General features: G+C 67.7%; 98 protein-coding genes and 14 pseudogenes (1 of these 112 cut by a window edge). 55 read left to right on the top strand and 57 right to left on the bottom strand.

Features of this window, described 5'->3' with window-relative positions:
* From NMK44_RS29720 to NMK44_RS29695, 6 genes and pseudogenes are all read right to left on the bottom strand, one after another.
* Window positions 1-2129, bottom strand: the 5' portion of a protein-coding gene (locus NMK44_RS29720; RefSeq protein WP_254748836.1) for an ATP-binding SpoIIE family protein phosphatase. Its footprint begins 277 nt before the window's first position; 2129 of the gene's 2406 nt are visible here — the first part of the coding sequence; the start codon lies at window positions 2127-2129; its stop codon lies beyond the left edge, outside the window.
* Between the two features lie 398 nt (window positions 2130-2527).
* Window positions 2528-3436, bottom strand: coding sequence for an aminoglycoside phosphotransferase family protein (locus tag NMK44_RS29715; RefSeq protein ID WP_254748834.1), 909 nt, complete (start codon window positions 3434-3436; stop codon window positions 2528-2530).
* A gap of 519 nt (window positions 3437-3955) precedes the next feature.
* Window positions 3956-5182 (bottom strand): annotated as a pseudogene (locus NMK44_RS29710) (ATP-binding cassette domain-containing protein).
* Entirely contained in the window at window positions 5179-6024 is an 846-nt protein-coding gene (gene modB, locus NMK44_RS29705; RefSeq protein WP_254748832.1) for a molybdate ABC transporter permease subunit, read from the bottom strand. Before modB ends, NMK44_RS29710 begins: the two are co-directional and overlap by 4 nt.
* Window positions 6021-6851: a molybdate ABC transporter substrate-binding protein gene (modA, locus tag NMK44_RS29700; RefSeq protein WP_254748830.1), complete on the bottom strand. Its 831-nt coding sequence runs from the start codon at window positions 6849-6851 to the stop codon at window positions 6021-6023. The genes modB and modA overlap by 4 nt, the downstream gene beginning before the upstream one ends.
* Window positions 6852-6886: 35 nt before the next feature.
* On the bottom strand, window positions 6887-7273 hold the full coding sequence (locus NMK44_RS29695; RefSeq protein WP_254748828.1) for a TOBE domain-containing protein: 387 nt from the start codon (window positions 7271-7273) through the stop codon (window positions 6887-6889).
* A gap of 139 nt (window positions 7274-7412) precedes the next feature.
* Between NMK44_RS29695 and NMK44_RS29690 the strand changes: the two genes are divergently transcribed.
* Complete coding sequence (locus tag NMK44_RS29690; RefSeq protein ID WP_254748826.1) at window positions 7413-7895, top strand: molybdopterin-dependent oxidoreductase; 483 nt, start codon at window positions 7413-7415, stop codon at window positions 7893-7895.
* 89 nt (window positions 7896-7984) lie between these two features.
* Here NMK44_RS29690 and NMK44_RS29685 read toward each other — a convergent pair whose 3' ends face one another.
* On the bottom strand, window positions 7985-9007 hold the full coding sequence (locus tag NMK44_RS29685; RefSeq protein ID WP_254748824.1) for an alcohol dehydrogenase catalytic domain-containing protein: 1023 nt from the start codon (window positions 9005-9007) through the stop codon (window positions 7985-7987).
* A gap of 532 nt (window positions 9008-9539) precedes the next feature.
* On the opposite strand from NMK44_RS29685, the gene NMK44_RS29680 reads away from it, so the two are divergent.
* Window positions 9540-10082, top strand: coding sequence for a DUF4232 domain-containing protein (locus tag NMK44_RS29680; RefSeq protein WP_254748822.1), 543 nt, complete (start codon window positions 9540-9542; stop codon window positions 10080-10082).
* A gap of 140 nt (window positions 10083-10222) precedes the next feature.
* Here NMK44_RS29680 and NMK44_RS29675 read toward each other — a convergent pair.
* From NMK44_RS29675 to NMK44_RS29665, 3 genes and pseudogenes are all read right to left on the bottom strand, one after another.
* A pseudogene (locus tag NMK44_RS29675) lies at window positions 10223-10647 on the bottom strand (GlcG/HbpS family heme-binding protein).
* A gap of 89 nt (window positions 10648-10736) precedes the next feature.
* Window positions 10737-11057 (bottom strand): NIPSNAP family protein, encoded by a 321-nt coding sequence (locus NMK44_RS29670; RefSeq protein ID WP_254748820.1) that lies wholly within the window; start codon window positions 11055-11057, stop codon window positions 10737-10739.
* 30 nt (window positions 11058-11087) lie between these two features.
* Window positions 11088-11462, bottom strand: coding sequence for a zinc-binding dehydrogenase (locus NMK44_RS29665; RefSeq protein ID WP_308358613.1), 375 nt, complete (start codon window positions 11460-11462; stop codon window positions 11088-11090).
* A gap of 116 nt (window positions 11463-11578) precedes the next feature.
* Between NMK44_RS29665 and NMK44_RS29660 the strand changes: the two genes are divergently transcribed.
* The 3 genes from NMK44_RS29660 (at window position 11579) to corA (ending at window position 14087) form a co-directional block, all read left to right on the top strand.
* Window positions 11579-11917, top strand: a complete 339-nt coding sequence (locus tag NMK44_RS29660; RefSeq protein ID WP_254748818.1) for an ArsR/SmtB family transcription factor — start codon at window positions 11579-11581, stop codon at window positions 11915-11917.
* Window positions 11914-12633 carry a cation efflux transmembrane domain-containing protein gene (locus NMK44_RS29655; RefSeq protein ID WP_254748816.1) on the top strand — a complete coding sequence of 240 codons (720 nt, stop codon included), beginning with the start codon at window positions 11914-11916 and terminating at the stop codon, window positions 12631-12633. Before NMK44_RS29660 ends, NMK44_RS29655 begins: the two co-directional genes overlap by 4 nt.
* Window positions 12634-13004: 371 nt before the next feature.
* A complete protein-coding gene (corA, locus tag NMK44_RS29650) occupies window positions 13005-14087 on the top strand; it encodes a magnesium/cobalt transporter CorA (protein WP_254748814.1) in 1083 nt (360 codons plus the stop codon).
* 202 nt (window positions 14088-14289) lie between these two features.
* On the opposite strand, the pseudogene NMK44_RS42475 reads toward corA, so the two are convergent.
* The 5 genes and pseudogenes from NMK44_RS42475 to NMK44_RS29625 form a co-directional block, all read right to left on the bottom strand.
* Window positions 14290-14885, bottom strand: a pseudogene (locus NMK44_RS42475) (MBL fold metallo-hydrolase); the annotation flags it as partial.
* A 348-nt stretch (window positions 14886-15233) separates the two neighbouring features.
* On the bottom strand, window positions 15234-16988 hold the full coding sequence (locus tag NMK44_RS29640) for a glycoside hydrolase family 35 protein (RefSeq protein WP_254748810.1): 1755 nt from the start codon (window positions 16986-16988) through the stop codon (window positions 15234-15236).
* Window positions 16989-17280: 292 nt separating this feature from the next.
* Window positions 17281-18624, bottom strand: a complete 1344-nt coding sequence (locus NMK44_RS29635) for an ABC transporter substrate-binding protein (protein ID WP_254748808.1) — start codon at window positions 18622-18624, stop codon at window positions 17281-17283.
* A 65-nt stretch (window positions 18625-18689) separates the two neighbouring features.
* Window positions 18690-19634, bottom strand: a complete 945-nt coding sequence (locus NMK44_RS29630; RefSeq protein WP_374215363.1) for a carbohydrate ABC transporter permease — start codon at window positions 19632-19634, stop codon at window positions 18690-18692.
* 2 nt (window positions 19635-19636) lie between these two features.
* On the bottom strand, window positions 19637-20560 hold the full coding sequence (locus NMK44_RS29625) for a carbohydrate ABC transporter permease (protein WP_254748806.1): 924 nt from the start codon (window positions 20558-20560) through the stop codon (window positions 19637-19639).
* Window positions 20561-20941: 381 nt separating this feature from the next.
* On the opposite strand from NMK44_RS29625, the gene NMK44_RS29620 reads away from it, so the two are divergent.
* The 3 genes from NMK44_RS29620 to NMK44_RS29610 all read left to right on the top strand — a co-directional run bounded on the left by NMK44_RS29620 (window position 20942) and on the right by NMK44_RS29610 (window position 24841).
* Window positions 20942-21931, top strand: a complete 990-nt coding sequence (locus NMK44_RS29620; RefSeq protein WP_254748881.1) for a LacI family DNA-binding transcriptional regulator — start codon at window positions 20942-20944, stop codon at window positions 21929-21931.
* A 629-nt stretch (window positions 21932-22560) separates the two neighbouring features.
* Window positions 22561-24003 carry an RICIN domain-containing protein gene (locus NMK44_RS29615; RefSeq protein ID WP_254748804.1) on the top strand — a complete coding sequence of 481 codons (1443 nt, stop codon included), beginning with the start codon at window positions 22561-22563 and terminating at the stop codon, window positions 24001-24003.
* 160 nt (window positions 24004-24163) lie between these two features.
* Window positions 24164-24841 carry an alpha/beta fold hydrolase gene (locus tag NMK44_RS29610; RefSeq protein ID WP_254748802.1) on the top strand — a complete coding sequence of 226 codons (678 nt, stop codon included), beginning with the start codon at window positions 24164-24166 and terminating at the stop codon, window positions 24839-24841.
* Here NMK44_RS29610 and NMK44_RS29605 read toward each other — a convergent pair.
* Window positions 24737-25174, bottom strand: a pseudogene (locus tag NMK44_RS29605) (DUF4158 domain-containing protein); the annotation flags it as partial. The gene NMK44_RS29610 and the pseudogene NMK44_RS29605 sit on opposite strands and share 105 nt — an antisense overlap.
* Window positions 25175-25361: 187 nt before the next feature.
* Between NMK44_RS29605 and NMK44_RS29600 the strand changes: the two are divergent.
* Together NMK44_RS29600 and NMK44_RS29595 are read left to right on the top strand one after the other, a co-directional pair.
* A complete protein-coding gene (locus NMK44_RS29600; protein WP_254748800.1) occupies window positions 25362-25934 on the top strand; it encodes a dihydrofolate reductase family protein in 573 nt (190 codons plus the stop codon).
* Between the two features lie 51 nt (window positions 25935-25985).
* Window positions 25986-26198, top strand: coding sequence for a DUF4287 domain-containing protein (locus tag NMK44_RS29595; RefSeq protein WP_254748798.1), 213 nt, complete (start codon window positions 25986-25988; stop codon window positions 26196-26198).
* 213 nt (window positions 26199-26411) lie between these two features.
* On the opposite strand, the gene NMK44_RS29590 is transcribed toward NMK44_RS29595, so the two are convergent.
* Window positions 26412-27638: an MFS transporter gene (locus NMK44_RS29590; RefSeq protein ID WP_254748877.1), complete on the bottom strand. Its 1227-nt coding sequence runs from the start codon at window positions 27636-27638 to the stop codon at window positions 26412-26414.
* A 469-nt stretch (window positions 27639-28107) separates the two neighbouring features.
* Complete coding sequence (locus NMK44_RS29585) at window positions 28108-31338, bottom strand: WD40 domain-containing protein (RefSeq protein WP_254748796.1); 3231 nt, start codon at window positions 31336-31338, stop codon at window positions 28108-28110.
* Window positions 31339-31935: 597 nt separating this feature from the next.
* Here NMK44_RS29585 and NMK44_RS29580 point away from each other — a divergent pair.
* Window positions 31936-32534: pseudogene (locus tag NMK44_RS29580) on the top strand (YdcF family protein).
* Window positions 32535-32555: 21 nt separating this feature from the next.
* Here NMK44_RS29580 and NMK44_RS29575 read toward each other — a convergent pair.
* A pseudogene (locus NMK44_RS29575) lies at window positions 32556-33027 on the bottom strand (IS5 family transposase); the annotation flags it as partial.
* 82 nt (window positions 33028-33109) lie between these two features.
* Here NMK44_RS29575 and NMK44_RS42920 point away from each other — a divergent pair.
* Window positions 33110-34188, top strand: a pseudogene (locus NMK44_RS42920) (IS630 family transposase).
* Window positions 34189-34234: 46 nt separating this feature from the next.
* Here the strand turns inward: NMK44_RS42920 and NMK44_RS29560 are convergent.
* The 3 genes from NMK44_RS29560 to NMK44_RS29550 form a co-directional block, all read right to left on the bottom strand.
* Complete coding sequence (locus NMK44_RS29560) at window positions 34235-35644, bottom strand: IS701 family transposase (protein ID WP_254748794.1); 1410 nt, start codon at window positions 35642-35644, stop codon at window positions 34235-34237.
* Window positions 35645-35756: 112 nt separating this feature from the next.
* A complete protein-coding gene (locus NMK44_RS29555) occupies window positions 35757-36308 on the bottom strand; it encodes a transposase (RefSeq protein ID WP_254748873.1) in 552 nt (183 codons plus the stop codon).
* Window positions 36281-36778: a helix-turn-helix domain-containing protein gene (locus NMK44_RS29550; RefSeq protein ID WP_254748792.1), complete on the bottom strand. Its 498-nt coding sequence runs from the start codon at window positions 36776-36778 to the stop codon at window positions 36281-36283. Before NMK44_RS29550 ends, NMK44_RS29555 begins: the two co-directional genes overlap by 28 nt.
* Window positions 36779-36975: 197 nt before the next feature.
* Between NMK44_RS29550 and NMK44_RS29545 the strand changes: the two genes are divergently transcribed.
* Window positions 36976-37140, top strand: a complete 165-nt coding sequence (locus tag NMK44_RS29545; protein WP_254748790.1) for a hypothetical protein — start codon at window positions 36976-36978, stop codon at window positions 37138-37140.
* A gap of 18 nt (window positions 37141-37158) precedes the next feature.
* Here NMK44_RS29545 and purL read toward each other — a convergent pair whose 3' ends face one another.
* From purL to NMK44_RS29490, 11 genes are all read right to left on the bottom strand, one after another.
* The gene (purL, locus tag NMK44_RS29540) at window positions 37159-39408 is read right to left on the bottom strand and encodes a phosphoribosylformylglycinamidine synthase subunit PurL (RefSeq protein WP_254748788.1); all 2250 of its coding nucleotides are present in this window, start codon (window positions 39406-39408) and stop codon (window positions 37159-37161) included.
* Window positions 39409-39494: 86 nt separating this feature from the next.
* Window positions 39495-40175 carry a phosphoribosylformylglycinamidine synthase subunit PurQ gene (purQ, locus tag NMK44_RS29535; protein ID WP_254748787.1) on the bottom strand — a complete coding sequence of 227 codons (681 nt, stop codon included), beginning with the start codon at window positions 40173-40175 and terminating at the stop codon, window positions 39495-39497.
* Entirely contained in the window at window positions 40172-40417 is a 246-nt protein-coding gene (purS, locus tag NMK44_RS29530) for a phosphoribosylformylglycinamidine synthase subunit PurS (RefSeq protein WP_254748785.1), read from the bottom strand. Before purS ends, purQ begins: the two co-directional genes overlap by 4 nt.
* A 101-nt stretch (window positions 40418-40518) precedes the next feature.
* Window positions 40519-41547, bottom strand: a complete 1029-nt coding sequence (sbnB, locus tag NMK44_RS29525; protein ID WP_254748783.1) for a 2,3-diaminopropionate biosynthesis protein SbnB — start codon at window positions 41545-41547, stop codon at window positions 40519-40521.
* 47 nt (window positions 41548-41594) lie between these two features.
* Window positions 41595-42863 (bottom strand): MFS transporter, encoded by a 1269-nt coding sequence (locus NMK44_RS29520; RefSeq protein WP_254748781.1) that lies wholly within the window; start codon window positions 42861-42863, stop codon window positions 41595-41597.
* Window positions 42860-44173 (bottom strand): preATP grasp domain-containing protein, encoded by a 1314-nt coding sequence (locus NMK44_RS29515; RefSeq protein ID WP_254748872.1) that lies wholly within the window; start codon window positions 44171-44173, stop codon window positions 42860-42862. The genes NMK44_RS29520 and NMK44_RS29515 overlap by 4 nt, the downstream gene beginning before the upstream one ends.
* A gap of 28 nt (window positions 44174-44201) precedes the next feature.
* A complete protein-coding gene (locus tag NMK44_RS29510) occupies window positions 44202-47384 on the bottom strand; it encodes a non-ribosomal peptide synthetase (RefSeq protein ID WP_254748779.1) in 3183 nt (1060 codons plus the stop codon).
* A complete protein-coding gene (locus NMK44_RS29505; RefSeq protein ID WP_254748777.1) occupies window positions 47381-48415 on the bottom strand; it encodes a methyltransferase in 1035 nt (344 codons plus the stop codon). Before NMK44_RS29505 ends, NMK44_RS29510 begins: the two co-directional genes overlap by 4 nt.
* Window positions 48412-49068, bottom strand: a complete 657-nt coding sequence (locus tag NMK44_RS29500) for a DUF6875 domain-containing protein (protein ID WP_254748775.1) — start codon at window positions 49066-49068, stop codon at window positions 48412-48414. Before NMK44_RS29500 ends, NMK44_RS29505 begins: the two co-directional genes overlap by 4 nt.
* Window positions 49065-49853: a TfuA-like protein gene (locus NMK44_RS29495; RefSeq protein ID WP_254748773.1), complete on the bottom strand. Its 789-nt coding sequence runs from the start codon at window positions 49851-49853 to the stop codon at window positions 49065-49067. Before NMK44_RS29495 ends, NMK44_RS29500 begins: the two co-directional genes overlap by 4 nt.
* A gap of 5 nt (window positions 49854-49858) precedes the next feature.
* A complete protein-coding gene (locus tag NMK44_RS29490) occupies window positions 49859-51037 on the bottom strand; it encodes a YcaO-like family protein (protein ID WP_254748771.1) in 1179 nt (392 codons plus the stop codon).
* Between the two features lie 325 nt (window positions 51038-51362).
* Here NMK44_RS29490 and NMK44_RS29485 point away from each other — a divergent pair, with 325 nt between their 5' ends.
* From NMK44_RS29485 to NMK44_RS29440, 10 genes and pseudogenes are all read left to right on the top strand, one after another.
* Window positions 51363-51527, top strand: a complete 165-nt coding sequence (locus tag NMK44_RS29485; protein WP_254748769.1) for a hypothetical protein — start codon at window positions 51363-51365, stop codon at window positions 51525-51527.
* Between the two features lie 101 nt (window positions 51528-51628).
* A complete protein-coding gene (locus NMK44_RS29480) occupies window positions 51629-53176 on the top strand; it encodes a condensation domain-containing protein (RefSeq protein ID WP_254748768.1) in 1548 nt (515 codons plus the stop codon).
* A complete protein-coding gene (gene sbnA / locus NMK44_RS29475) occupies window positions 53173-54186 on the top strand; it encodes a 2,3-diaminopropionate biosynthesis protein SbnA (protein WP_254748766.1) in 1014 nt (337 codons plus the stop codon). Before NMK44_RS29480 ends, sbnA begins: the two co-directional genes overlap by 4 nt.
* Before the next feature lie 44 nt (window positions 54187-54230).
* The gene (locus NMK44_RS29470; protein ID WP_308358608.1) at window positions 54231-56198 is read left to right on the top strand and encodes an anthranilate synthase family protein; all 1968 of its coding nucleotides are present in this window, start codon (window positions 54231-54233) and stop codon (window positions 56196-56198) included.
* Window positions 56195-57898 carry an amino acid adenylation domain-containing protein gene (locus NMK44_RS29465; RefSeq protein ID WP_254748763.1) on the top strand — a complete coding sequence of 568 codons (1704 nt, stop codon included), beginning with the start codon at window positions 56195-56197 and terminating at the stop codon, window positions 57896-57898. The genes NMK44_RS29470 and NMK44_RS29465 overlap by 4 nt, the downstream gene beginning before the upstream one ends.
* A 3-nt stretch (window positions 57899-57901) precedes the next feature.
* Window positions 57902-58162 carry a phosphopantetheine-binding protein gene (locus NMK44_RS29460; RefSeq protein ID WP_254748761.1) on the top strand — a complete coding sequence of 87 codons (261 nt, stop codon included), beginning with the start codon at window positions 57902-57904 and terminating at the stop codon, window positions 58160-58162.
* A complete protein-coding gene (locus tag NMK44_RS29455; RefSeq protein WP_254748759.1) occupies window positions 58159-58386 on the top strand; it encodes an MbtH family NRPS accessory protein in 228 nt (75 codons plus the stop codon). The genes NMK44_RS29460 and NMK44_RS29455 overlap by 4 nt, the downstream gene beginning before the upstream one ends.
* Complete coding sequence (locus tag NMK44_RS29450; protein ID WP_254748757.1) at window positions 58383-59033, top strand: isochorismatase family protein; 651 nt, start codon at window positions 58383-58385, stop codon at window positions 59031-59033. Before NMK44_RS29455 ends, NMK44_RS29450 begins: the two co-directional genes overlap by 4 nt.
* A gap of 18 nt (window positions 59034-59051) precedes the next feature.
* Window positions 59052-59378, top strand: a pseudogene (locus tag NMK44_RS29445) (transposase); the annotation flags it as partial.
* Between the two features lie 77 nt (window positions 59379-59455).
* A complete protein-coding gene (locus tag NMK44_RS29440) occupies window positions 59456-60568 on the top strand; it encodes an integrase core domain-containing protein (protein ID WP_254748755.1) in 1113 nt (370 codons plus the stop codon).
* Window positions 60569-60766: 198 nt separating this feature from the next.
* On the opposite strand, the gene NMK44_RS29435 is transcribed toward NMK44_RS29440, so the two are convergent.
* On the bottom strand, window positions 60767-61954 hold the full coding sequence (locus NMK44_RS29435) for a S1 family peptidase (RefSeq protein WP_254748753.1): 1188 nt from the start codon (window positions 61952-61954) through the stop codon (window positions 60767-60769).
* 179 nt (window positions 61955-62133) lie between these two features.
* Here NMK44_RS29435 and NMK44_RS29430 point away from each other — a divergent pair.
* Window positions 62134-62756: pseudogene (locus tag NMK44_RS29430) on the top strand (IS5 family transposase); the annotation flags it as partial.
* Between the two features lie 332 nt (window positions 62757-63088).
* Entirely contained in the window at window positions 63089-63214 is a 126-nt protein-coding gene (locus NMK44_RS42170; RefSeq protein WP_302888772.1) for a hypothetical protein, read from the top strand.
* Window positions 63215-63314: 100 nt separating this feature from the next.
* Here the strand turns inward: NMK44_RS42170 and NMK44_RS29425 are convergent, their stop codons facing one another.
* Window positions 63315-63947 (bottom strand): peptidase inhibitor family I36 protein, encoded by a 633-nt coding sequence (locus NMK44_RS29425; RefSeq protein WP_254748751.1) that lies wholly within the window; start codon window positions 63945-63947, stop codon window positions 63315-63317.
* A 486-nt stretch (window positions 63948-64433) separates the two neighbouring features.
* Entirely contained in the window at window positions 64434-65273 is an 840-nt protein-coding gene (locus NMK44_RS29420; protein WP_254748749.1) for an SDR family oxidoreductase, read from the bottom strand.
* Window positions 65274-65365: 92 nt separating this feature from the next.
* Between NMK44_RS29420 and NMK44_RS29415 the strand changes: the two genes are divergently transcribed.
* Window positions 65366-65737, top strand: coding sequence for a winged helix-turn-helix transcriptional regulator (locus tag NMK44_RS29415; RefSeq protein ID WP_254748747.1), 372 nt, complete (start codon window positions 65366-65368; stop codon window positions 65735-65737).
* A gap of 261 nt (window positions 65738-65998) precedes the next feature.
* Here NMK44_RS29415 and helR read toward each other — a convergent pair whose 3' ends face one another.
* The 3 genes from helR to NMK44_RS29400 form a co-directional block, all read right to left on the bottom strand.
* On the bottom strand, window positions 65999-68149 hold the full coding sequence (gene helR, locus NMK44_RS29410) for an RNA polymerase recycling motor ATPase HelR (RefSeq protein ID WP_254748745.1): 2151 nt from the start codon (window positions 68147-68149) through the stop codon (window positions 65999-66001).
* Between the two features lie 265 nt (window positions 68150-68414).
* Window positions 68415-69197 (bottom strand): HEAT repeat domain-containing protein, encoded by a 783-nt coding sequence (locus NMK44_RS29405; protein WP_254748743.1) that lies wholly within the window; start codon window positions 69195-69197, stop codon window positions 68415-68417.
* Window positions 69198-69290: 93 nt separating this feature from the next.
* Complete coding sequence (locus NMK44_RS29400) at window positions 69291-69884, bottom strand: hypothetical protein (protein WP_254748741.1); 594 nt, start codon at window positions 69882-69884, stop codon at window positions 69291-69293.
* Window positions 69885-69930: 46 nt separating this feature from the next.
* On the opposite strand from NMK44_RS29400, the pseudogene NMK44_RS42750 reads away from it, so the two are divergent.
* A pseudogene (locus NMK44_RS42750) lies at window positions 69931-70341 on the top strand (signal peptidase I).
* A gap of 248 nt (window positions 70342-70589) precedes the next feature.
* Here the strand turns inward: NMK44_RS42750 and NMK44_RS29385 are convergent.
* The gene (locus NMK44_RS29385) at window positions 70590-71138 is read right to left on the bottom strand and encodes a hypothetical protein (protein ID WP_254748739.1); all 549 of its coding nucleotides are present in this window, start codon (window positions 71136-71138) and stop codon (window positions 70590-70592) included.
* Between the two features lie 105 nt (window positions 71139-71243).
* Here NMK44_RS29385 and NMK44_RS29380 point away from each other — a divergent pair.
* Window positions 71244-71527, top strand: a pseudogene (locus NMK44_RS29380) (helix-turn-helix domain-containing protein); the annotation flags it as partial.
* Window positions 71528-71658: 131 nt separating this feature from the next.
* Here NMK44_RS29380 and NMK44_RS29375 read toward each other — a convergent pair.
* Entirely contained in the window at window positions 71659-72789 is a 1131-nt protein-coding gene (locus tag NMK44_RS29375) for an FAD-dependent oxidoreductase (protein WP_254748737.1), read from the bottom strand.
* A gap of 328 nt (window positions 72790-73117) precedes the next feature.
* On the opposite strand from NMK44_RS29375, the gene NMK44_RS29370 reads away from it, so the two are divergent.
* On the top strand, window positions 73118-73909 hold the full coding sequence (locus NMK44_RS29370; protein WP_254748735.1) for an alpha/beta fold hydrolase: 792 nt from the start codon (window positions 73118-73120) through the stop codon (window positions 73907-73909).
* A 64-nt stretch (window positions 73910-73973) separates the two neighbouring features.
* On the opposite strand, the gene NMK44_RS29365 is transcribed toward NMK44_RS29370, so the two are convergent.
* Complete coding sequence (locus NMK44_RS29365; protein WP_254748733.1) at window positions 73974-74666, bottom strand: TetR/AcrR family transcriptional regulator; 693 nt, start codon at window positions 74664-74666, stop codon at window positions 73974-73976.
* 53 nt (window positions 74667-74719) lie between these two features.
* On the opposite strand from NMK44_RS29365, the gene NMK44_RS29360 reads away from it, so the two are divergent.
* Window positions 74720-75841, top strand: a complete 1122-nt coding sequence (locus tag NMK44_RS29360; protein ID WP_254748731.1) for an FAD-dependent oxidoreductase — start codon at window positions 74720-74722, stop codon at window positions 75839-75841.
* Window positions 75842-76152: 311 nt separating this feature from the next.
* On the opposite strand, the gene NMK44_RS29355 is transcribed toward NMK44_RS29360, so the two are convergent.
* Window positions 76153-76932: a helix-turn-helix domain-containing protein gene (locus tag NMK44_RS29355; RefSeq protein ID WP_254748729.1), complete on the bottom strand. Its 780-nt coding sequence runs from the start codon at window positions 76930-76932 to the stop codon at window positions 76153-76155.
* A gap of 690 nt (window positions 76933-77622) precedes the next feature.
* Here NMK44_RS29355 and NMK44_RS29350 point away from each other — a divergent pair.
* Entirely contained in the window at window positions 77623-78066 is a 444-nt protein-coding gene (locus NMK44_RS29350; RefSeq protein ID WP_254748727.1) for a nuclear transport factor 2 family protein, read from the top strand.
* Between the two features lie 192 nt (window positions 78067-78258).
* On the opposite strand, the gene NMK44_RS29345 is transcribed toward NMK44_RS29350, so the two are convergent.
* Window positions 78259-79167 carry a GlxA family transcriptional regulator gene (locus NMK44_RS29345; RefSeq protein ID WP_254748871.1) on the bottom strand — a complete coding sequence of 303 codons (909 nt, stop codon included), beginning with the start codon at window positions 79165-79167 and terminating at the stop codon, window positions 78259-78261.
* Window positions 79168-79296: 129 nt separating this feature from the next.
* Between NMK44_RS29345 and NMK44_RS29340 the strand changes: the two genes are divergently transcribed.
* Window positions 79297-79890 carry an MBL fold metallo-hydrolase gene (locus tag NMK44_RS29340; protein WP_254748725.1) on the top strand — a complete coding sequence of 198 codons (594 nt, stop codon included), beginning with the start codon at window positions 79297-79299 and terminating at the stop codon, window positions 79888-79890.
* Window positions 79891-80183: 293 nt separating this feature from the next.
* On the opposite strand, the gene NMK44_RS29335 is transcribed toward NMK44_RS29340, so the two are convergent.
* Entirely contained in the window at window positions 80184-81152 is a 969-nt protein-coding gene (locus NMK44_RS29335; protein ID WP_254748723.1) for an SDR family NAD(P)-dependent oxidoreductase, read from the bottom strand.
* 55 nt (window positions 81153-81207) lie between these two features.
* On the opposite strand from NMK44_RS29335, the gene NMK44_RS29330 reads away from it, so the two are divergent.
* The gene (locus NMK44_RS29330; protein ID WP_254748721.1) at window positions 81208-81630 is read left to right on the top strand and encodes a MerR family transcriptional regulator; all 423 of its coding nucleotides are present in this window, start codon (window positions 81208-81210) and stop codon (window positions 81628-81630) included.
* Between the two features lie 208 nt (window positions 81631-81838).
* Here NMK44_RS29330 and NMK44_RS29325 read toward each other — a convergent pair whose 3' ends face one another.
* A complete protein-coding gene (locus tag NMK44_RS29325; protein ID WP_254748719.1) occupies window positions 81839-82186 on the bottom strand; it encodes a VOC family protein in 348 nt (115 codons plus the stop codon).
* Window positions 82187-82477: 291 nt separating this feature from the next.
* Here NMK44_RS29325 and NMK44_RS29320 point away from each other — a divergent pair, with 291 nt between their 5' ends.
* The 4 genes from NMK44_RS29320 (at window position 82478) to NMK44_RS29305 (ending at window position 87226) form a co-directional block, all read left to right on the top strand.
* Window positions 82478-84679, top strand: a complete 2202-nt coding sequence (locus NMK44_RS29320; protein WP_254748717.1) for an MMPL family transporter — start codon at window positions 82478-82480, stop codon at window positions 84677-84679.
* A 5-nt stretch (window positions 84680-84684) separates the two neighbouring features.
* Window positions 84685-85914, top strand: coding sequence for a sensor histidine kinase (locus NMK44_RS29315; protein WP_254748705.1), 1230 nt, complete (start codon window positions 84685-84687; stop codon window positions 85912-85914).
* Window positions 85911-86549, top strand: a complete 639-nt coding sequence (locus NMK44_RS29310; RefSeq protein ID WP_254748703.1) for a response regulator — start codon at window positions 85911-85913, stop codon at window positions 86547-86549. Before NMK44_RS29315 ends, NMK44_RS29310 begins: the two co-directional genes overlap by 4 nt.
* 113 nt (window positions 86550-86662) lie before the next feature.
* Window positions 86663-87226, top strand: a complete 564-nt coding sequence (locus tag NMK44_RS29305; RefSeq protein ID WP_254748701.1) for a DinB family protein — start codon at window positions 86663-86665, stop codon at window positions 87224-87226.
* Between the two features lie 54 nt (window positions 87227-87280).
* On the opposite strand, the pseudogene NMK44_RS29300 reads toward NMK44_RS29305, so the two are convergent.
* Window positions 87281-87904 (bottom strand): annotated as a pseudogene (locus NMK44_RS29300) (transposase); the annotation flags it as partial.
* 144 nt (window positions 87905-88048) lie between these two features.
* On the opposite strand from NMK44_RS29300, the gene NMK44_RS29295 reads away from it, so the two are divergent.
* Window positions 88049-88684, top strand: coding sequence for a hypothetical protein (locus tag NMK44_RS29295; protein WP_254748699.1), 636 nt, complete (start codon window positions 88049-88051; stop codon window positions 88682-88684).
* A gap of 829 nt (window positions 88685-89513) precedes the next feature.
* Here NMK44_RS29295 and NMK44_RS29290 read toward each other — a convergent pair.
* Window positions 89514-90023, bottom strand: coding sequence for a hypothetical protein (locus tag NMK44_RS29290; protein ID WP_254748697.1), 510 nt, complete (start codon window positions 90021-90023; stop codon window positions 89514-89516).
* A 133-nt stretch (window positions 90024-90156) separates the two neighbouring features.
* Between NMK44_RS29290 and NMK44_RS29285 the strand changes: the two genes are divergently transcribed.
* A complete protein-coding gene (locus NMK44_RS29285) occupies window positions 90157-91131 on the top strand; it encodes a helix-turn-helix domain-containing protein (RefSeq protein ID WP_254748695.1) in 975 nt (324 codons plus the stop codon).
* Window positions 91132-91396: 265 nt separating this feature from the next.
* Here the strand turns inward: NMK44_RS29285 and NMK44_RS29280 are convergent, their stop codons facing one another.
* Complete coding sequence (locus tag NMK44_RS29280; RefSeq protein WP_254748693.1) at window positions 91397-91612, bottom strand: hypothetical protein; 216 nt, start codon at window positions 91610-91612, stop codon at window positions 91397-91399.
* Window positions 91613-93032: 1420 nt separating this feature from the next.
* Between NMK44_RS29280 and NMK44_RS29275 the strand changes: the two genes are divergently transcribed.
* Window positions 93033-93350, top strand: coding sequence for a hypothetical protein (locus NMK44_RS29275; RefSeq protein WP_254748691.1), 318 nt, complete (start codon window positions 93033-93035; stop codon window positions 93348-93350).
* Between the two features lie 721 nt (window positions 93351-94071).
* Here the strand turns inward: NMK44_RS29275 and NMK44_RS29270 are convergent.
* The 3 genes and pseudogenes from NMK44_RS29270 to NMK44_RS29260 form a co-directional block, all read right to left on the bottom strand.
* Window positions 94072-94470 (bottom strand): hypothetical protein, encoded by a 399-nt coding sequence (locus tag NMK44_RS29270; RefSeq protein WP_254748689.1) that lies wholly within the window; start codon window positions 94468-94470, stop codon window positions 94072-94074.
* A 329-nt stretch (window positions 94471-94799) separates the two neighbouring features.
* Window positions 94800-95048, bottom strand: a pseudogene (locus tag NMK44_RS29265) (hypothetical protein); the annotation flags it as partial.
* Between the two features lie 91 nt (window positions 95049-95139).
* The gene (locus tag NMK44_RS29260; protein WP_254748687.1) at window positions 95140-95802 is read right to left on the bottom strand and encodes an O-methyltransferase; all 663 of its coding nucleotides are present in this window, start codon (window positions 95800-95802) and stop codon (window positions 95140-95142) included.
* Window positions 95803-95872: 70 nt separating this feature from the next.
* Here NMK44_RS29260 and NMK44_RS29255 point away from each other — a divergent pair, with 70 nt between their 5' ends.
* Together NMK44_RS29255 and NMK44_RS29250 are read left to right on the top strand one after the other, a co-directional pair.
* Complete coding sequence (locus NMK44_RS29255; RefSeq protein WP_254748685.1) at window positions 95873-96538, top strand: TetR/AcrR family transcriptional regulator; 666 nt, start codon at window positions 95873-95875, stop codon at window positions 96536-96538.
* Window positions 96535-96906, top strand: a complete 372-nt coding sequence (locus NMK44_RS29250) for a hypothetical protein (protein ID WP_254748683.1) — start codon at window positions 96535-96537, stop codon at window positions 96904-96906. The genes NMK44_RS29255 and NMK44_RS29250 overlap by 4 nt, the downstream gene beginning before the upstream one ends.
* Window positions 96907-97296: 390 nt before the next feature.
* Here the strand turns inward: NMK44_RS29250 and NMK44_RS29245 are convergent, their stop codons facing one another.
* On the bottom strand, window positions 97297-98190 hold the full coding sequence (locus NMK44_RS29245; RefSeq protein WP_254748681.1) for an NADP-dependent oxidoreductase: 894 nt from the start codon (window positions 98188-98190) through the stop codon (window positions 97297-97299).
* Window positions 98191-98259: 69 nt separating this feature from the next.
* Here NMK44_RS29245 and NMK44_RS29240 point away from each other — a divergent pair, with 69 nt between their 5' ends.
* On the top strand, window positions 98260-98865 hold the full coding sequence (locus NMK44_RS29240; RefSeq protein WP_254748679.1) for a TetR/AcrR family transcriptional regulator: 606 nt from the start codon (window positions 98260-98262) through the stop codon (window positions 98863-98865).
* A 54-nt stretch (window positions 98866-98919) separates the two neighbouring features.
* Window positions 98920-99141 (top strand): annotated as a pseudogene (locus tag NMK44_RS29235) (hypothetical protein); the annotation flags it as partial.
* Between the two features lie 486 nt (window positions 99142-99627).
* On the opposite strand, the gene NMK44_RS29230 reads toward NMK44_RS29235, so the two are convergent.
* The 3 genes from NMK44_RS29230 to NMK44_RS42470 form a co-directional block, all read right to left on the bottom strand.
* Window positions 99628-100083 (bottom strand): Lrp/AsnC family transcriptional regulator, encoded by a 456-nt coding sequence (locus tag NMK44_RS29230; RefSeq protein ID WP_254748677.1) that lies wholly within the window; start codon window positions 100081-100083, stop codon window positions 99628-99630.
* A gap of 19 nt (window positions 100084-100102) precedes the next feature.
* Window positions 100103-102286, bottom strand: coding sequence for a cytochrome P450 (locus tag NMK44_RS29225; protein ID WP_254748675.1), 2184 nt, complete (start codon window positions 102284-102286; stop codon window positions 100103-100105).
* Between the two features lie 180 nt (window positions 102287-102466).
* Window positions 102467-103006, bottom strand: coding sequence for an Lrp/AsnC family transcriptional regulator (locus tag NMK44_RS42470; protein ID WP_254748673.1), 540 nt, complete (start codon window positions 103004-103006; stop codon window positions 102467-102469).
* 188 nt (window positions 103007-103194) lie between these two features.
* On the opposite strand from NMK44_RS42470, the gene hppD reads away from it, so the two are divergent.
* From hppD to NMK44_RS29170, 10 genes are all read left to right on the top strand, one after another.
* Window positions 103195-104400, top strand: a complete 1206-nt coding sequence (gene hppD, locus NMK44_RS29215) for a 4-hydroxyphenylpyruvate dioxygenase (protein ID WP_254748671.1) — start codon at window positions 103195-103197, stop codon at window positions 104398-104400.
* Window positions 104401-104442: 42 nt separating this feature from the next.
* Window positions 104443-105648, top strand: coding sequence for a homogentisate 1,2-dioxygenase (locus tag NMK44_RS29210; RefSeq protein WP_254748669.1), 1206 nt, complete (start codon window positions 104443-104445; stop codon window positions 105646-105648).
* A gap of 44 nt (window positions 105649-105692) precedes the next feature.
* Window positions 105693-106511 carry a hypothetical protein gene (locus NMK44_RS29205; RefSeq protein WP_254748667.1) on the top strand — a complete coding sequence of 273 codons (819 nt, stop codon included), beginning with the start codon at window positions 105693-105695 and terminating at the stop codon, window positions 106509-106511.
* 1 nt (window position 106512) lies between these two features.
* Window positions 106513-107793: a fumarylacetoacetase gene (gene fahA, locus NMK44_RS29200; protein WP_254748665.1), complete on the top strand. Its 1281-nt coding sequence runs from the start codon at window positions 106513-106515 to the stop codon at window positions 107791-107793.
* Window positions 107793-108617: a CoA transferase subunit A gene (locus NMK44_RS29195; protein WP_254748663.1), complete on the top strand. Its 825-nt coding sequence runs from the start codon at window positions 107793-107795 to the stop codon at window positions 108615-108617. The genes fahA and NMK44_RS29195 overlap by 1 nt, the downstream gene beginning before the upstream one ends.
* Before the next feature lie 2 nt (window positions 108618-108619).
* Window positions 108620-109258, top strand: coding sequence for a CoA transferase subunit B (locus tag NMK44_RS29190; protein WP_254748661.1), 639 nt, complete (start codon window positions 108620-108622; stop codon window positions 109256-109258).
* A 70-nt stretch (window positions 109259-109328) separates the two neighbouring features.
* On the top strand, window positions 109329-110555 hold the full coding sequence (locus NMK44_RS29185) for a Glu/Leu/Phe/Val dehydrogenase dimerization domain-containing protein (protein ID WP_254748659.1): 1227 nt from the start codon (window positions 109329-109331) through the stop codon (window positions 110553-110555).
* 126 nt (window positions 110556-110681) lie between these two features.
* A complete protein-coding gene (locus tag NMK44_RS29180; protein WP_254748657.1) occupies window positions 110682-111401 on the top strand; it encodes a response regulator in 720 nt (239 codons plus the stop codon).
* A 105-nt stretch (window positions 111402-111506) separates the two neighbouring features.
* Entirely contained in the window at window positions 111507-112592 is a 1086-nt protein-coding gene (locus NMK44_RS29175) for an S-(hydroxymethyl)mycothiol dehydrogenase (RefSeq protein ID WP_254748655.1), read from the top strand.
* Window positions 112592-113221: an MBL fold metallo-hydrolase gene (locus NMK44_RS29170; protein WP_254748653.1), complete on the top strand. Its 630-nt coding sequence runs from the start codon at window positions 112592-112594 to the stop codon at window positions 113219-113221. Before NMK44_RS29175 ends, NMK44_RS29170 begins: the two co-directional genes overlap by 1 nt.
* Window positions 113222-113242: 21 nt before the next feature.
* Here the strand turns inward: NMK44_RS29170 and NMK44_RS29165 are convergent, their stop codons facing one another.
* A complete protein-coding gene (locus NMK44_RS29165) occupies window positions 113243-113539 on the bottom strand; it encodes a hypothetical protein (RefSeq protein ID WP_254748651.1) in 297 nt (98 codons plus the stop codon).
* A 31-nt stretch (window positions 113540-113570) separates the two neighbouring features.
* Between NMK44_RS29165 and NMK44_RS29160 the strand changes: the two genes are divergently transcribed.
* The gene (locus NMK44_RS29160) at window positions 113571-113744 is read left to right on the top strand and encodes a hypothetical protein (protein ID WP_254748649.1); all 174 of its coding nucleotides are present in this window, start codon (window positions 113571-113573) and stop codon (window positions 113742-113744) included.
* Window positions 113745-113872 lie beyond the last annotated feature (128 nt).

Genomic DNA, 113872 nt, shown 5'->3' with positions numbered 1-113872 from the left:
TCTTCCAGCTTCCAGGCGGCGAGTTGGCGGCCGACCTGGGCGCGGGCATCGGCGACGATCGACGGGCTGGCCGGTACCGACCAGGTGGCCACCTGGTCGGCGTGCAGGGCACGGGTGCGGGCCAGCAACAGGGCCACGTCATCGCCGGGGGTCGGCGGAAGCAGGGCCCTGAGCATGGCATCGCAGCTGACCTCCAGAGAAGGCGCGGACTGGTCGGCCAGCGTTCGGCACAGCCGGTCCAGGCCAGCGCCGACATCGTGGTCGCGGCCCTCGATCAGGCCGTCGGTGTAGAAGGCCAGCAGGCTGCCTTCGGGCAGCTCCACTTCGGTGGCCTCGAACGGCAGGCCCCCGATGCCCAGCAGTGGTCCGGGGGAGAGCTGGACCACCTCGACCGTGCCGTCGGGCAGCAGTGCGACGGGTGGCGGGTGGCCGGCGCTCGCGATGGTGCAGATACGCGTGACCGGGTCGTAGATGGCGTACAGACAGGTGGCGCCGAGTTCCTCGGCGTCCGTGCCGGAGACGGCGCCCCGGTCGCCGGTGCCGTCGTCCGAGTCCAGGTGGCGGACCAGGTCGTCGAGGTGGGTGAGCAGTTCGTCCGGGGGCAGGTCGACGTCGGCGAGGGTGCGCACCGCCGTACGCAGCCGGCCCATGGTGGCCGAGGCGCGGATGCCGTGGCCGACCACGTCGCCGACGACCAGGGCGACCCGGGTGCCGGACAGCGGCACCACATCGAACCAGTCGCCGCCGGCGCCGGCGCGTGATCCGGCCGGCAGGTAGCGGAAGGCCGCCTGGACGGCTGCCTGGGCCGGGAGCCGCCGGGGGAGCAGGCTGCGCTGCATGGTCAGTGTGGCGGAGCGCTCCCGGATGTAACGGCGCGCGTTGTCCACGCCGACGGCGGCCCGGTCGGCGAACTCCCCGGCAAGGATCAGGTCGTCCTGCTCGAACGGTTCGGAGTCCTGGGTCTTGGCGAAGATGGCCACCCCGAGCGTGATTCCGCGGGCCCGCAGCGGGGCCGCCATGATCGAGTGGAATCCGTACTCCCGCACTCGGGCGCTGCGTGCCTCGTGGAGGGCCATCCAGCGCAGGAAGTCGGGGTCGTCCTTGCCGGTGAGCACCGGCCGCCCGGTGGCCAGGCAGCGGGCGGGCGGTGTGAAGGCGGGGTAGGTGTCGAGCTCGCCGAGGGGCACCGCCGCCTCGGGTGTGCCGCTGGTGGAGGACCGGTGTGCGACCCGGCGCAGCTTCACGTCGGCGCCGACCGGGCCGGGCACCGGCTCCTCTCCCTGGAGCACGGAGTCCAGCAGGTCCACGCTGGCGAAGTCGGCGAGCCGGGGCACGGCCGCGTCGGCCAGCTCCTGGGCGGTGCGGACCACCTTCAAGGCGGTGCCGATGCGGGTGCCCGCCTCGTTCAGCAGGGCCAGCCGCTGCCTGGCGCGGTGGTGTTGGCTGCTGTCGAACGTCGCGGTGCCGACACCGCACACCTGGCCGGAGACGGGATCCCGGACGGGCCACAGCTCGACGATCCTGGCCTGCTCACGGGAAACGGACCGCGCGGGGGTGTGGGTCTCGAACCGGGCCGGTTTCCCCTGCTCGGCCACCTGGTGGAGATGGCGCAGGAAGGGCTCGTCGGCGCCTTCACCGCCCGCGGCGGGGGCGGCCCCCGCCGCGGCGGTGTTCAGCCGCCACCTGCCCGAGGCGGTGTCGAACACGGACATGGCGATGGACGCCTGGGTGAACGCCTGGTCCATCATCGGGTGCTCATCCTGCGACTCGGGGGCGTACGGCACTGCGGTCAGTACGTATCCCTGAAGCGTGCCGTCACCCGCCAGCGATGGATATGCCCGCAACATGACGTCCACGCGGTGGCCGTCGCGGTGCCGTAGCGTGGCGGTGCCACTCCATTCGCTCGAGCCGGCCGGGGTGAACCCGGCCGCGTCGGACGCTCCGGTGGCGGCCACCAGCTCCACCGCGGCCCGTCCCACCACCTCCCGCGCCTGGTGGCCCAGCAGCCGTCCGGCCTCTTCGCTCCAGCCCGTCACGATGCCCTCGGGGCTGATGACGGCCGTGGCAGCACCGCGAGGACACCCGAGGTCACCCGGCGCCGGCTCCATGACCACCTCGTCGCTCGTCATCACCATTCCGTCTGCTTCATGCCTTATCTATCCAGTTTGTCAAATATCCTCCAAAATCAGCGTGCGCACGGCATGAGATCAAGACATGCGGACCGTGTGCGGTGCAAGAGCGGCCGTCCGGGTGAGCCACCGGCGGCCAGGCCGGTGCCGTGAGGGCGGGGGTGCGCGCCACCCCCACGGCAACCCTCGGTGCTTCATCGATAGCCCTCTGTGCGTATCTCGAGGCGGATGATCAGGATCAGCCTCGTGTGGCTGACCGGCCGCAGCGAGGGCGACGGTGGTGAAGACCGAGAGCAGGGATCACGCGCCGTCGAGCAGGGCGACCTCCTCCGTCTCGTGGCGCAGCCGCATGGACCCGACGCACATCAGGGTGATGAACGGTGCCGGGCAGAGGTCGCTCAACGCGCAGCAGCGTCGGTGAGGATCGCTTGCAGTCGTGCTCGGCACTCGGTGACAAAGGTGGGGAAGGTGCGCCAGTAATAGGAGACTCCGCTGACGCCCACCGCGATCGCCCAGGCGCGGGCGCGGGCCCAGGTCATATCGTCGAGGTTCACGTTGTCCCAGTAGGCCTGTCGTGCTCGTGGCGGCAGGTCCCAGAGTGTGGAGTGTTCGGCGTCGGGAAAGCCGACCGAGAGTCCTCCGAAGTCGATGACGGCGTGGAGCTTGCCTTGCCGGACCAAGAGGTTGGTCGGCTTGAGGTCGCCGTGGAGCCAGACATGAGTGCCGGAGGGCTCGGGCAGTGCAACCGCGGCTTGCCACAGCTGTTCCAGAGCGTCGACGTCGAGCTCAGAACCCATGGTGGTTCGGCAATCGTCGAGAGCTCTACTGACCCATGGGTCGCATGGTCCCAGGCTGCCGCCGCGGTACCAGCTGAGGCCATCTGTGCGAGTGGCTCCCATGAGGTCGATGTGGTGGAGCTCTTTCACGACGGTCGCCAGGTCGGCTCCGAAGGCGGCCCAGTCCCGGACGGTATCCGGGCTGGCTTCGTCACCGTCGATCCAGCGGTAGACCGACCAGGCCAGGGGGAAGGCATTGGCGGGAGTCCCGGCGTGGACGGGCTCGGGAATCGGACATGCAAGGAGGGGCGCCAGGCGGGGGAGCCATTGCTGCTCCTTCCGGAGGGAGTGTCCTGTGTCGGCGGTTCGTGGAAGTCGCACGAGCAGGTCATCACCTAGCCGATACATAGTGTTGTCCGTGCCCGCGCCTGCGGGCGACAACGGTAGGTCAGCCCACTCCGCGCGCTGTGCCTTCAACAGTGAGCGGACCAGTCCCTCGTCGACCGGGATCTCATTCTCGTGAAGCGTCACACCGGAAGTCTCACCGGGGTTTGGAACGGCAAGCCAGTGATTTTCCGTGTTCGAACCGGCACTACTGGCGGAAGCCGATGGCGGTGGCACAGGCTTGGCACGGGGTTCGGCGTCGTAGATCCCGTCGTTCCGCGCGTTGACCATATCTGCCAAGTCCTGCGCCAGCGCCGGTCTCGCGCGGCGCTGCACCCTTCGGGCCCGGAAGAAAAGCGCCGAACTCGCAGTTGTAGGACCACCAGACGTCCCCCCACTCGGCGCGTCCGCAGGAAACCGGAGGTAAGAGCTATGCACCCGGGCCGATTCGCTCCCACGGTCCAGGCTGCCGCCCCCCCGCCGCCGTACTGCAGACGTGGATGCCTATCGTCTCGTGGCTCACGTCCAGGGACAGCACCGACGCGTCCACGATGGACGGTGACAGAAGACCCTCCGGAGTGCGCGATCAACTTCCGGCTGTCGGTGCTGGTCCGCCGCCCGGTTGTGTGCAGGGTGAGGCTCGCCCAGTCCGGCGTCGCAACCGGCTCATGCGGTCGCGAGGGAGACCTCGGTCGACTTGAGTAGGGCGGTGACGACGGAGCCGTCGGCCAGGCCGAGGCCGGTGACCGCGTCCTTGGCGATCGCGGCGGTCAGTTCGGCGCCTGGCGATGGGTCGGCCGGGAATCAGGCGGGGTAGGCGTGCGTCTGGGCCGCCTTGACCGCGGCCCACACCGTGGCGCCCGGGTGGAGTTCGAGTTCGGTCGCGGCGACCGTGGTGAGGTCCGCGGCAAGGCGGAGCGGACCTGTGAGGTCGGCGCGAACCTGGTCGCCGTTGGTCTCCAGGCCGGTGACCTCGCAGTGCCAGAGGTTGCGGGCGCTGGAGCCGGTGGGGCGGTCGCGGTACAGCGTCACCGCGCTCGGCGGAAACGCGACGAAGACCGGACCGGTCAGTTCCTCCGTGGTCGTGACCTCGGGACCGCGATCGACGCGCACCGTGTGGCCCTCGGCCTCGCCCCGGTAGAGGTTGAGGCCGACCAGGTGGGCGATGTAGTCCGTGCGCGGGTGGCGGGCGATATCGGGTGGGGCGCCTTCTTGGACGACGCGGCCGTCCTCGATGACGACGAGGTGGTCGGCCAGGACCATGGCGTCGAGCGGGTCGTGGGTGACCAGCACGGCGACCGCCTCGAACTCGGCCAGGTGGCGGCGGAGCCGGGCGCGGACCTCGAGGCGGGTACGGGCGTCGAGGGCCGCGAGGGGTTCGTCGAGGAGTAGGAGCCGGGGTCGGGTGGCCAGGGCGCGGGCGAGGGCGACGCGCTGGGCCTGACCGCCGGAGAGGCGGCGGGGTTTGGATCCGGCGTGGTCGGCGAGGCCCATGTGGTCCAGCCACTCGGCGGCCTGGGCGCGGGCCTCCGCCTTGGGAGCGCCGTGGCAGCGGAGCCCGAAGGCCACGTTGTCGAGCGCCGAGAGATGAGGGAAGAGCAGGTAGTCCTGGAAGACCACGCCGACCGGGCGGGACTCCGGGGGCATGCGGTCCAACTCGGTTCCGTCGAGCCGGAGATGGCCGCCGGTGAGCGGGGTGAGCCCGGCAAGCGCCCGCAGGGCGGTGGTCTTGCCCGCACCGTTGGGGCCGAGGAGCGCGACGACGTCACCGGGCGCCGCGGTCAGCGCCACGTCGAGCCGGAAGGAACCGCGCTGGACCACGAGCCGGGCGTCCAGCCCCTCACTGCCCGGGGTAGCTGTGGCGCGGTGTCTCATCTTCTCGGTGTGGGTCATGAGGCGGTCATCCAGCGGTCGCGCAGCCCGGCCAGTACCGCGATGGACACGGCCAGCAGGACCAGGCTGAGGGCGATGGCCGCGTCCGGGTCGTTCTGGAGGGCGAGGTAGACAGCGAGCGGCATGGTCTGGGTGCGGCCGGGGAAGTTGCCCGCGAAGGTGATCGTCGCGCCGAACTCGCCCAGCGCGCGGGCCCACGCGAGCACGGCACCCGCCGCGATGCCGGGGGCGATGAGAGGCAGCGTGACCCGGCGGAAGGCGGTGAAGCGGGAAGCCCCGAGGGTGGTGGCGGCCTCCTCGTAGCGGGGGTCGGCGGCGCGCAGTGTGCCCTCGACACTGATGACGAGGAACGGCATCGCCACGAACGCCTCGGCCACGATGACGCCCGTCGTGGTGAACGGCAGCGTGATCCCGAACCAGGAGTCCAGCCACTGCCCGACGACCCCGTTGCGGCCGAGCGCCATCAGCAGGGCGACACCACCCACCACCGGCGGCAGGACGAGCGGCAGGGTCACCAGGGCCCGTACGAGGCCGCGCCCGGGGAACTCGACCCGGGCCAACAGCCAGGCGAGCGGGACACCGACGACCAGGCTCACCGCGGTGGCGGCCGTGGCGCAGACCAGGGAGAGCTGGAGTGCCTGCCAGACCTCGGTGCTGGTCAGCAGGTCGGGGAGACTGCGCCAGGGGGCCCGTACCAGCAGGGCCACGAGCGGGACGAGCAGGAACGCCAGGCCGATCAGCGCGGGCAGGAGCAGCGGCAGCGGGGCGCCCTTGCGGACACGGCCGCGCCGCGGAGCGCGCTCCAAGGTCTCCGCGGCGCCTGCCTTGTCCACCGACGTCACGGCTTGAGGAACCCGGCGTCGCCGAGGACCTTCTGGCCCTCGGCGGACTGCACCAGCCGGATGAACGCCTTGGCCGCGGCGGCGTTGGGCGCGTCCTTCAGCGAGACGATCGGGTAGTCGTTGATGGCCTTCGTCGACTCGGGGAACTCCACCCCCTGCACCTTGTCGCCCGCCGCCTTCACGTCGGTCTTGTAGACGACGGCCGCGTCGGCCTCCTTCAACTGCACCTTGTTCAAGGCGCTCTTGACGTCCTGCTCGTAGGAGACCGGGGTGAGCTTGAGCTTGCTGGTGTCGAGGGCTTTCTGAGCGGCGGCGCCGCACGGGACCGTCTTGTCGCACAGGACGACCTTCAGCCCGGACTTGGTGAGGCTCTTCAAGGAGGAGATCTTGTCGGGGTTGCCCGGCAGGGTGGCGATCTCCAACTGGTTGCGCACGAACGTGGCGGGCTTGCCGGACGCGTCTCCCTCATCCGTGACGATCTTCATCGTCTTGGGGCTGGCGGCGGCGAACACATCAGCCGGGGCGCCACCGGTGATGCTCGCGGCGAGGGCGTCGCTGCCACCGAAACTGAAGGTCACCTTCGTGCCGGGGTGCTCCTTCTCGAATGCGTGGCCCAGCTTCGTGAAGCTCTCCTTCAGCGATGCGGCCGCGAAGACGGTCACCGAGCCCGATACCTTGTCCGAGGCGGAAGCTCCGTCGGAGGAGTCCGACTTCTTCTCCGATGAGGAATCACCGGACGAAGAACAGGCGCTCAGGGCCAGCAGAGCGGCGGCACCTGCAGCAGCCACCTGCAGGGTCCGGCGGGTCCGACGCGCGGAACGGGTCATCACGGGGTCACTCCCTTTGGTCCTGACGGACACATTTACGGTCTCTCGACAACCACGTTGGTCGACTTGATCACGGCAGCCGCCGGAACGCCGGGCTCCAGCTCCAGCTCCTCAGCCGATTCGCGGCTGACCATCGCCACTACGCGGAATGGTCCGGCCTGGATCTCCACCTGTGCCGACACATCACCGAGGATTACGTCGGTGACGATGCCGGAGAAGCGGTTACGGGCCGAGGAGCCCGCGGACTCCCGCTCCATACGGTGTACCTGCCGGGCGTAGGCCGCGAGGGCCGGCCCGGGGATGATCCGGTGGCCCAGTTCGTCCCGTTCGGCGGTCAGTTTCCCGCCATCGATCAAACGCCTCACGGTGTCGGCGCTGACACCGAGCAAGGCAGCCGCGTCCCCGATCCGGTAGGTGTGCATGCGTGGATCATACTGCCGCAGATGCCAGGAGGAAGACCCTTGTTCCTTCGCATGAGCCGGATACTCGGTTTGATGGCATGGCATGTGCGTTTGTACGGGATAGGTGTTCGGGTACGGGTCAGCCAGGAGGTGGTAGCCCGTGAGCGAGTCCCTCGCCACTGCCAGTAGGACCACCGGCCCGGTGGCTGAACTCGTTCTCACCGGCGATCTGACCCGTCCGGCCCGGCTGACGGTGTCCGATCTGCTGGCCTGGCCCCAGCACCGGGCACAGGTCAGTTTCGAGTGCGCCACCAGCGGCGTCCAGCACCACCGATTCACCGGACCGCTCCTGCACGACGTCCTCGTGGACGCCGGCCCGGGCTTCGACCCCACCAAGCGCAAGGATCGCCTGTGCTTCCTGGTCGCCGTACACGGTGCGGACGGCCACCGGACGATGTTGTCGTGGGCCGAGATCGACCCCGACTTCGGGCGCGCTCCTGTTCTGCTCGCGGTCACCATCGACGACACCTCGCTCGACCGCGCCGGCCCCCAGCTCGCACTGCCCCAGGACCGCTGCGGAGCCCGGCACATCAGCGGCATCGACACCATCCGGGTGGACGGTGGCTACCCCGCGTGGATGTGAGGAGAGGAACCGAGTGCGCCCGGCTGCCACCGCGAATGTGCTGACGGTGGAGCACGTGCCGCAAGAAGGCCCGTGCGTCCGGCGGCGGGTCAGCGGGGGGTGAGCACCATCCTGAAGCGGGCGGCCCCGGACATCATCTTCCCGTACGCTTCAGCGGCTTGGTCCAGCGGCACGGTCTCGACCATCGGGCGGATCCCGCGCAGTGCGCTGAACGCCATGGTGTCCTGGACATCCTGCGCGGTGCCGGACGGGTGGCCACGGACGATCCGGCCGGCCATCAGCAGCTGGGTCGGGTTGATTCCCAGCGGAGTGGGGTCCACGCCGATGACCACCAGTTCGCCGCGGGGCGACAGCCCATCCACGGTCGCCGTGATCGCGTCGGAGTTGGCGGCGGTGGCCAGAACGGCCTTGGCGCCGCCGAGGGATCGCAGCGCGTCCGCGACGGTGGTGTCCCCAGTGCTGTCGATGTAGTGGTGCGCGCCGAGCTGCTTGGCGAGGTCGGCCTTGGCGGCTCCCCGGGCGATGGCCACGGTCTCGAAGCCCATCGCGGCCGCGTACTGCACCCCCAGGTGGCCGAGGCCGCCGATGCCGAGTACGGCGACCAGGTCGCCGGGCCGGGCGGCGCTGCGCCGCAGCCCGTTGTAGGTGGTCACCCCCGCGCAGGCCAGGGGAGCCGCGTCGGCAGCGGCCAGCGCGTCGGGGATCTGGGCCAGGGCGTCCACCGGCGCGATCACCGCCTCGGCGTAGCCACCGTCGTATGCCCATCCGGGGATCTTCAGGTTCTCGCAGACGATGAAGTCACCGTGCCGACAGGGCGGGCAGTGGCCGCAGCTGCCGCCGAACCAGCCGACCGCCACCCGGTCGCCCACCCGCCAGACGTCGTCTGTGCCCTCACCGAGCTCCTCGATGCGCCCCGCGACCTCATGTCCGGCCACCAGGGGAAACCGCACGCCCGGCACCTCGGCGTTCACGAAGACGCTGTCGCTGTGGCAGATCCCGCAGGCCTCCACGGCGATCCGCACATGGCCGCGGCCGGGCCGCGGCACCTCCCGCTCGACGATCTCGAACGCACCACCGGCGGCAGCGACCTGCGCGACTCGATAGCTACTCATCTGGATCTCTCCGGCGTACGGGGATGAATCCCCCGGAATCAGCAGACCACCTACGCCCCGGTCGCGCGCGCCGAGCAGAGTGGACGAGGTATTGGCGTGGATCGCGAGCAGTCCCAGAAATAGCCCCCTTGACCTGCGGCGATCCCTAGGCAGGGCGACCAGTGCAGACTTCCGCCATGTCCTGAAAGCCTCTAAACAGTGTGCCAAATACGCGCCGGCTACTGTCCGTGGTGGCCGTCAGCCGGGCGAGGGCCGGGTGGGTGATCGCGATACTGCGCCACTCCCTCCTCCACAGCCATATGAGGACTCATGGCAAGCGCCCTACCAGCGGCTGGACGTCTTTCGACGCCAAGCAAGGGGGAGCGGCGCCAGCCGGCCGAGGAGCACCAGGTCGTTCGGCCGTGACCGAAAACGGTCTTCGTCCTCGCAAAGGTTCTCCGCCACGCCGAACTTCCCCCGGGCATTGCGCATCTTCAGATACGTAGGCGCGTGCTGACCTCGCGCGCCGATTCGCCTTCGAGGGGAACCAGACATGAAGAGCAAGCTGACCGCCGTGGCCCTTGCGGCTGTCGTCGTCGCCGGAACTGCCGCTACCGCCGTCCCGGCTTCGGCCGCCCCGGCCAAGGCCGAGCCGACCCGCTGCCATACCGCCGACCTGAAGGCCGGTTTCGCCACGGGGGATGACGCGAGGCCGGAGATGGAGCAGACGGAGAAGCAGACCCAGGCGTACATCTGGTTCACCAACCGGAGCAATCGCACCTGCACCCTGTCCGGCTTCGCCGGTGTCGACATGATCGGCGCTCAGGAGACCGACGGCACCTGGTCGCTGGCGCGCTCCTCCACAAGGCCCGAAAAGATGACCCTGGAGCAGGGGGACACGGTGGACTTCAGCATCACCCTGCTCCCCGTGGCCCGGTCCACGCCGCAGAAGGAGAAGTTCGTTCCGGCCAAGTTCCTGGTCACACCGCCGAACGAGACGGAGCACTTCACCCTGAAGTGGCCGTTCGGTGGCCAGATTCTCAAGCAGGACGGCGCCACCCACCCGGCCACCTACCTCAATCCGGTCGGGCGGTAACCGACTGGATTGCCTCTGAGCTTCCCTTCGGCATCCCCGGTGGCCGCCGCAGGACACGTCTTCAAGTGTCTCGGAGCGGGAAGACCGTACGGTCTGCCCTCGATGGCTGCGATGGCTGACCGTACAGGCCGGTCGGGCGGTCAGTGGGCGGGCACCTCGAACCCGAGGGCGGCCAGGGCCTCTTCTGCGGCCTGCTGGTCCTGCTCGTAGCTGCCGCCGGAGATTCTGATGCCTTCGACGCACTGGCCGTTGTCGATGATCGGGTAGCCGTCGCCGACCGCCATCAGGCGCGGGTGGCCGCCCAGCGGCGCGATGCTCGGATTGGTGAGGTAGTCGTTCCACGCGTGGGTGGGGTGTGGAAGGAGGCTGCGGTCCAGGCCTTGTCGACGGCGACCTCGGTGGTGAGGAAGGGCGCGTCGTCGGCGCGGTCGAACGCCTTGAGGTGCCCGCCCGGGTCGGTGACGGCGACAGTCGCCGTGAAACCGATCCGGGCGGCGGCCGTGTGTACCGCTGCGATCAGTGCGCCGGCTGCGACCTGGGTGATCGAGGAGGTGGGGAACGACATTGCGAGTGGGCGCGAGCTCATGAGTGGTCCCTTTGTGGCTGTGCTCTGCGGGTGGCGCCGTTCCATGTGGCGCAAGTGGTGCGGACGGGTCACCGCAGTGGTGAGGCGGGGGTGGGGACCACGCGGGTGACGACGGTCTTATCGGGGATCAGCAGGTCGTAGACGACCGGGCCGATCTCGTTCTTCCAGCGGTCGTGGTGGTAGACGGCTTCGTACAGGGCCTCGCTCTGGGCCTCGTCCTCGAACCGGCGGATCCACACGTAGCCGTCCTCGTCCTGGTCGTCGACGAAGGAGGCTGTCACGTCCATGCCCAGGGAGGCCTGGAACGGGATGACCACCTCTTCCATGTAGCGCACCCACTCCTCGCGGCGACCGGGCTGCGCCTGGTAGCGGCGGATCTCGTAGTACATGTGCGACTCCAAAGTTCGTTCCGGGGGTGGTCAGTTGGCGACGGTGAGGACGAGCTTGCCGCGGGTGCGGCCGGCCTCGCCGCGGGCGTGGACCGCGTCGGCCTCCTCCAGCGGGAAGGTGTCCTCCACCTCGACGGCGACATGGCCGGCGTCGATCAGGTCCGCGATCGTCGTCAGCGCGGCTCCGTCCGGCTCGACCAGGAACGGGGTGACCCGGACACCAGTCGCCTCGGCGGCCTGGGCCAGCTCCGGGGAGACGCCGGCCGGGATGGCGACCAGCAGGCCGCCGGGGCGCAGGACCTCGAGCGAGCGGGTGCTGGTCCGGTCGTGGGCATCGCCCACCAGGTCGATGACGATGTCGACGTCGACGGCGGCGTCCTCGAAACGGGTGGTCGTGTAGTCGATGGTCTCGTCGGCGCCGAGTTCCTTGAGCCAGGCGTGGCGGGCGGTGCTTGCGGTGGCGATCCGTGACGAAATAGTTCAGGGTTCTCTGAATTCAGGATCAGCTGTACTGTCGCGGTGTGCTGACCGTTGCCTCCGACATCGACGTGCTGGCCCGGTTCGGCCGCGCGCTCGCCGATCCGACCCGCTGCCGGATCCTGCTTGCCTTGCGCGAGGAGCCGGCCCACCCGGCCGACCTCGCCGACGCACTGGGAGTCTCCCGGTCCCGGCTGTCGAATCACTTGGCCTGCCTGCGGGACTGTGGACTGGTCATCACGGTGCCGACCGGGCGGCGGACCCGCTATGAGCTCGCCGATGCACGCCTCGGCCAGGCCCTGGAGCATCTGCTCGACGCGGTGCTCGCGGTCGAGTCCGACAAGACCTGCCCGGACTCGGCCACGGAGGGATGCTGCGGATGACCGCGAAGTCCTGCGGGCTGTCCCCGGCCCGCCGCGACCGGCTCATCAAGCGCATACGGCTGCTGGTCGCCGCCACGATCACCTATAACGTCATCGAGGCCGTCGTCGCGATCACCGCCGGTACGCTCGCCTCCTCCACCGCGCTGATCGGCTTCGGTCTCGACTCCGTGATCGAGGTGTCCTCCGCCGCTGCGGTCGCCTGGCAGTTCTCCGCCCGCGACCACACCGTCCGTGAGGCCCGGGAGAAGACCACCCTGCGGATCATCGCCGTCTCCTTCTTCGCCCTCGCCGCATACGTGACCATCGACGCCATCCGGGCTCTCGTCGGCAGCGGTGAGACCCATCGCTCGATCCCCGGCATCGTCATTGCCGCTCTGTCTCTGGCGATCATGCCGTTCCTGTCGGCCGCCCAGCGCCGTGCCGGACGCGAACTCGGCTCCGCCTCCGCAGTCGCCGACTCCAAGCAGACCCTCCTGTGCACCTACCTCTCGGCCGTCCTCCTGGTGGGCCTGGTACTCGACGCCACCCTCGGCTGGTCCTGGGCCGACCCCCTCGCCGCCCTGGTCATCGCCGCCATCGCGGTCAGGGAAGGCCACGACGCCTGGCAGGGCAAGGGCTGCTGCGCACCCACCGCACACGACGCGGTCCCCGTCGGGGCGGCAGTCGCCGCGACGGACACGTGCGATTGCAAGCCGGGCTGCACCTGTTGTGCGTGACGGCCGCCGCGTTGCCGCTCCGCGCCCGCGCGGGACGTCATGATGGCCGCCGTCCCGGCGGGGCAGTGAGAACCGCGGCGTCGCTTTCCCCGAGATGGGGCCCGACGTGGTGCCGGCCCGGAGTCCGGAAGTGGTGCTGGTCGGTGAGTTGGCTCACGCCAACGTCATGCGCACGAAAGCGAGCCGGGAGCGTGCCGTACGACGTCTGCTCCGTAGCGCCTCGATACGCCAGGGACCGCGGCTCGATCGAGGGGCGGCAACGCCGACCCCGGTCGGGTGGCTCGCTGCCGGATCGCTCCCGGGGTCGGCTGACCTGTGTGGCGGGGGATGGCACACTGACCGTCGATCTGCCGAAGGAGTCCGCCGTGTCGATGATCAGCAATCTTCGTCAAGCGGTCCGCCGGGTGCACCGGCGCACCGTCGACCTCAGCCATCCTGCCCGGTCGCCGCTGGGCAGTTCGGTGGTGAACTGTGTGGTCTATCGCGATGGTGTGCGGCAGCACGGCGACTGTCCCGCCGAAGAGGCACTGCGGCAAGCCCGCAAGTCGGATGGCGGCTTCGTCTGGATCGGACTGCACGAGCCGACCCAGGAGGAGTTCGCCGGACTCGCCGAACTCTTCGGCCTGCATCCCCTGGCGGTCGAGGACACCGTCCAGGCACACCAGCGGCCCAAAGTGGAGCAGTACGACGACACGCTGTTCGCTGTCTTCAAGACCGTTCGGTATGTCGAGCACACGGAGCTCACCGCCACCAGCGAAGTGGTGGACACCGGCGAAATCATGATCTTCACCGGACCTCACTTCGTGATCACCATCAGGCACGGACGGCACGGCTCGCTGGGGCCGTGCCGCGAGGCTCTGGAGGCCACTCCTGAGCACCTGGCCAAGGGGCCCGCCGCAGTGCTGCACGCCATAGCCGATCATGTGGTCGACGACTACCTCACCGTCGCCGACAACGTGCAGCACGACATCGACACCGTGGAGTCCGCCGTCTTCACCGAGGACACCAGCTACCGTGACGCCGGCCGCATCTACCAGCTCAAACGCGAGCTCCTGGAGCTCAAGCGGGCCGCCGCGCCGCTGGACCGGCCGCTCAAGCGACTCGCCACCCACCCCATACCGCTCATCGGCTCCGACATCAGCGCGTACTTCCGTGACGTCGCCGACCACTTGGAGCGGATCACCGAACAGATCACCTCCTTCGACGCGCTGCTCGACTCCATCCTCCAGGCCCACCTCGCCCAGGTGACCGTCGCCCAGAACGAGGACATGCGCAAGATCACCGCGTGGGCGGCGATCATCGCGGTTCCCACCATGGTCTGCGGCATCTACGGCATGAACTTCGACCATATGCCCGAGCTGCGCTGGACGTACGGCTATCCCATGGTGCTGGGGATTATGGCCATCGCCTGCTTCCTCATCCACCGGGGGTTCCGCCGCAATGGCTGGCTCTGACCCGCCCGGGTAAGCATTTCTGGCGGAGTGATGTGCTGGGGTCGACGGCCGCTGTGGGGCGTTGTCGGGCGGCATGGAGCGATGCACTTCTGTTGAGGTTGCCGGGTCATTGCTCCGGTGTTCACGGATAAGGAGCTGGACGGGCAGCGGCGGATACTGGCCATGGTCGGGCGCCGGATTGGTGGCGCGGCGGAGCTCCCGGTCATGTGGCCAGGTCCAGCCATTCCCCGACGGCCAGTACGTGTGCCCGCCGTCCGGCGTGGCTGCGGAAGTCATGCTCCGGGTCGGAGACTTCGACGTAGCCCGCGATCTTGTCCGGCTGCTCCGTCTCGTAGTGGATCGGCACTGCGTACCGGGCGTCGAGGACCTCCGCGGCCACGGAGGCCTGCCTGGGGTCCATCGCGGCGGGCAGCGGGCTCGGCGGCTGCAGATGCGGCGCATCGACCACCGCGCCGTTGGAGGGCAGGAACACCGCGTCGAACGGGCTGAACGGCGCGCGATGAGCCGCCAGTAGCCGTGGAACATCGTGTCGCCGCCGTGGAAGACCCGCTGCCCGTCGGCTTCCACCACCCAGTTCAGCTGCGGATCGCCCAGCCCGTCGACGGCCGGGACCGCGGTGGCGCGGAACGGCCCGACGTCGCGGGTGGACCAGGCATCCACGATCTCGACAGCCAGCCGGTGCCGGGCCAGTTCGCTCTCGGCCAGCAGTGTCGTCACATTGTCCACGTCGTCGCCGTGACCGGGCACCGGTCGCAGCACCGGCGCCCCCGGCGTCAGCATGTCCGTGAGCGCGGACGCGAAAGCACTTCGAGGAGAACCGGGCGCTGCTGGGCGAGGACTGGTGGCCCTACGGCTTCGGTGCGAGCCGCAGAGTCCTCGACACGTTCCTCGCGCTACCACCATGAACAGGGCCTATCGAAGCGCCTGTTGACCAGCGAGGACATCATCGTCCCGGCACTGCTCGACACCTGAGCGGTATCGCAGCCGGCCGACGCTGGCATTCACCGCTTCGGTCAGCTCGGCAAGGAGGCCGCGGGTATGCGCCACAGTTCCGCCACGGGTCGAGACGTCCGCACTCGGCCCCGCCGCCTCGCCGAGGCCCCGACCATAGCCCGGCCCGGGGAGACCCCGGGCACGCGCACGGCACTATTCTTCCTCGGGCCCCAGCGATGCCACATCGCGCAGATCGATCGTCGCAAGTCGGGGCACGGCGTGCAATTCGAGAAGGACGATCTCATTTCGGCCGGCCCGCAGGACGGGGCTGGGGACGTACAGAGAGCGCTGGGGTCCCCGGGACCAGTACCGGCCCAGGGCGAAGCCGTTGATCCAGGCATTGCCCTTCGTCCACCGTGTGGTGTCGAGGAAGGTGTCGGCGGGTTCCTCGATGTCCACGGTGCCGCGCCGGAAGGTCGGGCCGGTGGACGGAGCGGTGAGCACGGTGAAGGGGAGGGCATCCAGTGAGGTGAGGGGCAGTGGTCGGCTCGTCCAGCCGGTCAGGCGGGTGCCGTTGAGCGTCACCGGCCCGATCAGCCCCTTGCGGTCGTGGATGGCGGGACCGTAGTTGACCCTGCCCTGGTTCTCCACCAGGATCCGGAGGACCGCTCCCGGCCGGGGGACATGGAACGCGAGGGCGTGTTCGTGCCGTTCGCGTTCCAGGACGCCCACCGGCTGGCCGTCCAGGAAGACCTGAGCGCGGTCGCGGACGGCTTCGACCTCCAGGAGCGCGGAGCCGGACGTGGCGAGAGCGGTCTCGTAGAGGACGAAGCCGAAGTCCTGACCAAGTTCTTCCATGGTGTGCGGACGCTCCGCGCCGACTGCCGTGCCCAGGGTGTCCAGATGGCCGAACAGCGGTGCTGCTTCGACGAGTTCGATGCCCAGGTGGCAGATCTTCTTCGACGGTGGGGGCACCGGTGTGGCCGGAACGGGGGCGTAGCGGGAGATGATGTCCCGGAAGGCGTGGAACTTCCCGGTTGGATCGCCTGCCTCGTCGAGCGGAGCGTCATAGTCGTAAGAGGTGACGGTGGGGTGGTAGGTGTGCTTGTCGTTGGCGCCGTTGGTGAAGCCGAAGTTGGTGCCGCCGTGCAGCATGTAGAAGTTCACCGACGCGTCGGCCGCCAGGAGTTCGTCCAGTGCCTCCGCCGCGGGTTCGGCGTCCCGGACGACGTGGACCCCACCCCAGCGGTCGAACCATCCGTTCCAGAATTCCGTGCACATCAGTGGACCGGTCGGCTGGACATCGCGCAGTGCGGCGAGTCCCGCCCCCACCCTGCTGCCGAAGTTGACGGTCCTCAGCACACCCGGCAGACCTCCGCGAGCGAGGTCCTGTGGCTGGTCGCAGGTGAACAGCGGGACTCCGTCGAGGTGGCCCGTCATCGTGTCGGCCAGATGGCGCAGGTAGTCGGTGTCGTCGCCGTAGGCGCCGTACTCGTTCTCGAGCTGGACGGCGATGATCGGACCGCCGCGGGTGCCCAGGTACGGCGCCACTACTGGCAGCAGCAGATCGAAGTACTCGTCGACCGCGCCGAGGAAGAGGGGGTCCGTTGAACGCAGCCGGATGTCCTCGTGGGCGAGCAGCCAGGAGGGGAGCCCGCCTCCGTCGAGCTCCGCGCAGATGAAGGGTCCGGGGCGCAGCAGCACATGCAGGCTCTCCTCCGCCGCGAGCTCCAGGAAACGGGGCAGGTCCAGTTGTCCCTCCATCAGCAGCCCGTCGCCGGGACGGGGCTGGTGGAGGTTCCACGGGACATAGGTCTCGACGGTGTTCAGGCCCATGGCCCGAGCCTTGCCCAGGCGGTCGGCCCACTGCGCGGGGTGGACCCGGAAGTAGTGGAGTCCTCCGGAGAGGATCCGGAACGGCGTCCCGTCCAGGAGGAATCGTTGGTCGTCGGTCCGCAGAACGGGCATGTCTGGCTCCTCGGTGACGGGGCTGAGGTGCTGAGTGGTTGGGGAAGAGGCGGTGTGCACAGCGACGGCGGCGCCGCGCGGGTGCGCGGAGTGTCGGGGGTGCCCTGCCGGTCCCCACCGTGGTCGGGGGCGGTGCGGACCGGCAGGGCGGTGGGCACACCGGGAGGCGCCGGACGCGTGTGGCAGCACGCGAGGGGCAGTGCCGGTGACCCGGTCCGGAGCCCGTGCACCGGCCGGGTGGCCTTGGTGACCCGGTGGCGCCCGGTGCACGGCGGGGACAGGGGAGTGGCGGCTACTCGATGGTGAAGCCCTGCTCCTTGCCGTACTTCACCGACGCCTTCCGCCAGTCGGCCAGGCCCTTGTCCAGCGGGGTACCCGAGGTGTACGCGGTACCGACGGCGTCGTTGAAGACGGAGTTGGCATACACCTGGAAGGGCAGGTAGCTCCAGTCGTCGGGCACATCGGCGGCGGCCTTGGAGAAGATGACGTTCGCCTTCTGCCCGCCGAAGTACGGGTACCGGCGGTTGAGGAACTCCTTGGACTCCAAGGTGGCTTTGGTGGCCGGGAAGGCGCCGTCGTGCACGCGGGTCTTCACTCCTTTGCCGGCGTTGGCGTACTGCACGAAGGCGTAGGCCAGTGCCTTGTTGCCGCTCTTCGTGGGAACGGCCAGGGCGCTGCCGCCGTTCTCGGCGCTCACCGGCTTCCCGGGCTTCCACTGCGGCAGCGGTGCCACGCGCCAGGAGCCCTTGCCCTTGGGCGCTCCGGACATCAGGTTGGCGGGCATCCAGGCGCCGATGGGGAGCGTCGCTATCTTTCCGTCGGAAAGGCCCTTGTACCACTCGTCGCTCCAGCCGACGGTGGGGGCCAGCAGCTTGTCGTCGATGAGCTTCTGCCAGGTGCGGGTGTAGGTGGCGCTGCCCTGGTCGGAGAAGTCGATGGACACCTCGGTGCCGTCCACGGTGTAGGGTCGGCCGCCCGCCTGCCAGATCAGGCTGGTGGTGAGCCCGGGGTCGCCGGTGTCGCTGGTGATGTACACCTCGGGGTCGGCCTTGTGGAGCTTCCTGGCCGCCGCCACGTACTCGTCCCAGGTCCTGGGCACGGCGATGTGGTGCTTGTCGAACACGTCCTTGTTGTAGAAGAGCGCCATCGGCCCGGAGTCCATCGGCAGGGCGTGGATGCCGTCGCTGGAGGACACCGCGTTCCACGGTCCCGGTGAGTAGGTGTCACCCAGCTTGTCCGCGCCGAACCCGGCGAGGTCGGTGAGGGATTCGGTGAGAGTGAACTGGCCGAGCGCGTAGTACTCGATCTGTGCCACGTCCGGGACGCCGGATCCGGCCGAGATGGCGTTCTGGAGTGCGGTGTACTCGTCCTTGTTGGTCCCGGCGTTGACGAGTTTCACCTTCACCTTGGGGTGCTCGTCCTCGAAGTCCTTCGCCACCTGCTTCAAGGTGGGTTCCCAGGCCCAGACCTTGATGGTGCCGCCCTTCTCCAGGGCCGCTGTCACATCGGCCGGACCACCGCCGTCATCGCCTCCGTCGTCAGAGGAGCCACAGGCGGTGAGGGCCGTCGCGAGGCAGAGGGCGAGTACGCAGGCCAGCCCGGTACGGCGCGGCGCTCGTCGCGGTCGGTTGGTCATGGTGTCATCTCACTTTGCTGTCGGTACGTCGGCGTGGTGCGTCCGGGGTGGGGTGTGGGCCGCGGTCACTCCTTGACGCTTCCGGCCGCGAGTCCCGACTGCCAGTACCGCTGGAGCAGCAGGAAGGCGGCGATGAGCGGCAGGATGGTGAGCAGCGAACCGGTGAGGACCAGATGGGGAATGGCGTGGCCACCCGCGGTGCCCGCTTGCGCGTTCCAGGAGTCGAGCCCGAGGGTGAGGGGGTACCAGTCGGGGTCCTTGAGCATGATCAGGGGCAGGAAGTAGTTGTTCCAGGTGGACACCATGGTGAACAGCAGCACGGTGACGATGCCGGGGGCGAGCAGTGGCAGGCTCACCCGGAAGAAGGTGCGCACCTCCCCGGCGCCGTCGATGCGCGCGGCCTCCAGCAGTTCGGCGGGAATGGCCTCGGCGGCGAAGACCGTCATCAGGTAGAGGCCGAAGGGCGAGATCAGCGAGGGAATGATCACTGCCCAGGGGGTGTCGGTCAGTCCCAGTTTGCTGAACATCAGGAAGGTGGGGATGGCCAGCGCCGTCCCGGGCACGGCGACGGCACCGATGACGACGGCGAATACGCCGCGTTTGCCGGGGAAGTCGAACCGGGCCAGCGCGTAGCCGCCGAGCACGGCGAGGAAGGTGGCGCCACCGGCCCCCGCCACCACGTAGAGCAGGGTGTTCAGCAGCCATCGGAGGTAGACACCGTCGTCGTAGGTGATGGTGTCGGCGATGTTGCTCCAGAGTGCGAAGTCCCCGTCGAACCACAGGCCGGACGAGCTGGTCAGACCGGTGGGTGTCTTGGTGGCGCTGATGACCAGCCAGACCAGCGGCAGCAGGGCGTAGACCACCACCAGACCCGTCAGCAGGGTCAGGGCGGTGCTGCGGCGGGGGCGGCCGGCCCGGTGCGCGCGGCGCCGTGATGTCCGGGGGACGGGCATATGGCGCGGCGGCCGTTCCATGGGGCGCGGGGCGGAGGTGGCCGGGGCGGTCGCCATGGTCACGCCTCCTTCCGCATGCCGCGGAGCTGCACCAGATAGGCGATGACCATGGTGAGCAGGCCCATCACGATCGCCACGGTGGCGGCGTAGTTGTGCTGCTGACCGGAGAAGGCCAGTGAGTGGGTGTAGATGTTGGGCGTGAAGTGGGTGGTGATCGCGTTCGGGGCGAGCTTCTTGAGGATGCTCGGCTCGTTGAACAGCTGGAAGCTGCCGATGATGGAGAAGATGGTGGCGATGACGAGTGCCCCGCGGATGGCGGGGATCTTGATCGCGGTGATGACCCGCCACTGCCCGGCCCCGTCGATCTCCGCGGCCTCGTACAGCGCATGGGGCACGACACGGAGCGCCGAGTAGAAGATGAGCATGTTGTAGCCGACGAATTCCCAGGTCACGATGTTGGCGATGGAGGCGAGCACAAGGTCGGCGGAGAGCGGGTCGGGCAGTGAGACGCCGAAGGCGTCATTGATGTCGCCCACCAGGCCGAAGCGCGTCCCGTACATGAAGCCCCACATGAGTGTGGCCACCACGGCGGGCACCGCGTACGGCAGGAAGACGGCGACCCGGAAGAAGTTCCGGCCGTAGAGGCGCCCGCTGTCGATCGCCAACGCCACCAGCAGGGCGATGCCCAGCATGATGGGCACCTGGACCACGAGGAACAACCCGACCCGGCGGAGTGCGGTCCAGAACTGAGGATCGTCCAGGGCCTGTTGGTAGTTGTCCAGGCCGACGAAGGAGGTGCCCCCGATCAGCTTCTCCTGAAAGAGGCTCAGATAGAGGGAGTATCCGATGGGGGCGAGGAACACCAGGGCGAAGGCCGCCATGAAGGGGCCGAGGAAGCCCCAGCCGATCCACGCCCTTCGTCGTCCGGGCCACGTCCGCGGAGCGGATCGCGCCGCGGGCGTGTGCGTTGGCCATGTCGTCATGACTGCTTCCCCGCTTGTCGTGATTCTCGTATCAGCCGTACGGCGGCCCACCGGGTGGTGGGCGCGCCCTTGAGTGCGGCAGGCGCGCGCTGGTGCGTGGGGGGCGAAGGTGAGCACGACGCAGAGTGACGAGTCGACTGCGTCACGCGATGTTTACGTAAACATCGTGCGAGTGAGATGCTTGCACCACGCCCGGAGGGCCGTCAAGGGTGGAGAATCCCAGTGGTCGCGGAATCCGGGGAGCCGCGGACGGCAGGCGGCCGACGGCGAACGGCGGGAGTACGCAGGGTGCAGAGGGACGGCGTCACGGGCGAGACGGACGCGCAGGGCTCGGCGCAGCGACGGGTCGCGGCCGGGAGCCGGGGGCGGCGCCGCGTCTCCATGGCGGACGTGGCCCGGCGGGCCGGAGTCTCGTCGCAGACCGTGTCGCGAGTGTCCAACGGCCATCCCAGCGTGGTCGAGTCGACCCGGAGTCAGGTCCTCGCCGCGATGAAGGAGCTGGGCTACCGGCCCAACAGTGCGGCCCGTGCCCTCAAGAGCGGCCAGTTCCGCACGCTGGGCATCATCCTGTTCACTCTCTCCACCACCGGGAACGTCCGGACGCTCGAAGCGATCGCCACGTCGGCGGCGGCCGAGGGGTACGCGACCACCCTGCTCCCGGTCGCCGTACCCACCGAAGGTGAGGTCCGCGGAGCCTTCACCCGGCTCGGCGAGCTGGCGGTGGACGCGATCATTGTGATCATGGAAGTGCATCTGCTGGACGCCGCCGCGGTGTCGCTTCCGCCCGGTGTCGGAGTGGTCGTCGCGGACTCCGATGCCGGTGACCGCTACAGCGTGGTCGACACCGACCAGAAGGGCGGAGCCTCCGACGCGGTGCGGCACCTTCTCGGCCTGGGGCACGGCACCGTCTGGCATGTGGCCGGGCCCGAGGAGTCGTACGCCGCGCAGCGCAGGGCCGACGCGTGGCGCTCCGAGCTCCAGCGTGCGGGACGGGACGTGCCGCCCATGCTGCGTGGCGACTGGTCGGCCGAATCCGGCTACCGGGCCGGGTTGCGGTTGGCCCAGGAGCCGGGCTGCACAGCAGTGTTCGTCGCGAACGACCAGATGGCGCTGGGCGTGCTCCGTGCGTTGCACGACCACGGCCGTGCCGTACCGGACGAGGTCAGCGTGGTCGGCTTCGACGACATCCCGGACGCGGGTTCCTTCATCCCGCCCCTGACCACGGTCCACCAGGACTTCGCCGAGGTGGGCCGCCGCTGTGTGGAGAGCGCGCTGCGTCAGATCGGTGACGCGCAGGGGGAGCGTGGCACCACGTTGGTGCCGACCCGGATCGTGGTCCGGGAGAGCACCGCCCCGCCGCCCACCGCCTGAGCCCCGTCTGCCGGGGCGGCTCGCCCCGATGTCACGCCCGGTACCTCGGATGACGTCGGCTCATGAGAGGTGAAGGGGCGCGCGCGCCCTCGCGCCGGTTGCGGTTCTCGCCGAGCGGGCCACCCGGCGCGGCTCGTGTGCCCGGTCCACCTGGTGTCGCCACCGCGACGCCAGCCGCACGTCGGTGGCGATGTTATCGCAAACATGTGTGGTGTGGCAGGTCATGTGGACAATCAGTCGAATGTCTCGAAGTGTGCTTGCCGTAGCCCTTGACGCCCCGTCACGGAAATCCCACACTCTCATCCAACCTGCGGTGTTCACGTAAACATGGAAGGGAGGAGCACAGTCGCCCGACACGGCAGGCCACTCCTCCTCGCCCGCGCCGCCGGAGGAGAGCACGCATGACCAGGTGTTGAGTGGCGGTGCCAGTGGCCGGTCCCGCACCGGCCCACCCATTTCCGATCCGCACGGTAGCCCCGCCCCCCGGTCCGTCGCGTTCGCGGCCGACCGGACCGGCCGGTCACAGCCTGACCCCCTGTCGAACGGTCTCGTCTGCATGGGCCCGTTCACCCATGACCGCGATGCGGGTTTCCCGCATGCGCGCACAAGGCAAGAAGAGGTATCCCCACATGGCTCGTAAATGGACGAGTGCGACAGCGTTGTTCGCCGCTTTGTCCGCACTGCTCCTCTCCCTGTTCGGCACCGTCGGTAGCGCCGAGGCGGTGCCGACCACCATCACCAACGCCACACAGTTCACCGACACCTCCGGTGCCGCAGTCCACGCCCACGGCGGTGGTGTCCTCAAAGTCGGCCGGTACTACTACTGGTTCGGCGAGAACCGCAACACGGACAACACCTTCCGCTACGTGTCCGCCTACCGTTCCACCGACCTCAGAAACTGGACCTTCCGCAAACACGTACTGACCCAGGCCACCGACCCCGAACTGCGGTCGGCCAACATCGAACGTCCCAAGGTCATCTTCAACAAGTCGACCGGCAAGTTCGTGATGTGGATGCACAAGGAAGGCGCCGCCGACTACGGAGAGGCCAGGGCGGCCGTCGCCGTCTCCGACACGGTGGACGGCAACTACTCCTGGCGGGGCAGTTTCCGGCCCTTCGGCCATATGTCGCGGGACATCACGGCGTTCGTCGATACCGATGGCACCGGCTACATGATCTCTGCCGCGAACGAGAACCGCGATCTGCACATCTACCGGCTGAACCCGGAGTACACCGCGGTGCAGAGCCACGTCAAGAAGCTCTGGGCGGGCGAGTCGCGGGAGGCGCCCGCGCTGTTCCAGCGCGACGGTGTGTACTTCCTGCTCACCTCAGGCGCCACTGGCTGGGCACCCAACCAGCAGAAGTACGCCACCGCCACCAGCATCACGGGTGACTGGAGCGGCCTGAAGAACATCGGCGACTCCACCACCTATCGCAGTCAGACCGCCTATGTGCTCCCGGTCGCCGGCACCAAGGACACCGGGTACCTCTACATGGGTGACCGCTGGGCGGGCGAGGGGAACAAGGTCAACGACTCCCGCTACATCTGGGCACCCCTGACCTTCCCCACCAGGACCTCCATGACCATGGAGTACTCACCGAAGCTCACCGTCGACACCGCGGCCGGGACGGTGCAGGGCATGGACGTGACCTGGGAGGCCATCGAGTCCCGCAAGAGCGGTAAGTGTGCAGACGTCGCGAACTTCAGGACGGACGAAACGGCAGACCTCATCCAGTGGGGTTGCGGCGACAACCTCAACCAGAACTTCTGGGTGAAGAAGCTCAGTTCGGGATACGTCCAGGTCATGGCGCGGCACAGTGGCAAGTGTCTCGATATCAACGGTGCGTCGAGTGCGGACGGTGCCCTGGCCGTCCAGAACACCTGTGACGGCCGGAGATCCCAGCAGTGGACGGTGAAGCCGACGGACAGCACGGAATATGTCCAGTTCATCGCCCGGCACAGTGGCAAGTGCCTGGACGTGGTGAACCAGGCGACCAGTGACGGTGCCGCCCTGGAGCAGTGGGCCTGCAACGGTGGCCACAACCAGCACTGGAAGCGCACCTCCGTCTGACGACACGTATGGCCACGGACGTGGTAGCGGCAGTTGGCGGTGGTCCCGGCACGACCGCCCTCGCCCCGGTCGGCGAGGGCGGCCGACCGGTGTGCCGCCGCGAGCAGTCGGCCCTCCGCTCCGGTCCCTCGTGGGGATCTGCTTGACCTACGATGGCGCGGTGAAGTTCGTGATGGTGCCGGGTGGCTGGCAAGGCGGATGGGTGTTCGACTCGGTGGCTGCCGAGCTGCACCGAGAGGGTCACCACGTTGAGGCGGTGACCCTGTCAGGATTGGAGTTGGACGGCCCAGTTGATACCGCCCGTCCGCCGAACCTCGACACCCATATTGATCAGGTAGCCGAGGTCATTGACCGTAGCGACGAGATGCCCCTCGCACTGTGCGGGCACAGCTACGGCGGAATGGTGATCGCTGGTGTCGCGGATCGGCTCGGCCACCGCCTCGATCACCTCGTCTTCATCGACGCCTACGTCCCGGACGACGGGGATTCGTGCTGGTCGTTGACCAGCGACAGCTTCCGGGAGTTGTTCATAGCCGGCGCCCGCGCCGACGGTCGATGGGTCGCGGTGCCTGATGGGCTCGACCCTCGCGCGCGACCGCACCCGATGGCAAGCTTTGTCCAGTCGATCAGGCTGAGAGGCAACCCCAGCCGCGCGCCCGGCCGAACGTTCATCAGCGGTGGCGCGTGGGCAGGTAGCCCGTTCGTGACGCTGACCGAACGGTTGCGCAAGGACTCAGGCTGGCGGGTTCACGAGATTCCTGTTGGCCACAACATCGCCCGCCGCGACCCGCATAGCCTCGCGGCCGTTCTCGGCGCTTTGCCGCCCGACTCCGTCTGACGCGTCGAGGTAGCGGTCATCCAGGGCACGGCGGCATTGAGGACCAGGCTGAACGAACCAACCTGGTCCTCCTGAACCGTCCCGGTGCGCCTGCATGTTCTGTCCGCGCTTGCCGCGTACAGCCGCTGCTCGGTGATCCCGCAGGAACGTACCGAACAAGCGGTGCTTGATGACCGACCATGGCACCGCGAGCGGGTCCTCCAGGAACAGCCCGACGTAGCGCACCGTGCACATCCGGAGCGCGAACCCAAGGCGGTTCTGATGTCCGTGTCGTTTGCCGATCAGGGCATGGTCGACGTCGTCGAGAGGGAAGAACCGCTCCAGCTCGGGCCTCCTTTTCTTTCAGTCCCCCCGTACGGCGTGGATCGTGGTGAAGGCCGGATGCGGCGACCGATGAGTTTCCCCAGGGTCGGCAGTCAGAGATCACGGTAGGTGTGCCGCGGCGGCGCGTTGTGCTCGAAGCGTGCACCAGCTGAAGAACTTCTTGTACCCAGACGCGAGATACAGAGGAATCCCAGAGATGCGTACCCTGATCAGCACTGCCTTCGTCTCCCTCGACGGCGTCGTGGAGTCCCCGGGCGGGGAGCCCGGCTACCGCAACTCCGGCTGGACCTTCAAGGACATCGAGTTCCTGCCCGAGGCGTTCGAGATCAAGGGCCGCGAGCAGCAGGAAGCCACCGCCATGCTCATGGGCCGGACCAGCTACGAGGCGTTCAGCCCGGTGTGGCCGGACATGGCGGACTTCGCCGACTACAAGGTGATGCCGAAGTACGTCGTCTCCACCACCCTCACCGACGACGACCTGGTGGCGAACTGGGGCGAGACCACGATCCTGCGCTCGCTCGACGACGTCGCCGCGCTGAAGGAGACCGAGGGCGGTCCGATCATCCTCCACGGCAGCGCCTCTCTGAACCAGGCCCTCTCGGACGCCGGTCTGATCGACCGCTACCACCTCCTCGTCTTCCCTCTCCTCCTGGGAGCGGGCAAGCGCCTGTTCAGCGCCACCGACAAGGACACACAGAAGCTGAAGCTCGTCGAGCACGAGGCGTACGCCAACGGTCTGCAGAAGAACGTCTTCGACGTTGTCCGCTGACCAGGCTCCCGCACCCGAAATACCCGCATCGCCAGAAGGGCAGAACCTGATATGACCGCCACGCCGAAAGGCCCTGCCAGCTACTTCCCCTCGATCGAGAAGAAGTACGGCCGCCCGATCTCGGAATGGAAGGATCTCATCCGCTCCTCACCGCTGACCAAGCACATGGAACTCGTCACCTGGCTGAAGACCGCACACGGCCTGGGGCACGGCCACGCCAACGCTCTGGTCGCCCATACCCTGGCCGAGGACACCGGTACATGAACAACCCCGGTGGGCACTCGTCGCACAGGGGCTTGGCGGTCACGGATGAGGCCAGAGCCGGATCGCGGCGACGGTGAGTGTCCCGTGAAAAGGTACGCCCGCTTCTCGTACCGGTTGGCCGCCGCTCGGGAAGTCACCCCACCGGGGGTGCCTGGGCGAGGGACGACGTGGCAAGCGTTGGACAGAAGTGCCTGTGGGCGTGTTTCAGCCCGTTCAGGATCGCTCCTTGCAGCCCGGACCGGCGAGGCGTTGGGCGAAGCGAGCCCCTATTGCCAGGACCATGAGAACCGCGGTGCAGCCGCCCAGGAGCATGACCGTGGACGGAGAGGTGCGGTCCAGGATGATTCCCCCCGCGAGTGCGGCGATGGAGAAGGTTGCCTGGAAGGAGGCGGTGAACAGGACCGATGCCGCTTCCGGGGCATGCGGTGCCGCCTTGGAGAACCAGGTCTGCGACGCGACTGGCACGGCGCCATACGCGATGCCCCATATGATCAGCAGTGTCACTGCGCCGGTCTCCCAGCGGCCCAAGGCTGGAAGCAGGAGGGTCACCGTGGCGATCAGTCCGGCGGCGACTCCGAAGACGGCCCGGGGGTACCGGGCCACCCAGGCGCCGCCCAGGAAGTTGCCGAGGATCCCGGCGGCACCGTAGAGCAGCAGGAATGTGGTGATCAGACCAGCACTGGCGTGGGTGACCTGTTCCAGGAACGGTGTCACGTAGGTGTAGGTGCCGAAGTGGGCCAGCACGACGAGGAACGTCAGCAGGAGTGCGAACCGGATGTTGACGCTGCGGAGCATGCCGCCCAGGACACCCAGCCGTGTGGCCTGGACCGGAGGAAGCGGCGGCACGAGCACGAGCAGCATGACCAGTATGCCGACCGTCAGCGCTCCCATGAGGATGAAGGCCGTTCGCCATCCGGCGAGATCTCCGATGAGGGTGCCGGTCGGCACACCGAGGACGGATCCCAGGGGGACGGCGGAGAAGATCACAGCTGTAGCTCTGCCGACCGAGGCCGGTGGCACCAGTCGCTCCGCCAACCCGGCACCGATCGACCAGAAGCCGCCGATCGTGATGCCGACCATGATCCGTGAAGTCAGCATGAGCCAGTAGTCGGGTGCCGCGGCGGCAAGGAAGTTCGCCAGTGCCAGCAAGAGCATGAAGACGCACAGCATCAGTCGGCGGTCGAAGCGTGCCGTGGCGGTGGTGACCAGTGGGGCGGCGATGGCCGCGAGGAGGCCGGGCATGGTCATCATCAGTCCAGCCCGCCCGTCCGAGATGGTGAAACTGGATCCGATCGAGGTCAGCAGACCGATCGGCAGGATCTCGGTGGTGACGATGGCGAAGATTCCCAGCATCACCGAGACCACAGCGGACCACCCCATCAGCGGGGATCGGGGGGATGGGAGCTGGCCGTCGACTGGAGCGGTGGTGGTCATCGGCATGGTGTTCCGTCCTGTGAAAGGCATGGTGTTTCGCGAGCAGTTCACAGGTTCGGTCGCGAGGTGGCTGGCAGGTATGCGACTGCGTCCTTGCTCTTCATGGGTGATGTCGCATATCCGCCGCCAGCCAACGCGATGAAGCCCTTGGTTCCAGCGTTGGTGTCGGACGGGCGGGTTGAGCACTCAGGCCACATGGGGCTGCACCATCGGTCGTGTCGGATGAGCTGTGGGAGCGGATCGGACCGCTTCTCCCGTGCGAGCAAGGGCGGTTCCGGTTGACGGGTATGGCCAATGAGTTGGTGACGGACGACGAGCACCTGTGGAGGGAGGCCGAGGAGTTCTGCACTGGGAGGTCGCCGGCCGCGCATCGTATGCCGGGGAGGCCGGTCGACCACCCTGGTGAAAGGGTCATCGCCCCCGATGCCTTACCGGAATGTCACCTTGCGCAGTGAGATCTCGCGCTTTGCGCGACCTAGCGGATACTGGCTGCTTTGAACTTCCAGACGTACCATCCGCCCTCACCACCGCCGATGATGCCGCAACCGGTGGCATCCGCGACCCACGCCAGAGATTCGAGGACCCGCTCGGTTCGCGTCATGGTGACCGGGGTGCCTTGGCGGTCCCAAATCCGCAAGGACAGGTCTGCGCCGGCCGTTGCCATGTAGAGGCCGTCGGGCGGGTACGAGACGGCGTTCACTGCGGCGGTATGGGCGCCGAAGGAATGGAGTTGGGTGTCGGCGGTTGTCCGGTCCCATACGATCACCCGGCCGTTCTCGAGACCTGCAGCGAGTTCGGCTCCGTCGGGCGAGTACGCAAGCGCGAGCACACGCTCGGGATGCTTATAGAGCCCTTTACGCCGGCCGGTGACCGGATCTAACAGATAGCCGAGGAAACCGAAACCGCCGACAGTGGCCAGTTCGCCCCCTCCGGGGGCGTACGCCAACACGTTACCGCCTACGCGGCGAAGCATGGACGCCCCAGAGGCCAGTTCCCAGAGCCGCACGCCGTCGCTGGCACCCGAAGCGAGTTGAGTCCCGTCCGGCGAGTACGCCAACGCTCGAATTTTCCGCCTGTGTCCGGAGAGAGTGTCGGTCACGTCGCCGGTCTGCTGATTCCGAATCCGGATGGCATGGTTTTCGGCACCACCGGTGGCGATATGGGCTCCGTCCGAGGACATAGCGACCGGAAACCTCCAGACGGCGTGCTCGGGAATGGTAACGCTACGCATCGTATAGTCGTGCCAACCATCGGAACCTGTCTCGACGATGACTACTCTTCTGTCAGAAAGGGCGATGGCGGCCCGGGTTCCGTCCCGCGAGAGGTCGAGGCTCCGCGCGGCTGCGAAGCGCAATTCGCTGGCGTCGGCGTAGGGATTCGAGACGCGCACCGCATTGTCTGCTCCCGCGCTGGCGAGGCGCATTCCGTCGAGGGAATAGGCCAGGGCCCTTACACGGCCAAGGTGGCGGCGCAACCCATGGACAGCGACACCCGTAGCAGTCTCCCAGAGTTGCACTGTCCCGTCAGCTCCCGCCGTGGCCAGTTGCGCACCGTCGGGCGAGCACGCCGCTGCCTCCAGCCTGCTGGAGTCGAGGCTGATCTCGTGCACCAGTTCGCCCGTGGCTCTGTGATGGATTTCTGCGAACGGATGTTCATAGGTCATGTTTCCGGCGACGACGTAATGCGAGTCGGAGATGGCCAGGAGACGGGTTTTGCAGGCGTTTCCGCGAGCTGCAACGAGAGTTGCTCCGGTGACGGGGTCCCAGGCCCTCATCGTTCCGTCGTCGGCCGCTGTGGCGAGCTTCCGGCCGTCGGGAGTGTAGGCCAGTACGCGAACTCTGCCGGTGTGCCCGCCGAGGACAGCGGTGATTTTGCCGGTGGCCGGGTTCCAGATCCGAACCTTGTCATCGTGGCCGACGGTGGCGAGTTGGGTCCCGTCCGGCGCATACGCGAGGTCACGGGTCTTGCCGGCGTGGCGGCGGGGCAGGGAGCGGACGGCGGTGTAAGTGGTCAGGTCCCAGAGCCTGACTCCGAAGGACCCTGCAGCGGCCAGCTGGGTTCCGTCGGGCGAGTAGGCCAGGGCTCGGATCCGGTTGAGGGAACCGAATCTGAGTTTGATGGCGTGAGCGGTGCTGCCTGATTCGAGGTCCCAGAGACGGATGAAGCCGTCGTCGCCCGCGCTGGCGAGCCGTGTGCCATTGGGTGAAAATGCCAGACAGAGCACCTGATCGGTGTGGCCCAGTAGGGTGCGTTCCATGGAGGGATCAGGCAGATCAGGCAAGTCGCCATCATCGATCAGGGCCGAAGCAGGGCGTTCTGCACGCCGCGCGATGATCTCGTCTTGCCAGGCGGCGATGGGGAATAGGCGCTCGTGAAGGATGCCGACGACAGCCTCTGGGGGGTCGGTCGGCGCCAAGAGGTGCGCGATTCGGCCGATAGCACGGCCTCGCTGAATCGATGACTCGGTGGCGACCCGGAGGCAGTCGTTCTGCGTCGCAGCAGGTCCCTGGTGCAGGAGGCGTGCTTCAATCCAGCGGATATCGCTGATGGTGGCTTCGGCTTCGGCGTTCCGCCCGGCCGCCAGAAGGTGATCGATGAGGTGATCGAGCAGGTATCCGTGCTCCGCCGCCCACCACGATCTGCTGGGAGCGGTTCGATCCGGGAGGAGCTGGCTTGCGGACGGCATGTGGCCGGCCACGGCATCGACGAGCGACTCGTGCAGCAGTGTGAGGTGCGCAGGCCCCAATTCTGCCCGGAGGTAGTCGCGAACGACGTCGTGCAGCGCCAGTGCTCCTGTCTCTCCGCGAACCGGGTTCACGAGGGACAGACTCGTGATCCTTCGCAGCAGGGCCTGCGATTCGGTGGTGCTCAGCCCGGCCTGTTTCCGCCACAGCGTTTCGACCAATGACACCGGGACAGCATCGTCGGCGGAGAAAACGCATAGTTCGGTCAATCGTTCCGCGCCGCGTTCCGGCAACAGCCGTACGGCAGCCTCGATAGTGGCCCGAACAGCCTTGGTCCGCTGTAACGGGTCGTTCAGATCCGCAGTGTCCCACGGATCGTCGACGGCAGTCGGACCGGCTTCGCTCAGCTGCTGCGATACGCGCGCTCCTGCCGCCGTGGTTGCCGCCACGCGAGCCGATTCTCCGCTGGCCAGGGTTGCCTCGGCGAATATCACTCGGTTGATGAGACGCAGTAGTAACGGCCAATGACCCGTGGCCTCTAGGAGGCTCTCGACGGTCTCGTGCGGCAACGGCGCGAGGTCCCTGGTCAGTACGCTGCGAGCCTCCGACGCGGACATTTCGTCAACCAAGATGCGCCGGGCGATGCCAGGAAGAACATCCCGCCGACGTGTGGTGACAAGCCGGATGCAATTCCTGCCGCCGATCAGGAACGGCCTGAGCTGCTCCGCGTCCCAGACATCGTCGAGCACGAGCAATATTCTTGGGCGTTTCTGCAGAAGGCGTCCCAGGTGTGCGCCGGCAAGCTCGGGGTCCTCAAACGCCTCGGCATTACCTGTGATGAAGCGTGTGACCTCACCTACCTTGCCCGCGATCGCCGCGCGCCCACGAACATCCCGTCCTATGGTGACCCGGTAGATCCGGTCGCGGAACCGTCGCCGCACCTTCCGGTTGGCGCACACGACATCTGCAAGTGTGGTCTTGCCGAACCCGCCCGCGCCTTCAAGGGCAGTGACGGTGGGCATGGCCCCATGAGGTCGACCACATAGGGCAGCGATGGCCTGCTGCGTCTGAACGCGATCAATCACCCAGTCCGGTACGCCCGCCGGGCCGGGAGCTGGAGGACCTTCCCCGGCGGCGGATATCTGGTTCGCGACAGCAGTGAGCAATACCGTGGCGCCGACACCTACGACGAGTAGCACAGCGACCGCGGGCCAGGCGTGCTCCCGCAACTGGTCAAGGACGCCCGGCCAACGGTCGTCCCCCGTCGCCGCGTTACTGGCCAATGCCAACAACGCAGTTGATACGACCACCGTGACGGTAAGGGCGAGCGCTGCCCCCCGTAGCCTCACCACAACCGTTCCTCCCCCACCCTGTGTTGGCAGACTACCCATCAGCGGCATCCGATTCACGGCCGCTCACGATGACCCGTCAGTGGTGGGATCGTGCCTGGTTGCTGGACATGCCACGCCCATAGACACGGCGAACTCCGACATCACCAAGGCCCGCCCCTCTCACGCGGAAGGTGCCAGCGCCGTACTGAGAACTCCTCACGGAATGCGTCGTCTGTAGCCTGGCTGGTTCCTTCGCGGGCTGATACCGAGGTGTCCTAGAGTCGCCGCATGCGGCGGAAGACGGCACTGGCGATAGTCGGAGTTGCAGCCCTGGCCTGGGGCGAGTGGTTGAACTGGCGCTGGTCTCGAGCCCTCGTGGGGAAGAGCGGGGGTACCTCCACGGCCGTGGTCGTGTGCGGGTACCGGAATCCCCAAGCGGCGGCGAACTTGATCAACCGATGGCGAGTCCGTGCTGGAATCCGCTCCATCGCCGCTGACGATGCGAATGGGACCTACGTGATCTTCAGCGGTGGTGCGACCAGCAGTGGTGCCACGGAGGCCCAGCTGATGGCTGACTACGCGAGGTCGGTACTTGAGTTCGATGGCACGGTGTTCCTCGAAGAGCAAAGCGCGACGACGTGGGAGAACATCACGAACGTGATCCCACTGCTTGAAGACTGGATCGCATCAAGATCGCCTCACAGCCAGCTCATGCGCTCAAGGCCCGTGCGTACTTGCGGCGGCAGCGCCCCGATCTTGCAAAGAGGCTGGTGCGCGCGGATGACTACCGCCCTGGCGAGTGGATGGTCGTCAAACCGCTGTTGGCTCTGTACGGACTTTGGACACTCCGCGGCCTCAAGGCAGAGGAGCGGAAGGTCTCGCTGTAGACAGCCGCTGTCCGCCTGGTCTCACGCGTGATGGTTCTTGAGCCGACGCCAGCAGATGATGCTGCATCCCAGGGCGAGGAGGGCTTCGTGGATGTCGTCGCGGATCTCCCAGCGGATCCGCAGGCGGCGGAACCAGTGCAGGCAGAGGGGCGAATGCGCGCTCCACGACCCAGCGTTGGGTACCCAGCCCGGAGCCGTGCGGGGTGCCGTGGCGGGCGATCAGCGGTTTGACGCCGAGATCCCAGATGAGACGGCGGTACTTGTCGTGGTCGTAGCCGCGGTCGGCCAGCAGCACGTCCGGGCGGCGTCGGGGTCGGCCGCGCTTGCCTCGCACCGGCGGCACAGCTTGCAGAAGCGGGATGAGTTGAGTGACGTCGTTGCGGTTACCGCCGGTCAGGGTGACGGCGAGTGGGATTCCGGTGGCGTCGGTGATCAGGTTGTGTTTGCTGCCCATCCTGCCCCGGTCGACGGGGCTTCGTCCGGTCTTGGAGCCCCCTTTACTGACTTCGGCTCGTCGGGGTGAACTTATATGAAGTCCCTGATGGGCTCGGGGTGGTGGCTGCATCCCGTGGTGTGTGAGGTATGCGGATGGGGGCGGGCTGACCGCTGCGGGACGGCGGCGCCGTGAGACGGTACGGATGCAGGCAGCCGAGTTGTTCGAGCAGAAGATCAAGCCGTCGGACGTGGCACGGCGCCTGCGGGTGAGCCCGAAGTCGGCCTACCAGTGGCACCAGCTGTAGAGGGACGGCGGTGTTCAGGCTCTGGCCTCCCGTGGCCAGAGCGGATCCCGATGCCGACTGTCCCCGCGCTGTCTGGAGAAACTGGCCGCGTACCTCGAGCAGGGCCCGGCCGCGCACGGCTGGGTGGAGGACCAGGTGTGGACCGCGGCGAGGGTGGCCACGCTGATCGGCCGGAAGTTCCACGTCTCCTACAGCGTCTCCGGGGCGACGAGACTGATGCACCGGATCGGCTTCAGCCCGCAGGTGCCCGCGCGGCGGGTCGCCGAGCGCGACGAGCAGGCCGTCACCGCGTGGAAGGAGGCGACCTGGGCGGAGGTAAAAGAGCCCGGGCGGCCTGCGGCGGCTACATCTGCTTCGAGGACGAGGCAGGCTTCACTCGCAGACCGCCCAAAGGACGTACCTGGGGCCGACGCGGAGTGACTCCGCAAGTGACAGTGAGCGGACGACGTTCGGGACGGCTGTCCGTGGCCGGGCTGATCGCGATGCGTCCGGGCTCCCGGACCCGGCTGTGCCATCGTCTGCGCACCCACCCCTCGGGCAAAGGCAAGCGTCGCAGCATGGGAGAGCGTGACTTCATCGCGCTGATCGACGGCGTCCACCAGCTCGTCAAGGCACCGATCGTGCTGGTGTGGGACCGCCTCAACACGCACGTCTCCCACGCCATGCGTGAGCTGATCGCCGAGCGTGCATGGCTGACCGTGTTCCTGCTGCCCGCCTACTCGCCCGACCTCAACCCCGTCGAGGGAGTATGGGCGCACGTCAAGCGCAGCCTGGCCAATCTCGCCGTGGTCGCCCTCGACCGGCTCGAAGCCCTCGTACGCAACCGGCTCAAACGACTTCAGTACCGGCCCGACACCCTCGACGGCTTCATAGCGGGCACCGGCCTGACCCTCGACGGTCCAGCGTCACCTTGACGAGCCGAAGTCAGTAACGGTAGTTCGTTAAGTCCGGCGGTAGAGGTCAATGCCGTGTCCGGTGGTGACCGCGTCGATCAGGGCCTGGAGCTCGGAGGGTGGGTCTGTGTCCGTCCAGGCTCGCCACCATCGGTTGAGGGTGATGGCGGGGGTGAGCCAGGAACGGATGGCCCGTAAGGCTCTGGGCCAGCAGGGCGGTTGGGGCTGGTGGGACGGAGCCGGTCCCCCTCTCTGGCCCCTCGTCGGGGCACGGGCCCGGCGCGGTGGCGTCCAGGGGGCCGGGTGGGGTGAACCACTGGTCCCAGCAGAAGGAGAAGGCGCAGTTGACCAGGGTCTGGTGGCGGCGGATGGCGCGGTCGGAGCGGACTTGGAAGTCGGCCCAGCCGAGTTCGTCCTTGATCTGCTTGTAGCTCTGCTCGATCCATGGCCGCAGGCCGTAGAGGCGGACGATTTCGGCGAGGTCGGCCGATGAGTGCGGGCTGGTGGCGGCGTGGGGTGCTTCGGGGTGGGGCAGGTTGGTGGCCAGGTACCAGGTGGCCTTCTCCGGCAGGCTGGCTGGGTCGGTGGTGGCCACGACCAGTCGGCAGGGTGAGTCGGGGCCGTAGCCGGCCAGGCGGGCGTCGGCGGTCCACCAGGTCTCGGTGTGCCCGTCGCGGAAGTGACGCTCCACGGGCGTCCAGTCGCCTGGACGCTTGGCATCGCGCCAGGTCAGGGCCTGGGCGGCTTCGATGGGGGTGTGCGGCTGGTCTGCCGGAGCCCAGGTGCCGCGGTGCGGCTTGAGGGGCACCACGTAGGCCAGGCCAGGCTCGCGCAGTGCGAGGTACCAGTCGTCGCTGACGGAGTAGGCGCAGTCGGCAACCACCGCCCGGCAGCCGAAGCCCGCCTCCTTCCCTCTGGCCGCGAGGGCGGCTGCCAGCTGCGGTTTCGTGCGGAAGGCCGGATCGGAACGGCCGCGGGTGAAGTGGTGGGCGGGGGTGTAGGGAGTCGCGTGCAGCGGGTAGTACACGCGGCCGTCGGTCCACACCGTGGTCATCGTGACGATGCCGTTGTCCGTTTTGTCGTACCGGCCCAGCCACTGCCGGCCCACATGCGCGGTGGCCGTGCCGTCCTTGCGGTCCCCGGAATCGTCGATCACGAAGACCCCGCCGTCATGCGGAGCCGTCGCCGACTGCTCACGCAGCAGCTCAAGCCGCCGGTCGTTGACCTGCTCAGCCTCCCAGGGAGACTCGGACAAGAAGAACTGCAGCCGCTGCACCCCCGGCATCCCCGCACCCGCCACCGGCTCCGCCCCTGCCAGACAGGTGATCGTCTTGTTCCGCTCCCGCGGCGCCAGCAACCCCGTCAGATACTCACGAAACCCCCGCCGCTGCGCCAGACTGAAGAAGTGGTCGTCGAACCGGGCCGCGTACTCCTCCAACGGCCCCGGCGCAGGCGGACACGGACGGCGAGCGGTCATCTTCAGCCCCCAGAAGGGTAGTTGGCCCCTTGCACCGGCCTACGACCAACCCGACCTGACGTCAACCCACACCACCGCCGGATTTAACGAACTACCGGTAGTGCTGGGTTCCTCAAAAGCGGTACACATATCGGCGTCGTAGGTGGCGGGTGGGCGGGGCTGGTCGACCCCAGATCCATGGTCTGGCACGGGTGTTGAGCTGCCGGGTGGCCAGGGCCGTGGCCTGGGTGATGTCGTCGGGGTTGGCGAAGGACCGCCCGGTCAGGGCGGTCTTGCGGAAGATCCGCCACCAACCCTCCTGCAGGTTCAGCCAGCACGCGCCGACGGGGATGAACGCGTGCCGGATCCGGGGATGATCCTCCAGCCATTCCCGGGTGGCTTTGCTGTTGTGGGAGGAGAGGTTGTCGGTGACGATCCAGATCTCGCCGGTGGGGTTGGCGTCCTCGACCTGTTGCAGGAACTGCTGGTAGAAGACGCTGTTGCGGGAGGACGCGGTCATCGTGATCTCCTGGCCGTCGCGTACGCGCAAGCCACCGTAGACCCAGGTCTTCTCCGGTCCGCGGCTGTAGTCGATCTCGGACTTGATCCGGTGCCCGTCTGGCGACCAGCCCGGTGAGGGTGCGAAGGCACGGGGGATCACCGGCCCGAGCTCGTCGGCGCAGATGACCGTCGCACCGTCCGGCGGGTGGGTGTAGAGGCCGATGATCCGTGTTCTTTTGGGGCGAACTCCGGATCTCTGGAGCGGGCCCAGGAGCGGGTGCGGCGCCAGCGGACGCCTTCGGCCAGCAGGATTCTGCGCACCTGGGACCGGCCGACCTCAATGCCCTCGGCCTGGGCGGTCGCGGCCAGCGCGTCCAGTGTCCACTCCGCCGGCCCCGACTCGTCGGCCGCCCACAGATCGCCGTAAGGCTGCATCTCCAGCCTCCCGGGCGGGGTCATCTTGACCAGCGCGATGATCCGGGACCGCTGGGCTTCGGTGATCCGCCGCTTGCGGCCCTGGCCACCCAGATCCTCCAATCCGTCCAGGCCGGCCCGGTTGAAGCGGTGCAACCAGCGGCGCACCGTCTTCTGGCTGCAGCTCAGCTCGTCCGCGATCGCTGGCACCCGCTGCCCGGCCCAGCTCAGCTCGATCATCCGGGCCCTCCAGGTCGCGAAGCCCAGGTCGGACCACTTCCGGATGACGTCAACATCGACCCCGATCGCAGTTACGACAACGCCAAGACCCGGACCGTGCTCGACGAGCTCAGCTTCACCGGCAAATTCACTCGCAGGGGCGTTCCGCCCCAATCCACTCCGGCAAGCGCTGGGTGGTGGAGCTCATGCACAGATAGATGAAGGGCTTCGACAAGCTGCGGCGGTGCACTGAGAAGGACGGCAACGCCGTTGACTTCTGCCGCTACCTCGCCGCAGCCATTGCCATGCTCCGCACGCCCACCCGCTGTTCAATCCCGCAGTACAGCCGGGAGAAACGCTCCACCACCCGACGCCTCAAGTAACGCCTACTGCCGGTCGGTCTAAACGAACAGGCCGGGGATCGTGGCCTCGTGGGCGGCGCGCAGTTCCCCCAGAGAGACGCTGAACTCGCCCTGCACCTCCACCACGTCCCCGTCGACCACACCGATGCGGGTGGCCGGGAGGTCCCGGGCGCCGCACATGTCGGTGAAGCGGAGCTCCTCGCTGGGCGGGACGGCGACGACCGCACGTCCTGCCGACTCGCTGAACAGGAACGTGAAGGCGTCGAGGCCGTCGGGGACGACCAGGCGGGCGCCGTTCCCGCCGCGCAGGCTGGACTCGGTAACGGCCTGGACCAGTCCGCCGTCGGATAGGTCGTGTGCCGCTTCGATCATGCCGTCACGGGAGGCGGAGGTGAGGATCTCGCCGAGCAGCCGCTCCCGGCCCAGGTCGACCTGGGGCGGCATGCCACCGAGGTGGTCGTGGATCACCTGCGACCAGGCGGACCCGCCGAACTCCTCCTTGGTGTCACCCAGGAGGTAGAGGAGCCGGCCCTCTTCCGCGAAGGCGATCGGGGTGCGGCGGTTGAAGTCGTCGATCACGCCGAGCACGGCCACGACCGGTGTCGGGTGGATCCCCGTCTCGCCGGTCTGGTTGTAGAGCGACACATTGCCGCCGGTCACCGGTGTGCCGAGCCTCTGGCAGGCGTCGGCGAGACCGCGGGTGGCCTCGGCGAACTGCCACATGACCGCAGGATCCTCGGGAGAGCCGAAGTTCAGGCAGTCCGAGATCGCCAGCGGCCTCGCGCCCGAGGCGGCGACATTGCGGTATGCCTCGGCCAGCGCCAGCTGGGCGCCCGTGTACGGGTCGAGCTTCGTGTACCGGCCGTTGCCGTCTGTCGCGACCGCGACCCCGAGGTTGGTGTTCGGGTCGATCCGGACCATGCCGGAGTCCTCCGGCTGGGCGAGCACTGTGTTGCCCTGCACGAAGCGGTCGTACTGGTCCGTGATCCACGCCTTGGAGGCCTGGTTCGGGGAGCCGACCAGCTTGAGGACCTGTTCTTTGAGCTCGGCGCCGGTCTGCGGCCGGGGGAGCTTGTCGGCGTCGTCCGCTTGGAGTGTGTCCTGCCACTCGGGGCGGGCGTAGGGGCGCTCGTAGACCGGACCCTCGTGGGCGACGGTGCGCGGCGGGACGTCGACGATCTGCTCGCCGTGCCAGTAGATCTCCAGCCGCTCGCCGTCGGTGACCTCACCGATCACGGTGGCGATGACGTCCCACTTCTCGCAGATCTCCAGGAAGCGGTCGACCTTGCCGGGCTCGACGATCGCGCACATGCGCTCCTGCGACTCGCTCATGAGGATCTCCTCGGGGGAGAGCGTCGCGTCGCGCAGCGGCACGGTGTCCAACTCGACCCGCATCCCGCCGGAGCCGGCCGAGGCCAGCTCGGACGTGGCGCAGGAGAGTCCCGCCGCGCCGAGGTCCTGGATGCCGTCGAGCAGCTTCTCCTTGAAGATCTCCAGGGTGCACTCGATGAGGAGCTTTTCCTGGAAGGGGTCGCCGACCTGGACCGCGGGGCGCTTGGCGGGCTTGGTGTCGTCGAAGGTCTCGGACGCGAGGATCGACGCGCCGCCGATGCCGTCGCCGCCGGTGCGGGCGCCGTAGAGGATGACCTTGTTGCCCGTGCCGGACGCCTTGGCCAAGTGGATGTCCTCGTGCTTCATCACACCCACGCACAACGCGTTGACCAGCGGGTTGCCCTGGTAGCAGGGGTCGAAGACGACCTCGCCGCCGATATTGGGCAGACCCAGGCAGTTGCCGTAGCCGCCGATGCCCGCGACCACACCGGGCAGCACCCGCTTGGTGTCGGGGTGGTCGGCGGCGCCGAAGCGCAGCGGATCCATGACGGCGACCGGGCGGGCGCCCATGGCGAGGATGTCGCGGACGATGCCGCCGACGCCGGTGGCCGCGCCCTGGTAGGGCTCGATGTACGAGGGGTGGTTGTGCGACTCGACCTTGAAGGTGACCGCGTAGCCTTGGCCGACGTCGACCACACCCGCGTTCTCGCCGATGCCGACGAGCAGCGCGTCGTTCTCCGGGGCCTTCTCGCCGAACTGCTTCAGATGGACCTTGCTGCTCTTGTACGAGCAGTGCTCGGACCACATGACGGAGTACATGGCGAGCTCGGCGCCGGTGGGACGGCGGCCGAGGATGGCGCGGATGCGCTCGTACTCGTCCTGCTTGAGGCCGAGCTCGGCCCAGGGCTGCTCGACGTCAGGGGTGTCGGTGGCGTACTTGACGGTGTCGAGGCTCACGCTCGGTCGCTCCTTCGCGCGTTGGTTCAGGTATCGCGAGCTGGGGCGCTCAGTTGCTTCCTTGGCTGTTTCGGTGTCGGGGCTCATCAGGCGTTGGCCAGCTTCTTCAGGATCGAGGTGAAGAATGCGAGGCCGTCGGTGCGACCGGTGCCGATTAGCGGCTCGACGGCGTGCTCGGGGTGCGGCATCAGGCCGACGACGTTTCCGGCGGTGTTGGTGATGCCGGCGATGTCGCGGAGCGAGCCGTTGGGGTTGCCGTCCAGGTAGCGGAAGGCGATCCGGCCCTCAGCTTCGAGTTCGTCGAGGACCCGCTCGTTGGCGACGTACCGGCCGTCGATGCTTTTCAGCGGGACGGAGATCTCCTGGCCCGGCTCGTAGTCCGTGGTCCAGGCGGTGTCCGCGTTCTCGACGCGCAGCTTCTGGTCGCGGCAGATGAAGTGCAGATGGTTGTTCCGCAGCATCGCACCGGGCAGCAGGTGTGTCTCGGTGAGCACCTGGAAGCCATTGCAGATGCCGAGGACCGGCATTCCGGCCTTCGCCTGCTCGATGACCGACTCCATCACTGGAGAGAAGCGGGAGATCGCTCCGGCCCGCAGATAGTCGCCGTAGGAGAAGCCGCCGGGAAGGACGACCGCGTCGACCTGCTTGAGGCCCTTGTCGTGGTGCCACAGCGGGATCGGCTCGGCGCCTGCGATGCGGACGGCGCGCAGTGTGTCTCGGTCGTCGAGCGTTCCGGGGAACGTGATGACTCCGATGCGAGAGGTCACGACTCCACCTTTACGACGAAGTCCTCTATGACGGTGTTGGCGAGAAGCATTTCGGCGATCTCATGGATCCGGGCGAGGGCGGCGTCGTCGACCGGCCCCTCCACCTCGAGCTCGAAACGCTTTCCCTGACGGACATCCGCGATCCCCTCGAAGCCTAGGCGCGGTAGTGCACGCTGCACCGCCTGGCCCTGGGGGTCGAGGATCTCCGGCTTGAGCATGACATCGATCACGACGCGTGCCACAGGCAACTCGCTTTCCTTCTGTGTGTGAACAGTCCGTTCAGACGTCCTGCGTCGCTCCGTGGCACGCCGGGTGCAGCGGGCTGGGAGCCTGGGATGATGGATTATGCGTAGCGATTCAGGTCGTGGAAAAAGCCCGGTATCGGAGTGGTGAGGCCCTGTGCTCGTGCCTCTCGGTAGACGGAGATGCCCACCGCAAGATCGAGGACACCGAGTCCGAACGGGGAAAAGATCAGCGGTCGGTCCGTAGGGACCTCGGCCTTGCTACTCATGATCTCGCTCAGCGTTCCGTTGATGAACTCCGCGTGGCCCGCGAGTTTGTGCGCGAGGTGCGGCGAGGTGTTGGCCTTGAGACAGTGCTCCGCGTCGTCGACGACGTTGGCGGAGGAGAGGATGATCTCCGGGGACAGGTCCCGCAGGGAGATGTGCAAGACAACAGGGTTGTGGCTCAACCAGTCGAGCTCCGTGACGTGTGGCTCGCCTGCCGTTGTGGCGAAGACGACCAGGTTCGAGGACCGGACTGCGGCTTCGGCCCCCGTGATGACGATCTCCGCCTGTTCACCCGAGCCTGTGAGGTAGTTGCGGAAGGCTTGCGCGTACTCGTCGTTGTGGTCGTGGACATGGACCGTGGCAAATTCCCATCCCGTGTCGCGCAGATAGGTGTGGATGTACCGCGCGATCAGTCCGGTGCCGAAGAAGGTCACCGACCTGGGGCGCGTCCGGTTGGAGTGAAGTTCGGCGGCTGCCAGCGCGGCCGAGGCGGCGGTGCGGGTTGCGCTGATGATCGAGCTCTCCAGACAGGCGAATGGGTAACCCGTCTGCTGGTCGTTCAGGATGAGGACTGCGGACGCCCTCGGTATTCCGGAAGCGATGTTTTGGGGGAAGCTGGATATCCACTTGATGCCGTCCACGCCGAAGCTGCCGCCGAGCGAGGCCGGCAGAGCGATGATCCGCGATTCCGGGCGCTCGGGGAAGCGTAGGAAGGAACTGGGCGGATTGATGCTCTGCCGGTCACCGTGGGCGAGGTAGGCCTGACGGACGGCCTCCACCGTGCGGGCCGGGTCCTCTTCGAGGATCCGCCCGATGACATCACCGCTGATGACGCTGAACTGAGGTGAGTCGGGCATGTACATACTCCGATGGCCGCTGCTGGTGGGGGTGTGGAAGGTGCTCGGCGAGGTCAAGGTGTCGGTTCGTGCCGGAATCGGCGCACGGCGGGCACGAGGAGGAGCAGCGGGCCGGTCATCACGATGACGCAGGCGGCTGCCAGCAGGGTGGTCCCCGTACCGGCGAGTGCGGACACAGGCCCCACGACTGCCAGCCCCACAGGCACCATCGCGAAGGAGCCGAGAGTCTCGTAGGACATGACACGGGCGAGAGCCTCCTCGGGGACATGCCGCTGCAGTGTCGTTTCCAGCAGGACGTCGTACACGTCGATGCAGACTCCCGCCAGGAAGCTCGCGATCGCCACGGCGGCCAGGGATCGCGTTGCGCCCAGCAAGAACAGCGGCAGCGGGAAACCCATGGTCAGCAGGGCGGTCACCCGAAGCGGAAACCGTGGCCGCAGCCGGATGGCGAGGACGCTGCCGACGACGAACCCGAGCGCCTGAGCCGTGGAGACCGTTGCCCAGGCGGATGCCCCGCCCATTTCCCGTTGGGCGACGACTGGCCCGAGGACGAAGAACGGGCCTGCGAGCAGTACGTTCACCAGCCCGAGCTGGACCACGGACGGCCAGACCCAGCGGCGTGAGATGAACTCCCGCCATCCAGTCCGCAGTAGATGAAGGAAGGAGGGGCCGGCGGCCGAGGGCCTGTACCCACTCCGGCCGCGCAGCGGGATGGAAGCCACTAGGAAGGCCGATACCAGGAAGGTTGCCGCGTTCACCGCGAGGGTCTGCCCGGGACCGATCCCGGCCACGAGGACGCCTGCGAGCGCGGTGCCGGCGATGGTCGCGGTCCGGATGGACGAGCGCAGCAGTGCGTTGGCCGTCTGGAGGCTGTCCGTTCCGACGAGACTCGGCATGAGGGAACGCGCGGCCGGGTCGAACATTGCCGCCGCCGCGCCGCTGACCATGGACAGCAGGGCCAGGCTGAGGGTGGTGGCGCTGCCCGCCATGACCAGGGCAGCGATCGCCGTCTGGGTGCACCCGGCAGTCACGTCGGAGAGGACCATGACTCGACGCCGTTCCCAGTGATCGGCGACGACACCACCGACCAGCAGGAAGAGGATCTGAACGAAAGCTCGGGCCATGAGCACGACACCGAGGTCGGTCGCGCTCCCGCCAGGCATCGTCAACGCGGCGAAGGCGAGCGCGACAGGTGCCATGGAACTGCCGAGTAGCGCGATGGTCCTGGCCAGGAAGAAACGGAGCACAGCACGGTTCCGCAGGACCACGAGCGCGGACGGCCGGGTTTCGGATGCGGAGAGTGCCTCGTGGGTCTTCGTCACGACGCCTCCGTGAAACGGGCGTCCATCGCCGCGGCCAGGTCCCTGGCCTCGTCCAGGGACTTGCCCACCGCGCAGTACTCGAAGCTGCCACCCGGCGTGATGCCCATGGTGACGATCACGCCGCGTTTGTTGCTCGGGTCGAAGGCGAGGCCGCTTGTGCGGAGTTGGTCCACCAGCGCATTGAATGACAGATCGGTCCCTCTGGCCTTGGCTATCAGGCTGTGGGCTCTCTGGCCCGGGCCGAGGACGCGGTCGGTCAAGCGGTGCACATGACTCGATCCGCCGTGCCGGGCGTTGATCTCGTTTGCGAGGATCTCGCCGGACGGAGTCACGATGGCGTCCACGCTCATCAGACCCCGGTAACCAAGCCGACGCGCAAGATTGCCCAGCCGCATGCCCTGTTCGACGAAGTCCGCGTACGCGGGCGCGTCCGTCATGTGGTTCGTCACAAGCACACCGTTGTTGATCGGATTCATCAGCATCTCGCCGTGTCCGAAGAGCGCGACCCCCTCCTCCTGGACGTTCAGCTCCAGATAGATGGGCAGGCAGTCCGGGAGGTACGTCTCGACGATGACGGGGTGCCTGCCGTTGTGTGCGTACGCCCCCCATTCCCGCGTGAAGTGCTCCATGACGTCACGGGGGTGCTTCAGCTGTATGGTCCCCAGCGCGCCGATGTGTTCTGTGGCCGGGCCGAGGGTCAGTACCAAATTGCCGTGCCCGCCGATCTGGAAGTCCTGCTTGACGATGATGCTGTGCCCCGACGCGAGGACCTCAGCGGCGTACCCCGCCGCCTTCTCGGGCGTGTATGCCACGACACCGTCCGGAACGGGAACACCGTTGCCGCGCGCGAGCGCCCGGAACGTCGCCTTGCTGTTGAGGAGGCGGCTGCCGCCTTCGGCGAAGTATGCGAACCCGGGTGTCCCCGTGTGCACTCCGGCCGCCCGTGCCAGACCGACAGCCACGTCGTCGAAATAGTACGGGGCGAGTATGCGGACCTGGGCCCTGTCTGCGGCCTCTGACACCGCTTTCAGGAACGCGGTGTCGTCGAGACAGGCCGCCGACACCGTGCCGTACCCCGGCGGGCCAGCGGGTGGGACCAGGATGGTCAGCGAGTCGGGATCGACGCCGAGCAGATCAGTGACATACCGCAGATATGCCACCTCCGGGGCGATGGGGAGGACGAAGACGTCTCCGTCCTCCGCCGCCCACAGGATGCGCTGGCCGCACACACCCGCCGCGTGGTATGCGGCGGGGGGATAGGTCAGGGTGCCGCCGAATGCCTCGGCAGCTATCAGGTTTCCGACGTGCATCACCGGCACAGGGCGATCTCCTCAGGTTTCAGTCGATGAAGCCGGTACGGCGCGGAGGCGGTGTACCGAGGGTCGCTGCGGTACCGACCGGCATGCCATTGGCGGTCGCGACGGCCGATGTGACACACGCTCGCAGCCCGGCCACGGTCGGCGCTTCGAAGAGCTGCTGGATGGTGATGTCCAGGCCGAGATCCCGGCGGATCCTGCTCATCAGACGCGTGGCTAGGAGCGAGTCGCCGCCCGCTGCGAAGAAACTGGTGTCGATGTCGAGTCCGGGGGAGTCGAGCAGTTCGCGGAAGACGGCGTGGAGCGCCTCCTCCTCGGCGTCGCGGGGGGCACGACCGGTACGGCTCAGGTCGGTCGGCGGTGTCGGCAACGCCTTGCGGTCGAGCTTGCCGTTGGAGGTGACGGGGAGGGCTTCCAGCGCGACGAACGCCGACGGGACCATGTGGTCAGGCAGCCGGTCCCGCAGAGCCGTGCGTATGGCTTCGTCCCTGGCCGGCGGCCCTGCGTTCAGGACGTAATAGGCAACGATCCGTCGGATGCCAGGGGAGTCCTCCAGCAACAACACCACGGCCTGGCGCACGGCCTCGAGCGCATTCAGGGCGGACTCGATCTCACCGAGCTCGACGCGGAAGCCTCTGATCTTGACCTGCTCGTCGGTCCGGCCCAGGAACTTGAGAGATCCGTCGGGTCGCCAGCGGACCATGTCGCCGGTGCGGTACATGCGTTCCCCGGCGTTGCCGAAGGGGCAGGCGATGAAACGTGTGGCGGTCAGGTCGGGCCGGCCGAGATATCCGCGGGCGAGCCCCGCGCCCGCGAGGTACAGCTCGCCGGGGACACCAGGCGGCACGGGGCGCAGATTGCTGTCGAGGACGTAGATCTGCTGGTTGGTGACCGGTCGGCCGATCGGCGGTGCCTCGTCGCCGGTGGCGGGGTCGCTGCCCGTCGCGCAGAGCGTGGTCTCGGTGGGGCCGTAGAGGTTGAAAACCTGGTGGCGGGCCGCCCAGCGTGCCACTAGGTCCCGCGGAGAGGGCTCGCCGCCCAGCATCACCGTGCAGCCTGCAGGCAGGGTGTCGGGCGGCAGCGTCTCCAGCATGGACGGTGTGCAGGACATATGGGTGACGTGTCGGCGGTGCGCGTGATCCCACAGACGATCGGCGTCGAGCACGTCCGTCGCTGGGACGAGGACAAAGGCTCCCCCCCACAACAGGGCCAGCGACATTTCCCACAGGGCGACGTCGAAGCTCAGTGAGAAGAACTGCAGGACGCTGCTGTTCGGTCCCGCCTTGAGGTGGTGTCGCTGAAAGTGGAGCACGCTGGCAAGCCCAGCGTGCGGCACGACGACCGCCTTCGGCGCCCCGGTGGATCCGGATGTGTAGTACAGGCACATCGCGGCGAGCGGATGGGCTGCCAGGGCGTCCCGGTCAGGATTGGAGACGTCGCTCGCCCCGTCCGTCGAGTCACCGGCGGATTGGTGCGGAGCACCGGACTCCTCGATCAGCAGGCAGGGCACATTCCCGAACCGATCGGCCAACGCGGGCGTGGTGATCACCAGCGCCGGACGGGCGTCCTGGATCATGTAGTCGATGCGGGCTGATGGGTATTCCGGGTCGACGGGCAGGAAGGCCCCGCCGCTCTTCAGAATCGCCAGGACTCCCAGGATCATGCCCGGGGATCTGGGCACCGATACGGCGACGACGGTTTCGGCACCGACCCCCGCTGCGACGAGCAGGTGTGCCAACTGGTTCGCGTCCTCGTTCACTTGCCGGTAGGTGAGCACGCGTTCGCCGAAACACAGAGCGGCGCCTTCGGGTGTTCTGGCGGCCTGCTCCTCGAAGACGTCGGCGAAGGAACACTCGGCCACTTCGGCCTCGTTCGAGTTCCACTCGGTGAGGACCGAAGCCTCTTCGGCGGCTGTGAGTACGCGTATGGCACGCACGTCGTCGTCGCCGAGAGAGTCAGCGCGGCTGAAGAGCTCGGCGAGGCGCGCGGCGATGCGGTCGGCGGTCGATGCATCGAACAGCTCTTTGCGGTATCCCAGGACGGCGACGAGTGAACCGTCGACAACCTCCGTTTCGAGCTCGAGGTCGAAACGGACGATCGGTTCCTGCCACGGTGCCCTGTCCCAGCCGGGTCTGTAGTCCGAGGGAAGGGATCCATGATGGACGTAGCCGACGTCGAAGACAGGGTGTCGCCCGGCCTCCCGAGCCGGTTCGACCGCGGCGACCACCTGTTCGAAGGGCGCGTCCTGGTGTTCCTGTGCCTTGAGAAGGATGGCGTTGACATGCCGCACAAGATCCCTGAAGGTCCTTACGCCCTCGAGCCGTACCCGCACAGGCACGGTGTTGGCGAAGAAGCCGACCGCGTTCCGGTCCGCTGGGCTGCGGCCCGACAGCATCGATCCGAAGGTGATGTCGTCCTGGCCGCAGTGTGCGCGCATAAGCAGAACAAACGTCGCCGCCAGAACGCTGGACAGTGCGCAGCGCTGGCGGAACGCGAACCTCTCGAGGCGCGCGATGAGTTCAGCCCCGAGTTCCAGCCTGATCTTTCCGCCCGCCGCGTCGGCAGACGGCCGGCGGGGTCGGTCCAGCGGCAGGTCCAGCCGATCGAAGCCGTCGAGTGCGATGCGCCAGTAAGCGACATGTCTGGAGAGCCGGGAAGCATCTTCGCGCTGCTTGCGGGCGATGAGGGCGTAGGACGCCCCGGGATCCTCGAGCTCGGGTTCCGTACCGGCTGCGCAGGCCTCGTAGAGAGCCGTCAGGTCCCGCCCGAGGGTGTCGCAGGACAGGCCATCCACCAGGATGTGATGGAGGGAGAAGAAGACGATGTCGGTTCCGTCGCCGCGGCTGACGACGGTGCACCGTACAGGTGGCGGACCGGCAAGGTCGAAGGGCTGCAGCAGCAGATCGTCCGCAAGCTGGTGCCAGGATCGGTCGGCAGTCTCGGTACGCCGGACGACCGGCACGTCGAAGGCTGTGTCCACCCTTTGCAGGAGGCTTCCGTCCGTTGCCATGTGATAGCGGGTGCGGAGCATGTCATGGCGCCGCACGAGCGCCGAGAGGGCGGCTGACAACGTGGCGCGGTCGACCCGGCGGGCGTGGCGCAGGGCGAGGCCGACGTTGTATGCGGGGCTGGCCGGGCGCAGGGATTGGAGGACCCACATGCGCTCCTGGTGGAACGACAGGGGAGCGTCGGACTGGGATGTCATCGTGCCGACTCCTTCAGGTGCACGGTGGTATCGGCACCGGGCAGGCTCAGGGTGATCGCGGCGAGTTCACCGGAGCCGTGGTGGACCTCGCGCAGTTCCAGCCCCGAACGGCGGGCCAGGGCGGCCCACTCGCTCTCGGAGCGTTCCCGTCCGCCCGTCATGGCCATCATCCACATGTCACTCATGCGCCGGGTATCAGGGCCGGTCTCGTCCAGGACCCGTTCCAGCAGGATGATCTCGCCGTGCTCGGGGAGGGCCCGAGCACAACGAGTTAGCAGTTCGCTGGCCCGGACGTCGGACCAGTCGTGCAGGACGCTGCCCAGGAGGTAGGTGCCGTGCGCGGCGGGGACGGTGGTGAACATGTCGCCCGTGCTCAGCACCAAGCGCCCGGGGTAGGCGTTGCGGACCGTCTCCGGGATCAGTTCGATGACCGCGGGCAGGTCGGTCAGCGTCACTTGCAGCGTCGGCGAGGCATCCAGGAGCAGAACGGACAACCCCCCGGTGCCACCGCCGAGGTCGACGGGGTCGTCAGCGCACCGTTCCAACAAGTGGGGCAGCAGCGGCCGGTAGAGCTGTGTCGCGCGCACACGCATGTGCTCGTGGAACTGCCGCAGCTCCTCCGGCGAATCGTCCATCCGTGCGAAGATAGGTGCGCCGTGGGAGAGTTCGTAGCTGGGCGTGCCGTTCCGTAGGCAGTCCACGAAGGGTCCCCAGGCCGTGAACAGGGCGTTGTCGGAGAACTCGGCGCGCAAGCTGCCAGGGTGGTCAGTCTTGAGCAAGGTGCCAGCCGTCAGCAGCCGGACGCCGCCTTCAGCGTCGACGGTCAGTACACCCAGCGCCTCGGCGGCACGCAGCAGGCGCCACAGGTTCTCGCGGCCGAGACCCAGCTCTTCCTCGAGAGCCTGAGCCCCCGTGCCGTCCGGTCCCACGAGGTCGGCTACGCCGAGGACGGCCAGGGCGTGCAGCACCCTGCTCGGGGCGATGTCGAACAACTCGGCAATCCGTCGGCGTTCCTGCTCGAGGCTCTTCACGCGTCTCTCTCCGCCTCTGTGCGTGCTGCTTCATACATGCGGATCCAGGTGTGGCCCGCCATATCGGCGAACCGCTCCTCCCAGACGGCCAGATAGGCCAGCCGGTCGGCGGCGGGTATCCCCGCGAAGGTGAGGAAGAGGATGTCCGTGACGACCATCGTTCGCACGGCGAGTACGGGCCTCGGGCTGGCCAACGGACGGAAGGAGCGGCTGTGCACGCCTTGCATGGGATGCCCGGGGAAGAACTCACCGATCATCTTCCCCGCGACGACGGCTTCCCGCTTCAGGCGCTGCTGCACCTCGAGGACGAGCTCCTGGCAGACATCGGGGTCCTCGCCCACCGGCACCAGCACGAAGGAGTTGTGGATGTCGTCTCCGGAGGGCTCCTCGCCCAGCCTGGCTAGTGCCGAACGTGCCGTGTTCTCCAGCCGCCTGACGCCACGCGGACCTCTGACATCGACCGCGCTGATCGCCGTGCGCCCGAGTTTGAGCGACTGTTCCATGAAAGGGCAGACCGCACCCTTGCGACCGAGGTCGGGGTGGCCGTGCGTGAGAAACGAGACCAGCCAGTGCGCGATCTCCGCCACTGCCGCGGCGCCGACGGAGTCGAAGCCCTGTGCGGCCTGAGGAACGGTGGTCGGGGATGCGGTCACGGACTGTCCTCCGGAGGCGGAGGAGGAGGAGGTGCGTTCTCCGTGCTCACGAAGTGCGTCCAGGCGTTGGTCTCGGCAAACGCTGGAACGACGACGTCGGTTACGGGGAGAGAGTTGTCTGCAAGGCTGCGCAGAGCGGTGAGGGCATCCTGCCGCTTGAGGTCGGCTGCTGCGGAACGGGCGATCACGGTGAGATCCCTGAGCGCGGCGGGTGGTACGCCCGTCTCGGCGGCATGCTGGAACACCCGCGACCAGTGGCGGTCGGCATAGAACAACTGCTTGGTGAAGCCAGCCAGGGTAGCGGCTTGTTCCTCGGACAACACCCCTGCTTCGCGGGCAAGACGGAGCCCGTGCCGGATGTTGACCATCGGGTGGGAGACACAGCGGTACCCGGTGTCCGCGGAGGTGTGCGTGACCGCCACCTCGTCGTCGTCCTCCAGGACGCCTTCCGCGTACATACTGAAGATGTCGCCGATACCAACCATGCCGTGGACCGAGAGTTCGGCGGCGCGGAGAGCACCCATGCTGGAACAGCCGTAGACGCGTACTCCGGAGGCGAGAGCGTGGAGAATCTCCTTGTGCCAGACGGCTGGAACGCTTTCGAAATATCCGTCGACTATGACCAGCGTCTGCGGCGCCTGTTGAACGGCGCGATAGACGTCGCCGATGGCAGCGGGCGGGGCATACGTACACGGAAACTCTTGTGCTGCTTCCCTGACGGGCAGGGTGGGGCCCAGGAAGGTGATCGTACGGCGCGGGTCGAATACTTCGGTTGACTGGTTCATTCTGATTATATACCGACTGATTCGAATGCATGGAACGCCGCGGGCCTGGCACAGCTGCCAAACGGTCCATACATTCCCGGAACTATGACTTTGACCACTGGCGCACCATATTCCTCTACGGTCAGATCCACTTTGACGGCCTGTTCGTATCCCGCAGCCCGGAGGTGCTCTGACACCATCTCGCGCTCACCGGCGAAAGACCCGGCGGTGAGCGAGGGGATCACGTCGAAATCAACCTCTGACGGTTCGGCGGCGAGTTCCCGTCGTACTGTTTCCACCAGTTCCGGATCCGCGGCCCTGATGAAATCCTCGCGGCTAAGATCATCACGGCTGCCGGCGATATAGGTGAGCCTCTTCTGTACGGCCTCGCAGACTGCGGATTCGAGCGCTCGCCAGGGGTCGGGATGGCAGGCGAACCCGTCGTGCACGCCGGTGGGTCGCCACAGCGCACTGTCGTCCGAGGGAAGCACGACGGCACCGAAGCAGGGTATGCCGACCGGTGAAGTGACATCCCAGACAGCCACTTCCAGGCCCGCACGGTCCAGCATGGCGAAGAGCGCAGGCCACGCGGGGTGCGCGATGCTTCTCAGGTCCACTCGGCCGCTGTGATCGCTGGTGCGCCACCGCCATTCGGCATCCCGCTCGATGACCTCGCAGAGGGCGTGCGTGACTGCCTGATCCTCCGTCGCGCCTGAGGCGAGCCCGTTGGAGTTCCTCGCAACGGGCACGGTCTCGCAATTCTTCGTGAAGTCCATGGAAACAACCGGTTCGGGGACCCAGGTCCGATCCCCAGTGAACAGCTCTTCTCCCTCCACCCATGCTGCCGGAGGTGCGTCGTCACACGAGGGAACGTCATAGAGCGGGGCCGGCAGTAATCGCGGATCGATGGCTCTTATTCTGTCGCCCGGCAGCCACGGAAGGGTGCGGGTCGGCAGCGACAGGTTCTCCGCGTGCCAGGTCTCCAATGATTCCATGAGGGCGGATGCGCGGGCCACAACGGGGTCAGGCGACTTCCCGATGCTGACCGTGAGAGATTTTGCGGTCGGTCGGATCGCCAGGAATACGGGAAGCCCGACGCTGTCAAGCCCTGTGATGTTGGCGATCCGCGTGATGCCTGCGCGGGCCGAGAGCCCTGTGTAGGCCTTGAGAACGTTCTCTGCGCTTAATCGGCGAGCGGTCTGCATCGTTTCTGGAATGCCTTTCAGGATTTCTGACCACTCTGTGCATATCTTTCCCCCGACGCGATCTTGGTCGTGATCGTTTTCGAATCATACACCAGTCCATGACGCTCGCTCAGATTGTATGTATCTACAAGGTCAAAACGGAAGTATGTGAAGAATAGGGCATAATTGCCAGTTGAGGTGACGTGCGCCACATGATCTTGAGGTCTGTCGATCATCCCTGCCACTCTGCTCGTTAGGGGGCGAGAGGGCACGCAAGGTGCACCTTGTAGGAAGCTATAAACGGCGACCCCCGAGACAAGAGAATCCCGATTTGAAAGGGTCCAAAATGAACTCGATCAAGAGCGACGTGGTTTCCGCCGGCTCCTCGACCGCTGTCAAGGCCGTCACCACGACGGGCTCCTCGACCGCTGTCAAGGCCGTCACCACGACGGGCTCCTCGACCGCTGTCAAGGCCGTCACCACGACGGGCTCCGCCACTGCCGCGGTCTGATCGCTGGACTCCCGCCGGTCATATGACCGGTGACGGTTTGGGCTGGGAGCCGGGAAGCCGGCGCCCAGCCGTTCACTTCACCAGCCTGTAACTGGAGCACTATGGAATTCGAGGACCTCGTGCGGCGTATCCGGGAGGAGGACGTCCAGGTCTCCGTCGTGGACGGCCGGCTGGCCTACGACGGCCCACAGCAGGCGTTGACAGAAGATCTCCTCGCCATGATGCGCCTCCACAAGCAGCGGCTGATGGAGGTAGCGGCGACTGGCCCCGTCGTAGAAGCGAGTGGCCCGGCCACACTCTCCCAGCAGCGGATGCTCGCCCAGTGCCGGAGGTCTTCCACTCCCCAGATCTGGAACATCCCGTTACGGATCGACCTCATCGGCGAGGTTGACGTGTCCGCGATGTCCTGGGCATTGTCCGAACTGGTGCAGCGTCACCATGCACTGCGCACAAGGTTGGTGTCCATCAGCAGTGGGATCGTCCAGGAAGTCCTGCCCGCTGACTGCTTCCGGTTGGTCAGCCAGGACCTGCGGGGGCCCAGCGTGGAGCCTGCGCCGGAGGCCACTGTGGACGCCTGGTGCTCACAGCTCGCCCGGACCCCGTTCGATCTGGCGAATGGGCCGGCGCTGCGCGCCCACCTAGGCCGCGTAGATGACGCGCGATGGGTGCTGGTGATCGTGCAGCACCACGTCATCACTGACGCGACATCCGGAAGTGTCCTCATCCGCGAATTTGGCGCGCTCTACGCGGCGGCCGTCCAAGGGGCTGGGTCGCCGCTCGCGAGCACGCCATGTCAGTTCACTGACTATGCCCGCTGGCAGCGCCGGTACCTCGACGCGGACTGTGCCGCACGGCTCACTGCCTTCTGGCGGGAGACTCTGGCCGGTGCCCGTTTCGACATGCCCCTGCGCGGCTTCAAACGGTGCCCCGAGGTACGCACCGGAGCGGGCGCGGTGCTGCGGACTGTGCTGGGTCCGGAGATCATCGCACCGCTACGCGGCCTGTGCCGGACCCGGCACATAACCCTGTACACCGTGCTCCTGCTCGCCTTGAGCCGCATCCTGTCGCGAGGCACTGGACGCAACGACCTTGTGGTGACCGGTTCCTTCGGCAACCGGGAGGATGAGGAGATCGCATCCATGATTGGTCTCGTGGCCAACTCGGTTGCCCTGCGCCTGCGTTCGCAGGAGAACCTTCCGGTCGGGGACGTCCTGACGGAGACAGCGGCGACCGTCGCGGCCGCGATGTCGCACCAGGCGCTGCCGATTTCGCAGGTCCTCGAATCCCTTGACCTCGGAGACGACCGGGCAGACCTGGACGGCTTCCCGCGCGTGTGGCTCACCCTGAACACGGCGGTGGCGGATGGACTGGAGCTTCCGGGAGCAGAAGTCATGGTGAGTGAGATCCCGGTGTCCGGTACCCGCTCGGACCTTGGCATCGTCGCCTACCAGTCCGCGGACTCGATCGAGTTGAACGTCGAGTACTCGACCGAGACCCTCGACGCGGCGGCCGTCCAGGAGTTCGTCGATGCATTCAGCTCATTGCTGACCCGCCTCCCGGACGCACTGCACGAGCCGTGGGAGCAATGGCTCCAATCCACCGGGCAGGTCTTATCGGAGCACCCCGCACGCGCACAGGCAGCCCAGTGATACACGAGAACGCCTATGACGTCGTCACGAACGACATCTACTTGCGCCTGTCGGACATCGTCCCTAGCAGCGACTTCATCCTCAAACTCGAGGGTCTCAACCCTGCCGGATCGATCAAGCTCAAGACCGCCCGCGGCATGGTCGAACAGGCCGAGACCTCCGGTGCTCTCCGCCCCGGTACGCGAGTGATCGAATCCTCCTCCGGAAGCCTCGGCGTGGCGCTGGCGATGGTGTGTGCCGCCAAAGGCCACGCGTTCACCTGTGTCACCGATCCTCATGCGTCCCGGCAAAGCGTTCAGACGATGCGGGCACTCGGAGCAGAGGTCGTGGAGGTCGCAGAACGGGACGTCAACGGTGGCTATCTCGGAACGAGGATCGCATATATCCACGCGCTGCTGTCGGGCGACGACGATGCTGTGTGGCTCAACCAGTACGCCAATCCTGAGAACTCCCGCGTACACGAGGAACACACGGCTGCCGCCATCCTCGAAGAACTGCCCATCGTGGACTACCTCTTCGTCGGTGCCGGAACGACGGGCACTGTCATGGGCTGCACCTCGTATTTCGGGGCCTACTCACCGCTGACGAAAGTCGTCGCTGTCGACACCCTGGGGTCCGTGACGTTCGGGCACCCTCCGGGCCCGCGCCATGTACCGGGCCTGGGGGCCAGCCGACGACCTGAAATCTGTCGGCCGGAAGCTGTCGACGACATCGTCCTGATCTCCGAGGAGGAGGCGATCGCCGCCTGCCGAGAGCTCGCGCGCAGCTACGGGGTACTGGTCGGAGGATCCACCGGGTCCGTCGTCGCCGCAGTTCGCAACGCCTCCCATGCCATTCCTGCGGGATCGGTCGTGGTGGGCATCTCTCCCGATCTGGGTGAACGCTATGTCGGCACCGTCTACGACGACGACTGGGTGACAGCGCGGTTCGGTTCTCTCCCCGCAGGCCTTGCCACCGGCGGACGGGCCGTCGCCGCCGACGTGCCGGTGCGCCCCGCGGAGGCGCCATGACCACATATTCTGTCTTGCCCGGAAGCACTGACGAGAGGTCAGCGGTGCTCGCACGCGTCCTTGTGCCGCAGCCGGAGCCGTTCGCTCTCCTGAAGCGGGAAGCGAGCCCGCCGGGGGAGATCGAGGTGCTGTTCGGGCGCATCACCGAGTTCGACTGTCTCGCCGATCTCGAGCAGGGGGAGCGGGCAGCTGATCTGCCCGTACTCGTCTTGCTGCCCTACCGTCAGGTCGGGACCGAACGCGGCTATTCCTGTCACGACGACGAGGCGCACGCTCTTGCGCTGCAGGCCACGGAACACTTCACCGTCGACGCCGAGTGGCTCAGGTCCCGGTTACCCGATGACCGCACAGCCTTGCGCGATGCCTGCTTCGACACGACGGACGAGGCCTACGCGGCAACCGTCGGAAAAGTGATCTCTGAGGAGATCGGACGCGGTGAGGGTGCCAACTTCGTCATCAGACGGTCGTTCACCGCCCAGATGGACGGAGATCCGTTGAGGGGCGCACTGTCAGCGCTGCGCAGACTGCTAACCGCCGAATCGGGCGCCTACTGGACCTTCGCCGTGCACACGGGTGAGCGCACCCTGGTCGGGGCGAGTCCGGAGCGACACGTCACCCTCGACGGCGGGACCGTCACGATGAACCCCATCAGCGGGACCTATCGATATCCGCAGGAAGGGCCTTGTACCGAGGGAGCGCTGGAGTTCCTGGCCGACCAGAAGGAAGCCGACGAGCTCTTCATGGTGGTCGACGAAGAGCTCAAGATGATGGCGCGGATCTGCACTTCCGGCATCCGGGCCGCAGGGCCGTTTCTGAAGGAGATGAACCGGCTGGCCCATACGGAATTTCTTCTCAGCGGGTACAGCCGGCTGACCCCGTTCGACATCCTGCGGCAGACCCTCTTCGCTCCTACAGTCACGGGCAGCCCCCTGGAGAATGCCTGCTCTGTGATCCGTAAGTACGAGACCACGGGCAGAGGTTACTACAGCGGGGTGGCAGCGTTGATCGGTACGGATCCGGCAGGTATGCCGACGCTGGACTCAGCGATCCTGATCCGCACCGCCGATGTCGGCGCGTCCGGTGTCCTGAACATCGGGGTAGGGGCCACACTGGTGCGTCATTCCGCCCCAGAGGCGGAAGTGGACGAGACACTCGCCAAGTGTGCGGCACTGCTCGACGCGATCACAGGAGCGGGTTCGACCCCCGACCCGAGCAACTCCGCATCGCGGCTGGCTGCCGTCAGCCTCTCGGACGACGCTCGTATCAGGTCGGTGCTACGGGCCCGACGCGACGTCCTGGCCCCGTTCTGGGCTCGGGGGGAGCCAACGGTTGCTGGCAATCACGGACCCACCGGCGTTCCCTCGGATGCCTGCGGGCACCGTGCACTGCTCATCGACAACAGCGACACGTTCACGGACATGCTGGCCCACTACCTTAGGGTGTCGGGCCTGTCGGTGGTGATCCACCCCTTCGATCGGGGCCTCGACGCCTCCGGATTCGACATCGTCGTGGTCGGGCCGGGGCCCGGTGACCCCCGCGCGACGGAGGACGTGAAGATCTCTGCCGTCGGGAAGATCACACGGGAACTGCTGCACTCGGATATGCCGTTCATGTCGTTGTGCCTCGGACATCAGGTGCTCTGCCAGGCACTCGGCCTCCCTCTGCGCCGCAAGGCGCGGCCCAACCAGGGCCGCAGACGCCGGATCGATCTCTTCGGAAGCCAGGTCGAGGTGGGCTACTACAACACCTTCGCCGCCTGGTCCGACACAGACTTCGTCCTCTCCGGCGAGCGGGGCGGTGCCGTGCGCATCTGCCGTGACCCGATGACGGGGGAGGTCGAAGCCCTGTCCGGCCCAGGCTTCCGCTCGTTCCAGTTCCATCCGGAATCGGTGATCAGCACGGACGGAGGGGCTGTCCTGGCCGAGGCGATCCCTGCGCTTCTGAACTGGCGGAGAAACCAGCCCTGCCCTGCCACCGAATCAGCCCGCGAACCATCAATGGAGTCTTCGTGACCGTAACCGACCAGGGCGCCGCCTTCTCTAGTACCTTGCCGCCCTTGGCGATCCCGCCGCGCCAGGCGGCCGAAGCCGCCCGCCTGGCCCTGACCCGACCCCACCCACTGAACCTGGCCGAGACTGTCGTCGGGCATCTCGCGCGGCGCGCCGCGCACACCCCGGACGCCTTGGCCGTCGTCCACAAGGAGAGCCGCCTCACCTGTGCCGACCTGCTCACCCATGTGTACGCGTTGCGGAAGGAACTGACGGAGCGCGGATGCAAGCCCGGTGATGTGATCGCCTGTAGCGGATTGCGGTCGGCGACGACTCTCGCCCTCTTCCTGGCGCTGGAAAGCCTTGGCGCGGTGTATCTGCCCGTCGACCCCACCTGGCCCCAGAGCCGGACGGCCACCGTCCTGCAACGCAGCGGGGCAGCACTGCTCGCCGCCTATCTGCCTTCGAACGCAAGTGCCGAGTCACTGCGTGCCGCGGCGCTCCTTGCGGACGTGCCCATCCTATCGGTGGAGCTGTCCGCACCATCGGCGGAAGGGCGCTTACACCACGAGGCCCGCGCCTTCACCTGGCCGGAGAAGTGCGCTGACGCGTCCGAGGCGAGGTACGTGTTCTACACGTCCGGCACCACAGGGGTGCCGAAAGGGGCGCTCAACGAACACCAGGGGATGGTCAACCACCTCTGGGCCAAGGTCCTCGACCACGGGCTCACCCCGTCGGATGTCATAGCCTTCAGCGCTCCGCTCGTGTTCGACATCTCCATATGGCAGATGCTCGTACCCGCCCTTGCAGGCTCGGTGATGGTGGTCGTCGACGACGCCGACGTGCACTTCCCCCGCAGACTGGTCACGGAGCTCGCCGTACGGCAGGTCACCGTGCTCGAGGCGGTGCCCACCTTGCTGCGTATGCTCACGGAAGAGGTAGCACGCGGGAGGGTCGACCTGTCTGCCCTGCGCTGGGTGATCTCCACGGGTGAGGAACTCCTGCCCAGCACCGCCGCCGACCTTATCGACGCACTCCCGGGCGTGGAGGTCAGTAACGCCTGGGGATTCACCGAGACCTCCGACGACCTCACTCACCATGTGGTGAGGGGAGCAGACCTGAGCGGACGTCGCCTGCCGGTCGGTTCCCCCGTGGTGAACGCCTGCCTGTATGTCCTGGTCGAGGCCGAGGACGGTGCCTGGCGGGCGGCGGCTCCGGGCGAGATCGGAGAGATCTTTGTCGGTGGGGTGGCCGTGTGCCGTGGCTACCTCCAGGACCCTGCCGCAACCAAGGGTGCCTTTCATCGTGATGTCATCGATCCCTCCTCGCCGACCGGCCGGCTGCACCGCAGTGGCGACGCCGGGGTGATCAGGGACGGTCTGCTGTACTACCTCGGCCGGTTGGACCGACAGGTCAAGGTCAAGGGTGTGCGGATGGAACTCGGCGAGATCGAAGCGGTGCTCGCCTGCCATCATTCCGTGGCGCAATGCGCTGTGGTGGTGGTCGACGAGGGCACTGAGAGGGAGCTTGTCGCCTGCTACGTGTCTTCGGGCGCATCAACCGAGGGCGCGGTCCTGGCCACCGAGCTGCAGGACCATGTGAGACTCATCCTTCCGGAGGCCATGGTCCCCCTCCGATGGGTTTCGTTCCTCTCCTTGCCGCTGAACGGAAACGGCAAGGTCGATCACAAGAAACTGCAGCGCATGCTGTCTGGGAGGTCATGACCGATGGAGCACGACGATGAGTTGCGCTACGTGAATGTCCTACGGAGGTGTATCCCAGGGCTCGCCGCGTCCGAGCCCGTCCTCGCTGACGCGGTGCTCGTCGATCTCGGACTTGATTCGCTGGGCCGTATGCGCCTGCTCGTGGCATTGGAGAAGGAGTTCGACATTGTCTTCCCCGACGAGCTCCTCGTGCCGGAGACGTTCAACACGGTGACGTCTCTGCAGGCCGCCCTCACCACAGTTCTACGGGAGATGGTGCGATGACGGCTGATGCGTTCGCAGGAGTCGGCGATTCCTGCCCTGGGCTGCGCAACGAAGAGTTCCAGCACTCGCTGTGGCCCATGAATAGAGCGGTCCCGGGCGGCTGGCAGATCTGCTCCGGCCCCTCACCTTATCAGGGCTGTATGGAGTACATTCGCGACCACTGGACGGACATGCGTCCTGCGGGTCTGAGCACGGTTCAGATATTGGAAGGCCCTCGACGATGACCATTCCCAGGATCCAGCCCTACGCTTTGCCGGCTGCCGACCAGCTGCCGGACCGAGTGGTGACATGGGCGGTCGACCCGGCGCGCGCCGCTCTCCTCATCCACGACATGCAGGAGTACTTCGTCGGCTCCTTCCCTGCCGACGAGTCGCCGATGTCGGAGGTTATTCCCCGCATCGCCCGCCTGCGCGAAGTCTGCGCCGAGGCAGGCATTCCCGTGTTCTTCTCAGCACAGCCCGGAGGTATGGAGAAGCACGACAGGGGATTGCTCGCGGACTTCTGGGGGCCCGGGATGAGCACCTCGGAGAGCCACCGGAGGATCATCGCCCCGCTCTCACCCAGGCCCGGTGAGAGGGTACTGACAAAATGGCGCTACAGCACGTTCTTCCGAACGCCTCTTCTGGAGGCTATGCGTGAACAGGGCCGCGATCAGCTCATTATCTGCGGTGTCTACGCCCACATCGGGTGCCTCATGACAGCCTGCGATGCTTTCGCCAACGACATCGAAACATTCCTGATTGCGGACGCGGTTGCTGACTTCAGTGCCGATTACCACCGGATGGCGCTTGTATACGCCGCCGAACGCGCGGCCGTTGTTGACACGACGGATCGCATGCTTAGCAAGCTTAGACCGTGTCCTACGTGGTGATTGCTCGTTGGTATGGTCATGGGGCGGGGTATGTGGAGTTGGATTGTTCCGGACGGGTTGTGGGAGATCGCGGAGCCGTTGATCCCTCCGTCGAAGGTGCGGCCGCAGGGTGGGGGAACGCAGGACACGCCTGATGAGACGCTGTTCGCCGCCATCATCTACGTACTGGTCAGCGGCTGCGCCTGGCGAGCCCTGCCACCGTGCTTCGGCATATCGAAGTCCACTGCTCACCGTCGGTTCTTGGTCTGGTCGAGAGCCGGTGTCTGGGGCCGGCTGCATGAGGCCGTGCTGCACCAACTCGACGACGCCGGCCTCATCGACGTCACCCGGGTCGTCCTCGACACCTGAAGGGTGTCTTTATTGCCGTACGGTGGTTGACCTGGGGCTTTGCGATTGCCCAAGTATGGGCACGATCACTGATCGTGGGTCTCCGACTGCTCTACCTGATCTTCTGCCGACTGCTGAGCTGCTTCCTTTTGCTGGGCCGATCGACCGCCGCGAACAATGCCGAGATTCTTGTCCTTCGCCACGAGGTCGCTGTGCTTCGCCGACAGGTCGAGCGGCCGCGGCTCTCATGGGCCGATCGTGCCGTGCTCTCCGCTCTCGCACGGCACCTGCCACCCGTCTTACGCTGCCATCGGCTGGTCACCCCGGGCACGCTGCTGAACTGGCACCGCCGTCTGGTGCGCTGGAAATGGCGACAGACACCAGCCAGGCCCGGCCGACCACCGTTACCGGAAGAGACAGTCGCACTCATCCAGCGCCCGGCAAGAGAGAACCCGACCTGGGGATACGTCAGGATCCAAGGCGAGCTCCGCCGACTCGGTCGTCGGGTCGCCGCCGCCACCATCCGGCGCGTCCTGCGCCATACCGGCCTGCCGCCCGCACCACAGCGAGCATCTCAGCAGACCTGGCGTACCTTCCTCCGAGCCCAGGCCCACACGCTACTCGCCTGCGACTTCATGCACGTGGAGACCGTCTTCCTCAGACGCCTCTACGTCTTCTTCGTCATGGAGATCAAGACCCGGCGCGTTCACATCCTGGGTGTCACCGCGCGCCCTACCGGCGCATGGGTCACCCAGCTCGCCCGCAACCTGCTCATGGACCTCGGCGACAGGGCGGGGTTCTTCCGGTTCCTCATCCGCGACCGGGACAGCAAGTTCACCGCCGCGTTCGACGCCGTCTTCGCTGGCAACGGCACAGCCGTCATCCCGACTCCGCCGCAAAGCCCCCGGTCCAACGCATTCGCCGAACGATGGATACGCACAGCCCGTACCGAATGCACCGACCGAATCCTCATCACCGGTGAACGACACCTGCGTACAGTCCTCACCACGTACGCCGAGCACTACAACACCGGACGAGCCCACCGCAGCCTCGACCTACGAGCCCCGGACGACCACCCGAGCGTCATCTCCCTGCCTGCTGCCGTAGTCCGACGGCGACAGCTACTCGGCGGCCTGCTCAACGAGTACCACACCACGCCACCCCAACGACTTCTCCATCCACAAGAAACACCCAGCTCAGCGGCCTGATCGGGATATTGACACCCTTCAGGCCTCGAACGGTCACCGGCTTAGGCGAGCCATCGGACAGGCTCTAACCAGCAACTACGATCCTGACGCCCTCAACGGCGACACCGCACGCCCAGGACAACCGCTTAACACCAGTCACCTAGAACGCAAGTTCGGCCGTGGGGCCCGGGGACAACCGCTGCGCCGGTCCGGATCGGATCAGCGGGTGTTGAGCGTGAGTCGGTAGTGCCTCAGGGCGTCATCCAGGGGCTGGAAGTAGGACGAGCCCTTAGCCTTAACGGAGCCGCCGCACTTTTGGCCCTTCGGGTTGCCGGAGGTCACGCCCTGGGCCTGGTTGCCGGAAATGTAGGCGCCTCCGCTGTCACCGCCCTCGGTGCACACCGTGGAAGTGGCCAGTCCCTTGACGGTGGTCTCCGGCTTGGTGGTGTAGACGACGGTGACGTTGTACGACTTGACCTTCCCGCAGGTCCAGCCGGTGGTCTGGCCTGCCTTGCACAGCGCGGCACCGGACGCCGCCCGCCTGCTGCCACGGACCTGTTTGCCGTTCACCATGGTCTCGACCTTCACGCCCTTGTCCAACTCGGCGATCCCCATGTCGACACTGTTCTGACCAGTGTTGAACCGGGTGTCGGTCGCCTTGGCGAAGCGCTCGCCGTCGTAGGACAGGTCCGGAAGTCCTTCCAGACAGTGACCGGCCGAGACCAGGAACTGCTTGCCGGAGCGGTCGCGGGCGCCATAGCCCACGGAGCAGGTGCCGCCGCCTGCGGCGCTCATGCTCTGGCCCGGGGTGACGTTCTGTGTTGGGACCAAGGTTGACTTCTCGTTCACGACCTTGACGGCGCTTCCGTACGTCTTCGCCTTCTTGAGGAAGGCGCGGGCGGCGGGCGTGCTGTCGTCGCTGACGGCGACGGTGACGGTGTCCGTGGCCAGGTCGACCCCCCAGGAGTTGACTCCCGTGGGGACGCGCTGGGCGGCGGCGCTGTCGAGGGCGGCCATCACCTTGTCCAGGCGCTCCTGGCCGCGCTCGGGCACCCGGGCGGTGAGCCCGGCGTCCCTGACCTTGGCGGCCGCGGCCTTGTCGGCCACGTTGACGGTGAGCTTGCCGTCGTTGTCGAAGTAGGCGCCGAGCGTGCGGAGGTCACCGTCCAGCCGGTCCAGGCTCTTCTGCTGCTTGCTCTCGCTGTCCAGACGCTCAACGGCCTTGCTCTCGCTGACGCCGAGCGACTTCGCCAGAGCCTTCACCATGCCGGCGTCGTACTGCGCGGCGGACGTGGGGGTGGGAGAGGGGCTCTGATCGGGAGAGGCGTTGGCGGCCGAGAGGCCGACGGCCGAGGCGATGGCAATGCCCGCGATGCCGGCTGCGATCGATATTCGAGATGGGGACACGTGGAGTCCTTTGCCGGAGCAGGCGTGAGCGCCCGCGTGAGATGAGGGGGCCACGGACGGAACACACCAAGGGGCGATGGCCCGGCAAAGCCATCGACCTCACGTCCGGGCCGCCCATGCCACCACATGGTGGACGCATGGTCAACACAAGAGCAGGGCCGGGAAAGTGAAGCTTGACCTTCGGCCCGTCGGGGCCGACCGCGCACCGCCGGTTCAGCGAATGGAGCAGAGCCCGGGTCTGAGCCAAACTGCACCGCCTGGTGCTGGACGAACTCGGCGCTCGCGGAGACCTGGACTGGTCGAGGTGCGCGATCGACTCGGTGAACATGCGGGCCTTGAAAGGGGGGACCTGACAGGTCCGAATCCTGTCGACCGGGGCAAGAAAGGGTCGAAGATCCACCTGATCACCGAGCGGACCGGTCTGCCCATATCCGTCGGTATATCGGGCGCCAACCTCCACGACATCCAGGCCCTGCAGCCCCTGGTCCGCGGGATCCCGCGGATCCGCTCCCGCCGCGGCCCACGCCGGCGCAAGCCCGCCAAGCTGCACGCCGACAAGGGCTACGACTACGACTACCTGCGTCGATGGCTACGCAAGCGCGGCATCACCCACCGCATCGCGCGCAAGGGCATCGAATCTTCCACGCGACTGGGCCGCCACCGCTGGACGATCGAGCGCAGCATGGCCTGGCTCGCCGACTGCCGTCGGCTCCACCGCCGCTACGAGCGCAAGGCTGAACACTTCCTGGCCTTCACCGCTATCGCCTGCACCCTCATTTGCTACCGCCGACTCGCCAAATGAGACGACGTCTTAGCGTTAGCCGCTGTACCGATGTGCCCCAAGGCCGTCGACAACCCGCAGGGCACTGAGTGAGTGACAGAAGCGAACCAGATTTCCGCGCTCGGCCGCCCCATAACCACGACAGCAGGCGGCTCGGTCCGCCTGTGCCGCGCAGTCGACTCTTTTGAGGGCTTCGAAGCCCGTGAGAGAGCCAGCATTCCCCCATCGTCTGAGCCGCTCTCCCTGCGCCTGGGACGGGGACTTGCGGGCCTAACCCATGGCTCCCTCACCGTTCGAACACCACCTCGGACCGACCAGATCCCGGGGCCTTCCCGAAGATGCCTGGAGGACTTGTGAACACCGATGACCGCACCAAGCTCGTCGTCGCCGCGATGGGTGCCGGACTGCTGACGCTCATCGCCCCGCTGACGCTCGGGTTCGTCGGACTGGGTGCGCTGATGCTGATCCTCAAGGTCTGACAGCCAGCCGCCGTGCCTGGCACGCGCGCACGTCGAGACGGCATCAACCGTTCTCGGGGCTCGGGCTCGCCCTCCACTGGAGGCCGAGCCCGAGGGGCGTTCAGCGGGGCTTCACCCGGAACCCGTAGAAGGTCTGGTCGTAGCTCCCGTAGCTGCGGGCGGGCAGGTCCACGGCCCGGGCGTTCTGGCACGAGCCGTTCGTGTCGAACAAGGCGACGGGGTGCTCGGTCGCGTTGTAGACGCTCTTCGCGGGGATCCCGCTGCTGGTGCAGAACCCGAGATTCCAGGAGGAGTCCTTCACGACCTGGCCGGTGTAGTCCGCGCCCGAGTAGAAGCACACCGCCCCCTGCTCGCAGATCGGCGTGAGGCGGAACGACTTGAACTCGGACTCGACCTCCTGCACCTTGGAGCCGGGCGTGATGGTCCCGGTGGGGGCGCCCGAGCAGGAATCATTCGCATACCATTCGACCTGGAACCGGGTCCTGTTGTAGAGCGACCGGACCGTGGACTTGGTCCCGTCGGGCCACCCGGTCTCGGACAGCACGCACCCTGACGCCCTGCCGCTAGCACGCCTGAACTGGCCCTCGTGGCCGGGTTCGGACCAGACGCAGAACTTGTCCGCGCCGCAGTCCTCCTGACTCGCGGCATGGGCCGGTGCCACGAGTCCGGGAAGGACGGTGACAGTGAGAGCGGCGACAGCGGCTGCCAGGCGCCGAACATCTGACGTGCGCATACATCTCCTCGGTGTACATAAGGGGCAGTCGACGGAGGAGTGACCGTAGCGGTCACTCATACTGACGGTGTGGACGACGGCGCGTGACGACTCGATGGTGTGACATCCAGGACCCGGCTCATCCCGTGACCAGAAGATGAAGCGGGGGCGATGGGACTCGGCGATGTCGGCCGTGGTTCTCGGAGCCGAACGGTACGTATGTGGCCTCGGGGATCAATCGAACCGTGGTTGACGCGGAGATTGATCTCAGCCCCAACCCGGGGGCGTCTGCCTGGGCGCCCTCATGGCCCGCCTCCTGGCATGGTCGGACGCCTTCGCACGTGCTCGCGCTGATCACTCAGCGCGAGCGCCACTTGGACTCGGCCGCGCAGAGCCGACACCTGAACATGCGAGGTCACCAGTCCACCAAGACCGACTACGGAGGCGGGCGCCTTGTGCGGCCGCAGCCGCACAAGGTGCCCAGGTGTTCTTCAGTTGAGTTGTGCCTCAACGGAAGGCGGCGATGTTGCGGGCGACCCAGCCGTTGAAGGGGCGCGGGGCGCGGCCGAGGACTCGTTCCACGTCCGGGCTGATCCGCAGTTCTGCCGGGGTCGGGGCGGAGATGATGTCGAGGGTGTCGTCGGCGAGTTCCGCCGGCACGAACTGGGTCATCATGGCCTTGGCCTCGTCGCGGGTGAGTTCGTGGAACCGTACAGGTGAGCCGAGCGTGGCGGCGATGGCCTCCGCCTGCTGACGTGGCGTGACCACCTCTGGCCCGGTCAGCTCGTACACCCCGCCGGTGTGCCGGTCGTCCAGCAGGCAGGCCGCCGCGACCTCGGCGATGTCCGCCGGGTCGATGACCGGCACTCCTACGTCGCCGAAGGGCGCGGCGACCGTCCCTTGCGTGCGGACTGACTCCGCCCAGGCCAAGGCGTTGGAGGCGAAGCCGCCCGGTCGCAGGACGGCCCAGGCCAGGCCGGACTCCCGCAACGCGTCCTCCACCGCGCGCATCGCGACCCGCGACGGGCCGAGCGGCCTGGTCGCCACGCCCTGCGAAGACAGCAGGACGACTCGGCGGACCCCACTGGCCGCGGCCAGGCCGATGATGTCGGCCGGTCTTGCCTCGGGGGTGTGCAGGTCGCCGGACAGCAGGAGGAACAGTGCCTTCGCTCCGTCCAACGCGGGTGTGAGGCTTGTCAGCTCGGCCAGGTCGGCCGCCACATGCCGGACTCCGTCCAGCATCGCCACCGCATGCCGCGACACCGCCGTCACCTGCTCGCCCGCCTCGGCCAAGGCGTGCGTCAAGGGTCGGCCCACATTCCCGGTAGCCCCGGTCACCACAATCATATTCAGCTCCTGGTCGGTCGTGTACTGCGGCAATTGACACTAGGAGCCGGGCTTACTTTTCGTAAGAACATACCTAGAGGTAAGCTCCGCACGTGAGAGAAGGCGCGCAGCGTATACAGGCCGAGGTGGGCAGTCAGTATGAGGTGTTTCACACCGACTGCCCCGCGCGTGACATGGTCGACCATGTGACCAGCAGGTGGGGTATCTGGGTGCTGATCTCCTTGCGGAGCAACGACCTTCGGTTCTACGAGCTGCGCGACAGCATCCAGGGCATCAGCGAGAAGATGCTCGCTCAGACCCTGCGTGCGCTGGTCCAGGACGGCTTGATCTGGCGGGAGGTGGAGCCGACGACGCCGCCCCAGGTCACCTACGGGCTGTCCGAGTTCGGCCAGGACATCACCGAGCCGCTGACGGACTTGTTCCACCGGATCACACAGCGGCTGTCGCCGCGCAGCACGGACTAGTGCGGTAGTGGCCGGCCCCGAAACCGGAGCCCACCGAGCGGGCCGTGCTCGACCAAAAGGTGGCCGTACGGCGCGGCCAGGGCTACCCCCTGCGCGTCACCGCCACCGATACGCCCCCGGCGACCACACACGGTGATGTCAGAACCGACCTCGACGAGGAATAGGCGACACCTCAACATGCGAGCACACCAGCCCCGAGGCCGTATAACGTTCCACTGGCCCTCCCGCCCCTGCTGTGCCGGCCCGCCTCATGGCCAGCCGTCAGGGGCTCGTGAGGATGACGAGTTGCCGGGTCGCCCGGGTCATCGCGACGTAGCGGTCGACCGCTCCCTCGACACCCTCGCCGAACGCCTCCGGGTCGACGAGGACGACCAGGTCGAACTCGAGCCCCTTGGACAACTCCGGGGTCAGTGACCGGACGCGGGGCGTCGCCCGGAACGTGGGATCGCCGATGACGCAGGCGATCCCGTCGGTGTTCCCGGCGAGCCAGGTATCGAGGACCGAGCTCAGCTCCGCGACGGATCCGTGGACGACGGGGATGCCGCCGCTGCGGATGGAGGTCGGCACGTTGGCGTCCGGGAGCACGGCTCGGATGACCGGCTCGGCTTCCGTCATGACCTCCTCCGGCGTCCGGTAGTTGACACTCAGGGAGGCCACGGTGATCCGGTCGAGCCCGATCCGCTCGAGCCGTTCCTGCCACGACTCCGTGAACCCGTGCCGGGCCTGGGCGCGGTCCCCGACGATGGTGAAGCTCCGGGACGGGCAGCGGAGCAGCAGCATCTGCCACTCCGCGTCGGTCAGTTCCTGCGCCTCGTCCACGACGATGTGCGCGAACGGGCCGGCGAGCCGGTCCGGGTCGGCGGTGGGCAGGGCGGTCTCGTCGATCAGGCTGTCCTGGAGGTCCTGTCCCCGCAGCATCGTCACCGCGCCCTCACCGTCGTCATCGGCCGCGAGCACGGTGTCGATGACATCGGCCATACGCTCCCGTTCGGCGGCGACGGCGGCCTTGTGCCGGCGCTGTCGCCGTGCCGTCTCCGGGTCGCCGAGCCGCTGCCGCGCCGCGTCCAGGAGCGGCAGGTCGGACCCCGTCCAGGCGTGGGGCGCGTGCTTGCGCTGAAGCGTGCGGACCTCGTCGGGGCTGAGCCAGGGGGCGCACATCCGCAGGTAGGCGGGGACCGACCACAGGTCTCCGACCAGGTCGGCCGCTTCGAGCAGCGGCCAGGCCCGGTTGAGGGTGGTGACCAGCTCTTCGTCGTGCATTAGCGACCTGCGGAACTGGTCAGGTGAGATGTCACCGTCGTGCTTGTCCATCAGGATCGTGAGCAGTTCCTCCCAGATCTGCTCACGGGCCTCGTTGTGCGGGGTGCCGGGTTCCGGTGCCTCGAACGCCTCGGCCCAGTCGTCGGCGCTCAGCCAGATGTCGGCCCAGTCGGTCGAGACCGTCATCCCCTCGGCGGGAGGCTCTTCGTAGAACCTGACGGCCTTCTCGATCGCCCGCACCATGTCCGCGGACGACTTCAGGCGTGCCACGTCCGGGTCGGCCTCGATCGCCGCTCCGGCTCCCTCGGCGACCAGGTCCCGCAGGGTGCAGGTGCGCACCCCCTCCTCTCCGAGGCTGGGGAGGACATCGGCGACGTAGGCCAGGTAGGGCTGGTGCGGACCGACGAACAGCACACCTCCCCGGCGCTGACCGAGGCGGGGGTCGGAGTAGAGGAGGTAGGCGGAGCGGTGCAGCGCCACGACTGTCTTGCCCGTTCCCGGGCCGCCGTCGACGACGAGAGCGCCACGGGATCCCGCCCGGATGATCGCGTCCTGGTCGGCCTGGATGGTGGTGAGCACATCCCGCATCCGGGATGACCGGTGGCCACCCAGGCTGGCGATGAAGGCGGACTGGTCGTCCAGCGCGGCGTGGTGTTCCAGCCCGTCGGCGGTGAACACCTCGTCCCAGTAGTCGCTGATCCGGCCCTGGGTCCAGCGGTATCTGCGGCGGCTCGTCAGTCCCATCGGGCTGGCGTGGGTCGCGGCGAAGAACGGCTCGGCCGCCGGGGAGCGCCAGTCGAGCAGCAGCCGGTGCCCCGTGCTGTCGGTGAGGCCGAGCCGGCCGACGTACACGGGCTTGGGGTCGTCCGCGCTGACGATGTGCCCGAGGCACAGGTCCAGGCCGAAGCGGCGCAAGGCGCGGAGACGGCCGGTCAGCCGGTGGATCTCCATGTCCCGGTCCATCGCCCCGCGGCCGATGCCGCCGGGTGCCTTGCGTTCGGCATCGAGGCGGTCGGACAGTTCGGCGATCGTCCGGTCGAGGCACTCGGCGATGGCCGCGAAGTGCTGCTCGTCGTCGGCGATCAGCATCGGGTCGGCCTTGGGGGCGAGACGGTCGGGAAGCGCGAACGCGCTGGTGGTCAGGGGGTTCATATCACCGGCTCCGATTCGGAGTCGATCCATGAACCGACAAGAACGTACGCACTTCGTGAATCCCCCATTACCGCAGGTTCTGGCCTTGGCCTGCGATTCTGCGGTACGACCCGGGTCTTGCCGCAAGCCCCCCGGTGCGCTATACGTTGAGAGTGGCAAGAGGTGGGTACACCCTCTTGCCCCGACCGCCCGCTATGGACGGGCAAGCCCTCGCATCATGGTCTGTACGGGACCCGTACAGGTGAGGTGTGCGGCAGGGGCGGCGTCAGGGGGCGAACAGACGCAGGTTCTCCAGTGCGAAGGCCACCATGGCCGCGCGCCCCTCAGGATCCGGGGAACTATCCGGATCATCCCGTTCGGCCCATCCCGTCCGCTGCAGCCGCAGCAACGCCTGCTCGAATTCGGCCAGCACCGAGGACGGGACGTCGTCCTCCAGCGCCAGGTCCATCGTGCAGGATTCGGCCAGCAGGACGAAGTGCCAGGAGGGGGCGGGTGATTGCAGCTCGTCGAGCAGCCAGCGGATCGCCCCTGGCTCCTTGCGCTGCCAGGCCCCGGAGACCGACCGGGCACGAAGGGCGGCGTCGGGTGAGTCGGCGTAGCGGGCCAGCGCGGCCCCGGATGTCCGGGTACTGGCCTCGTCGGAGCATTCGAAATCGGCGAGGGAGGTGCCCGCGTCCAACCGGACGCCGCGATCGGGGTCGTGGTCGAGGAGCTCGATGAGCACCGCCACGGCCGACGCTTCCTCCGGACCGTTCCTCGTGATGGTGGGCAGCCCCGCGGCGGCCGACGACCTCACCTGCGGCTCGGTGTGCCGCGCGCACGACAGGAACAACGCCACCGGCATCTCGGCCAGTTGGTGGTGGACCCCCAGCGTCCGGTAACAGTCGAGCACCTTGGCCAGGACGGAGGCGTCCTGGCCGGGAACGGCGAGAGGACCGAGGGTGGCGAGGACCGGTCCGGTGCGCCCATGGATGTGGAGCATCATGAGGAAGTCCAGCGCCTCGACCCCGACGCGGACCCGTGCCGGATCCGCGCTCCCGCACAGCACGAGGATCTCGTCGATGCGGGCACTGGCGCAGGCGCGGTCCCGCCACGTTCGCGTATCCGGGGACTGGGCGAGAGCGATGAGCTGCTCGGAGCGTTACGCACTGCCCGGCGGATGAGCCAGTGCCCGGCCGAGCAGGAGACGTGCCTCTTCCTGGATCCCCTCAGCGGTTCCCGGCGGGAGCGGAGCGGCGCTGCGGCGCAGGGCGGCGTGTATGTCTCTCAGCGCTGCCCGCATCTGCACCCCGTGGGCCAGGCCCTCGCCAGGTGCTCCCGCCTCGGTCCAGCCGATCTCCCTCATGGTGCCCTGTCGGGCTTGGATGTCCCAGCACAGCTCGTCGTCGAGGGTGTGCGCACAGACCGAGCCGAGCCGCCCGGTGAACGCGGTCCAGGCACCCACCAGCGCCGCCGGATCGGACAGCGCCTCCGCGAGGATCCGCTCGGCCTCCGCGTACAGGGACGGGTCCTGGCCGAGCGCGAAGGTGAAGCTCTCCGTCACCGCCTCGAACACATCCACCGACGGCTCGTTGTCGAGGGACCACAGCAACTCACGCAGCGCCCAGGCGCTATCAGGACACTGCGCGATGCTCCGGGACGCCGCCTCGCGCACCGCGCCCTCTGCCGACCTGAGCTCCGTCGCCAGCTGCCGTTGACGCTCTTCCTGCCTGCGAGCCCTCCGTGTGCCGAACATCAGGCCACCCTAACCGCGGGCCCGGCACGTATGAGCGTCCGGGCACATGGACGACGGTGTGTACGTGGGCAACGCGGGCAAGGACGCGGCGCCGGACCGTGGATGGCCGTTCGGGCACGTCAAGGAGCCCGGCGACCCTCCTCGGAGCGACGACGTGGAGATCAGATGGGGCGTTCGCCCATGAGGCGGCAAGCGAACCCAGTGCGTGGACTGCGAGCAGCGCACGGCTCTCCAGGTGCTCATCAGCGGCCGCTTCTTCGGCCCGGATCGTCTGCGAGGCCAGCAGGAAGCCGACGGTGCGGTGGATGAACGCAGTCTCCCAGGGCGCGGTCCCGCAGCTCGTACGCGGTTCCGAAGTACTGTCCGAGGGCCGACACCTTCCGCCCGGCCGTGTCCCGCCAGTCCCAGTCGAGTTGATAGACCGCCACCGTGTTCACGGGCGTGGTGCGGAAGGTGAACTCGGTGTTGATGCCGAAGTTGCCTCCGCCACCGCCCCGGCAGGCCCAGAACAGGTCCGGGTGCCGCCTCTCGTCGCACACCAGGGAGTTGCCTGCGGCCGTCACCACCCTGGTGCACGCCAGGGCGTCGGCGGTCAGGTCCAGCTTCCGCGAACTGAAGCCGAATCCGCCACCCAGGGTCAGCCCGCTGACGCCGACCGTGGGGCAACGCCTTGCGGAGAAGGCCGCGGGTGCTGACGGTGGTCGGTCAGGGCCTCTCCATCAGTTTCGAGTAGGCCCTCTCAAGGCCCTGGGTGTGGTCGGCCCCCAACTCGACGTAGACGTGCCCGCTGGCCGCACAGGCTTCACGCAGGGCAGTGCTTTGTTCCCTCACCCACGCTGCGATCTCCCGATAGGTGGTGTCATCGGCTCCGTCGAGCCAGTCCGGGGCGGCCCTCAAGTGTTCGGTGGTCAGCTCCGCATTCCCAAGGAAGACACAGCTCAGTGGCATCCCGAGACCAGCGGCGGCTGTGGCGGCCGCCGGCGTGACGATGTCGCCCTCGACCACATAGCCGTCCAGGGGATCGGAATCGTCGAGGCTCTCCGCGGTGGCACGGATGAACTCGACGAGGAAGGGCTGCGCTGGTACGGCCTTGTCCGGGTGCGTGCCGTGGCGCACGCCGTGCTGGGGCGCGGCGCGCTGCAGCATCGAAACCAGAGCGTCGGTCGGGCATCCCGGGATGCCGTCCCGTTCCAGCAGCATCCACGCGAGGGTGCTCTTGCCCACCCGTGGCGGGCCTCCTATCAGGTAGATCACGTGCAGACCGTACCCCGGTCGGCAGCTCGGGTGATCCCGCGGTGGCAGAGTCGTGACCACACCTCCAGATCGGGCAGGTGAGCGTGCCATGGGACGATCGTGGCCGTGGCTGGTGTGATCACGGCGTCGCAGCCCTCCTGGATTGCCCCGTTCACCGGGCTGAGCCCCCGCTGCTTCGGCAAGTTGGTGACGACGCTGCGGCGTGAAAGCCCGGACGCGGTCCGCCGCGGCCGACCGTGGAGCTGCCGCTGGAAGACCGGGTGCTGCTGCTCGCGGCTTACTGGTGCACCAACTTGACGCTGCGCCAGCTCGCCCCGCTGTTCGGCATCTCGAAGTCCGCGGCCGACCGCATCATCAACCATCTCGGCCCGTTGCTCGCGCTCCGGCCCGCCGCTACCTCGCGGCCATCACCCTGGCGAGCACTCTCATGTGGCTCGATGCATGATCGACAAGACGCTGCCTGGGACTTGTCCGGGCGATCATGTCGGGCTGCTCGGCGATTTCGGCCCGGGGGAGTGGCTTATCGACCCTGTTCGTTGATCATCTTGAGCATGGCCTGGGCTGTGTTGTTCTCGGAGTCGATCCCGTGGACTTCGGTGCCTTCAAAAGTGACGGCCTCGCTGCCGCGGGCGAACATGGCTTGTTCGTACTCGGTGAGCGCGGCCTCGGTGTCGTCGGGATGCGCGGCGAGGGTCTTGCCGAGTTCGGCACCGTCGAGCATGGCCAGGTTGGCGCCTTCGCCGTTCGGGGCTGCGAGGTGGGCGGCGTCACCGAGCAGAGTCACCCCCGGCACTCGGTCCCACCGGTGCTCGGTCGGCAAGGCGTAGTGAGGGCGCAGAACAGGTACGATATCGGCGTCCGTGATCAGCGCGGTGAGCTCCGGTGCCCAGCCGTCGAACTCCCGCGCAATCCGCGCGGCCGCGGCGGAGGCATCCGTGAAATCGATGGCGGCAAACCAGTCATGCGGCCTGGACAGTGCCACGTAGGCGTGCAGGGTGTCACCGCTTTCCCGGTGAGCGAAGATCTCCTTGCCCGGCGAGGGCGCGATCATCGACCCGCCGCCAACCACCTTCGCGGTGCCGGTGTGCTGGGTGTCAGCGTCGAACAGATAGGTCTCGACGAACGACGTGCCGACGTACTCGGGCGTGGCGTCGGAGAGCAGCGGCCGGACCCGCGACCATGCGCCGTCCGCGCCGACCAACAGGCTGGTGATGACGGTGCCGCCGTCGGCGAACGTCACCTCATGACGGCCCGCGCCGAGGGCGCGGGTGCCGCTGACCTTGTGCCCCCACCGGACGGTGTCGGCCGGCAGCGAGTCGAGCAGGATCCGTCGCAGCTCCCCGCGCTGCACCTCGGGGCGTCCACCCGTGCCGTCGTCGGCCATCTCGTGCAGAACGGTCCCGTCCTGCTCGATGAGCCGCATCGTCTGGCGGCCCTCGATGATGATGGTGTGGAACTCGTCCATCAGGCCGGCCGCCTTGAGGGCGAGTTGCCCGTTGTAGTCGTGGATGTCGAGCATCCCGCCCTGTGTGCGCGCCGACGGGGAGGACTCGGCCTCGTAGACCGTGACCGGGATTCCGTGGACGTGCAGGACACGGGCCAGCGTGAGCCCGCCGAGTCCGGCGCCGATGATCGTGACGGGCGTGTGCATGGTGGCTCCTCCGGGATCGGGACCGCCCGGTGATCTCCGGCGGTCGTCTCAGGAAAGGTGCCTGGCCCCGCCGACAAGCCCCCGACGTCGGTCCGCCGGCCTCCGACAGATTGCCGACACCCGCCCGGAACGGCCTTCAGCTCGGCGTCCGGCTCCCGGTTCACCGGTCCCAGGGCGCGAGATGGCACTCGTCCGGTAGCGGGTAGCGGGTAGCGGTTCGCGGGTGTCGCTCCCGTACGGTCGCGAGGGGGCGGCGCCGCCGTCCCGGCGGCCGACGGCCGTCACACCGCAGCAGCCGGGCCCCTCACCGGTTCGAGAGGATCCTCCCTTGCCGCACACGACGACCCCGGACGGTGCCCGCATCGCCTACCAACTCCGTGGCGAGGGCCCGCCACTCGTTCTGCTCGCCGGCCAGGCCAACAGCCACCACTGGTGGGACGGCATCCGCGAGGACTTCCACGCCGCGCACAGCACCGTGACGCTCGACTATCGCGGCACCGGCGAGAGCGACGAGCCCCGAACGCCTTACAGCACAGAGCAGTTCGCGCGCGACATGATCGCGGTGCTCGACGACCTGGGCATCGAACGTGCGGACGTCTACGGCACCTCCATGGGCGGGCGGGTGGCCCAGTGGCTGGCCATCCGGCACCCGGAACGGGTCCGTGGACTGATACTGGGCTGCACCTCCCCTGGTGGGCCGCTCAGCCTGGAACGCAGCAACGAGGTCCGCCGGTCCCTGGCGGTGCCCGACGTGGCCGCGGCGCAGCGGGCCCTGGCTGAACTGATGTACACCCCGGCCTGGCTGGCCGCCCACTCCGCCCCGTATCAGACCCTGGGTGACCCCACCAAGTCCGCCCGTGCGCGTCGCGCACACCTGACCGCGAGTCGCGACCATGACGCGTGGGATGAACTGCCCGCCATCAGCGCACCCACGCTGGTCCTGCACGGCGGCGATGACCTCCTCAACCCCGCCGCGAACGCACCCCTGCTCGCCGACCGGATTCCTGGTGCCCGGATGACGCTCATCCCCGGGGCCCGGCACGCCTACTTCGAAGAGTTCCGTGCCCGAGCGAGTCCACTCGTCCTCGACTTCCTCCGTCGGGAGGCAGCCGAGGCATGAAGACCGCGTGGCGTTCGGGGGCTTGCGTAGAGGGGCTTGCCCCGGATTCGGCAGGAGCCGAGTGTCACGCCGGCGGCGTGGCGAGTTTGGCGGCCACGGCGTCGAGGACCCACTCCAGGCCGGTCGCGAAGGATGTCTCGGCGTCCACGTCGGCGCCGTCGTGCACGGCCTTGGTCAGCGCCGGGAAGCGGCCCGTGGCCAACATGCTCGTCACATGCGGGCCGCGGGCGCGCTGCCAGTCGTGCTTGGACAGACCCGTGGAGCGTTCGGCCCGCAGGTTCGCGATCTCGCGTCTGATCGCGCCGATGAAGTAGGAGCTGACGGTCTCCACGGCGCGCAGCACGGTGTCGATGTCGGCGACGCCGTCGAAGGCGGACAGAGTGGCCTCGGTCATGGCGAGGCCGTTCGGGCCCAGGGCCGGGCGACCGCCGAGCAGATCGGCCAGCCATTCGTGGCGCAGCGCGGCCTGTCTGGTGCGCCGGGCGAGGATACCCAGCGCCTCCCGCCAGTCACCGGGCTGCTCCTCGGGGCGGATCTCGGCGTACACCTCGTCCACCATGAGGTCGAACAACTCCTCCTTGGTGGAGATGTATCGGTACAGCCGCATGGGACCGGCGTCCAGGCGGGCGGCGATCTTACGCAAGGACACCGCCTCCAGCCCGCCCTCGTCGGCCAGCGCGACGGCGGCGGTGACGATCCGCTCCCGGTCGAGCGGCACGGGTTGATTCGGCGGCTCCGGTCGGTCCCACACGGTCATAGGCGCATCGTACCGTTGCGATGCATCGCATTGATCCAATACAGTGTATCGACATGAGACGTCGTATCGCAGTGGTCGGCAGCGGTCCTGCCGGTCTTACCTTCGCCCGTGTTCTGCACCGTTACGGTCATCCGGTCGCCATCCTCGAACGCGATCCCGCCCCCGACGCCCGCCCCCCGGGCGGCACGCTCGACCTGCACCGAGGACTGGGTCAGCTCGCGCTGGACAAGGCCGGGCTGCTGACGGAGTTCCAGACGCTGTCCCGTCCCGAGGGGCAGGCCATGCGCATCCTGGACACGGACGGGACCGTCCTGCGCGACTGGCAACCCAATCCGGATGAACAGGCCAACCCCGAGATCGACCGCGGACAGCTACGTGACCTGCTGCTCGGCTCCCTCGACGTCCAGTGGGGGCGGAGCGTGACGCGGGTGGTGCCGGGAACCCGGGACGGCGTGCTGGTCCACTTCGCGGACGGGCGACAGGAGGCGTTCGACCTCGTGGTCGGCGCGGACGGCGCCTGGTCCCGGGTCCGTCCGGCACTCACGTCGGTGGCGCCGCACTACACCGGCGTCACCTCGATCGAGACCTCCCTCGACGACGTCGACACCGGCCACCCGGACCTCGCCCGGCTGATCGGCGACGGTTCCATGGCGGTGTACGGCGTGAACCGAAGCCTCGTCGCCCAGCGCAACAGCGGCGGCCACGTCAAGGTATACGCCCGGTTCCGCGCGCCGCTGGACTGGCACACGAACCTGGACCTGGCCGACGTCGAGGCCGTCCGAACGAGCCTGCTGGCCCTGTTCGACGGCTGGGCCGCTCCCGTCCTCGACCTCCTCCGCCACGGCACCGCCTTCGTCCACCGCCCCCTCTACGTCCTGCCCGTGGACCACACCTGGACCCACGTCGGCGGGGTGACGCTACTGGGCGACGCCGCCCATCTGATGCCCCCCTTGGGGGCGGGCGCGAACCTCGCGATGCTGGAAGGCGCCGAGCTCGCCGAGTCCATCGCCACCGCCGGCCCCGGAGATCTGGACGACGCCGTCCGTGCCTTCGAGGAACAGATGTGGTCACGGGCCGCCAGGTGGGCGAAGATCACCACGGCAGGCCTGGAACGCCTGGTGAGCCCGGACCCCGCCGAAGCCCTCGCCGTCTTCGACCAAGTCCAGCCATCCTGACCGCCAGGCACGGCGGGCACTGGTGACGTCCCCCGACGTCGTCGGAGTCCGCCAGTCACCCCAGTACGGTCCCTGGTCGCCGCAGGAGAAGCACAGCCGGGCCCGGGTCACCCACGCGTCCTCCCGCTGCTCCCAGCGGTCCACAACTAAAGAGCTTTTAGAGGCAACCGGCCCGCTCATTCCCGCCCCTCACGGCCGTACCCTCAAGCACCTCCGAGCGAGACCTGCTGTCACGGGACTCGGGCCAGGAAGGCCACAGAACGGCAGAGAAGGACCCACCGCTGGCGACGCGTTGTGAGAACCCGGTCCGGTCACTCGGGTGGGACGCTGTAGCGCTCCAGGGTCGCTTTGGACGTCGACGTATCCATGAGCCTGAGCTCCCAGGGTCCGGTGTTGACGTCGAAGTCCTTGCCGAATCCGACCCACTTGCCAGCCATGCGGCGGCTCGTGGGTTCCACAAGCATCTGAATCGCGCCGTGGTAGCTCGCTCCCTGGTAGTAACCGTCCGTGGCCGTCTGCTCGGTCCAGGTACCCGTGATCACGCTCCGGTCAACCGTGAGATCGAGGGAGAGCGGGGAGTCCGGGTTCAGCGATGCCCCCTTCAACGATCGCCCGGTCAAGCGGTTGCCGTGCTGGACGAGCACGACGTAGTGCCTGCCCTCGAAGACGTCCTCACGACCCGATGAGTAGAACTCGTAGCGGGAGAGCCATACGCCGCTGTAGTTGTCCCCGGCCGTCTGCACGGCCGCCCGGGTCTCTGCGGAGGCGGGTGCTACACCTTCGGCACTGGGGGCCATGTCGTGGCCTCCCGCCCCGTCGTCGTGGACTCGTCCCATGGGCACCTGCGGGGCGAACCCCAACGACTCGATCGGCATGCCTGTGACCCTCTCCAGTGCTCGGATGTACACCGGCCTCGGCGACCTGCTGATACCTGCTTCCCAACGCTGGACGAGCCGCTTACTGGCCTCGTTCCGTTCGCCTGATTCGGCACCCGCCCGGCGGAGTGCCTTCGCCAAGTCGTCCTGGCTCATCCGCAGGCCGATGCGCACGGCCCTGAGCGCGTCGTTCGGTACGTGAACCTCGGTTGTCATGGTGTCAACGCTAGCCACGATCCCTCGATAATGACACCGAAATGACGCCCTTTGGAGGACGCCTGAACAACGCCTCTTACGTCGTCGCGCTGTCCTGGACGTTCGCGGCACCATCACGGCCGAACGCGACAGAAGAGGCGGATCGTGATGGAGAAAGCGGAAAGAGCACAGCGGCTGATGAGCCTCCGCGTCTCCCGTGACAGTGGCCGGACGTGGGGTGCCGAAAGGGTGATCCGCAGCAATGAGCCGCTGGCTCCGCTGCTCACCTCGGCATGGCCACCATGCCAGTGCTTACGCTGCGTGGCTGGAGGCGGTCCCGCGCCCGCCCGGCTCACCGGCGGCACGGGCGAGAACCCGGAAGGAGCATCCAGAACGGACAGGTGAGACCCCCGACAGACCTCGCCACTCTCTATGAGCCCTGGCCGCCATCCCCATTGCAGGACGTATACGACGAGCGGCTTGCCAGCCTGGGCCTGGAGCTTGCGGTTGAAGCGGGAGGACCTCATCCTCGCGAGCCGATCCCCAGCGACGCCGCCGGCTACGGCAGACCGTGCACCAGGGCGTGTATCGAAAGCGGATCTTGGTGACGAGCTTCCATACTTCAGAGGTAATGGTTTCGGCGTCCCCGGGCAGGCAGGGTGGATGATCTCTCCGCGTCGGAGGACGCGGACCGGGATGGAGAGGCCTGCCATGTCTGTATCCGCACCTACGAACACGCGCACAGTGGTGGAGGAGTTGCTGCGCAGAATTGGCGAGGGCGACCCTGAGCGCATCGCTGAGCTGTATGCCGAGCAGGGCGATTGGAAGCTCGACTGGCCGGAGGCCGAGCACGGCCGCACCGCCACGCCGTGGATCCGTCACCGGTCCTCCCGGGCCGACGCGGCCGCCCACTATCGCGAGCTTGCCGAACACCATGTGCCGGAGGGCGCGGCGACTGAGGTCGAGCGGATCCTCATCGACGGGAACGATGCGGTCGTGCTCGGCGAGATCCGTCAGACCGCCCGGCCAACCGGACGTGCGTATCGAGCCCGGTTCGCTCTGCATCTCACCGTCGAAGATGGCCTTGTCACCCGGCACCATGTCTACGAGGACAGCCTCGCCGTCACCCAGGCATTCGAGGCGGAGAATCGGTGATGGACACTGGGCTGATCACGAAGATGCTGGTCACAGCCACTCGCTGATGGCCGCGATGTGGACCGTGGCTTCGAAGCGGACCGCAAGCTGTCGTATCTCGTGGCCACGGCCCGGTGCTCCCTCCAGCGGTTGATGCCGCATTCGACCGCGTGACGCTCGCGGTGGTCGACGGAGTTCTGCGGGCCGTGTTCCTCACGGCGTGTTCGTGAAGGAGCGGCGGTAGGCGCGGGGCGGTACGCCCCGGCGGCGCACGAACTGCTCGCGCAGGACGGCCGCGCTTCCGTACCCGACACTGTGGGCGATTTCATCGAGGGGCAGTTCCGTGGTCTCCAGGAGTTCCTCGGCTCTGCTCAGACGCAGGCTCCGCAGCCAGGCGTGGGGAGTGGTACCGGTCGCGGCGGTGAACCGGCGGGCGAAGGAGCGTTTGCTCATCAAGGCGCGCCGGGCCAATTCCGCGACGGGAAGCGACCGGTGAAGGTTCTCGCGGGCCCAGGCGAGTACCTCGGCGAGACGCTCGTCGCGGCAGTCTTCGGGGACCGGAGCGGCCAGGTACTGTGCCTGCCCGCCGTCGCGGTGGGAGGGCAACACCACATCCCGGGCGATGGCGTTGGCCACCGCGGCTCCGTACTCACGCCTCAGCAGATGCAGGCAGAGATCGAAGCCTGCGGCGGCTCCCGCGCCCGTGATGACGCGTCCTTCGTCGATGTAGAGGGCGTCGGGCTCGACCGTGACGTCAGGGTGACGACGAGCGAGCAGTTCGGCGAATCGCCAGTGGGTCGTGGCCCGCAGACCGTCGAGCAGTCCTGCGTCGGCGAGCGCGAAAGCGCCCACGCAGTGGGCCGCGACCAGTGAGCCACGCCCGTGTGCGGCCGACAGCGCGTCGATTACGGCGGGAGCGAGCGGTGTGCGGAAACCTGCCCACGGCAGCGCGATCACCAGATCGGCCGAGGCGAGCCGGTCCAGACCGTGCGTGATGGTCAGCGGCACCCCGAGGTCGGTCGGGACCGGCCCTGGCCGGTCGGTGCACAGGGCGAAGTCGAAGGAGGGAAATGTCGCGCCACGCGGGCCGAAAACCTCGGCGACGATGCCGACCGCGAGCATGCCGACTGCGGGCGGGGTGTATGCGGCGATGTTCACGAAGGGAGGCACGGTTCAGTGTGGCACTGATCCTGCGATCAGTGGCACTTGTGCCACTCGTGAACGGCTGTCCCGCCCGCGAAGATTACGTTCATGACAGACGCACCGCTCCGCCGCAGCGCCGCATACACGATCCTGACCACCGGATACGTCGGTTCCACCGGCCCCGGCGTCGCCGCCACCGTCTCCTACATATCCGACGCGGACCGGCATGTGATATTCGACCCGGGCATGGTCGCGAGCCGCGACCACATCCTCAGCCCACTCGCCGAGTTGGGGCTCGGCCCCGACGACATCACCGACGTGGTGCTCAGCCATCACCACCCGGACAACACCATGAACGCCGGCCTGTTCGGACGGGCCCGGGTACACGATCACAAGGTAGAGTACCTCGGCGATCAGTGGCGGAACCGGGATGCGGAGGGGTACGAGCTCACCCCGTCGCTACGGCTCATCCGCACCCCGGGCCACAGCGCCGAGGACATCACACTGCTCGCGGGCACGGACGCGGGCGTCGTCGCCTTCGCCGGTGACCTGTGGTGGCACGCCGACGGCCCGGAAGACGATCCAGTAGCCCCCGACCGTGCGCTGTTGCGCGCCTCCCGGCTCCGGGTCCTGGCCGTCGCCGACCTCATCGTGCCCGGCCACGGCGGCCCGTTCAGAGCCGACGACACCACGCCACGCTAGCTGTCCTGTCCCGGCGCGGGCTGCGTACATCACAGGACAGGCGTCTGAGTGGCGCCTGTCCTGTGAACGGCGGCCTCTTCTTCGCCCCCGACGTCTCCGTGATGCCGGGTCTGGCGGCGGGTGACGAGCGCACACGGCCGCGCTGCCCGACCCCAACGACGGTGCCCGGCGCGGTCGCGGCTCGGAGCGGGCAACGGCGGCGATCGGTTGGCCGCTCGGACGGGTGCGGCAGCGTTCGGTGAGGCGACGCCGACCCTCGACTGTGAGACGCGCATTGCGGTGCGACGGGGCCATCAGACGATCACAGCGGAACCGGTCACGGCGACGGACAGCTCCCACAGTCGTGCGGCCGAATCCAGGTCGATGGCGTATGCCCGGACGCCGCCATCGTCCATGGGGGTCTCGGGGGCGGAGACGCCGGCGATGTCGCAGTCCTCCAGATAGAGGCCGCCGAGCCCGTCGAGGAGAGGGGATGTGGCGGCCCACAGGCCGGTGGCGGCGCCCTGAGCCGGAGTCTTGAAGCCGGCGCCGATCACATTGCCGTGCTCGTCCACCCACCCGCGGTCGATCTGCTCCTGGAGCGCCATCTCCCGTTGCAGTCCGGTGATGATCTTGCCTGGGTGGAGCGCGAACGCGCGGACGCCGTCGCCGCGGCCGAGGGCGTCGAGGTGCACGGCGAAGAGGGCGTTGGCGGTCTTGGCCTGGCCGTAGGCCAGCCACTTGTCGTAGCCGGTACGGAAGTGCGGGTCATGCCAGCGAATGTCGGTCAGGGTGTGGCCGGCGGAGCTGTTGACCACGACGCGGGCACTGCTGGCGGCGGCCATGAGCGGGTAGAGCTCACAGGTGAGGGTGAAGTGGCCGAAGTGGTTGGCGGCGAGCTGGCTCTCCCAGCCGGGCCCCACGTGTCGTTCAGGGGTGGCCATGACTCCGGCGACGGCCATGAGCAGGTCGATCTTGTTCAGGGATTCGCCGATCCGTGCGGCGGCGGCGCGCACGCTGCCGAGGTCTGCCAGGTCCATGGGAATGACCTCGCAGCCCTCCACGTCCGCGAGGACCCCGCGGGCGATGTCGGGTCGGCGTGCGGGGACGAGGACCTCGGCTCCGGCGGCTGCCAGGGCGCGGGTGGTTTCCAAGCCGAGGCCGGAGTAGCCCCCGGTCACGACGGCGCTCGTGCCGGAGAGGTCATGGCCGGCGGTGACGTCCTGCGCGGTGCTGGTGGCGGAGAAGGGCGAGCCGAGCGGCTGCTGATCAGTGCTGGTCATGCCGACGACGCTACGATCTAGAGTGAGGTCTAGATCAAGTCCTAGACTGCGGCGCATGGCAACCAGCGAGACTCCTGCGGATCCACTGAGCATCGGCGAGGTAGCCGAGCAGACCGGGCTCAGCGTCCACGCTCTGCGCTTCTACGAGCGCGAGGGTCTGCTGGTCGGACCAGTCCAGCGCACCTCCGGCGGTCGGCGGCGGTACACCGCCTTCGATGTGGACTGGCTCCTGATCTGTGTCAAGCTACGGGAATCCCAGATGCCGTTGGCCGACCTCAAGCGGTTCGCCGAGCTCGTGCGTCACGGTCCGGGCAACGAGGCGGAACGTCTGCAACTCCTCGACGCCCACCGGCAGCGCGTCGACGCCCAGATTCAGGCGCTGGAGGAGTGCCGCTCCGTCATCACCTGGAAGGTCGGCGTCTACGCGGAACACCTCGCTCGCGGCGAGGCCGAGGGGCTCTGGGCCCCGACGACCTGAGTCCAGAAAAACCTTCCGTGTGGAACCTGAAGACCTGACGAACGACCAGTGGACCCCGATCCCATGACCTGTTCCGGCGCCTCGCCGCGAGACGTGACATGGGCCCGGATCGTCACACAGCTCCTGGCCGAGGCCGACGCGAAGGGCCTGCTCACCTGGAGACGTGAACGTCGACATCGGCACTTCCACCAGGCATGGGAGAGGGCCGTCAGCAGTGACCCAGCACGTTGACCACTCGTCCGCTGGGATCACGGACGAAGAACCGCCGCACGCCCCACTCCTCATCCTGCAAGGGGTGAATGATCTCCGCGCCGCTCGCCCGCATGACCGCATACGCCGCATCCACGTCGTCCACCTCGACGCTCATGTCCGGAGCGACAGGCGCGGTCTTGTCGCTGGTCATGACGTTGATCTGCGCTGCCGGGCTGGACGGGGACGCGAGTGTCATGATCCAACCGAGGTTCATGACCTCCTCGAAGCCCAGCAGGCCATAGAACTCCCGGCTCTCCTGCGCGGCCTCCGACTGAATGTTGGGCACGACACGGCGAATGGCCATCGACGACTCCAAACGAGAAAGAAAGTGTCTCCGTCTCCCCAGGAGTACTACGACACGTCCACCACCGCACGCATTTCCCTACCTGCCCTGGCCCTACGGCGCTGACGGGGGAGGACGCTTCGGGTACACCCCAAGGGGCGCTCGACTTCCTCCATCGGGAAGCAGCAGGCGCATGAAGACCGCATGACGTACGGGGGCTTGCCCCACTTCGCCGGTCCACTGATCGGTGGACGGCAGGTTCAACCTGATGCCTCTGTCCACCAACTTCCCTGGTCAGCAAGGCTTTGACCTATGAAGTCACTTACTGTGCGCATGGCACGCTGGAGCGCGCGGCACCCCTGGCGGGCGGTCGTCGGATGGCTGGTGTTCGTGGCGCTGTGCCTGGCCGTCGGCGGGGCCGTCGGCACCAACAGCGCCACGACGGCGGACTACCGCATCGGCGAGGCGGGCCGGGCCGAGGCGATGGCGGCCGAGGGGCACCTGGAGCGGCGTTCCACCGAACAGGTGCTCATCTCCGCCCGTTCCGGCACCCTCGACAAGCCGGCCGCCGAAGCGGCCGCGCGGGACCTCACGGCCCGGATGAAGCCACTGCCCGAGGTCGCGGGCGTGGCCAAGCCGCTGTGGTCCGGCGACGGCCGGATCCTCATGGTCGAGGTGGCGCTGAAGGGTGAGGAGCGGGACGCGGACGACAAGGTCGACGCGCTGGTCGCCCAGACCGAGTCGGTTCAGAAGTCCCACCCACGGCTGCTGATCGAGGAGACCGGATCCCCTTCCACCAGCAAGGGAGTCGACCAGCAGCGCAACGATGACCTGGCGCTCTCCGAGATGATCACGCTTCCGGTCACGCTGGTGACACTGCTGTTCGTCTTCGGTTCGGTCATCATGGCCACGGTGCCGCTGCTGCTCGCTCTGACGTCGATCGCCGCGGCGTTCGGGCTGTCGATGGTGGCCTCGCATCTGTCTCCCGACGCCGGGGTCAGTGCCAACGTCATCCTGATGATCGGCCTGGCGGTCGGCGTCGACTACACGCTCTTCTACCTCAAACGGGAGCGCGAGGAACGGGCCCGCGGCGGCGGGCGGCTCACCTCCGAGGCACTGGTGGAGCTGGCGGCGGCCACGTCGGGCCGTGCGGTCGTGGTGTCGGGGCTGGCGGTCATCGCCTCCACCGCGACGCTGTATCTGGCCTCCGACGTGATCTTCTCCTCGCTCGCCACCGGCACCATCGTGGTCGTCCTGGTCGCCGTGGCCAGTTCTCTGACCGCGCTGCCCGCGCTGCTGACCATGCTGGGGAAGCGGGCGGAACGCACAGCACAGCGCCGGGCGGAGCGCGGCAAGCCGGCCCGGCGGACGCGCGGCGAGGGCGGCGGGCGGATCTGGACGGCTCTGCTGCGGCCCGCCGCTCGGCACCCCCTCGCCACGCTCTGCGCCTCGGTCCTCGCCCTGCTCGCCCTCGTCCTTCCGCTGACCGAGCTGAAGATCACGGAGATGAGCCGGGACACTCATTCCCGCGAGATTCCCGCGATGCGGGTGTACGACCGCCTCAACGAGGCGTTTCCCGAGCAGAGGGTCACGCATGACATCGTCGTACGCGCCGACGCCTCACGTGCCCAAGAGATCACCGCGGCGCTGCGCAGGCTCGCCGAACGGACCGACCGCGACCCGCTGTTCGCCGACAGCTCATGGATCAGGACGTCGGCCGACCACCGGATCAGCGTCCTGCAGCTGAAGACGCCGTACCTCGGAAACTCCCGCCAGGCCCGTGACTCCCTCGATCATCTGCGCCACGACCACCTGCCTGCCACCGTGGGCCGGGTCGAGGGCGCGGAGTACGGTGTCAGTGGCGATGTCGCCCGCTACGCCGATTATCCGGCCCACCAGAACAGTAAACTCCCCCTGATCATCGAGGCGTTGCTGCTGGTGACGTTCGTGATGACCGTGTACGCCTTCCGTTCCGTGGTGCTCGGCCTGATCGGTGTGGTGCTGAATCTGCTGTCGGCCGCGGCCGCGCTGGGACTGCTCGTCCTCGTCTTCCAGGGAACCTGGGCCGAGGGGTTGCTGGACTTCCACTCCACCGGCTCGATCGGGTCGCGCGTCCCGCTCTTCCTCTTCGTGATCCTCTTCGGACTCTCCATGGACTACCAGGTGTTCGTGGTCAGCCGGATCAGGGAGGCCGCGCTCGCCGGCGTCCCCACGCGCCAGGCCGTGCTCGACGGGATCCGCACCTCGGCGAGCGTGGTCACCAGCGCCGCGGTCGTGATGACAACGGTCTTCGTGAGCTTCGTCTTCCTGCACCTCATCGAGATGAAGCAGATCGGCTTTGTCCTCGCGGCAGCCGTGCTGCTCGACGCCTTCGTCATCCGCATCATGATCCTGCCGGCGGCCCTGCTCATGCTCGGCGAGGCGACCTGGTGGCCGTCACGGCCGGGTCGGGGTACGGCGGCGGCCGCACCGGGGGATACGGCGCCCGAGCGACCGGTGATCGGCATACGTTAACCGGTATGACTGCTCTCGCCGGGCCCTCCGCCGACTCCTTCTGGGCCGCTTCGCTGCGCCGCTGGAACGCGGTGTGCTGGATACTGTTCGCCGTGATGGCCCTCGGGCTGGTGGTGAAGGACCAGCCCGGCGGGAGCAGGTACCTGGCGATCGCACTGCTCGGCTGCGTGATGCTGTGCTATGCGCTCCTCGACCGCTTTCCCGGCAATCCCGTCGTACGGCCGCATGTCTATCTGTATGTGCTGGTGCTCGCGCTCGGTGGGCTCGCCTATCTGCGGAGCAGTTACGCGGCGCTGTTCATGGTGACACTGCCGCACTACTGGATGTTCGGGCGGACCCCCAGGGTTTCCATGGGGTTCCTGGGGCTGGCCACCGCCGCGACCGTGGCGGGGAGCTGGCTCCGGCAGGGCTGGTCACTGGAGTTCGTCAGCGAGACGCTGGTGTCCACGTTGGTCGTCGTCGCCGTGGGCGTCCTGATCGGGCTGTGGGCCCACTCGGTGGTCGACCAGAGCGCCGAACGGGCACGGTTGATCGTCGAGTTGGAGCGGACCCAGGAGGAGCTGTCCGAGGCGCATCAGCGGCAGGGGGCGGCGGACGAACGGGAGCGGATGGCCAGGGACATCCACGACACCCTCGCGCAAGGGTTCGCGTCGATCGTCGTGCTCGCGGAGGCGGCCCGGGCCGGGCTCGCCTCCGACCCGGCACGCAGCACCCGGCAACTGTGCTCGATCGAGTCGACGGCCCGCGAAAACCTCGCCGAGGCACGGGAGCTGGTGAGCTCGGCACACCGGCAGGACGTTGCGGCCGCCGGCTCCGTCGCACAGACACTGCGCCGTATCCTCGACCGATTCGCGGAGGACTCGGGGCTCACGGTGGCCGCCGAGCTGACGGATGTCGTATGCGACCAGCAGACCCGGATCGCGCTGCTGCGCTGCACCCAGGAGTCCCTGGCCAACGTCCGCAAACACGCGCGGGCGTCCACGGTCGGGGTGATCCTGGCCCACCGGCCGTACGGGGTGGAGCTGGAGGTCACCGACGACGGCACCGGTTTCGTCCCCGAGGAGTCGACGGGCTTCGGGCTCTACGGGATGCGTAAACGCCTGGCGGAACTGGGCGGCCGACTGACGGTCACCAGCTCGGTCGGCGACGGCACGCGGGTTCTCGCGGTCATTCCGCTGGAGACGCCCGCGGGCCGTGGCGAAGAGCGCGACATTGAGAGCGAGGGGACGGGATGACTCGGGGACGAATCCGGGTGGTCGTGGTGGACGACCACGCCGTGATGCGGGCGGGCGTGGTCGCCCTGCTCGAGGGCCAGGATGACATCGAGATCGCCGGGGAGGCGGGAGACGGCAGGGCCGCCCTCGAACTCGTCGAGCAGTGCGCCCCCGACGTCGCGCTGATCGACCTGCGGATGCCGGTGCTCGACGGTGTGGGCACGACCGCCGAAATCGTCGCCCGATACCCGCATACCCAGGTCCTGATCCTGACGACGTACGACACCGACCAGGACATCGAGCGTGGAGTGGAGGCCGGTGCCATCGGCTATCTGCTCAAGGACACCACCCGCGAACAGCTCGCCGACGCGATCCGCTCGGCGGCACGGGGTGAGACGGTGCTCGCGCCCCGGGTCGCCGAGAAGCTGATCGCGCGTATGCGCCGCCCGGTCCAGGACCCGCTGACCGCACGCGAGATCGAGGTTCTCAACGCCGTGGCCGACGGCCTGACCAACGCTGAGATCGGCAAACGCCTCGTCATCGGGGAGGCCACGGTCAAGACCCATCTCCTGCGCCTGTTCGCCAAGCTCGATGTGAACGACCGGACGCGTGCGGTGCTGGTGGCCCTGGAGAGGGGGTTGCTGCGGTTGCCCTGACGTATGTCGTCTCTGGCCTGGCGCTCGCTCGGTATACTCATGCTGATCTCGGGCGGGAGTCTGCGGTCTTGCGAGGGTCGCAGCCAGGTCTCCGCTGTATGTAGTGTGCGGAAATGACGAGAGGCGAGCGGCTCGCGGAGCAGTTGGACTGGCACTGGCACAAGAACCTGCGGCCGCGGCTGGACGGTCTTTCCGATGAGGAGTACCTCTGGGAGCCGGTGCGCGGCTGCTGGAGCATCCGGCCACGTGGCACGTCGGCCGCACCGATGTCGGTGGGTTCGGGGGAGTGGACGATGGACTACGCGTCCACTGACCCGGTGCCGGCGCCGGTGACCACGATTGCCTGGCGGCTGGCGCACATCATCGTCTCCTGCCTGGGCTATCGGGTCGGATGGTACTTCGGCGGCCAGGACGTCGACTCCGAGACATTCGCCTACGCGGGCACGGCCGACGAGGCGCTGAAACAGCTCGATGAGATGTACGGAAGATGGAACGAGGGCGTCCGTGCCCTCTCGGACGCTGACCTGGAGAATCCGCCCACGGTGGGCCCCGAGCGGTTTCCCATGGAGAACAGGGTCCTGCACGTCAACAGGGAGCTGATCCATCACGGCGCTGAGATTTCCCTGCTGCGCGACCTCTACCGCTGGCAGGACGGAGCCGTACCGCACCGAACATGACTTCTCGGCAGCCGGCAACCGAGCTTCGAAAATTTACGTGGACTCCCTGACGCCCCGTGGCTGCGAGCTCGAGTGAAGCTGGGCCCTCTTGAAGTAGCTGGTCAGGGTGGTGGCGTAGGGTAGTTCGGCGTGGTCATGCTGGTGTTGGACGGAGGTCTCGGGTCCGTTCCGGGGAGGGCGTACGCCCTTGCGGTCGTAGATGCGGGGTGGCTTCGGCAGGTGCATCACCCGGTCGCTACGGATCCGGCCGACCGGTTCAACGGGAAGATCCCGCAGCACCGAGGCCGGACGGGTGGCGTCATAGCCGGCGTCCATGACGATGGTGATGTCCGGGTCCCGGGACTGCCAGTGGCCAGCCGCAACGAGCCCCTCGGCCACGGCCCTCAGCTGGGCCGCAGTGATCGCGGTCGCGTCGTCCTCGGGCCCGAGCCGGAGCACGTCCAGGATCCCCGTCCATGACGTGGCCTCGGGCTCCAGGAGGGCGACGAAGGAGTGCGGCCAGCCCGGGATGAACTGCGACGCGGACTTCGCCCGCCCGTAGGCATGGCAGAACAGCCTGTCCGCCGAGCGCGGTGCGTCCGACCGCAACCACGGCGACACGCCGACCGCGAGCACCAGGCGCCGCCCCTCGAATCGGGGCAGTGGCGGCCCGGCCAGCAGGGTTCGTAGCCGCTTGATGAACTCGCCTCGGAGGCGGGATGCACGGGTTCATCTGCAGAGCTGGGTACATGCTGATGCAAGGGTTCAGGTTGCCCTCTGGCCGAGGGGCAACGGTGATCGAGATGGCATGCGTACAGGCGGAGATTCCGGGGGAGTCGGGGCATGAACGACAACGGCGCGTTGTATGGGCTGCTCGGGGCGCTGGGGGGAGCTGGGATCGCCGGCCTGGCGACGGTCTGCGGCCCGGCACTTCTGCATCGGCGCCAGGCAGAGCAGAGGACGAGTGAGGAGCAGACTCGTCGAAGGGAAACAGAGATCACTCGCCTGCTGAAGATGCGCACCACGGGGCGAGCATGGGTCGATGCGCTGGAGCGCACCGTCCAAGATCTGGAGGCCCATCGTCCTGTGGACGTCGACCGATTCGATGAGAAGATCGACCGAGTCACCGCAGAAGCTACCGAGGCTGGGCACGCCCTCGCTCACAGTGGTCTTTGGCTCGAATCGCAGGACACGCCACCACACGGCATCCCTGTGGTCCAGGCTCCCCCTGGCCGTTCGGAAGCGGACGATGCAAACGGGTCTGCCTCCGCAGCTCTGTCCCAGCTCCTGGGCCAGTTGCGAGAGGCGACCCACGAAGTCCGTGCCGAAGTCCTGCTGAGCCCTGCCCGGCAAGAGGTCCCGGTACGTCGCGAGATTCTGGAGGCCCTGGAGCGGGTCAGGGCCGCGCGTGCACAGCTGAATGCTGTTCTCCTCGAACAGATCGACCACATCAACGGAGGTCGCACACGCCGCGCATAGCAGTGGGATGGCCTGTCGCCGACCACCCCGAAGACAAAGAACGAGCTCAGCGCTCTCGAACCTCAGCAGCCTTCCGAGGGTCCTGCGCCAGGTGACGAAAAACTCGTACCCATAAGAATCTGTACGTTCGCCCGCTCTCCGGGTCTGCTGGAATTCGACATCGATGCCCTCGGGGCTCGTGAACTCCTCGGGGACGCCGGGCTCCTCGCGTCGTGGCGTGACACTCGTGAGGACTCAACCCGGGGTATCGCCGAGGTGAGCTCAGAAGCCGCCAATACTTGATCTTGGTCAGCCGGTAGCCCCGAGGATGTTGACGCGGTTCGCGTACTCGCGGTCGCATTCGACCCTAGCTGTCAGCAAACCCTGTCATCAGCTTCCATCGGATCTGATTGGATCTGCGCCGGCACCAGGCCCCGGAAAGTCCGGGTTCATTGGACCCGGACGACGCCTGTCACCATTCGATCGTTTGCCGACAGGTGGCGGGCCGCCCGGTACCGGAGCCCGGGGGCGTTGTATTCCACGGGGCCCGCGGTCCGGTGCGGGCCGGACAGTGGGAGGGCTCCGGGTGAGCGGGATCGATCCGTACGACGTGCTTCAGCGGCAACTGGCCGGGGACGGAACATGCGCTTGGGCCCAACGTCTCCATCCAGGCCCCGCCGCCGTAGCGAGCGGGGCCGGGATGTCTTTCGCGAGACCTTATGGCGGCGCGGTGACCTGTGGGAAGGTACCGTCGTGGAACGGTGATTCCGTCCTGCGCAGGTGCGCGCAACGGCCTCACGGAGTGGTGCTGAGGCTCGCGTCGCCCTGCACCACATGCACAGCGGCAACCTCAGCGAGGGTTGACCATCCACGTGGAGGTCTCGCAGCGGCTGCCTTGGCAGATGCGCACGCGAAGGCCGTCCAGCCTGTCGCCGTCGCTGTGCCCGTAGTAACCCTCCCAGGGTTGGTAGTCGCCGCGGCAGCCCTTGGTGTTCTTATGCTTTGTGCCGTGGGAGATGTACTGCCGCTGCTGGTTGTAGCTGTACTGCGATCCCTGCATCTGCAGCGTGGGGCCCTTGGCGTCACACTTGGTGTCCTTCAAGGACATCTTGACGTAGGCCGTAGTGCTGCTGGTGAATTTGACTGTCGCGCTGCCACAGGCCCCGGTGAAGCAAAGGTCCCTGCGAACCGACGCCGCGGCGTCGGCGGACGAGGGCACTCCGGTGGCCGGCACGGTCACGGCCGCACTAGTGACGGCGTTGGCCGGTGCGGGAGCCGCTGTGGCGGGCGCTCCGAGGGCAAGGCCCGCGCCGAGCGCTGCGGTCGACAGGGCGATAGTGACGCGTTTGTGCACGTTCATGGTCGTGATTCCTCCGTGGTCCGATTCGTGAATCTGGCTCAGACCAGAAGTGTGCCGTTGGTCCGGGCTTGGGTAATTGACACAGAGCGCATAGTCGTTGTCACGGTGTGAACAACAAGACAGGGGCGGGACAATGGGCTGGGCCGAACTGCATACGGCCAGCGTGCCGAAGGCTGAGAGGTTCGGCTGGTGGCTCGACCTGCTGATGCAGGATCTTGCTCCCACACACATCGCCAGTGAGCACCGCGACGACTTCCAGGGATCGACCGCTGCATTGGAGCTCGGGCCCGTCAAGGTGTCCGTCCTGTCGTTCCCACCCTTGACCTCGGTACGAACCGCGCGGTTGATCCAGCGGTCCGATCCCGAGTTGTGGGAGCTGGGCTACATGGCCAGCGGGATCATGGTGGTGGACCAGGCACGCAACCACGCTCAGGTCGGAGCAGGCGACCTGCTGCTGTACGACACGTCACAGCCGGTGCAGATGCAGATGCCCGAGGGCGGCTGGCTGACCATCCTCCACCTGCCGAAACCTGCGGTGCCACTTCCGGACCGGTCGATGCGGGACCTTCTGTCACGCCAGCTTCCCGCGCAGGGGGCCGGACCCCTACTCGCGGGGTTTCTCCAAGGACTGACTGGTGGCCAATGGAGCGAGTTGGAGGCCGAACGTCTCGGAGCGGCCGCAGTCCAGCTCGCCTCCGCCTTCCTCGGCGGCCTCGCGGACCGGGAGGGTCTGCTGCCGCCGGAGACCCAGCAGGCCGCGCTCCTGCGCCGCGTGAAGGCCTTCATCGAGGGGCATCTGACGGAACCCCGATTATCGCCGCAGACAATCGCGGACGCCCACAACATCTCGGTGCGCTACCTGCACCAGCTCTTCCGCCCAGAAAAGCAGACCGTGAGCGCCCTCATCCGGGAACTCCGGCTGGACCGGTGCCGGACCGACCTGGCACAGCCTGGCTGTGCCAGCCACCCCGTCGGAGCAATCGGAGCGCGGTGGGGGTTCACGGATGCTGCGGTGTTCAGCCGGACCTTCAAAGCAGCCTTCGGGATGCCACCTGGCGAATACCGCAGATGGTTGGGCGCATGCAGAGGTGCCAGCGATCGTTCCTGACAGGCCCCGGATTGCGGGGGAGCTGCTGCTGCCGCGATGTAGCCGAGCCCGTGGTCGCTCCGCTCAGCGCGCCGCCACCGTGGTGGTCCGTCTGGCGAATCCGTCACGACGGGGGGACCGGGGGGGGGGGGGGGGGGGGGGGGGGGGGGTAGCAGACCACGGCGCCAGGAGGGGGCCCGGGGGGTTGTCCGGCCGTGGGGGCCGCAACCCCGCCCGGTCGGAGATGTCCGCGCGGCGGCCGGCCGGACTCGCCGCGCGTTGGCGTTCACCGCCTCGTGACAGCGAATCCGAGGCCAGCCACCAGCACTGCGGCGGCCGTCCAGCCGACGCCCAGGGGGCCGGTCAGCTCAGGATGCTGGTAGGTGACGTAGACCAGGCCCGCCACGGTGAGCAGGATCATCCCTACGGCCAGCAGGAGCACGTACACCCGCATGTCGTGGTGCTGGTCATCGCGACGCGGGGCGTTGGGGTCGGTGGTCATCGGATTGTCCTTCGGATTCGGACATGCGGGTATCGCATGCGGTGAGCAGAACTGGAGTGAGACCCCGGGGACCAGTCGGGCATGCGGTTGGGGTCGTCCCGGCACAGCGCGAGCTGCAGGCAGCACTGTGGGACAAGCAGCCGTTAGCGGCGCAACCTCGCTGGTGTGCCGGTGACTATGACGATCGAGAGAACCCCATTCAAGAGAATCTGGCGCTCTGACCTGCGTTTTTGCTGCCCAGGTTCCCTTGAATGGGCCATGTAGCAGTGATACGGGCAAGTGGCGCAACTCGGGGTGAGGTTGATCGGCCGGTCGGTGGGGCGCTGGTAGCGGAAGCAGATTCGACCGGTCGCCGCGCCGCCGCCTTGAGCGCGCTAGTCACGTACGGCTTGAGCGCATGCCCGTGCATCAACGGGACCGGGGCCCCGGTCGCTTCGTCCAGCGGCGGCGTATCCCAGCGCACCCCATGTGCGGGGGAGGGCGATCCAGTTGCCTGCACCGGCTCGCACCTCCACAGCGCATCCGGGTGCCCTCAACAAGCAGCCGGTGCCCGGTAGTACCAGCAGCGTTGCGTGGTAACGGGCCGTCAGGTACGGCACGGGGCCGCGGCGGTCGAGGTGGACCATGATGGCCATGCCAAGCTGGCGGGGGTAGGCCACGGCGTCGAAGGGCTGCGTGGGGGTGATGACTGATACGCCCGGCGCCTCGAACTCGTCGTAGATCCGTTCAGTCGGGATGAGGCTCCATCGCGGAAACGGCCGGGCGCCGGGGGCCAGCCACGCGGTACTGGGGCTGGCCTCGTCGCGGCAGGTGCAGCCGCCCCTCGGCCGGAAACGGTGGCCCCGGGCGACCGGCCACCCGAGCATGGTCCGGTAGGCCGTTGCGTGGGCGGCGTCTCGGGCTGGCATCTTTCCCCCTGTGCAGCACCCCGCCGCAGCGCGAGGAGCGGCCCGGCGGACTGATCGCGGCGGTCCGCCGGTAGAGCGCCTCCTCCCGGTTCCCCACCGAGGACGTAAGCACCTGACTGGTGTCAGTTCTCATCGACATTTTCCGGCCCTGTGATCATCAAGTGCTGCCCGGACTCGGTGATGAACGCTGTCGCACGTCAGTGACGAAGCCACAGGTCGAGTGCAGCAGGATGGCGAGCGAGGCCCCCGAGCAACGTGATTGAGACGTCAGACATCTCGATCAGCAGCTCGGGGGCCGCGCTCGTTGCGCGTCACGGACCGTTGCTGATCGGTGGCCAGCCCGAAGAAGCTCAATGCATCCGAGTTGCATGACTGACATCACGACAGAATCATGAAAGTGGGGCTCCCATGCGAGCATCCGTCCGGATGTCGGATAACACTGGCGCACCGAGAACCCGCGAACCTGCTGGAGATATTCGATCTAAATACCAGTCGGAAGGGAAGGCTAGGGCATGGCTACGTTCCAATTGCTAGGACTAAAGTGCTGGGAAACCACGGACGGATTCGGGGCCGACCAGGTGCGAATCATCTTCGGTTTTGATGATTTGATGTTCTTCGATAACGATATGGGGGAGGGGGACGAGTGGGAGCTAGTTGAATCCAGACAATTCCTAGCCTCTGAAAAGGTATGGGTGAAGGAAGCGGATTCAGGGAGCGGTGATGACGAGATCGGAATGTTCTTGGTCACCTCCGAAAACCGGGGCGAGCATGTGATAACGCTGTCGGGCGACGGTTCGCACTACGACCTCCACTACAGGATTGGGCCGTGACGGCGACCTCGATGCCCGGGCTGCCTGTGCCTCGGCTGCATGCCCATGCGCGGCGGGCTCGTACGGAGTCGGCCGGAGGGACCGTTCAGCCGCGCTACACAAGCAAGCGACCACCCTCAGTCTCCCGGCTACCCGCTCTTCTTGATGATCGACCTCTTTGAGATTGGCCCTCGAGCAGGCCGACTGGCTGATCGACCTCGGCCCCGGGCCCGGGAGGCACGGTGGAACCATCCTCTTCGAAGGCCACGTCGCCGACTACACGGGCCTCACGACACCCACCTGTCGCGCCCTGAGCCATCGCTGAGAGGGGAACGGAGCGGACCGGGCCTGCCGTCATCTGGACCGGAACCAAATCTTGCCGGCTGACCGGCCCTCAGCAGAGTTGTTCACGGCACGGGCAGCGGGTATCTGAACAATGGCAAGCCGCCTTGAACCGCGGTGCCGGTGTCCGGTCACCGCCGTGGCGGTGGTGCTCGGTGGCTGCGCAGACGGATCGGATGAAGAAGGCCGGCATGGCTGACACGGCCGGCGCATCGGACGAGAAGCCGGGCACGCCGACACCGACAGGTCCGCGGTCCGAGGGAATGAGTGCGCCGGACAACCGGCACCGACCGTCGATTCCTGCCGGGCATAAGGGAGATCAGGCGCGGACGCGCCTGGGCATTCCGCCGGCGGGTGGCGCAACCTTCGCGTTCGGCAGCGCCACCCGCCCGCCCACCTCTTACCTGGTGTAGTCCTTGATCCAGTAAGAGCAGTCGATCCACCCCGGGAGGTCGCCGCTGAAGTCCTTCGCACAGGCCTTGAACTGGACCTCGGTGTTGCGCGGGATGCTTCTGATCCTGCAGTACTCGAACCCGTTGTCGGCACCGTTCCGGTCGTCGCACGACGTGATCTCGTCGCGGCCGGGGAGCTTGATGCGGAGCACCATGCCGTAGCCGTCCTTCTTGGTGTCCGCGATCCGGAACTTGTTGTTGTCGATACTGTTGAACGCCCCGGTTCCGCGACCGTTCGACGCGTCCGCGATGTGCCAGGACCCGACGGCGTTCGCCGGGGCCTGCGCCAGGGCGAAGCAGGCGGCGGCGCCGACCGCCACGGTCAGAACGCGCTTGATACGGGACATGCGCCCCTCACTCTCTTCACTCACAGGCTCTCCGAGCGGCGAGCCTGTCGGGTCATCAGAAGAGGATCATGCCCCGGACAAGCGCGATTTGCCAGCGTTGCATGGTTACTTCTTTGCTGACGCGCTGTGTGCGGTATGTCGAATAGATGAGTTCGCAGAGGCATATATGCCAAGTGCCCAGACACGTCCGCGGCTGGGCGTCCTGCGTGCGGGCGGCGGAGCCCCCGCGCTCTGTGTCGCCGCCCGCCCTCTGCGCGGCCCCGCCGCGCCGCCGCTCCCCGGCAGACCGGCTCCGGCCGGGAAGCAGGGCCGGTGTGATGTCGTGATCGTTCGGCGGTCTTGAGCAGGTCGTCGATCCGGGTCATTGCGGCGCGGAGGCGGCGGCCGACGAGGTAGCTGTCCGGGCATCCGCGGCGGCCGAGCCGGCTGCTGCGAGGACGGCCGACGGGCAGGCGGACTCGCACTCTGTCGAGCACGGGGACGATAGGCGGGCTGTTCCCGGCCTGCCCTGCGGTCGGGACCAGTGCTAGCGGACGGCACCTGCGGTCCGCGGCGGGATGAACATCCACTGGGCATCCGTGAGTTGCCTACGCGTCACGACCAATGTCGTACCGGGTTCCACTGCCGCGCAGAAGGCGGTACCCGCAACTATCACGACGTCATGCAGGTCTAGAGGCGGCAGCTGATTTCCATGCCGTCCTCCACGGGGAACGTGACGCTCTGGTAGCCGTTCCGGGGGTCACGGACGTAGTCGAGGTAGGGCGCGAGGTCCTCCAGGTCGACGTCGTCGGCGACGACGAGGGTGCCGGGTGCGAGGCGTGGTTCGAGGAGTCGCAGGACGGGCAGGCACAGGTCCTTCCAGCCGTCGAGGAGGACGAAGTCCGCGGAGCCGGCGACTGTGGCGAGGGTGTCGCGGGCATCTCCTTCGAGGACGGTGATCAGGTCCTCCAGCCCCGTCTCGGCGAACGTCCGGCGTGCGGCCGCGGCCTTGGCGGCGCTCAGTTCCGTACTGATCACCCGCCCCGTTCCGTTGTCGCGCACCGCGGCGGCGAGATGGAGCGTGGAGATACCGAAGGACGTGCCGAACTCGACGACGGTGGCGGGGCGGGCAGCCCGGATCAGGTTGTAGAGGAGGCGGCCACCCTGGGCGGAAATCGGCATGTACACCTCGGCGTTGGCGTCGGCCTGCTCCTGCGGGCCGAGGGGCGCGAAGCCCTGGGGCCACGACGCCCGGACCCGCCTGCTGGTCGCCTCGTCCTGCTCGGAATGCCGGAACATCCGGGTGAGGGCGGAGGCGACGCGGGGGTCTTCGAGGGTGCTGGTGGGTGTCATGAACCTAGACTAGACGCACCGTTGCGTTGCGTCTAGATGGTCTAGCCTACTCTGGCCCCAGGAGGCAGACATGGAACGAGGAAGTACGGCCGCCGCGGCGGCCGGGCCGGAACCGGCGGCACGCCACCACGGCAACAGGCACGGCCGCAGCGAACAGGCCCGGCAGGCAGTGCTGGAGGCGGTCGACGACCTCTTGGTCGAGAAGGGCTTCACCGGCGTCACCATCGAGGGCATCGCCGCCCGGGCCGGCGTCGCCAAGCAGACCGTCTACCGCTGGTGGAAGACCAAGACCGACATCCTCCTGGACGCCTTCCTCCAGGACGCGGCCGAAGCCCTGACCCCGCCGGACCACGGCGACCTGGCCCCGGACCTGCGCGCCCACCTGCGCCAACTGGCCCTGTTCCTCACCCGGTCCGACGCGGGCGCCGTCTTCAAGGCCCTCATCGGGCACGCCCAGCACGATCCCGAGTTCGCCGCCGCCCTGCGGTCCGGGTACCTCGACGAACAGCGCCGACGCGACCGACTCCCGCTGGAACGCGCGGTGGAACGCGGCCAGCTCGCCGCCGGCCTCGACATGGCGGCGGAGATCGACCAACTCGTGGGACCGGTCTACCACCGCGTCCTGGTGACGGCGGAACCCGTAGACCAGGCGTTCACCGATCGCCTCGTCGAGGCGTTCCTGCGCCGCGCGGGCGTAGTGGACGTAGCCGATGCAGGGGAGATGGGGCGCAGATGACTCTGAAGGCAGGCCAGCGGGTGGTGCTGGCGGCGGACACCAGGCTGACCGATTCGGCCGAGGTGTCGGGGGTCGTCGTCGGGTTCCTGTCCCTGGCGGCGGGCACCGGCGGGACTGTCGAGCAGGTGGTCGCCCACCAGGACGAGAGCGATGACGTGCGCGAGTACGAGCGGCTCAAGTCGCTGCTCGACGCCTATGGGGGCGGGATGCCCACGGAGAGCAGGAGGCAGCTCGAAGAGAAGGTCGGCTCTCTGGAACCTGCGTGGACCGCCTTCCAGGAACGGGGGCCTCGCGTGAGCGTGCGGGTCCGCTTCGACAACGGATTCATCCTCGACGGGGCCCACGAGGACGTCTTCGTCCCTGCCTGAGGGCGCGTCTCGGGCCGGACCGGTGGCCGGCCGCGGTCTCGCGCCGGCGGGCCCACGGCTCGGCCGGGGGCATGGGCTCGGCGGGCCACCGTTCAGGCCCGGGTGAGCGGGAGGACCGGCATGAGATACGACTGCCCGCCGGTCTCCAGGGTGCACAAGGGCTCACCGCCGGGGACAACCGTGAGCCCGACGCGAACGGTGAAGGGGCGAGGGGGCGCCGTCCTCGGCGAGCTCGCCCCCCAGTTCCGTCGGCGCGTTGCGGCGCGTCCGGGTGGCGGCCACCACCCTGCCGTCGACCAGCACCTCACGCCTACAGCCCAACCTCTGCTGACCAGGTCGGTCGTTGGTGTGGTGATGGGCGAAACGTGAGCCCGATCGGCCATCTCACTTTCAGGTGACGATGACCCGGCGTCCGCGTGTGTGGCCTGTTTGGCTGTTGATGTGCGCTGTGGCGGCATCGGCGAGCGTGTACGACTTCTCGATGGGGATATGGAGTCTTCCCCGCGCGATGAGGTCGGCGGCCACGGTGAGCGCTTCCGGCACGTTCCCGGCTACGCCGGAGAATCGGACACCGAGTTCCGGCGCGCCGAGATCGGCGATGGAGATGACCTTCTGCGGGTTCCCGGTCAGGTCGACGAGTCCGCGGATCACGCCGGAGCCGGCCAGATCGAGGGCGGCGTCGACATGGCCGAGCTGCCGCACCCGCTCGACCCAGCCCTCGCCATACGTCGTGGCGAGGGCGCCCAGGCTGCGCAGATAGTCCTGGTTCGCGGCGCCGGCCGTGCCGATCACGGTGATGCCGCGGTCGCGGGCGATCTGCAGTACCGCTGAGCCGACTCCTCCGGACGCGCCGCTGACCAGCAGTGTCTGCCCGGGTTGCACACCGACCTCGCGGATGATGCGCAGTGCTGTCTCCACCACCGAGGGGTATCCGGCCGCGTTCTCGAACGTCACACCCTCGGGCATCCGGGCCCAGGCCGACAGCACGGCGAACTCGGCATAGGTGCTGGAACCTTCGCCGAACACATGGTCGCCGACCTCGACTTCCTCGACGCCCTCGCCGACTTCGTCCACCACCCCGGCGGCGTCCAGCCCGACTCCGGAGGGCAACTCGATCGGATGGGCTCCCAGCTTCTGGCCTTCACGAATCCTCCAGTCGACGGGGTTCACGCCCGCCGCCCGTACAGCGATGCGGATGTGGCCTGGGCCCGCGTGGGGCTCCTCGGCGTCCACGAGGTGCAGAACGTCCGGTCCGCCGAACTCGGCGAAGCTCACTTTCTTCATGCGGCGACCGTAACACTAACCGTTAGCTTTTTGGAGTTGATACAGGTCTGTATCTGATAGCGTCAGGGCATGACCGTGCCGCCCGGACGCCGTGAGCGCAAGAAGGCCGCGACCCGCCAGAAGATCGCCGACACGGCCCTGCGGCTGTTCCTGGAGCGCGGGTACGACGCAGTGGGAATCCGTGACGTGGCCGCTGAGGCCGACGTGGCCGTCACCACGCTCTTCTCCCACTTCGCCTCAAAAGAGGCCCTGGTGTTCGAGCAGGACGACGACTTCGAACAACGCCTCACCCAGGCGGTCACCGACCGGGCCCCGGATGAGCCGCTCATCCCCGCGCTGCGCCGCGAGATCCAGTCCCTGGTCCGACATTGCACGGCGGACGGCGCCACCCCGATCTGGCGCATGATCGACGAGTCTCCCGCCCTACGGGAGTACGAGGAGTCGATGAGGCTGCGCCACGCGGAGTCGCTGGCAAAGGCCATCGCCGCCGACCCCGACCTGTCACAGACCACAACGGCGAGCCGGACGATCGCGAGGTTCGTGATCGACGCCTACTCACTGGCCCGTGAGGCGCCCGATCCGGACGCCGCGTTGGACGAGATCTTCCGGATGATCGAGGCAGCCTGGGCCGTCACCTGCCCCTCCGGGAACTTCACCGGCACGGTCGGACAGTAGCCAGGACTCCACCCCGCCCGACGCTCACCCATCCGAGAAGCCACCGCCAGGGCCCAGCGCATCCTCACCGCGCTCGCGGAGCGGACCCGGCTGGGGCAGGGGCCGCTGACCTGCCAGGAGATGGCCACCTTGTTCGGCATGGACGTGGTTCCGGCGCGGGTGGAGGCGCTGAGGTCGAAGGCGAAACGCCTGGTCGCGCGGGGCTGGCTGGCCGAGCCGGCGCCGGGCCGGTTCACGCTCGCCCGCGGGGTGAGAGGGCCAGGCGGCGGGTCATGAGCAGGGTCATCGACCAGTAGATCATCGCCTCGGCGCTGGTAGTGCGGCGTTGGCGAAGAGGACGGCCAGGACGACGACGGTGAGGACCAAGTTCCCGTATCGGAAAGGGCTTTGGGGGTGCTGCGGTTCAGCGAAGAGCGCGACCCTGCGGTGCTGACGCAGTTCGTGCACCTGCGCGTCATCAACCCGGAGAAGGCCTACTGGCGGCCGCGAGTTCTTCGAAAAGACCAGCATTGAGACGGAGCTGCCGCCGGAACCTGCCGCGGCGACGATTTGCACCTACCACCCGGAATGGCCAGCAACTCTTGGGCTGTCGTAGCCGCAATTGTGACTGCGCGGAACGCAGGTCTTCGCCGACCGCCCGACAGCCGCGCCCGCCTGGTTTGCCTCCGGTCGGGGTGCAGGCGGCGATGCGGTCGTCGTCGGTGAGCCGCGCGGTGACGGCTCAGGGAAACCCGGAATGTGACCGAACTGGGGCGCCCGGCATCATTCGGTGGGAATGATGTTGGGCCGGTCCACCACCTCTTCGACGACCGTCAGGGTCTGTGTCGATCTCACCCCCTGGATGCTCTGCAGCTTTTCGAATACAAGAGCGCGCAGGGCGTCCGTGTCGCGAACCCTCACGAGGAGCACGATGTCGAAGCCGCCCGTGAGGTACCCCGCGAACTGGACCTCAGGCAGGGCCGCCAGTTCACTGCTCATCTCCCGCCATCTGAACTGGCCGGCGGAGACCAGCACGAGAGCCGTGACTTCCAGGCCCAGCCTGTGTTCGTCCACATCAACCGTGAAGCCGCGGATCACTCCTGCCCGCTGAAGCCTCTCCAGACGTGAGTACACCGTGCCACGTGACACGTTCGCTTTTGCGGCCAGCTCGGATGCGGACAGGCGCCCGTCCGCGTTCAGTGCACGCAGCAGGGCCAGATCAATGTCGTCCAGCTCCACGCGGATTCCTCGGCACGCCTCAGAGGTCGAGGGTCAGGTGTTCGCCTCTGCATCGGGACACACAGACGAGCATGAGGTCGCCTCGCTCCTTCTCTTCGTCGGAGAGCACCTGGTCGCGGTGATCCACCGCACCTTCCAGGACCGCAGTCTCGCACGATCCGCAGATACCTTCGCGGCAGGTGGACGGTATCATGACCCCGGCCTCTTCCAGCGTCTCAAGGAGTGTCCTGTCAGCCGGAACCATGAGCTCCTTCTGGGCGCGAGCCAGTCGGACGCTGAACGCCCGGCCGCCGGACGCTGCGGCGGCGCCGGCCGATGAGCCGAACCGCTCCACACGCAGGCTGATACCGGAGTACCCGGTGACCGAGGCCGCGAGTTCGTCCAGCAGCCCTGAGGGGCCGCAGGCGTACACCTCACCGCCCTGTGGCAGGGAGCCCAGCCATTCCGTCAAGACCGGTCGGCCTCGGTCCTTGGTCGTCCATATCTCGGCTGCGGGGCCCAGTGCTTCCACTTCGTCGAGAAAGGGCATCGAGTCCCGGTCTCGGCCGATGTACAGGAGCTGCCACGACGCGCCGGACGCCGCCAAGGACCGGGCCATAGGAAGCAGCGGAGTGATGCCGATCCCCCCTGCTACCAGGAGGCAGGCGGGGGCGGGGGTCAGTGCGAAGGCGTTGCGGGGCGGCGCCGCTTCCAGGCGGGCGCCTGTCATGAGCTCTTCGACGAGGAATGCCGAGCCGCCGCGCGACTGAGCGGCCCTGCGTACGCCGAAACGCCATGTGGATCGGTCGGCGGGGTCACCGCACAGTGAGTAGGATCTGCGAAACGTTTGCCCGGCGTGATCGAACGTGAGATCGACATGCGCTCCGGGGGTCCATGGAGGCAGCTCGCCGCCCTTTTCACGCCCGACGGTGATGATCGCCGCGTCACCGCTGGATCTGTCGATGTCGAGAACGCGCAGCGGGACGGCAGGCGCGGAGTGAGCGGCAACGGCCAGAGCGCCGACCGACGGTCCGGACGCGTTTCCGAGCCTGACCTTCAACTGGGTCGGGCCTCGGAACTCCCACCCTCGGATCACCGGTTCTTCGGCGAGCTGGATGGCCGGGTAGGCCGTGAGGAACTCTTCCAGCGCCGTGTGTGCCTGAGCACGTGCCAGCATGGAGCCCACACATGCGTGCACCCCCGCGCTGAACGACAGATGCTGGTTGTGCTCACGCAGCAGACGGAACTCGTCCGGCTCGTCCCAGTGCCTGGGGTCCCGGTTCGCGGATGCGAGGACGGCGAGGACGAGCGACCCCTCGTCCAGGAGCTGCCCCGCAACGCGGGTCGGCTTGGTCACCCGCCTGGTGACGGTTCCCACCGGAGCGCCGATCCGGAGAGCCTCCTCGATCAGGCGGGCGATCATGGTCTTGTCCCGGTCGATCTCCTGACGGACGGCAGGGTCGGTCAGGTAGGCGATGAGGGCGTGCCCGAACAGGTCTCGCGGCTCCTGCATGCCGCCGATGATCAGCAGCTTGGTCGTTGCGGCGATCTCTTCGAACGTGGCACCGCTCGCCGTGAGGCCCGCCAGCAAAGTGCCCGGCTTCGGGCCGAGTCGCAGCTGGTCGCGCAGCATGTCGTCCACGGCGGCGCTTGCCTCGTCCGCTCGCCGCTGCTTGTCCGGGTCACGCTCGTAGTTGGCGGCGCCAGCGGCGATCCCGTCCACCCATTCCGTAAACACCGCGACGGGTATCTCGGGCAGCCCGGTCACCCTCTGCAGGACTCGAACAGCGAGGGTCTGGGCGAATCCGGTGACGAGGTCCACCACCTCGCCAGGACGGAATTCCGCGAGCAGACCGCGGACAGTGTCCTGGATGGCGCCTTCCATGGTCCGTTTGATCACCGAGGGGCGCAGGCCTTCCGTCAACGGTGCGCGCAGACGATCGTGATACGCGCCGTCGCTGTGCAGGAGGTTCGGTCCGATCGACTGTGACAGAGGGGAGTCATGGACCGCGGCGCTGAACGTCTCGGCGTCGCGGCAGACGCGGTGGACGTCGTCCCACCTCGTGATCAGATAGGCATGGGCCGCGGGAACCCACGCGACAGGCTCCTCGTCGCGGAGGCGCTGATAGATGGTAAACGGGTCGTCGTCAAGGGCTTCGATCGTGATGGCCGCACCGAGCGAAGCCCGCTTGGCCGACCCGGTCGTGGAAGTCGGTGTCCTCATGGCGCAAGAGTGACCGCTGATGGACCGATCGAGCCGCGGGGCCTCTCAGTGATGATCGATCGGCTGAATACTCCGCGAAGGGCTGAACGATCGTTCCGTGCGGGCCGCGTTCTTCTGCACAAGCGGCAAGCAACCCCTGGGGATGGAGCACATCCGGCCGTCCGCGGGCGCCGGATGCCCTCAGGCCTCCCGGTCGTCCGCCGCACGCCTCCCACCCGGTGCGCGGTGGGCACGGCGGTAGGCCGGGGCTCGTCCCCCGGCGCGTGCGTGCGCTTCGAGCAGCGGCAGGGAACGAGTCTCGACCACAGTCGAAAGAATCACCACGCTCATGGAGCGCGCGATGTTCGGTGAGCGGTTGATGTCCAGCAGCGCCTGCTGGAGCTCTTCCTGGCTGCGGGCGGCCATCCGGCACAGGACGTCACCCGTTCCCGTGGTGGCGAAGGCTTCCACGACGGAGGGATGGCCCTCCAGCTCGCCCTGGACGGCGTCCAGGGCGCCTTGCGCGATCTCCAGCGTCACGAAGGCCTGCACGGTGTAGCCGGCGGCGCGCAGATCGACGTCCGGCCCATAACCGGTGACGATGCCCGCGCTCTCCAGTTTGTGGATGCGCGCCTGAACGGTCGCTCGTGCCACACCGGTCAGCCGGGACACTTCCAGCTGTCCCGCCCGGGGGTGATCCCTGAGCGTCTTCAGCAGGGCCACATCGAGTTCGTCGAACACGGCAAGTCACCCTCGTTCCCAATCGAAGTGCATTAGCTATGCGCTCTGTATAGCACCAAGTGAGTTTCGGTAGCAGAAATGAGCAGCTTGCCCAGCAGCAACTTAACATGTTGCACATCGATCTGCTCATGGACTCATACTCCCGCCCATCCTCACCGCATCTTCGGTATCCAGCCAACGGAGGAACCATGAGCCTTGAGCAGAACCTCACCGATCAGGAACGTCTGGCCAACCTCTGTCTCGACGAGCTGAAGCAGCTGGTCGGCCTCGTCTCGTACGACGACTCGACCGACCCCTTTCCGGTGACCGGGTGGGACGCCGTGGAGTGGGTGGTCGGCAACGCCACACAGTCGGCGCACTTCTTCCAGTCGGCGCTGGGCATGGAGCTGGTGGCCTACTCGGGTCCGGAGACGGGCAACCGGGACCACAACGCCTACGTACTCAAGAGCGGTGCCGTGAGGTTCGTCCTCAAGGGCGCTGTCGCCCCTGACAGCCCGCTGCTCGACCACCACCGCCGCCGTGGGGACGGAGTCGTCGACATCGCTCTGGAGGTGCCGGACGTCGACCGCTGCGTCGAGCACGCCCGGGCCCAGGGCGCCACCGTGGTGGAGGAACCCCACGATGTCACCGACGAGCACGGGACGCTCCGGGTCGCGGCCATCGCCACCTACGGCGACACCAGGCACAGTCTGGTGGACCGTTCCCGCTACCAGGGCTCCTACCGGCCCGGCTACGTGGCGCGGGCCTCCTCCTACACCAAGCGTCCGGACGCGCCGAAGCGCCTCTTCCAGGCCCTGGATCACGTGGTGGGCAACGTGGAGATGGGCCGTATGGACGAGTGGGTCGACTTCTACCACCGCGTCATGGGCTTCACCAACATGGCGGAGTTCATCGGGGACGACATCGCGACGGAGTACTCGGCGCTGATGTCGAAGGTGGTGGCCAACGGCAACCATCGGGTCAAGTTCCCGCTGAACGAGCCGGCCGTCGGCAAGAAGAAGAGCCAGATCGACGAATACTTGGAGTTCTACCAGGGCCCCGGCGCCCAGCACCTGGCCCTGGCGACGAACGACATCCTGCGTACCGTCGACTGCCTGCGCGCGGAGGGCGTCGAGTTCCTCGCCACGCCGGACTCCTACTACGAGGAACCGCAGTTGCGGTCCCGTATCGGTGAAGTGCGAGTGCCCATCGAGGAGTTGCAGAAGCGCGGCATCCTCGTCGACCGCGACGAGGACGGCTACCTCCTGCAGATCTTCACCAAGCCGATCGGCGACCGGCCCACGGTCTTCTTCGAGTTCATCGAGCGTCACGGCTCGCTCGGCTTCGGCAAGGGCAACTTCCGGGCGCTCTTCGAGGCCCTGGAGCGCGAGCAGGAGCGGCGCGGAAACTTCTAGCCGCCCAGGTCACGATACGACACCCCCTGCAAGGAGCAGCTGATGGCTCATTACCTCAGCGTCGGGAACCTCCCGCGCAAGCGCCACACCCAGCACCGCGGCCCGGCGGGCACGCTGTACTACGAGGAGCTGATGGGCGAGGAGGGCTTCTCCTCGGACTCCTCCCTGCTGTACCACGTCGGTATCCCGTCGGCTCTCACCGACGCCCGACCGTGGGAACTGCCCGACCACTCGACCATCGCCAACCAGCCCCTCCTGCCACGGCATCTGCGGCTCCACGACCTCTTTCCCGGGCAGGCAGGGAAGTCCGCCGACGCGGTGACCGGTCGGCGCCTGGTCCTGGGCAACGGTGACGTGCGGATCGCCTACGTTGCCGCCGACCGGCCCTCTCCGCTGTACCGGAACGCGACCGGCGACGAGTGCGTCTTCGTGGAGTCGGGCTCAGGGACGGTGGAAACAGTCTTCGGCGACCTGCGGGTGGGAGCCGGCGACTACGTGATCCTGCCCCGGGCCACCACACACCGGTGGGTGCCCGACGGCCCGTACCCCCTCCGGCTGTACGTGATCGAGGCGAACAGCCACATCACCCCGGCAAGGCGGTTCCTGTCGCATTACGGGCAGTTTCTGGAGCACACGCCGTACTGCGAGCGCGACCTGCGGGTGCCCGCCGACCCGCGCGTGGTGGAGGAGCAGGACGTCGAGGTCTACGTCAAGCACCGCGGATCCGGTCCCGGCGGGCTGGCAGGAACCGTGCACGTCGTGCCGGACCACCCCTTCGACGTGGTCGGGTGGGACGGGTGTCTCTACCCGTACGCGTTCAACATCTCGGACTACGAGCCGATCACCGGGCGCATCCACCAGCCGCCGCCAGCCCACCAGGTCTTCGAAGGGGCGGGCTTCGTCATCTGCAACTTCGTGCCCCGCAAGGTGGACTACCACCCGCTGGCCGTCCCCGTGCCCTACTACCACTCCAACGTCGACTCCGACGAGGTGATGTTCTACGTCGGCGGTGACTACGAGGCCCGCAAGGGATCCGGAATCGGTCCCGGCTCGGTGTCCCTGCACCCGGGAGGCCACGCGCACGGACCTCAGCCCGGCGCCGTCGAGCGCAGCCTGGGGGCCGAGTTCTTCGACGAGCTGGCGGTCATGGTCGACACGTTTCGACCGCTGGAACTGGGTGAGGTCGGTCAGGCCGCCGACGACGGGGTGTACGCCTGGTCCTGGTCTCAGGGGCGGGTGTCGCCATGACGCCCTCGTCCACCCCCGCACACCTGGCTCCCGCGCAGGAGCCTGTGCCGGGACATTTCCGCGGACTCTTCGACGACGCGGCGCTGTTCCCACCCGGAAACGCCCCCATGACCACGGCCGTCGCGCGTCACTTCGAGCACCGGACAGCCTGGTACGGCCCCATGGTGGGGCCCTTCGTCTGCACCGACCGCCGGTGGCGCGAACTGGCTGACAGACTCGCTGTGCCGGGTCCCATGTTGGCGTTGTCGCTGGTGGTGCGGGAGTGGGAGGCGCTGCCCGAGACGCTGGCCGCCGTACGGGCCCATCCGCGAGTCCAGCTGGAGGCGGTGGAGTTCCTGCTGGAACCCGCGCACTCGGGCTACGGTCCGGCGTACTTCGCCGCCGCGCTGCCCCGCACAGCGACCGTCTACGCCGAGGTGACCCTTGGTGAGGAAGTGCCCGCGGACGTGCGGATGGCAGCCGAGGCCGGGTGGCGCGTCAAGTTCCGTACGGGAGGTACCGAGCCAGGGGCCTTCCCCAACGAGACGGCCCTGGCCAAGGGTCTGGTGCAGGCCGTTCGGGCGGGAGTTCCCTTCAAGCTCACCGCGGGCCTGCACCAGGCCATCCGCCACACCGGCGCCGCCACCGGGTTCGAGCATCACGGCTTCCTCAACGCGCTCGCGGCCACCGCCGCGGCCGGTGACGGCGCGGACGAACACACCGTCGCCCGCGTACTGGCCGACAGAACAGCCGACAGGGTTCGAGCCGCCTGCACACCGGCCCGCCTCGCCGCCGCACGCACCTGGTTCACCTCCTTCGGCACCTGCAGCATCGACGAACCCATGACCGGCCTCGGGGCTCTGACACTGATCGGAAAGGACTGACATGCCGACCCGCCCGCCCACACCAAGCCGCTCATGGGTGCCCATGCGCCCGGACCACCCCTTCGGACCGCAGACCCTGCCCTACGGCTCGTTCACCGGACCTGACAGCCTGCCGCACGTCGGTGTAGCGATCGGGGACCACATTCTGGATGTGACGGCGGCCTGGAGGATGCTGGCTGTCACGGACGAGGACCTCTTCGCCGCGGGCTCACTCGACCGGTTCCTCGCGGCCGGCCCGGCGACCTGGAGCCACGTCCGAACCGCACTCACCGAGTGGCTCTGCGACGCCTCGTACCAGGAATCCGTATCCCCGTTCCTGCTGTCCGCCCACGACGTGTCGATGCTGCTGCCGTTCACGGTCGCGGACTACGCCGACTTCTACGCCTCCGAGCACCATGCCGCGAATCTGGGCAGGATGTTCCGGCCCGGTTCGGAACCCCTGACGCCGAACTGGAAGCACATGCCGATCGGCTATCACGGCCGGGCCGGGACCGTCGTGGTGTCCGGCACCCCGGTGATCCGCCCCCGAGGGCAGCGGCGCTCCGCGGCGGGGGACGTCACCGTCGGGCCCAGCCTACGGCTGGACATCGAAGCGGAACTCGGCTTCGTCGTCGGCGTGCCGACCGCCATGGGGGAGACCGTCGCCCTCGACGACTTCGACAGCCACGTCTTCGGAGTGTGCCTGGTCAACGACTGGTCGGCACGCGACCTTCAGGCCTGGGAGTACGTCCCGCTCGGGCCGTTCCTCGGCAAGTCCTTCGCCACGTCCGTCTCGCCCTGGGTCGTCCCGCTGTCCGCTCTCCGGTCGGCACGCGTCGCTCCCCCGCCCCGGGATCCGAAACCGGTCCCCTACCTCGACGACAGCCAGGAGGCCGCCTGGGGCCTGGACGTACGGCTGGAGGTCGCTCTCAACGGGACCACTATCAGTGAGCCGGGTTTCGCCCAGATGTACTGGACCGCAGCGCAGCAGCTCGCCCACATGACGGTCAACGGCGCCCGACTGCGCACCGGGGACCTCTTCGCTTCGGGCACCATCAGCGGCCCCACCAAGGACAGCCGCGGTTCCCTCATCGAGCTGACGTGGAACGGTCTCGAACCCCTGACCGTGCCCGGAGGCCGCCGCACCTTTCTGGAGGACGGCGACGAGGTGGTCATCACCGCCACCGCTCCCGGCCCGGCCGGCACCCGCGTCGGCCTGGGCGAGGTCAGAGGCACCGTGCTGCCCACGCCGGAACCGCCCGCCCCGTCAGGGGCACCATCCGCCCATGAAGGGACCCGATAGTGGACAAGGTTGTTTCCTCCGCCGGTGAAGCCATCGCAGGGATCGGCCACCGGGCGTCCTTGGCGGTGGGCGGATTCGGACTCTGCGGAATCCCCAGCGCACTGATCCACGCCCTGCACGAGGCGGGTGTGGGCGATCTGGAGATCGCCTCCAACAACTGCGGTGTGGACGACTGGGGCCTGGGGATTCTGCTCCGTGACCGCCGCATCCGCAGGGTCGTCGCTTCGTACGTGGGAGAGAACAAGGAGTTCGCACGGCAGTACCTGGCTGGCGAGCTGGAGGTCGAGCTCACCCCGCAGGGCACCCTCGCGGAACGGCTGCGGGCTGGCGGCGCGGGCATCCCCGGCTTCTACACCCTCACCGGCACCGGAACGCAGGTCGCCGACGGCGGCCTGCCGTGGCGCTACCACCCCGACGGCAGCGTCGCCGTGGCCTCCCCGCCCAAGGAGACCAGGGACTTCCACATCGGGGGGAACACCCGCAGCTACGTGCTGGAGGAAGCCATCGTCGCCGACTTCGGCCTCGTCCGGGCCTGGAAGGGCGACCGCCACGGCAACCTCGTGTTCCGCCGCAGCTCCCGGAACTTCAACCCCCTGTGTGCCATGGCCGGACGCGTCACCATCGCCGAGGTCGAGCATCTGGTGGAGCCCGGTGAACTGGCCCCGGACGCGATCCACCTCCCCGGCATCTACGTCCATCGCGTCCTGCCCCTCACACCCGAACAGGCCGGAGACAAACGCATCGAGCGCCGCACCAACAGGCAGCGCCCGGCCGCGGACGGGCTGTCCGCGGCGGGCAACGCCCCACAGGACAGGAGACCGTGACCGTGACCTTGACCCGAGAGCAGATGGCCGCCCGTGCCGCCCGGGAACTCAGTGACGGCGCCTACGTCAACCTGGGCATCGGCCTGCCCACACTCGTACCGAATCACATCGCCGAAGACATCGAGATCGTGCTGCACTCGGAGAACGGCATCCTGGGCGTCGGCGCCTACCCGTACGAGGGAGACGAGGACCCCGACCTGATCAACGCCGGCAAGGAGACCGTCAGTGTGCGCCGGGGCGCCTCCTTCTTCGATTCGGCGACGTCCTTCGGGATGATCCGCGGCGGCAAGGTCGACACGGCGATCCTCGGCGCCATGCAGGTCTCCGCCGACGGCGACATCGCCAACTGGGTGATCCCCGGCAAGATGGTCAAGGGCATGGGCGGGGCCATGGACCTCGTCCACGGAGCCAAAAAGGTCATCGTGCTCATGGAGCACACCTCCAAGGGCGGCGCCCACAAGGTCGTCCGGGAGTGCTCCCTGCCGCTGACCGGCCGCCGCGTCGTCCAACGGATCATCACCGATCTCTGCGTCCTCGACGTCACCGCCTCCGGGCTCGTCCTGCGCGAACTCGCCCCCGGTGTCACGGTCGACGAGGTCCGGACCCTGACGGAACCGGACTTCGCCGTCTGCCTCGGCTGACTCTGCCCGGGAGCACGCCCCCAGGCCCCTTTCCCCTTTGCCTTCTTTGCTTGCCCTTTGAAGAGGAATCATGAAAAGCCTGCTTGCCCAATTCGAAAACGAAGCACCAGAGATAGTCTTCGAGTGGAACGACTCCGAGACGCCCGCCAAGGGGTGGGTCGTGATCAACTCTCTGCGCGGTGGCGCCGCCGGAGGCGGAACGCGTATGCGCCAGGGACTGGACCGTCGCGAGGTCGAATCCCTGGCGAAGACGATGGAGATCAAGTTCACCGTGGCGGGACCGCCGATCGGCGGAGCGAAGTCCGGTATCGACTTCGATCCTTCGGACCCCCGCAAGCATGACGTGCTGCGCCGCTGGTACAAGGCGGTCACCCCGCTGCTGAAGGAGTACTACGGCACCGGCGGTGACCTGAACGTCGACGAGATGCAGGATGTCGTACCGATCACAGAAAGCCACGGACTGTGGCATCCGCAGGAAGGAGTGGTCAACGGCCATTTCGGAGGAGGCACACGAGAACTCATCCAGCGCGTCGGCCAGCTCCGCGAGGGCGTGTCCAAAGCCGTCGAGGACCCGCGTTTCACCCCCGACGCGCAGCGCAGGTACACCGTGGCCGACCTCGTCACAGGCTGGGGCGTGGCAGAGTCCGTGCGGCACTACTACGCCACCTACGGCGGTGACATCACAGACAAGCGCGTCATCGTCCAGGGCTGGGGCAATGTCGGGGCCGCCGCCGCCTACTACGCGACGCAACAGGGCGCGCGCGTGGTCGGCGTGATCGACCGCAACGGCGGGCTGGTCAACCCCGACGGATATAGCTTCTCCGAGATCCGCGAACTGTTCCTGGCCAGAGACGGCAACACGCTGCGAGCCGACGGCCTCGTGCCCTTCGGTGAAATCAACACAACTATCTGGGACACGGGCGCGGAGATCTTCCTGCCGTGCGCCGCCTCACGCCTGGTCGACCAGGAGCAGGTCGATCGTCTGACCGCTCACGGCCTGGAAGTCATCGCCAGCGGCGCCAACGTGCCCTTCGCCGACGCGGAGATCTTCTACGGACCGGTCTACGAACACGCGGACCACAGCGTCGCCGTCATTCCGGACTTCATCGCGAACTGCGGCATGGCCCGCACCTTCGCCCTTCTGATGCAGAACGACCTCGAGATCACCGACGAGGCGATTTTCAACGACGTGTCATCCACGATCGCCACCGCACTGCGTCAGTGCCACGCACGCTCACAGGCACGCGTCCGAGTCGCCGGCACCGCCTTCGAGATCGCCCTCAACCAGCTCCTGTGAGCCAGGCGCCCGCCGACCCAGGAACTCAGCCACGACGAAATCCCAGTACGTGAGGCACCAGGCATGGAACCTCCCACGACCGTGCGCACCCCGGCCGTCTCGCGGGCCCTCCCCAGGCCACCGCTGATGTTGTCGATCGACGGGCCGTCGACATGGGCAGTCCGTCCGGACCTGAGCGGCCTGACCCCCAGCGGCGCCCTGCGCTGGGGAACCGAACACGCCTTCGCTGCAATCCTGCAGCAAAGGCCGCCAATGATCCTGCTCAATGCGCCCGCCACCGAGGTCGACGTCCTAACCCGGCTGGTACGCGCGACATCCCTCACCGCCCCGGTGGCCCTCCTGAGCCGGGACAGGACCAATACCGTGGCGGCGTTGAACGCGGGCGCCTGCGACGTCCTGGATCCGCAGGCGCCGCTGGTCGAGCTGGTCTGGCGCATCCACGCGGACCTCAGACGCTGCACGCTGCCCTCCTCGGCCCCCGCATGCCCGAGCGGGACAACAAGCCAGAGACTGCTGTTCGACGTCCTCGCCAGGGCACGTGCCGTCGTCTGCTGCCACGACCTGAGGCTGCTCCTGGGGACCCCCGCCCTGCCCATGACCCTGCGCGCACTCAGGGCACGCATCAGCCGACTCAAGCCCGTTTTCCTCGAACAAGGACTGGACTTGGTCGTCGACCAGCAATGGGGGCTGGCCACTTGTCGCGCACAGACTCGGATCAGTACCGATACAGCCGGCGGATCACTGGCGGTCTGTCCCCCTGAGGGCCACACACAAGCAGCAGTCCGACGACCGGGCCGGCCAGGTCCAGTCCGCCTGAACGAACCCGCTCGCCGCGTCACCGGCTGAACCCGACGACGCGCGCCCTCGAAACCCCCCGTGCGTGGGCCGGCAGGCGGTGCCTGCTGCACCCGCCCACCCATCCCATTCAGCGAATAGAACAAGGTGATCGGAATGTCCCAGCACGTACAAGGTGTCGTCGCACACTCGAAGGGCGCGCCCGTCGCCATCGAGACGATCGTGATCCCCGACCCGGGACCGGGCGAGGCAGTGGTCAAGATCCAAGCCTGCGGGGTCTGCCACACCGACCTCCATTACCGCCAGGGCGGCATCAACGACGACTTCCCGTTCCTGCTCGGGCACGAGGCGGCCGGCGTGGTCGAGTCGGTGGGCGAGGGCGTGACCGACGTGGTCCCCGGTGACTTCGTCATTCTGAACTGGCGTGCTGTATGCGGCCAGTGCCGGGCCTGTCTGCGCGGACGCCCCTGGTACTGCTTCAACACCCACAACGCCAAGCAGAAGATGACCCTGGAGGACGGCACGGAGCTGTCCCCGGCGCTGGGCATCGGCGCGTTCGCGGAGAAGACGCTGGTCGCGGCGGGGCAGTGCACCAAGGTCGACCGGTCCGCGTCAGCCGCCGCCGCCGGCCTGCTGGGCTGTGGCGTGATGGCGGGCATCGGTGCCGCGATCAACACCGGCAATGTCGGCCGCGGTGACAGCGTGGCGGTCATCGGCTGCGGTGGCGTCGGCGACGCCGCGATCGTCGGGTCGAACCTGGCCGGCGCCTCGAAGATCATCGCGGTGGACCTGGACGACCGGAAGCTGGAGACCGCCCGCAAGCTGGGCGCGACCCACACCGTCAACTCCAAGGAGTCCGACCCCGTCGAGGGGATCCGCGAACTGACCGGCGGCCACGGCGCCGACGTCGTCATCGAGGCGGTCGGCCGCCCGGAGACGTACAAGCAGGCCTTCTACGCCCGCGACCTCGCCGGCACGGTCGTCCTGGTCGGTGTGCCGACCCCGGAGATGAAGCTGGAGCTGCCGCTCCTGGACGTGTTCGGGCGCGGCGGATCGCTGAAGTCGTCCTGGTACGGCGACTGCCTGCCCTCCCGCGACTTCCCGATGCTCATCGACCTCTATCTGCAGGGCCGTCTGAACCTGGACGCCTTCGTCACCGAGACCATCGCCCTGGACGAGGTCGAGAAGGCCTTCGAGCGGATGCACGGCGGCGACGTACTGCGCTCGGTGGTGGTGCTCTGATGGCCGCCCGCATCGAACACCTCGTCACTTCGGGTACGTTCTCGCTGGACGGCGGCACCTGGGACGTCGACAACAACGTCTGGATCATCGGCGACGACCACGAGGTGATCGTCATCGACGCCGCTCATGACGCTGACGTCATCTCAAACGCCGTCGGCGACCGGCACCTGCGGGCCATCGTGTGTACGCACGGCCATGACGACCACATCTCCGCAGCTCCGGCCCTCGCTGACACAACCGGTGCACCGATCCTGCTTCACCTCGATGATCGCCTCTTGTGGAACCACGTCTTCCCCGACCGCAACCCCGACGGCTACCTCTCAGACATGCGCCGAATCTCCATCGCGGGGACCGAACTGACGGCGCTCCACACCCCCGGCCACACGCCTGGAGCAATCTCCCTTCACGCGCCGACCCTGGAGACGGTGTTCACCGGTGACACCCTTTTCAAGGGCGGGCCCGGCGCCACCGGACGGTCGTACTCCCACTTCCCCACCATCATCCGCTCCATCCGTGATCGCCTCCTGGCTCTGCCGCCCGATACGACGGTCCGGACCGGCCACGGTGAGTCCACCACGATCCAAGCCGAGGCTCCGTACCTCAGCGAGTGGATCGCCCGGGGGCACTGAGGACAACGCCCCGGTCCGGTATCAAGAGCAGCGCGCTCGGTGCGGTTCGTTGTTGCCGCCGGACGGCCAGGGCAGAGTCAGGCCGGCGGTCACCGCGTCGAGGTCCTGGCGGAGGAAGCCAGCGAAGCCCTTCATGGGCTTCGGTGCGTCCTGCTCGGCCTGCCGGATCCACTCCTGCAGTAGATATCCGCGCCGGTGACGGACCATGTCGGTGAACGCCCGGGCGAGGTCGCAGGCCCGGGTGATGTCCGGGCAGCCGATCCGGACTTGAAGGAGCCGCTCGTCCTGGCATTCGGTGAGCGTCTCCCGAGACCTCAAGATGCAAGAGGTGATCTTGCGGGGGCTGGGGATGTCGGCCCTGACCGGTTCGGCGGTGCGCGCGGAGGGCGGCGAGGTGTTTGCGGACGACCTGGCGGCTGCCGCGGTAGCCGCGGGCTTGGATCTCCAGGAACAGCCGGGTGCCGCTGACCTGGCCCTGGGCTTCGGTGAAGCGGGCGTAGAGATATGCCTTGAACGGATCTAGGTGTGCTGTCCCGGCACGTTGGTGACACGCGTGCTGGGTGCTTGAACGAGGTGAGGGCCTTCTGGCTCGGTGTGGATTGCGACATCTACGCCGATGGCAGGAGGCCCTCGTGATCCACCGTAACGCCC

It is taken from the genome of Streptomyces cucumeris, from assembly GCF_024295805.1.
GTDB classification, from domain to species: domain Bacteria; phylum Actinomycetota; class Actinomycetes; order Streptomycetales; family Streptomycetaceae; genus Streptomyces; species Streptomyces cucumeris.
Note: the sequence above shows the minus strand (reverse complement) of the source record. Positions and strands in the feature narration are given on the sequence as shown.

What these genes read in the sequence shown, in the direction of transcription:
- NMK44_RS29355 (WP_254748729.1), bottom strand. Translation starts at nt 76,932, where the DNA reads ATGACAACCGAGGTTCACGTACCGAACGACGCGCTCAGGGCCGTGCGC.
- NMK44_RS29170 (WP_254748653.1), top strand. Translation starts at nt 112,592, where the DNA reads ATGGCCGCCCGCATCGAACACCTCGTCACTTCGGGTACGTTCTCGCTG.
- NMK44_RS29685 (WP_254748824.1), bottom strand. Translation starts at nt 9,007, where the DNA reads ATGAGTAGCTATCGAGTCGCGCAGGTCGCTGCCGCCGGTGGTGCGTTC.
- NMK44_RS29345 (WP_254748871.1), bottom strand. Translation starts at nt 79,167, where the DNA reads ATGCTCGCGGTCGGCATCGTCGCCGAGGTTTTCGGCCCGCGTGGCGCG.
- NMK44_RS29620 (WP_254748881.1), top strand. Translation starts at nt 20,942, where the DNA reads ATGGCGGACGTGGCCCGGCGGGCCGGAGTCTCGTCGCAGACCGTGTCG.
- NMK44_RS29180 (WP_254748657.1), top strand. Translation starts at nt 110,682, where the DNA reads ATGTTGTCGATCGACGGGCCGTCGACATGGGCAGTCCGTCCGGACCTG.
- NMK44_RS29340 (WP_254748725.1), top strand. Translation starts at nt 79,297, where the DNA reads ATGACAGACGCACCGCTCCGCCGCAGCGCCGCATACACGATCCTGACC.
- NMK44_RS29260 (WP_254748687.1), bottom strand. Translation starts at nt 95,802, where the DNA reads ATGACACCCACCAGCACCCTCGAAGACCCCCGCGTCGCCTCCGCCCTC.
- sbnB (WP_254748783.1), bottom strand. Translation starts at nt 41,547, where the DNA reads ATGTACATGCCCGACTCACCTCAGTTCAGCGTCATCAGCGGTGATGTC.
- NMK44_RS29590 (WP_254748877.1), bottom strand. Translation starts at nt 27,638, where the DNA reads ATGCCGATGACCACCACCGCTCCAGTCGACGGCCAGCTCCCATCCCCC.
- NMK44_RS29585 (WP_254748796.1), bottom strand. Translation starts at nt 31,338, where the DNA reads ATGCCCACCGTCACTGCCCTTGAAGGCGCGGGCGGGTTCGGCAAGACC.
- NMK44_RS29450 (WP_254748757.1), top strand. Translation starts at nt 58,383, where the DNA reads ATGACCATTCCCAGGATCCAGCCCTACGCTTTGCCGGCTGCCGACCAG.
- NMK44_RS29310 (WP_254748703.1), top strand. Translation starts at nt 85,911, where the DNA reads ATGACTCGGGGACGAATCCGGGTGGTCGTGGTGGACGACCACGCCGTG.
- NMK44_RS29275 (WP_254748691.1), top strand. Translation starts at nt 93,033, where the DNA reads ATGGCTACGTTCCAATTGCTAGGACTAAAGTGCTGGGAAACCACGGAC.
- fahA (WP_254748665.1), top strand. Translation starts at nt 106,513, where the DNA reads ATGCCGACCCGCCCGCCCACACCAAGCCGCTCATGGGTGCCCATGCGC.
- NMK44_RS29490 (WP_254748771.1), bottom strand. Translation starts at nt 51,037, where the DNA reads ATGCAGACCGCTCGCCGATTAAGCGCAGAGAACGTTCTCAAGGCCTAC.
- NMK44_RS29400 (WP_254748741.1), bottom strand. Translation starts at nt 69,884, where the DNA reads ATGTTCGGCACACGGAGGGCTCGCAGGCAGGAAGAGCGTCAACGGCAG.
- corA (WP_254748814.1), top strand. Translation starts at nt 13,005, where the DNA reads ATGATCAGCAATCTTCGTCAAGCGGTCCGCCGGGTGCACCGGCGCACC.
- NMK44_RS29695 (WP_254748828.1), bottom strand. Translation starts at nt 7,273, where the DNA reads ATGCACACCTACCGGATCGGGGACGCGGCTGCCTTGCTCGGTGTCAGC.
- NMK44_RS29625 (WP_254748806.1), bottom strand. Translation starts at nt 20,560, where the DNA reads ATGACGACATGGCCAACGCACACGCCCGCGGCGCGATCCGCTCCGCGG.
- NMK44_RS29495 (WP_254748773.1), bottom strand. Translation starts at nt 49,853, where the DNA reads ATGAACCAGTCAACCGAAGTATTCGACCCGCGCCGTACGATCACCTTC.
- NMK44_RS29175 (WP_254748655.1), top strand. Translation starts at nt 111,507, where the DNA reads ATGTCCCAGCACGTACAAGGTGTCGTCGCACACTCGAAGGGCGCGCCC.
- NMK44_RS29480 (WP_254748768.1), top strand. Translation starts at nt 51,629, where the DNA reads ATGGAATTCGAGGACCTCGTGCGGCGTATCCGGGAGGAGGACGTCCAG.
- NMK44_RS29270 (WP_254748689.1), bottom strand. Translation starts at nt 94,470, where the DNA reads ATGTCCCGTATCAAGCGCGTTCTGACCGTGGCGGTCGGCGCCGCCGCC.
- NMK44_RS29360 (WP_254748731.1), top strand. Translation starts at nt 74,720, where the DNA reads ATGAGACGTCGTATCGCAGTGGTCGGCAGCGGTCCTGCCGGTCTTACC.
- NMK44_RS29595 (WP_254748798.1), top strand. Translation starts at nt 25,986, where the DNA reads ATGACCGCCACGCCGAAAGGCCCTGCCAGCTACTTCCCCTCGATCGAG.
- NMK44_RS29680 (WP_254748822.1), top strand. Translation starts at nt 9,540, where the DNA reads ATGAAGAGCAAGCTGACCGCCGTGGCCCTTGCGGCTGTCGTCGTCGCC.
- NMK44_RS29600 (WP_254748800.1), top strand. Translation starts at nt 25,362, where the DNA reads ATGCGTACCCTGATCAGCACTGCCTTCGTCTCCCTCGACGGCGTCGTG.
- NMK44_RS29255 (WP_254748685.1), top strand. Translation starts at nt 95,873, where the DNA reads ATGGAACGAGGAAGTACGGCCGCCGCGGCGGCCGGGCCGGAACCGGCG.
- NMK44_RS29365 (WP_254748733.1), bottom strand. Translation starts at nt 74,666, where the DNA reads ATGACCGTGTGGGACCGACCGGAGCCGCCGAATCAACCCGTGCCGCTC.
- NMK44_RS29420 (WP_254748749.1), bottom strand. Translation starts at nt 65,273, where the DNA reads ATGATTGTGGTGACCGGGGCTACCGGGAATGTGGGCCGACCCTTGACG.
- NMK44_RS29455 (WP_254748759.1), top strand. Translation starts at nt 58,159, where the DNA reads ATGACGGCTGATGCGTTCGCAGGAGTCGGCGATTCCTGCCCTGGGCTG.
- NMK44_RS29160 (WP_254748649.1), top strand. Translation starts at nt 113,571, where the DNA reads ATGTCGGCCCTGACCGGTTCGGCGGTGCGCGCGGAGGGCGGCGAGGTG.
- NMK44_RS29635 (WP_254748808.1), bottom strand. Translation starts at nt 18,624, where the DNA reads ATGACCAACCGACCGCGACGAGCGCCGCGCCGTACCGGGCTGGCCTGC.
- NMK44_RS29280 (WP_254748693.1), bottom strand. Translation starts at nt 91,612, where the DNA reads ATGACCACCGACCCCAACGCCCCGCGTCGCGATGACCAGCACCACGAC.
- NMK44_RS29630 (WP_374215363.1), bottom strand. Translation starts at nt 19,634, where the DNA reads ATGGCGACCGCCCCGGCCACCTCCGCCCCGCGCCCCATGGAACGGCCG.
- NMK44_RS29225 (WP_254748675.1), bottom strand. Translation starts at nt 102,286, where the DNA reads ATGAGGACACCGACTTCCACGACCGGGTCGGCCAAGCGGGCTTCGCTC.
- NMK44_RS29335 (WP_254748723.1), bottom strand. Translation starts at nt 81,152, where the DNA reads ATGACCAGCACTGATCAGCAGCCGCTCGGCTCGCCCTTCTCCGCCACC.
- NMK44_RS29670 (WP_254748820.1), bottom strand. Translation starts at nt 11,057, where the DNA reads ATGTACTACGAGATCCGCCGCTACCAGGCGCAGCCCGGTCGCCGCGAG.
- NMK44_RS29240 (WP_254748679.1), top strand. Translation starts at nt 98,260, where the DNA reads ATGACCGTGCCGCCCGGACGCCGTGAGCGCAAGAAGGCCGCGACCCGC.
- NMK44_RS29350 (WP_254748727.1), top strand. Translation starts at nt 77,623, where the DNA reads ATGTCTGTATCCGCACCTACGAACACGCGCACAGTGGTGGAGGAGTTG.
- NMK44_RS29545 (WP_254748790.1), top strand. Translation starts at nt 36,976, where the DNA reads ATGAAGGGCTTCGACAAGCTGCGGCGGTGCACTGAGAAGGACGGCAAC.
- NMK44_RS29560 (WP_254748794.1), bottom strand. Translation starts at nt 35,644, where the DNA reads ATGACCGCTCGCCGTCCGTGTCCGCCTGCGCCGGGGCCGTTGGAGGAG.
- hppD (WP_254748671.1), top strand. Translation starts at nt 103,195, where the DNA reads ATGAGCCTTGAGCAGAACCTCACCGATCAGGAACGTCTGGCCAACCTC.
- NMK44_RS29245 (WP_254748681.1), bottom strand. Translation starts at nt 98,190, where the DNA reads ATGAAGAAAGTGAGCTTCGCCGAGTTCGGCGGACCGGACGTTCTGCAC.
- NMK44_RS29640 (WP_254748810.1), bottom strand. Translation starts at nt 16,988, where the DNA reads ATGCCCGTTCTGCGGACCGACGACCAACGATTCCTCCTGGACGGGACG.
- NMK44_RS29320 (WP_254748717.1), top strand. Translation starts at nt 82,478, where the DNA reads ATGAAGTCACTTACTGTGCGCATGGCACGCTGGAGCGCGCGGCACCCC.
- NMK44_RS29290 (WP_254748697.1), bottom strand. Translation starts at nt 90,023, where the DNA reads ATGAACGTGCACAAACGCGTCACTATCGCCCTGTCGACCGCAGCGCTC.
- NMK44_RS29295 (WP_254748699.1), top strand. Translation starts at nt 88,049, where the DNA reads ATGAACGACAACGGCGCGTTGTATGGGCTGCTCGGGGCGCTGGGGGGA.
- NMK44_RS29325 (WP_254748719.1), bottom strand. Translation starts at nt 82,186, where the DNA reads ATGGCCATTCGCCGTGTCGTGCCCAACATTCAGTCGGAGGCCGCGCAG.
- NMK44_RS29305 (WP_254748701.1), top strand. Translation starts at nt 86,663, where the DNA reads ATGACGAGAGGCGAGCGGCTCGCGGAGCAGTTGGACTGGCACTGGCAC.
- NMK44_RS29515 (WP_254748872.1), bottom strand. Translation starts at nt 44,173, where the DNA reads ATGCACGTCGGAAACCTGATAGCTGCCGAGGCATTCGGCGGCACCCTG.
- NMK44_RS29460 (WP_254748761.1), top strand. Translation starts at nt 57,902, where the DNA reads ATGGAGCACGACGATGAGTTGCGCTACGTGAATGTCCTACGGAGGTGT.
- helR (WP_254748745.1), bottom strand. Translation starts at nt 68,149, where the DNA reads ATGAACCCCCTGACCACCAGCGCGTTCGCGCTTCCCGACCGTCTCGCC.
- NMK44_RS29655 (WP_254748816.1), top strand. Translation starts at nt 11,914, where the DNA reads ATGACCGCGAAGTCCTGCGGGCTGTCCCCGGCCCGCCGCGACCGGCTC.
- NMK44_RS29425 (WP_254748751.1), bottom strand. Translation starts at nt 63,947, where the DNA reads ATGCGCACGTCAGATGTTCGGCGCCTGGCAGCCGCTGTCGCCGCTCTC.
- NMK44_RS29250 (WP_254748683.1), top strand. Translation starts at nt 96,535, where the DNA reads ATGACTCTGAAGGCAGGCCAGCGGGTGGTGCTGGCGGCGGACACCAGG.
- NMK44_RS29615 (WP_254748804.1), top strand. Translation starts at nt 22,561, where the DNA reads ATGGCTCGTAAATGGACGAGTGCGACAGCGTTGTTCGCCGCTTTGTCC.
- NMK44_RS29550 (WP_254748792.1), bottom strand. Translation starts at nt 36,778, where the DNA reads ATGATCGAGCTGAGCTGGGCCGGGCAGCGGGTGCCAGCGATCGCGGAC.
- NMK44_RS29330 (WP_254748721.1), top strand. Translation starts at nt 81,208, where the DNA reads ATGGCAACCAGCGAGACTCCTGCGGATCCACTGAGCATCGGCGAGGTA.
- NMK44_RS29315 (WP_254748705.1), top strand. Translation starts at nt 84,685, where the DNA reads ATGACTGCTCTCGCCGGGCCCTCCGCCGACTCCTTCTGGGCCGCTTCG.
- NMK44_RS29375 (WP_254748737.1), bottom strand. Translation starts at nt 72,789, where the DNA reads ATGCACACGCCCGTCACGATCATCGGCGCCGGACTCGGCGGGCTCACG.
- modA (WP_254748830.1), bottom strand. Translation starts at nt 6,851, where the DNA reads ATGACCCGTTCCGCGCGTCGGACCCGCCGGACCCTGCAGGTGGCTGCT.
- NMK44_RS29510 (WP_254748779.1), bottom strand. Translation starts at nt 47,384, where the DNA reads ATGACATCCCAGTCCGACGCTCCCCTGTCGTTCCACCAGGAGCGCATG.
- NMK44_RS29210 (WP_254748669.1), top strand. Translation starts at nt 104,443, where the DNA reads ATGGCTCATTACCTCAGCGTCGGGAACCTCCCGCGCAAGCGCCACACC.
- NMK44_RS29285 (WP_254748695.1), top strand. Translation starts at nt 90,157, where the DNA reads ATGGGCTGGGCCGAACTGCATACGGCCAGCGTGCCGAAGGCTGAGAGG.
- NMK44_RS29485 (WP_254748769.1), top strand. Translation starts at nt 51,363, where the DNA reads ATGAACTCGATCAAGAGCGACGTGGTTTCCGCCGGCTCCTCGACCGCT.
- NMK44_RS29185 (WP_254748659.1), top strand. Translation starts at nt 109,329, where the DNA reads ATGAAAAGCCTGCTTGCCCAATTCGAAAACGAAGCACCAGAGATAGTC.